Origin of the sequence: Pseudomonas sp. GD03944, assembly GCF_029839275.1 — a bacterium.
Taxonomy (GTDB): Bacteria; Pseudomonadota; Gammaproteobacteria; order Pseudomonadales; family Pseudomonadaceae; genus Aquipseudomonas.
Genome location: NZ_JAOCAH010000007.1, coordinates 57,118 through 171,210 on the forward strand (window position 1 = coordinate 57,118; position 114,093 = coordinate 171,210).

A 114,093-nucleotide genomic window follows, 5' to 3' on the forward strand; every position below is an offset into this window, starting at 1 on the left:
CAGGTGGCCGACGGCATGTCCACCGTCGCCCTGTTCGCCGCCATGATGCGCATGTGCCGCCCCGAACACGAAGGCGCCGACTTCACCCTCCAAGCCTCTGCACAACTGTTATTGGCAGGCTTCGTCGGTGCCAGCAGCGGGGTGCTGGCGGAGAAGTTGGGGTATGAGGGGTTGTTCGTCGGGGCGGGTTTGCTGGGCGTCTTGGTGTTGGGCGTGGTGATGCTGCATGGGCGGCGTGTTCGGGTGAGCGGCGTGTCTGGCTGACCTCGGGAGCACCTGCCGGCAGGCTCCCGCTCTGTGACGGGAGCTTAGGAGCCAGCTGCTATTTCCCTTACCAGATTGCTTGATTCAGGCGCTGGTCGGCACTGTTTTTCCAGCTATGAAGCACTTTCTTGGCGCCGAGTATTCCAATGACACCCACGGGTACGAAAGGTACACAGCCAATGATGAAAAGGATGGCCCCCAGTTTGGTCTTGTCGATTATGACCAGCAGCATGCCAACGACATTCATCAAGAGAAAGGGCAGCATCCAGACAAACAGCCCCTCATAGTGAGGTTCACTGCTGATCCAGATCACCGCGAGCAAGTGAATAAAAGCGCCCAGCGGCATTTTGAAATCCAGTTTATTCATAGGTTCTTCCTTGAGTGGGGTGGCGCGAGGCCTATCCAGAGATGGAGGATGCTGACGAAGGGAGTGGCTCATTCGTAGCGGCCGGGTTAAGTACCAGCTGCAGAAAGGGAATAGAGGTACGGCGAGCGTTCATCAATGCAAAAAACGCAATGCTGATTCCAATGCAGACAACACTGGCAACAGCACCATAGATAATTGATAAAACTACAGTGGTAGCAAAAAGCACCATGCCACCAATGGCCATTATCTTGCCAATACCGCCCGCCCCATCTATCTGTGCCAGTAGCTTATCGCGCTCTGCTTCCTGCAACTGAAGCTGTGAATGGCATTTCGGACAGGTCAAATGACCGCCTTGCGTCAGTTGGCCAACTTCTTCAAAGCTCAGCTCTTGAATAAGCTCGCAGTTTGAACAGGTAAAATCGGCATGTTTATAAGGCAGCACCTCGGTTTCTGTTGTCATCACTTCTTCCTTTTTACTCGCTGCTGCTGCAGCAGTAGGATTCCGTTAGTTATTCCTGAGTTCTGCGCAGGCTTCCGCGAAGCCAGTACCTTTTGCCATTTTCGCCTGCACCTGCTGGCTCGCGCGTTTCAGCGCTTCGCTGGGCTTGGCCCATTGTTCGGATGGTAACGGTTGCGACCATTTTTGCATTTGTTCTGGCAACTCCGGGCGACCACCGCGGCGGCTCCATTCAGCGATCCAGTACGGCAGCTTCCAGAATGTCAGCACCCGACGTGCGTACCACCAACGAAGCGGCCATAGGGTCCTGGCACGAAACCCCATTTCTTCACGTTCTTTATCGCTGAGCTCGGAACCACTTCCTTCTAGCCCACAACGACGTCTTACAAAGTATTTTTCAACGTCAAAGTTATGCAGCCCTTCATAGGGTAAGTTCTGCTGATCCAGTATCGTTTGATCAAGCTCAAACCAGCGGGCATAGACGTCCGGTTGCTCTTGCCCTATCCCGTCTTCCATATAGCTGCGAATTGCTTCCCACATGCCGAGGCTGTGAGCAGCGCTGGGCATCGCCCACTGCAAGAACAGGATGTCCTCATCTTTACCCTGCTCCAGACCCAGACCAAAGGTGTGCATGCGGGTAGCGCCGTACTGGGTAACCATCTGTGTCGTTGAGACCCAGGCCACCACCTGCTCCCACGGAACGATGACTACCTTGTTGTCGCGTTTGTGGTCGATGTAGCAGGCTTCTCGGCGCTGACGGTTGAAACGCATCGGGAACTGTTTTGCCAAGGCCTTGATGTCAGATACAAGCCAATAAACAACCAGCGCTAAGAGTGCTGAACTCACCGTCGCGAATAATGCGCTTACGTTGAAGATTGTTTTGAAGACCTGCCAGTAATCACGGATTATGTGATCAGGTGTGAAGGCCATTAAAAGCAGCGTGAGACCCACCGGAAAGAATATTGCTAACGCAATGGTTATCCATATCGGCACAGCAAGCTGTTTTCCCTGCTCGATTGTTCCTTTATTAGTCCCCCCAAGCTCAAGATAAACATCGTTTCGTTCGGAAAAGCTACTTCGCCCCAATGCGGGCTGTCCGGTTGGCATGGGAAGGGGTGAAACGAACAGGGTTTCGGTCATACCCTGTTGGCGTATTTCACCCGCTTGAGGTCGAGTATTCAGATTTAGTACTGATGGTTGGCTGTCGGAAGACTTAGACCTTCGACGAAATAGCTTACTGAGCATTAGATATAGCCAGCTCTTCTAGTAATAGTACTTGTGGTGGTGCATTTTTTATTTCTGAAGGAATGGTTTTTGTTGCCTTGTAAGGGAACATTCCTATGGATGGCGCGATGTAGCTGCGATGACTATTTATATGTAGGTTGTTTATGATGAAGGCTGTGTCATGCATCGTCCCTTGCACCTCATTCAACTGATAGCTGATAACAATAGTCATATTTTGTAATTTGCTGAATAATAATTTATCCACTGGTAACGCCACGGTCAATGCTTCATCACCTTTGCTTTTGAGGTAGGCCTGCCCGGCCCAGCGTTTAGAGCGGTCCCTAGAAACGGCAGGTGAAGCCCAGCGCTGTCCAGCGATAGGGGCTAGAGTTTCATTTTGAAATACCTTGATGCCAACTATTCGACTATTAACTTCCGTAGTGCGTACGCCCGGCAAAGTTAGCAAGAATTCGGAGCGCTGCTCTGCATGATGTAGCTTACATGATGGCTGTTGAACAATTCTGGCCAGCGCAAGCCAACTTTCTTCCAGCGACTGTGGTTGTGGCTTGATGCCCCATATGCCGCTCTGCATCCATCGTTTAAGCGCGTCCAGGTTGTAGTAGTTATATAGCCCCTCCCCGACCAATTGCAGCGCTGTACCGATTAAGCCAATGATGTTTGCGCGTGCCGCGACGCTTAGCAACATTGGACTTCTGCTCGCCCACGCCATGGCACGTAGCTGAGCAGGGGCCTGTCTCGCAGCTTGGCTGATTTGATAGGTACGCTGCAGCGCCCAAACGTTGGTACCTACTAGGGTTGCATCACCAGCCAGTTGTATTGTTGTGGCTGCCAGCGCGCCATTGTTTCCCTCCGTCAGAGCGTCGCCCCATTGATTGATATGCTTAACTGCATCCGTTCCTGCTGCAACTCCTCCTAAAAAGAATGCACCTTTTCCTAGTGTTGCAGACCATCGCCCAAGAGAGCTCATTGCGTTTAGTTTGCCTGCGGCACTGCCCATCTGCATAATTCTCGCCTGCAATACAGAGGCAGCAACTCCTTGACTTGCTGCCGCACCACTTGATGCCGCTTTGATAAAAGCATCTGCCACGTTGAAAATAGCAGTGCTATCAACACTCTCCTGCTTAAAAAGATCAGTAACAGCACTTACTAAGTTACTTAATTGGAAGTAAAAAACTACACCAGCGATCAGATTGCCCTTGTTAGTCGCTGCCGCATTAAATCCTGATCTGAAGGTTCCGGTGTTACGGAAATCACGTGCAGCATTTTGCATTTCTGTTGCGGTCGCGGCGTCCATGCCATCAAGTACCGTGCCGATTTTTCCAGGTGTACCAGCTGCCGGGCTGAGCGAGCCTGCCAAGCGCTCTTCCAGCGGGATTAATTCGATACGGATCTGGGCAATTCGCTGATCGAATCGACCTTCTGAACCAAGTGGTTCCAGATCGACTGCCTGGCGGGCCAGTGATGTCCGCCGGGCGCGGTAGGCCTCATTTAGCTCTTTGCGCAGTGCGATCGCATTGTCGCGTTGAGCGGCATACTGTTGCAGCTCTGCAGGCGTTGCGGCTCGTACGGTCAAGCCTGAGTTGGCAAAATCTCTGAGAAGGCGTACATGGGAGGCTGGTCCAGTATTACGTATGAAGTCGTTTGGATTTACAGCCTCGTTCCGCAAGAGGCGGTGTTGTGTGCGCTCCCATTCATCGGCCATTTCTAGCTGAGCGGCTGGGCTGTATGCGTGATCCAGTAATGTCTGCAAACCTGCAAATTGGCTCTGCAGGTTGGCGAAGTTCGGCAGACTACGGCTGACTAGCCCATTAAACTGATTGGCCAAGCTATTGATGTCTGCTATCGAACCTGGGGCGTCGAGGGCATTTATCGTCAGTTGAGTAAGGTTGGCCAGATTTTCGGCTGATTTCTTCTGATCAGCCAAGCTCAGGGTATCGAGGCCTGTAACCAGAGGTAGCAAGCTTTTATCAAGGTATTTTGCTAATTTTTCGGCATCTTCTGGCCTGCTGCACAACTCCCGTACGCAAGCAAATTCGGTCTCAAGCCGGTGTTTGATCTGACTGTCGCTGTTGAAATCATAGAACCAGGCAGCTCGGTGAAACAGGCCTTCGGTCACCATGCCCAACCGATCGCCACGAACGCGGTCGAGAATACCGTGCCAGTGTTGGAGCAAGAACTGGTGTTTTTCGACGAAGGCCTCCATCTCAGGACGCTTCACCAAATCGTTAATTCCGCGTGAACCCAGTCCTCGGCCGGTCAGTTCCCGCCAGGATTCTATCCGCAGTTCGTTGATGGTCGGTCGATGGCGGCGATGCAATTCGGGACCCAGCGCATCGTACATTTCCAGCGTGGCTTGGTCGGTTGGTTTCAGGTTTTTCTGCTGGCGCAGGAAATCTGGTGTACCGGCATAGAGGCTTGGCCCATGGGTGTTAACGGCTTTGATATAGGCGTATATCTTTTCGCGCTGATACTCGTTGGTTTCGTCCAGTAGCGCTTGGTATCGAGGATCAACAGTGGCCATGGCTCTGACCTTCTGCTCATCTACAGCGTACAGCGAATGCAGGTAGGTGCCGGTGATATAACGCTGTTGGGTGTCGTCGTCGGCACTCCATTCTCCGATCCAGTCGATCACTTTTTCCTGGTAGGCGCGTAGGTCGCGTAACACCCCGATATCGTCACGGACGACCAGAAACAGGTGATTGTTCTGGTATTCAGGTACGACCTGAGCGGTCAGTTCTCCAATGACCGTGTCACGGTACAGCGGTTGATCCTCCCAGACGTAGGGCTGTCCTTCTTCATCGGAGGCACCTTCAGGCAACGCCTGCACGCGCAGGTTGAAGCGCTCGGCGACTTCGGCCACTGCCTGTTCGGTCTGTTGGCGGGTGAGTAGGTGGGCACCGCCGCTCGGCCCGGCATTAGCGAGATTGACATGTTGCATGTAGTGCTCGCGTTCTGCCTTGCCGGCTAGTACCTGCGAACATTTGCGAGCGGTCCACTGGATTTCCGAGTACGCCACGTACAGCGCGCTGCGGCGAGAGAAGACGATGGGCTCGCTCGTGGTACTGGTACGGGTATCTGCAGTAGCTTCGGCACCTTTCCATAGCAGTTTGGTTGCCCTGCCATTTTCCACACGGTATTCATGCAGATAGCCGGTACGTTCGTCGATGATGTACAGGTAGCCGTCGCGCATCAGGCGCACGCCTATCGGGCGGCTTTTTATTTGGCTCTGAAGCGGCAGACTCATACCGGTCGGTGTGTGGTGTTGAACCAGACCGTAGCGTAGCGGGATCAGTTGTAGCGAGCTTTTCATCAATGGGCAGACGCCGACAGGGGAGCAGGCATCGGTGCTGTCCAGTGCCATCGCGGCTAGGTTGGCGTCCTTTGGTGTGGCTGTATGTGCGGTCATCTGGTCCTCCGTTACCACGTGCTAGCACGTTGCTGGGCAAGCTGGGCAGCGTGTTCCAGTCGCTGCGTGGGTGTTTCGTTCGAGGCAGTATCGAGCAGTTGCGCCAGATCCGGGTGTTCACGGAGGGCGTTGTCGCCAAGGTAGCCGAACAGGTTGGCGTACAATGTGATTTCTCTTGCGGAGCTGAAACCTCGCTTATAGGCCTCATCGGCCAGCGCACGGACTTTCGCCATTCGCTCCGTGTGTGCAGCGCCCGCCCCGTAAGCAGGAAAGTGGCGGCGCATGTGTTCACTTAGGCCGAGTATGGTCTGGCGAAAACTTACTTCGGCAAGAGCATTCTCCTCAGTTTCGCTCAGCTGATAATGGTGCTTGTAATCAGGCTGCATGATGTCCCCTGGGCGCCTGTGTTGGTGCCAGGTGATACTCAAAGCATCCGCTATGCAGCATTGTTCAACAGGTCCCAGGAGATAGGTGCCCCGCCGTGTTTCAGTCTGTGCCAGCAAGGCGTTCATGACCGCGGGATCAGCTAATCGCAGCATGACTGGATCACCATGCTCTGGTTGAACGCAGACCAGCCAACGCAGGTGTTTAATGATGTTCGCCTGACTTTCTGTGCTGAAGATCAGATAACCCCACTCGTCCTCTGCATGTTCGAGGAATTGGGTGAGTGCTGGATCATGTGGCCCACTCAGGCGAATCAGGCACGGTGATACGTCAGCGAGTTCAGCCCATCGGGTTTCCAGGTAGAGCATCTCGAACTGAGGGTTCTCCGACCACTCATAGAGTTTCCTGGAGAGCCCTTCAACGCTAACGCCGTCCAGCAGCAGATAAGCATCCGTGTTCCAGGGCAGGTCATTAGGTAAAACGGATAGCGGTGAATGTTTACTGTGCATCGTTTTTCCGTTTGGCGGCTTCACAGATGGCACACAGCGGTTTCTTCTGCATCAACGCCTGCCGCTGAGCCGGAACTAATAGCTCACCCGCCTTATCCGCATCCGCCGGCTTCACCTGCCCAGGCAACACCGGCGCCGCTCCCGTCCCATTCCCCGGTGCACCACCGGAGTTGATCTTGATGTTGGGGCCGACGAGGGTGATGCCGCCGGCGTCGAGTTTGATGAAGCTGCCGCCGCCTTTGAGGGTCAGTTCGCTGCCGGCTTCGAGGACGACTTTCAGGCCGCTGGACAGGTGGATTTCCTGGCCGGCCTGGATGAATTGGCCGTTGCCCAGTTTGATGTGCTGGCTGTCGCCCACGGTGAGGTGGTCATTGGCTTTCACTTCGACCTTGCGGTCGGCGTGGGTGGTGCGGTGTTCTTCGGCCTTGAAGCGGCTGTAGCTATTGGCTTCGACGGTGTCGTGGCGTTCGTGGCCGACGCGGATTTTCTGATCGTTCTCGATGTTCTCGTCCCAGTCACGCTGGGCGTGGACGTAGATCTGCTCGGCGCCCTTGCGGTCTTCGATGCGCAGTTCGTTGTAGCCGCCACCGCCCGGACTGCTCAACGTCTTGAACACACTGCGGGTCTTGTTGGCCGGCAGGTCGTAGGGCACCACGTGTTCGGCGTGGTACAGGCAACCGGTTACCAGCGGCTGGTCGGGATCGCCTTCGAGGAAGGTGACCAGTACCTCCATGCCGATGCGCGGGATGGTGATCGCACCATAGCGGTCGCCGGCCCAGCTGCTGGATACGCGCAGCCAGCAACTGGTCTTTTCATCGGCCTGGCCTTCGCGGTCCCAGAAGAATTGCACCTTGATGCGGCCGTATTGATCGCAGTGGATTTCTTCGCCAGCCGGGCCGGTGACAACCGCACTCTGGCTGCCGAGGATGCGTGGTTTCGGGTGATTCAGCGGTGGCCGGTAGATCACTTCCCAGGGCGTGGCGAGGAAGCGGTTGCGGTAGCCCTGCTGGAAATCATGGGAGGCCTCGTCCTCCGCCTGTTTGTCGGCCGGAGAAAGCAGCGAACCCAGCGACGGCAGGTTGAGGACGGATTCCTCCAGCACCTGGGGCTGCTTGCCTTCGTGCAGCACTTCGGTGAGCAGCCACATCTGGTTCCACTCCGCGCGCGGGTGGTCGGTCAGCTCCAGAAAATGGCCGCACACCAGGGTCGGCGAGTCGCCGTCGCCGCTGGCGCGCTCGAAGTCGTGGCGATGCCGCTCTAGGGCGCGCTTGGCCAGGTGTTTGCCCCGTTCGCGGTCGGTGTAGCGGCCCGGGTAGTCGTAGTCTTCGAGTTTCGGCTGGATGCCGTCTTCAGACTTGGCTTCCAGTTGCAGCTTGGGTTTTTCGAAGTTGTAGTCGCGGCGCGTGACGTCGCTGGTGCGGGTTTCCACGCGCACGCCGAAGTGCTTGATCACCGGGTCGTCCGCCACCATGCCGGTGTCCTGCTGGTAGGGCAGTGGCGCCAGGCGCGGGAAGACGGTCTGGTCGTCGCCAAAGGTCAGGAGGTGACCCTCGGTGCTGTGCTGGAAGTGGTAGTGGATACCTTCTTCCTCGCACAGGCGCTGGATGAAGTGCAGGTCGGATTCGTCGTACTGCACGCAATACTCGCGCTCGGGGTAGATCGAGCCGAGTTGGAATTGGTAGGCGTTGGCCTGGATGCCGTGCTCTTCGAGCACCTGGCTGATGATCTTCTCCACCGTAAGGTGCTGGAAGATCCGCTGGTTGGTGCGATGGGCCAGGTAGGCCAGTTGCGGAACGAGGGTCAGGCGATAACGGGTCAGGCGTTTGCCGGACTCACCCTGGGCGATGCGGTGGATCAGGCCGTGGATGCCGGCGCCGTTCTGGTCGAAGGCGAGGAATGCGCGCTGGTGCAGCAGGGGCTCCAGCTCGAGGTCGGGACGTTCGCTGACCAGCTCCAGTTCGAATTCGAAGGGCTGGCTGATCGCCTCGCGGCCTTTGAATTCCAGGATTTGCAGGTCGTGTTCGACACCCTCGATGCTGAGACTGAAATGCGTCTGGTTGGCCTGGGCGAACATTCGTTGTTCCTCTTCGATCATTCCGTGATGGGCGCATGGCGCGTTCCAGGTTGTAACCGACTCGTCCGATGCGTGCTGGCAACGGTCGAGGTTTTCGGCAAGCGGGCGGCACGTTGGGTGCGCCGGTTACCGAAACGCAGCGGCCAGGACGATGCCTGGCCGCTGTGACTTCACACGAACTCAGCCAGTAATTAGGCGGAGATCGGGGTACGCCAGTCGTCGGAGCCGGAAGTACCGGAGACTTCGTGGGTCCAGACGATTTTGCGGTAGGTGAAGTAGACGTCTTCCAGGTGAGTGAAGTGCGACATGTTCGGGTCCTGGCAGTTCGGCATGCGCGACTGCACGTCGACGATCACGGCGTCTTCCAGTTCGATGGTGAAGTAGTGCTCCTGGGTACCGGTGGAGGAGGTGCGGTACCACTCCAGACGGCACTTGCTCAGACGCTCACCGGAGGTCAGGGAGTTGAAGATCAGCGGCGAGGACTTGTCGAAGACCTTGGTGATCATCAGCGGCTTGTGAACGCGCTGGCCAGTCGGTTGGCCGGATTGCGGATCACGCGGGATGATGACCTGATGGTTGAAGGCTTGAACCAGAATCTGGTCTTCATGACCTTCCTGGAAGATGTTGCCGACCGAGTCCTCGGTGAAGGTGCCAGCGGTGATCAGACCTTGTTTGGTGCCTTCGAGGGACAGATACGCGGGTGTTGGCATGAGTGCTCTCCTTGCCTGGGTCATGGATCGGATGTGATCCGGAGCCAGGGTTATAGCGATTAGCATGCCATCTATAAAAATCCTTTATTTATCAGATATATAGGTTATTTAGTCGGCGCGGGCTCGGTCAGAACGTGCAGGCATCACATAAAAGTGCGTAATTTCTTGCGCATGTCTGCGCAAGAAATTGCATATCCGCTGGAGGTTCATAGCCGGCGTGGTGTGAGTCAGCTTATCCACAGAGTTACCCACAAAGGCATGTGCAACAAGTTGCGCACCTCCTCTGTGGATAACGCCGTCACTCGCTGTCCGGCACGTCGTGCCAGTGGCGGCGATGCTGCTCGAGAAGGATTTCCGCCTGTTCCGGGCCATTGCTGCCGGCGGCGTAGGGGCGCGGGCTCTGGTAGTGCTGGTGCCAGCCTTGCAGGATCGGGTCGACCCACTGCCAGGCGGCCTCGACTTCGTCGCGCCGCATGAACAGGGTCGAGTCGCCTTCGATCACGTCGAGCAGCAAGCGCTCATAGGCATCCCAGCGACGCTGTTTGTTGAAGGCCGTGGCCAGGTTGAGGTCGAGTTCCACCGGCTCCAGGCGCATGCCCTTGCCCGGGTTCTTGGCCATCAACTGCAGGCTGATGCGTTCCTCGGGTTGCAGGCGGATCAACAGGGCGTTGGCCTCGCCGTCGCCGAACAAGCGGTGCGGCACCGGTTTGAACTGGATGAGGATTTCCGAGGTTTTCTTCGCCAGGCGTTTGCCGGTGCGCAGGTAGAACGGCACGCCGGCCCAGCGCCAGTTGTCGATTTCCACCTGGATGGCGACGAAGGTTTCGGTGTCACTGTCGTTGTCGACATTCTTCTCGAAGTAATAGGCCGGCACTTCCTGGCCGCCGATCTTGCCGGCGGTGTACTGGCCGCGCACGGTCTTGTCCTGCACATCGAGCCCGGAGATGGGCTTGAGGGCCTGGAGAATCTTCACCTTCTCGTTGCGCACGGCCTCGGCGTCGAAGCGCACCGGCGCTTCCATGCCCACCAGGCAGAGCAGTTGCAGCAGGTGGTTCTGCACCATGTCGCGCATGGCGCCGGCGTTGTCATAGTAGGCGCCGCGGTTTTCCACGCCCAGGGTTTCGCAGACGCTGATCTGCACGTGGTCGATGTGCCCGGTGCGCCAGATCGGCTCGAACAGCGCGTTGGCGAAGCGCAGGGCCATCAGGTTCTGCACGGTTTCCTTGCCCAGGTAGTGGTCGATGCGAAACACCCGCGACTCGTCGAATACCGCACCGATAGCGGCGTTGATCGCCCGGGCGGATTCCAGGGAATGCCCAATCGGCTTCTCCAGTACGATGCGCGCCTTCGGGCCAGCCAGGCGGGCGACGTTCAGGTGCGAGGCGATGTCTTCGAACAGGTCCGGGGCGGTGGCCAGGTAATAGACCCGCACCCGCTCGTCGTGGGTGCCCAGGTGCCGGGCCAGGCGGCCGAAGTCGGCGCTCTGCCCGGCGTCCATGGCGAAGTAGTCGAGGCGCGCGGCGAAGCGCTCCCAGGTCTCGTTGTCGAAGTCGCTGCGGGCGACCTGCGCCCGGCAGCGGCGTTCGGCCAGTGCCTGGTAGGCGTTGCGGGTATGGGGGCTGCGGGCGAGGGCGATGATGCGCATGTCGGGGTGCAGGCGACCGTCGCGGTGCAGGTGGTAGAGCGCTGGGAGCAGTTTGTGCAAGGCCAGATCGCCTGTGCCGCCAAACACCAGCATGTCGCAAGGAATGCTCAAAGCAGGAACTCCGACTCGGTTTAACCGTGCGAGGGGCTCGGCCATGTAGTATAACTACAAGGTCACTACAGCCCGGCGTGCCCCCGATCATAACCGAGACCTCACTCGGATGAGGGCCCGCAAGCGGATTCGATACTTTTTTCAGCCGAGCCTATCTCCGTGAATTTGTTGCAGCACATTGCCCAGTCGCGTCATTTACTTCGCAAGTCGGAACTCAAGGTGGCCGACCATGTGCTGCTGGACCCGGCTGCGGTGATGCACAGCTCCATGGCCGAGCTGGCCCACAGCGTCGGCATCAGTGAACCGACCATCGTGCGCTTCTGCCGGGCCATCGGCTGCAGCGGCTTCCAGGACCTCAAGCTGAAGCTCGCGCAGAGCCTGGCGGCCGGTGCCAGCTTCGGCCAGTTCGCGATCCATGAAGACGATTCGGTGGCCGATTTCAGCCTGAAAATCTTCGACACCACCCTGCACACCCTGATGGAAGTGCGCGAGAAGCTCGACCCCCTGGCGTTGCAGCAGGCGATTGCGGCCTGTGCCCATGCCCAGCGAGTGGAGTTCTATGGGTTCGGCGCCTCCGGTGCCGTGGCGGCGGACGCCCAGCACAAGTTCTTCCGCCTGCTGCTGACCGCCGCGGCCTACTCCGACCCGCACATGCAGGCCATGTCGGCGGTGACCCTGCGTCCGAGCGACGTGGCGATCTGCATTTCCCAGTCCGGCCGTTCCAAGGACCTGCTGATCACCGCCAACCTGGTGCGCGAAGCCGGCGCCACCCTGATCACCCTGTGCCCGAGCCAGACGCCGCTGGCCGACCTGGCCACGGTCAACCTGGCCATCGACGTGCAGGAAGACACCGAAATCTACACCCCGCTGACCTCGCGGATCGCCCACCTGGTGGTGATCGACGTGCTCGCCATGGGCGTGGCGATGGCCCGTGGCCCGAGCCTGGTCAACCACCTGAAGAGCGTCAAACGCAGCTTGCGCAGCCTGCGCCTGTCGCCCAAGTCCCTCCGCAATACGGAGGAGTAGGGGCAAGGCTGAAAGGGCGGTAAGGCAGGGCGCGATCAATCTGCTGGCACCGCCCGACCGTTCGCACCCTGTCACCGGTTTTTCATCCCCGTGCCGTCAAAGCGTCATGCGGCTGGCTGAAGCTGTTACTCCCGTTGTTCAGCCTGGGAGTCAGAACATGCCTCACTACTCGGATGAATCACTGTCGCACGTCAACACCGATGCCAAAGCCCGCCGCAAATTGCTCGATCAGCGCCGCATGGCCTATCGACGCGCCATCGAGAGTTACGCCGAGCAACGTCAGTTGCAGCACGAGCTGGCCGATTACCCCGATCTGATCGCTGCCAGCCAGCGAGGGGCCGAACAGGCGCCGCAGCGCCGCGTTGCCTGATCCCCGGCCCGGGGCTGGTGCGGCATCTGCCGGGGCATGGGTGATGCCCTGGCCAGGTCGCGCACCAGCCTGTCACCGCGAGCGATTCGCATCCACGCCGCTGGGCTTGCACGATCCTGTCGATTCATTGCCCGATTCTGTTTGTCCGTCTGCCGCCCGGTGACAGACCCCAGGGCGCCCTCTACATTGCTGGCTGCACCCTCGCGCGCCTGTCCCGTGCCCAGCCTCCCGGTTGAGCAGCACTGCACCGTGTGGGAGGGAAAACCGTGAAGCGCCGGTCACCGTGCCGGATACCAGAACACCATCCTGAAACAAGGTGGGCAGACCATGATTACCCTCAACCTCAATGGCAAGGACCATGAGCTCGACGTGGCTGACGATATGCCGCTGCTCTGGGCCCTGCGCGATGTCGCCAATCTGACCGGTACCAAATACGGCTGTGGCATGGCGCTGTGCGGCGCGTGCACGGTCACCGTCGACGGGCAGCCGACCCGCTCCTGCATCACGCCGGTTTCGGCGGTGGTCGGCAAGCCGATCACCACCATCGAGGCGGTGGGCGAACAGGCCGTGGGCAAGGTGGTTCAGGAGGCCTGGCGTCGGCTCGACGTGGTGCAGTGTGGCTACTGCCAGTCCGGCCAGATCATGGCCGCCACGGCGCTGCTTAGCAGCAACAAGGCCCCGACCGACGCCGACATCGACGCGGCCATGGGCGGCAACATCTGTCGCTGCGCCACCTACGTGCGCATCCGGGCAGCCATCCACGATGCTGCCAGCCAGCTGGCCTGAGGGAATCGACACCATGGGCAAGATCGAATCCGCCGAGACCCTCGGCGCAGGCATCCTCAACGTCAGCCGTCGTGGCTTCCTGAAGGGCAGCAGTGGCCTGGCCCTGGGCTTTTTCCTGGCACCGCTGATGCGTGGCGGCGAAGCGCTGGCGGCGACCGCCAGCCAGCCGTTCGGCCCCAACGCCTTCGTGCGCATCGACGGCGACGGCATGGTAACTGTCCTGGCCAAGCACCTGGAAATGGGGCAGGGCAGTTACACCGGCCTGGCCACGTTGCTCGCCGAAGAACTGGACGCCGACTGGGACAAGGTGCGCGTCGAAGGCGCGCCGGCCGACGTCAAGCAGTACAACAACAACGCCTTCGGCCCGATGCAGGGCACCGGTGGCAGCACCGCCATGGCCAACTCCTGGGAGCAGATGCGCAATGCCGGCGCCAGCGCCCGGGCCATGCTGGTGGGCGCGGCCGCCCAGCGCTGGGGCGTGCCGGCCAGCGAAATCAGCGTCAGCGAGGGCGTGGTCAGCCATGCCGCCTCGGGGCGCAAGGCCGGCTTCGGCGAGCTGGTCGAGGCCGCTGCGCAACTGCCCGTGCCGCAGCAGGTACAGCTCAAGGACCCGAAAGATTTCAAGCTGATCGGCAAGGTCGAGCTGCGCCGCAAGGACAGCCGTGACAAGACCGACGGCAGCGCGATCTTCACCCAGGACTTCAAGCTGCCCGGCATGCTGGTGGCCGTGGTCGCCTACCCGCCGCGCTTCGGTGGCGTGCCGCGTTCCGTGGACAGCAGCAAGGCCAAGGCCGTGCGCGACGTGGTCGAGGTGGTGGAATTCCGCGACCTGCCCCATGGCCGCGCGGGTGTCGCGGTGCTGGCAAAGAATACCTGGGCCGCCCGTCAGGGCCGCGATGCGCTGGTGATCGACTGGGACGAAAGCAAGGCGTTCACCCTCGGCAGCGAGGAAATCCTTGCCCAATACCGAGAAAGCGCCAGCCAGCCCGGCATTCCGGCGACGCGCACCGGTGATGCAGAGGCGGCACTGGCCGCGGCGGCGAAAACCGTCGAGGCGGAGTATGAGTTCCCCTACCTGGCGCACGCGGCGATGGAGCCGATGAACTGCCTGGTGAAGCTCTCCGATGACCGCTGCGAAATCTGGAACGGCGAGCAGTTCCAGACCGTGGACCAGGCCATTATCGGTGGCTACCTGGGCCTGCCGCCGGAGAAGGTGTCCCTGACCCAGCTGTACGCCGGTGGCAGCTTCGGCCGTCGCGCCGGCTCTCGCTCCGACTACCTGGTGGAAGCGGTCGCGATCACCCGGGCGGCCCGGGCGAAGGGTCACGACGTGCCGGTGAAGATGGTCTGGACCCGCGAGGACGATACGCGGGGCGGTTACTACCGGCCGATGTTCGTGCACCGTGTGCGGATCGGCCTGGATGAAGCTGGCACGCTGCAGGCCTGGCACAACCGCCTGGTCGGCCAGTCGATCATGGTCGGTACCTCGATGGAGCCCGTCATGGTCAAGGGCGGCATCGACCACACCTCGGTGGAGGGGGTGTCCAACCTGTCCTACGCGGTGCCCAACTTGCAGGTGGAATTGAGCACGCCGACCAATATTCAGGTGCCCGTGCTGTGGTGGCGCTCGGTGGGGCATACCCACACCGGCTACGTCGCCGAAACCATGATCGACGAAGCCGCAGTGGCCGCCGGCAAGGACCCGTACACCTTCCGCGACAGCTTGTTGGAAAAACACCCGCGTCACCGTGGTGTGCTGAAACTGGCCGCCGAACGAGCGGGCTGGGACAAGCCCCTGGCGCCGGGGGCCAACGGCGAGAAACGCGGTCGCGGCATCGCCGTGCACGAGTCGTTCGGCTCGTTCGTGGCGCAGGTCGCCGAGGTCACGGTAAAGGCCGATGGCAGTTACCGGGTCGACCGCGTGGTGTGCGCGGTGGATTGCGGCATCGCCATCAACCCGGATGTGATCCATGCGCAGATGGAGGGCGGCATCGGCTTTGCCCTGGCGGCGGCACGGCATGGCGCCATCACCCTGAAGGAAGGGCGGGTCGAGCAATCGAACTTCCATGACTTCCAGGTGCTGCGCATCAACGAAATGCCGAAGGTCGAGGTGCACATCCAGCCGTCCGGGGAAAACCCGACCGGCGTCGGTGAGCCCGGTGTCCCGCCGCTGGCGCCGGCGGTGGCCAACGCGCTGTTCGCGGCCACCGGTGTTCGCCTGCGCAAGCTGCCGTTCCCGGCGCAGATCACGGCGTGAGCACCGGCCGGGCCGTTCTGTGAGCGGTCCGGCCGCGTCGATGAGTCTGTAACAGGGTGCGCATACCCAGGGGTTGAAAGGACGGAGGCGGCCTATAATGGCCGCCTTTCCCGCTCCTATCCGCCAGGGATGTGCCATGCGTCGTCTGCTCTGCCTGCTGTGTCTGCTGTTTCCCCTTGTCGGCCTCGCCCAGCAGGCCCAGCCGAAGGTTGGCCTGGTGCTGTCCGGCGGCGCGGCCCGTGGCCTGGCGCATATCGGTGTGCTCAAGGCCTTGGAAGAGCAGGGCGTGCAGGTTCACGCCATCGCCGGCACCAGCATGGGCGCCGTGATTGGCGGGCTCTATGCGTCCGGCTATTCGGTCGCCGAGCTGGAAGAGCTGGCGCTGACCCTGGATTGGCGCCAGGTGCTTTCCGACGACCCGCCACGGGCCGACGTGCCGTTCCGGCGCAAGCAGGACGACCGCGATTTCCTGATCAAGCAACGCCTGAGTTTCCGTGACGACGGCAGCCTGGGGCTGCCGCTGGGCGTGATCCAGGGCCAGAACCTGGCGCTGCTGCTGGAGCGTCTGCTGGTGCGCAGCAGCGACACCCGTGACTTCGACCGCCTGCCGATCCCGTTCCGTGCCGTGGCCACTGACATCGCCAACGACGAGAAGGTGGTGTTCCGCAGCGGGCACCTGCCCCAGGCGATCCGCGCCAGCATGTCGATTCCGGCGGTGTTCGCCCCGGTGGAGGTGGACGGGCGGCTGCTGGTCGATGGCGGCATGGTCGACAACATCCCCATCGGCGTGGCCCGCGACATGGGCGTCGACCGGGTGATCGTGGTCGACATCGGCACCCCGCTGAAACCGCGCACGGAGCTGCTCACGGTGGTCGATGTGCTCAACCAGTCGATCACCATGATGACCCGCCGCAACTCCGAGGCCCAGTTGGCCACCCTGCGGCCGGAGGACCTGCTGGTGCAGCCGCCGCTGGCGGCCTACGGGGTCACCGATTTCGGGCGCGCCGAACAGCTGATCGACGCTGGCTACCGCGCGGCCAAGGCCCTGGATGGACGCCTGGCCGAACTGCGTGTCAGCAGCGGCGGCAATCCCGCGCTGGCCCTGGCGCGCTCGCTGGAGCAGCGGGCGCCGTTGATCACGGCGATCGATGTGGAAAATGACTCCAAGATCGGCGACGAAGTAATCCGTCGCTACATCCGCCAGCCCCTTGGCGAGCCACTGGACATGGATCGCCTGCAAAAGGACATGGGCACGCTCTACGGCCTGGATTATTTCGAACAGGTGCAGTACCGGGTGGAGCATGGCGAGGCGGGCAATACCCTGGTGATTAATGCCCGGGAAAAACGCTCCGGGACCGACTACCTGCGCCTGGGCCTGAACCTGTCCGATGACTTCCGCGGCGACAGCGCCTTCAACCTCGGCGCCAGCTACCGCAAGAACGGTATCAACCGCCTTGGCGCGGAGTGGCTGACCCGCCTGCAGCTGGGCGATCGGCAGGAGCTCTACAGCGAGTTCTACCAGCCGCTGGACGCCGGCTCGCGCTGGTTCATCGCCCCCAGCCTGCTGGCCGAGGCGCAGAACGTCGAATCGATCCTAGATAACGACCCCATCGCCGAATACCGCCTGCAGCGTTACGGCTACGGTTTCAGCCTGGGCCGGCAGATCGCCAACAACGGCGAGCTGCGTTTCGGCGTCGGTCAGGCCTGGGGCGATGCGGAAGTACGGGTCGGCGAGCGCGACCTGCCGAGCTTCAGTTTCAGCGAGGGCTTCTATGAGGTGCAGTACGCCTTCGATACCCTGGACGAGGTCAACTTCCCCCACGAAGGCGAAGACATCAGCCTGACGCTGCGCCAGTACGAACCGGGCCTCGGCTCGGACGAGCGCTACCGGCAGTGGCACATCAACCTCGACAAGGCGTTCAGCCACGACGCCAACACCTGGGTCATCGGCGGGCGCTACGGGCGCACCCTGGATGACGCCGAAGTGGTGACTTCCAGCTACCTGCTTGGTGGCGCGCGGCAGCTGTCCGGCTTCCGTCAGGATGCACTGTCCGGGCAGAACATCAGCCTCGGGCGCCTGGTGTACATGCGGCGCCTGACCCAGCGCTCGTTCCTGCCGCTGGATTTCCCTCTGTATCTCGGCGCGTCGCTGGAGCGCGGGCGGGCCTGGAACAACGACAACACCTTCGACAGCGGCTACATCAACGCGGCCAGCATCTTCCTCGGCTACGACACCCCGCTGGGCCCGCTGAACTTCAGCTACGGCGTCAACGACGAGGATGAAAAGGCGCTGTACCTGAACCTGGGGCGCAATTTCTAAGTCACCGACAGGAACGCCATTTTGTAGGAGCGGCTGGGCGGCAATCCGATTGCCCGCGAGCTCGGCGGTTTGTGCCCCCCGGCGCAGGATTAGGGGCGATTGAAAAGCTCGCGGATAAATCCGCTCCTACATGGGCGATGGCGTGAGCAGGGAGCTAGAACCGCTCCGCCAGGGTGCTGATCTGGCTACGCTGGCTGCGCACGAAAGCGAAGAACGCCTGGGCCACCGGCGACAGGTATTTGCCCCGCGGGTGCACCACGCACCAACTGCGCAGCAGCGGCAGCTCGGCCACCGGCAGCTCGCGCAGCACGCCGCATTCCAGCTCGCGGCGTACGGCGTGGCGTGGCAGCAGGGCCAGACCCAGGCCGGCGATCACCCCTTCGCACTGCCCCTCCATCGAGCCCACTTCCAGAGTCTGGGCGAAATGCGCGCGTTTCTGGTGGCAGTACTCCTCGCAGGCCCGGCGGGTGCCGGAGCCCTGTTCGCGCACCAGCAGCGGCCAGGCGGTGAGGTCCTGCAAGGTCAGTTGCTCCTGCTGGCACAGCGGGTGGTCGGGCGGGGCGACGGCGATGATCGGGTTGTTCAGGAACGGCAGAAACTCCAGGGACAGCTCCGAGGGCACCAGGGACATGATCAGCAGGTCGTCGCGGTTGGCGCTCAGGCGTTTGACCGCCTGGGCATGATTGACCACCACCAGTTGCAGGCTGACTTCCGGGTATTCGCGGCGAAAAGCGGCGAACAGGTGGGGAACGAAGTACTTTGCGCTGGATTCCACCGCCAAGCTCAGTTGCCCCTGCAGCGACCCTTGCAGGTCCGCCAGCTGCATGTCGAGGCTTTCCAGGCGGCCGAAGATATCCGCGCTGGCCCGCTGCAGCGCTTCAGCCGCTTCGGTCAGGTACAGCTTCTTGCCCACGTAGTCGAACAGTGGCTGGCCGAGCAGCTCTTCCAGCTGGCGAATCTGCAGGCTGACCGCCGGCTGGGTCAGGGCCATCTCTTCGGCAGCGCGGCTGTAGGAGCGCTGCTGGCACACCGAGCGGAACACCTGGAGTTGACGCAACGTCATGCGCATCAATGACTTACGCATTGAGACCTCGTATCGCGGAAAAATCGAGACCGGCTCAAGGACCGGTTATGCCAGCATGCATAAGCTTTGACTTATAGCCAATCAAATAATTATTGATTTTGGGTAATTCGTTGTCCGGCGTAGGGTGATTACGCGACCACTACATGCGTAGCGGTCACACGCCGACCGCCTTGCGAGACCAGTACCTGCTCTGTTCTCGCTGGCCAATGGTCGTCAGTCTGTTTACTGGGCCGAGGACAGCACCCGTGATCAAGAAAATCCTGATTGCCAACCGTGGCGAGATTGCCGTCCGCATCGTGCGCGCTTGCGCCGAAATGGGCATCCGCTCGGTGGCGATCTACTCCGATGCCGACCGCCACGCGCTGCACGTCAAGCGGGCGGACGAGGCACATGGCATAGGCGCCGACCCGCTGGCCGGCTACCTGAACCCGCGCAAACTGGTGCACCTGGCGGTGGAAACGGGCTGTGACGCCCTGCACCCCGGCTACGGTTTCCTGTCGGAAAACGCCGAATTGGCGGAGATCTGCGCCGAACGCGGGATCAAGTTCATCGGCCCGAGCGCGGAAGTGATTCGCCGCATGGGTGACAAGACCGAAGCCCGTCGCAGCATGATCAAGGCCGGCGTGCCGGTGACCCCCGGCACCGAAGGCAACGTGGCGGACATTGCCGAGGCCCTCACCGAAGGTGACCGCATCGGCTACCCGGTGATGCTCAAGGCCACCTCCGGCGGCGGCGGTCGCGGTATTCGCCGCTGCAACAGCCGCGAGGAGCTGGAGCAGGCGTTCCCCCGGGTGATCTCCGAGGCCACCAAGGCCTTCGGTTCGGCCGAAGTGTTCCTGGAAAAATGCATCGTCAACCCGAAGCACATCGAGGCGCAGATCCTCGCGGACAGCTTCGGCAACACCGTGCACCTGTACGAGCGTGATTGCTCGATCCAGCGCCGCAACCAGAAGCTCATCGAAATCGCCCCCAGCCCCCAACTGACCCCCGAGCAGCGTGCCTACATCGGCGACCTGGCGGTGCGCGCCGCCCAGGCCGTGGGTTACGAGAACGCCGGCACCGTGGAGTTCCTGCTCGCCGAGGGCGAGGTGTACTTCATGGAGATGAACACCCGGGTGCAGGTGGAACACACCATCACCGAAGAAATCACCGGCATCGACGTGGTCCGCGAGCAGATCCGCATCGCTAGCGGCCTGCCGCTGTCGATCAAGCAGGAAGACATCCAGTACCGGGGTTTCGCCCTGCAGTTCCGCATCAACGCCGAAGACCCGAAGAACAACTTCCTGCCCAGCTTCGGCAAGATCACCCGTTACTACGCGCCCGGCGGCCCCGGCGTGCGCACCGACACGGCGATCTACACCGGCTACACCATTCCGCCTTACTACGACTCGATGTGCCTGAAGCTGATCGTCTGGGCGCTGACCTGGGAAGAAGCCATGGACCGCGGCCTGCGGGCACTGGACGACATGCGCGTGCAAGGGGTTAAGACCACCGCCGCCTACTACCAGGAAATCCTGCGCAACCCCGAGTTCCGCAGCGGCCAGTTCAATACCAGCTTCGTCGAGAGCCACCCGGAACTGACCCAGTACTCGATCAAGCGCAACCCATCGCACCTGGCACTGGCCATCGCCACCGCCATCGCCGCCCACGCCGGCCTGTGAGGAATCGAACAATGTCAAAGAAAATCACCGTCACCGATACCATCCTGCGCGATGCCCACCAGTCGCTGCTGGCCACCCGCATGCGCCTGGACGACATGCTGCCGATCTGCGAGAAGCTCGACAAGGTCGGCTACTGGTCGCTGGAAGTCTGGGGCGGCGCCACTTTCGACGCCTGCGTGCGCTTCCTCAAGGAAGACCCGTGGACGCGCCTGCGCGAACTGCGCAAGGCCCTGCCCAACACCCGCCTGCAGATGCTGCTGCGCGGACAGAACCTGCTCGGCTACCGCCACTACAGCGACGACGTGGTGCGTGCCTTCGTCGCCAAGGCGGCGGGCAACGGCATCGATGTGTTCCGCATTTTCGACGCCATGAACGACGTGCGTAACCTGCGCGTGGCCATCGAAGCCGTGAAGGCCTCGGGCAAGCACGCCCAGGGCACCATCGCCTACACCACTAGCCCGGTGCACACGGTCAAGGCGTTCGTTGCCCAAGGCAAGGCCATGCAGGCCATGGGCATCGACTCCATCGCGATCAAGGACATGGCCGGTCTGCTGACCCCCTACGCCACCGCCGAACTGGTGCGTGCGCTGAAGGACGAAATCGACTTGCCGGTGTTTATCCACAGCCATGACACCGCCGGCATGGGCTCGATGTGCCAGCTCAAGGCCATCGAGGCCGGTGCCGACCACATCGACACCGCCATCTCCAGCATGGCCTGGGGCACCAGCCACCCGGGCACCGAGTCGATGGTCGCCGCGCTCAAGGGCAGCGAGTTCGACACCGGCCTGGATCTGGCCCTGCTGCAGGAAATCGGCATGTACTTCCATGCTGTGCGCAAGAAGTACCACCAGTTCGAAAGCGAATTCACCGCCGTGGACACCCGCGTGCAGGTCAACCAGGTGCCGGGCGGCATGATGTCCAACCTGGCCAACCAGCTGAAAGAGCAGGGCGCGCTGAACCGCATCAACGACGTGTTCGCCGAGATTCCGAAAGTGCGCGAAGACCTCGGTTTCCCGCCGCTGGTGACCCCGACCTCGCAGATCGTCGGTACCCAGGCGGTGTTCAACGTGCTGGCCGGCGAGCGCTACAAGACCATCACCAACGAGGTGAAGCTCTACCTGCAGGGCCGCTACGGCCTGGCGCCGGGCAAGATCAACGAATCCCTGCGCAAGCAGGCTATCGGCAGCGAAGAAGTCATCGACGTGCGTCCGGCGGACCTGCTCAAGCCGGAAATGGCCAAGCTGCGTGAGGAAATCGGCGCCCTGGCGACCTCCGAAGAAGACGTGCTGACCTACGCCATGTTCCCGGACATTGGCCGCAAGTTCCTCGAGGAGCGCAAGGCCGGCACGCTTACCCCGGAAGTGCTGCTGCCGATCCCTGAAGCAGGCGGTGTGGCCGCGGCTGGTGGTGAAGGCGTGCCGACCGAGTTCGTGGTCGATGTGCACGGCGAGAGCTACCGCGTGGACATCACCGGTGTCGGCGTCAAGGGCGACGGCAAGCGCCATTTCTACCTGTCCGTCGATGGTATGCCGGAAGAGGTGGTGTTCGAGGCCCTCAACGACTACGTCGCGGGCGCCGGCGGTGGCAAGCGCAAGTCGGCCAGCGCACCGGGTGACGTCAGCACCAGCATGCCGGGCAACATCGTCGATGTGCTGGTGAAAGAGGGCGACACCGTGAAAGCCGGCCAGGCCGTGCTGATCACCGAGGCGATGAAGATGGAAACCGAAGTTCAGGCACCGATCGCCGGTACCGTGAAGACGGTACACGTGGCCAAGGGCGACCGGGTGAATCCGGGCGAAGTGCTGATCGAGATCGAGTGACGACCGGGCGGCTGCATGCCGGGCATGCAGCCGCCAGCAACGAGCAAGTCCCCTGGGGAGCCGCAAGGCTCCCCTTTTTTATGGGGCGCGCAGTTGCTCCAGGGTCTGCCGTTGCCGGCCTTGCGCATCGAAGTTCGACGGCGCCAGCCAGCGCTCGAAGGCGCCCCGGTAAAGCGGCCATTCGCTGTCGAGCAGGGCGAACCAGGCGGTGTCGCGGTTGCGGTCCTTGATCACCATGTGCTGGCGGAACAGGCCCTCGTAGGTGAAGCCGAAGCGCTCGGCCGCGCGCCGCGAGCGGGCGTTCTGCGCGTTGCACTTCCACTCCAGACGGCGGTAACCAAGGCGGAAGGCGTGGTCGGCGAGCAGGTAGATCGCTTCGCTGGCCTGCACGCTGCGTTGCATCACCCGGCCGTAGCAGATGTTGCCGATCTCGGTGCTGCCGTGGGCCGGCACGATATTCAGGTAGCTGAGCAAACCCTGGGCCTGACCGCTGGCCTGGTCGATCACGGCAAAGAACAACGGGTTGTCGGTGGCTGCGCAGCTGGCGAGCCAGGCATCGAAGGTGCTGCGCTCGGCGAACGGGCCGTAGGCCATGTAATCCCAGAGCGCCGGATCGCTGCCGGGGCCCTGCAGGGCGACCCAGAGATCATCGCCATGGCGCGCCGGATCGAGCGCCTCCAGGCGCATGTACTGGCCGTGCAGGGTGTCACGGCCGGGGGCGGCGGAAGTTTGCCAGCGGAGAGGCGGTTCGTGGGGCATGTCGGGCTCCTGTAGTTGAGGGCTGCTCGGAGTCAGCGCAGGCTGTTCATCAACTCGGCCATCGCCTGTTCATTCGGCGCGTGGCTGGCCGCCAGACCTTCACGAACACCCTCGCGGTTGCGCGGTGCATGGTTCTGGCTGAGCTTCCATTTGCCCTCCAGGCGCGCGATCGGCAGGGCAAAACCGACGACGGCGCGCAGCATGGCGTCGATGTACTCGGCCGGGGCCTCGTCCACGGACCAGGGCTGGGCACGGCCCTGTTCGTGGTGCTGGCTGAGGCGGCCGACCAGGTCGCGCAGACGCTGCGGCTCATCGAACACCTCGGCCTGGCCGTAGGCGTGCACCGCCACGTAGTTCCAGGTCGGCACCGCCTTGTGGTCCTCGGCCTTGCTCGGGTAGTAGCCTGGGCTGACGTAGGCCGAGGCCCCCGGGAAGATCACCAGCACCTCGGCGCCGTTGGCCAGGCTTTTCCAGTGGCTGTTGGCCCGGGCGAAATGGCCGAACAGCGTGCCCTGGGGACTGGCCTGGCGGTCCAGCAGCAGCGGCAGGTGACTGGCCTGCAGGCCCTGTTCGTCCTGGGTGACGAGGATCGCCAGCGGGCTGCTGTCAATCTGGGTCTGAATCTGCTCGAGGTCGTCGACCCGAAAGGCGGCTGGTGAGTACACGGCGTTTCTCCGGTGGGATTCATCCATGCTAGGTGTGGAAATGGTTCTGTGTAAGAGCCATTACGGGTTATTTTGAAGGAGCCAATTCAGCCTCGGGCGCTACGCCATGACCCTCAAACCGACCTTGTCCCTGGAGCCGGCCGGCATCCGCCTCGACCCGCGCAAGGGCCTGGCCCAGCAGCTCTACCAGGCGTTGCGCGAGCGCATTCTGGACGGCCGTATGGCCAGTCGCATGCGTCTGCCCGCCAGCCGAGACCTGGCCCGAGCGCTGGGGGTGTCGCGCAATACCGTGGTACGCGCCTATGACCAGCTGTATGCCGAGGGCTTCATCGATGGTCGCATTGGTGATGGCACCTACGTGGCGGCGTTGGGCGAGGGCGTACCGGCCAGCCCGGAGCGGGTGCCGGTACCGATTCCCGAACCGCTTCGCCAGCGTCTGAGCCTGTATGGTCCTGGTACGCCACGCGAGGGTCCGCCGCTGGCGTTTCGCCTGGGCCTGCCGGCCATGGACCTGTTCCCCTTCGACATCTGGGCACGGCTGCAGGCGCAGTTCTGGCGCTCGGCCAACGCTCAGCAGCTCGGCTACGGCAATCCGGCCGGCGAACCGCGCCTGCGCGAACTGATCGCCGCCTACCTGCGCAACAGCCGGGGGTTGCGCTGCACGCCGGAGCAGGTGGTGATCACCAGCGGTGCGCAGCAAGCGATCAGCCTGTGCACCCAACTGCTGGTGCAGTCCGGGGATGGCGTGGCGCTGGAAAGCCCCTGCTACCGAGCCGCGGCCCAGGCCTTTGCCGTGGCCGGTGCGCGCCTGTGCGGTGTCGAGGTGGACGAGGACGGCATGGACACCGCCCGGCTGGAATCCCTGAGCGATTGCCGGCTGGCCTATGTCACGCCCTCGCACCAGTACCCCACCGGCGTCACCCTATCCCTGGCGCGCCGCCTGGAGCTGCTGGACTGGGCGAGCCGTCGCGAGGCCTGGATCATCGAGGACGATTACGACGGCGAGTACCGCTACAGCGGCTCGCCGCTGGCACCGTTGGCATCCCTGGATCAGCAGGGGCGGGTGCTGTATGTCGGCACCTTTTCCAAGGTGATCTTCCCGGCGCTGCGTCTTGGCTACCTGGTGGTGCCGCCGGTACTGGTCAAGCCCCTGGCGCAATTGCGGGCACTGGGCATGCGCCATTCCGATATCGGCAGCCAGATGGTGCTGGCCGACTTCATCGCCCAGGGCCATTTCCAGCGGCACATCCGGCGTATGCGCCGCGCGGCGAGGTTCAGGCGCGATGCCTTGCTCGCCGGATGGCCGGCGGACCTGGCGGGCGCACTGCCCGAGGTGCAAGCCGGGCTGCACGTGTGCATGCCCCTGGAAAGCCCGGCGCGGGAGCAGGTGCTGATGCGCCAGGCCGCTGCCGTCGGCGTGGAAGTCAGCGGGCTGAGTGATTTCTGGCAGGCGCCGGTTGTCGAGCAGGCACCGCGCGCGGGTCTGGTACTGGGTTTTGCCGGGGTCGACGAGCCCCAGATCGAGACCGCCCTGGCGGCCTTGCGGGGCGCCTGGCGCCAGGGCGTGTGATGGTTGCAGCGGGCTGAGCGTCTAGCCCTGCAGAGCGCAGCGTTCGCGCACACGGTGAGTCTCGGCATGCAGAGTCTGTTGAACGAAATCCTCGAAGAAGTCCGGCCCCTGATCGGCCAGGGCAAGGTCGCCAGTTACATCCCGGCACTGGCCGATGTCCCGGCCAACCAGCTGGCGATCGCCGTCTACGGCAATGACGGCGAGGTGTTCTGCGCCGGCGACGCCTACACCCCGTTTTCCGTGCAGAGCATCTCCAAGGTGTTCAGCCTGGTGCAGGCGATCAACCATTCCGGCGAGGGCATCTGGGAGCGCCTGGGCCACGAGCCCTCCGGCCAGCCGTTCAATTCGCTGGTGCAGCTGGAATTCGAGCGCGGCCGGCCGCGCAACCCGTTCATCAACGCCGGCGCCCTGGTGATCTGCGATATCAACCAGTCGCGCTTCGCCGCGCCGCCGCTGTCCATGCGCGACTTCGTGCGGCGGCTGTCCGGCAACCCGGAGATCGCCATCGACACCAAGGTCGCCGAGTCGGAGTACCAGCACCGGGCGCGCAACGCGGCCATGGCCTACCTGATGCAGGCCTTCGGCAACTTCCACAACGATGTCGAGGCGGTGCTGCGCAGTTACTTCAGCCACTGTGCGCTGCGCATGAACTGCGTCGACCTGGCGCGCGCCTTCAGCTTCCTGGCCCGCGACGGCTATTGCCAGCACAGTGGCGAGCACGTCCTCAGTGCGCGCCAGGCCAAGCAGGTCAACGCGATCATGGCCACCAGCGGGCTGTACGACGAAGCCGGCAACTTCGCCTACCGCGTCGGCCTGCCGGGCAAGAGTGGCGTGGGCGGCGGTATCGTCGCCGTGGTGCCCGGGCAGTTCAGCGTGTGCGTGTGGTCGCCGGAGCTGAACGCCGCCGGCAACTCCCTGGCCGGCATGGCCGCGCTGGAATTGCTCAGCCAGCGGATTGGCTGGTCGGTGTTCTGAGTGATGGGGTATGGTCGGGGACCGGCGCTGGTGCCGGAGCCCATTTCCTTACCCCTGATCCGGAGTGCTTATGTCGATGCCCGAGTACCACATGTTCGCCGGTGCCCCTGCGCCGGTCGCGCCGTTTTCCCACGCCTGCGAAGCCGATGGCTGGGTGTTCGTCACCGGCCAGCTGCCCATCGACCCGGGCAACGAATCGGCGCCGCTGCCCGAGGGCATCGAGGCGCAGACCCACAAGACCTTCGACAACCTGCTGGTGGTCTTGAAAGGGCTGGGCCTGGGACTGGAAAACGTGGTGTCGGCGCGGGCTTTTCTCACCGACTTCTACGGTGACTACGAGGCGTTCAACGCGATCTACGCCAGCTACTTCCCGGAAGGCAAACGCCCGGCGCGCACCTGCATCGGCACCACCGGCCTGGCCCGCCACGCTCTGGTGGAAATCGACTTCATCGCTCGTCGGCCTTGAGTCGACAGCCAAGCGATCCATTGAGCCACTGCTGGCGATCCATTGGGACCTCCGCCGTCCTTAATGTTTGGCAGAACGGCGTGTGGGTCATAGGGAAGATGAGGGCCCTCTTCACCGTAAGGGCGTCGGGCATTTCCTAGAACAGCTTGCGAAACTGAACGAAGCCCGAGCGTTGGGCGATGCGTTCGTACAGCAGCATGGCCTTGCTGTTGGTTTCGTGGGTCAGCCAGTGCACGCGGGAGCAGCCGGCGGCCTGGGCCTGGGTGTAGACGTGTTCGATCAACTGGCGGCCGATGCCGCTGCTGCGCACGTCCTTGCCGATGAACAGGTCCTGCAGGTAGCAGTAGTCGCCGACGGTCCAGGTGGAGCGGTGGTACAGCCAGTGCACCAGGCCGATGGCCTGGTCTTCATGCCAGGCCAGGGCGGCGAACATCGGCTCTTGCGGGTCGAGGAAGCGCTGCCAGGTGACCTCGCTGGTCTCGGCCGGGATTTCGGTCATGTAGAAGCGTTGGTAGCCCTGCCAGAGCGGCAGCCAGACCGCGTGATCGGCGGCGCTGACAGGGCGGATTTCGACGGGAATGCGAACGGGCATCGGAGTGACCTCCTTGGATGGCGACGGGTCATCCTGAAACGCTTGCTGCCAGACTGCAAGTGACTAATCGGCGCGCTCGCCACACAGGTCCAGGGCGAACCAGCGCTCGACTTCCGCTTGCTGCAGGCCGGCGCCGAGCAGGGCGAAGAGTTTGCCCAGGGCGGCTTCCCGGGTCATGCCACCGGCCGACACCAGGCCGGCACTGGCGAGCTGACTGCCAGCGGCGTACACACCGAACTCCACATGCCCATGGGGGCACTGGCTGATGGCGGCCAGCACCACGCCACGTGCGTGTGCGTCTTTCAGTACGCCGAGCAGCTCGGCATTGTCCGACGGGCCGGTGCCGCTGCCGTAGCATTCGAGCAGCAGGCCGCGCACGCCGCTGTCCAGCAGTGCCCGGACATGGGCGGCCTGGATGCCGGGGTAGAGCGGCAGCACCGCGAGGTTCACGGCTTGGCGTGGCTGGCGGTAGTCGATGGCGCTCGGCATGCTGCCGGCGCGTTCGCCCTGGCGCTGGCGCGGCAGTACGTGGAACGCATCGAAGGCATCGCTGCGCAGTTTGCTGACGCGGGCACCGTGCATGAGGGTGCCGTTGAAGTACAGGTGCACGCCCGGCGCGACGCCGGTGTACAGCGCCTGCATGGCGCCGAATAGGTTGCCCCAGGCATCGCTGCCCTCGGCACCGGCCGGCAGCATCGAGCCGGTGAGGATGACCGGCACCGGCAAGCCGAGCAGCAAAAAGCTCAGGGCCGCGGCGCTGTAGGCCAGGGTGTCGGTGCCGTGCAGGACCAGCACGGCGTCGCAGCCCTCCTGCTCGACGCCGGCGCGGATCACGTCGACCATGGCCAGCCAGTTGGCCTGGCTCATGTTGGCGCTGTCGATCGGCGGCAGCAGTTCGCGGAAGGTCCACTCGGGCACCTGTTCGGACTGGGCTGACTGTTGTGCCCGCAGGCGTGCCTCGAAGCCGGAGGCCGGGGCCAGGCCGGCAGCGCTCATCTGCATGCCGATGGTGCCGCCGGTGTAGAGGACGAGTGTTTTTTGCACAGCGGACATGCCTTTTTCCTTATTGGAAGTATGGTTATGGAAAGGCGCAGGATACATCTGTTCGCGACGCCTGAAAGGCCCGCCACGAGGGTGTGACGAGCACTATCGGATACAGGCAGCGCGAGACGGTGGACGTCCTTGTGGCGTCGAATCCGGGCGGCACGCAGCGGTGCCGCCCGATCGGTGAGGGACTCAGCGCTGAGTCGTCACCATGTCCGGCGCGTTGTTCGGCTGAGCGCCGTCGGCGGGAGCGACCGTTGGCCAGGCGGCGCGGTCCAGTTCCAGGTCGGCGAACTTGGAGGCGTCGAACACCGGTTGCTTGATACCGGCGCGGGACTGCTCGTCATAGTCTTTCATGATCCGCAGGCCGACCTTGAACAGCAGGGCCAGGGCGATCAGGTTGACGATGGCCAGCAAGCCCATGGTGACGTCGGCGAAGGCGAATACGGTGCCCAGGTCCTGCATGGAGCCCCACAGGACCAGGACGATCACCAGCACACGGTAGACCTGCAACAGCGAACGCTTGGTGCTGAAGAAGCTCAGGGCGTTCTCGCCAAGGTAGTAGTTGTAGATCAGGGTGGTGAAGACGAACAGCAGCAGCGCCAGGCTGACGAACACGCGGCCCCATTCGCCGACGACGGCCGCCAGGGCGGTCTGGGTCAGGACCACGCCAGCCATCTCGCCGCCAGGCTGGTAGACACCGGAGAGGAGGATGATCAGCGCGGTGCTGGTGCACACCAGCAGGGTATCGATGAACACGCTCAGCGACTGCACGATGCCTTGGGCGGCCGGGTGCTTGACCTCGGCGACAGCAGCCACGTTAGGTGCGCTGCCCAGGCCGGCCTCGTTGGAAAACAGGCCGCGCTTGACACCCATGATGATCGCGGCGCCGATGCCGCCAGCAAAGGCAGGCTCCAGGCCGAATGCACTCTTGACGATCAGCGCCAGCGTCGCCGGTACCGCGTCGATGTTCATGCCGATCACCACCAGCGCCATGCCGATGTAGCTGAAGGCCATGATCGGTACCAGCACGTCGGCGAACTTGGCGATGCGCTTGATGCCGCCGAAGATGATCAGGCCGATGACGCCGACCAGAGCGATGCCGCTGATGTGGGTCGGCAGGCCGAAGGTGTCGTGCAGCGAGGTGGCGACCGTGTAGGACTGCAGGGCATTGAAGCCGAAGCCGAAGGTCACCAGCAGCAGGATCGAGAAAACGACCGCCAGCCAGCGCAGGCCAAGGCCGTGCAGGATATAGAACGCCGGGCCGCCGCGGTAGGTGCCGTCTTCCTCGCGACGCTTGAAGAGCTGGGCCAGGGAGCACTCGAAGTAGCTGGTGGCCATGCCCAGCAGGGCCACCATCCACATCCAGAACACGGCGCCCGGACCGCCGAGCATGATGGCGACGGCGACGCCCGCGATGTTACCCGCGCCTACGCGGCCGGCGACCGAGAGCATCAGGGCCTGGAACGAGCTGAGTTGGCCAGGTTTGCGTTGGAAGGCTTCGGCGAAGATGCTGAACATGTTGCCGAAATAGCGGAACTGCACGAAGCGCGAGCGCACGCTGAAATACAGGCCGAGGCCTACCAGCATGACGATGAGCAGTTTGCTCCAGATGAGGTCGTTGAGAAGATCGAGCATGAGAGGTCTTTCTCTTGTTGTTTTGGTGGAGTGTCACATCCAGAGCCAGGCTGGGTGGGCGAATGGTTGGCGATCCTGAGAAAGGAGGCAATTTCGCAGGTGGCGGCGATATGATGCGAGTTGATGCTAGAATCGCGTCACCCGCATCATCTGGAATGGCCACATGTCCGATTCCCTCGGCGTCAATCTCAAATTGCTCTGCAGCCACTACCGTTCGATTGCCGAGGTGTGCCGCAAGCTGGGTTTGAACCGAGCCCAGTTCAACCGCTACCTGGCAGGCCAGAGCCGCCCCACTGCGCACAACCTCAAGCGTATCTGTGATTTCTTCGGTGTCGAGTCCCATGAGCTGGCGCTGCCTGGCGAGCAGTTCGCCAGGCTGGTCGGCGTGCGGGGCAATGACAAGGTCTCCAGTGCCTCGGGCGACCCGCTGTCGACGTTGTTCGAGCCGCTGCGCGAGCAGTCCGGTGACCTGTCCCGTTACTGCGGCTATTACTTCGAATACGCCAACTGCATGTCGGTGCCGGGCACCATCCTGTTGTCACTGGTGCACGTGCGCGAAGAGAACGGCACCTTCCTGTTCGAGCGTCAGGAGCGCCAGGTGACTTCTGGCGGCGGCCATGCCGAGGAGTCGGCGCGCTGCCGCTACCTGGGGGCGGCTTTCCAGTTGCAGGACCGGCTGTTTCTCATCGATTACGAGTCGCTGACCGTCAACGAGATGAGCCAGACCATTCTGATTCCCAGCTTCAAGAGCCGCATCACCCGCCTCAACGGGTTGAAGACCGGCGTTTCCAGCGGCGACCGGCGCACCCCGGCCTGCACCCGGGTGGTGTGGGAATACCTGGGCACCGAGATCAACCGCATCAGCACTTACCGCCAGGTGATGCTGTACCAGCCGGACGATCCGCGCATCGACGAAGACATCCGCCAGCGCCTGGCCCATGCGCCGGTGCGGGACGGTCTGTTCGAGGTGGAATGAGGGGCGCGGTGGCGCCAGGCGGCCACCTGTTATCTGCGGGGGCAGGTGGGCTGAAGCCCACCCTACCGATCACGCCAACCGTAGGGTGGGCTTCAGCCCACCAACGGGTCCCCGAGTCCTCTCAGTTGCCTACGATGAATGGCTGCTATCAGCACAGCTCCGGGTGCTTGCTGCACGTGCCGTAGCCTTCACCTTTCATTTCTTCGAGCGCGGCCTGCAGGCGGGTGATCACCTCGTCCGGGGTGTCGAGGTTGAAGGCCAGGTACAGGTTGGACTGGTCGAACGTCAGCACGGTACGCAGGCCGGTGACGCCGGCCTGGCGGGCATGGTGGCGCCAGACCGGGTCCGAGGTGGCCCACAGGTCGATGCGGCCTTGCTGCAGCTTGGCGATGTTTTCCGGGTCGCGCAGGGCGTTGACCGGTTGCAGACCGGCGTTCTCCAGGTGCTGGCTGACCGCGCTGTCCTTGTAGCTGCCGATGGTGTAGCGACTGGCTTCGGCCAGGTCGCGCATGGTGCCGATCTTGGAGTCCGGCGCAGCGAGCATCACCCGGTCATAGCTGGCGATCGGGCCGACCCATTTGAACAGCGGCTTGCGCGCATCGCTCATGGAGGTGGAGAACAGGCCGTGGTTCGGGTTCTCCAGGGTCGAGTCATAAATGCGGCTCCAGGGGAAGCGCAGGGTCAGGGTGTAGTCGATGGCGGCACGCTTGAACATTTCGCGCACGATGGTCGTGCTCACGCCCTGGATATTTTCGTCCCGGGCGAAGTTCTTGTTGTTGTCGGCCATGTTGAACGGCGGGAAGTTTTCCGTCTGCAGCACCACCTTGTAGCCGGCCGGCAGTTCGGCGTGGGCCTGGGCGGCGAAGAAGCTGACGACGAGCAGCAGGCAGGCGATGAGCCTGGTGGGTTTCACAGTCATGGGGCGAGCTCTCTTTATTGGCTGCGTCATCTCCCGCGCCGTTTATGGGGCTGGCACGGGGCATCTCCGCCTTTGGTCGGAGGTGTCGACATTGTTGGTTTTTATGTTGGGCTTCGACGGGTGCGCCTGCCGTGTGGCCTGATGCCTGAGCTGCCTGCGAACAACCCTGTTTTCCGGTCGAAAAAACCTGCCAAACGTAGCACCGTCCGGGGGTTGTTCCAAGTGAACCCGTTCAACTCTCGCGCATCTGTTTCACCAGATGTTGCCGCCAGTTGGCGTTCGCAGTCGGGACGTTTTCGCAGGGACAAAAAAAGGGCCTGGAGACATGCTCCAGGCCCTGCGGAAAGGTGAGGGTGTCCAATCCCTCTACCTGGTGACAGGTGGCGGTCGCCGGTCAGGCTTTGAGCGGGACCAGGCGCGGCGCGATCATGTTTTCCGGGCGCAGGATGTCGGCGAGCATGGCTTCGTCGAGCAGGCCTTCCTCACGCACCAGTTCCAGCACGCCACGACCGCTGACCAGTGCGTCCTTGGCGATGCGCGTGGAGTTTTCGTAGCCGATGTACGGGTTGAGGGCGGTGATCAGGCCGATGGAGTTTTCCATCAGGGCGCGGCAGTGGGCTTCGTTGGCGGTGATGCCGTTGATGCAATGCTCGCGCAGCATGTCCATGGCGCGCTGCAGCAGGCGGATCGAGTCGAAGATCTTGTAGGCGATCAGCGGCTCCATCACGTTCAGCTGCAGCTGGCCGCCTTCGGCGGCCAGGGTCAGGGCCAGGTCGTTGCCGATCACTTCGAACGCCACCTGGTTGACCGCCTCGGGGATCACCGGATTGACCTTGCCGGGCATGATCGAGCTGCCCGGCTGGCGGGCCGGCAGGTTGATTTCGTTGATGCCGGTGCGCGGGCCGCTGGAGAGCAGGCGCAGGTCGTTGCAGATCTTCGACAGTTTGACCGCGGTGCGCTTGAGCATGCCGGAGAACAGCACGAAGGCGCCCATGTCGGAGGTGGCTTCGATCAGGTCGGCGGCCGGGACCAGCGGCTGGCCGCTGATGGCAGCCAGGCGGTCGACGGCCAGTTGCTGGTAGCCGGGGTCGGCGTTGATGCCGGTGCCGATCGCGGTGCCGCCCAGGTTGACCTCGGTCAGCAGCTCCGGCGCCAGGCTGCGCAGGCGCGCCAGGTCTTCACCCAGGGTGGTGGCGAAGGCGCGGAATTCCTGGCCCAGGGTCATCGGCACGGCGTCCTGCAGCTGGGTGCGGCCCATCTTCAGTACATGGGCGAACTCCTCGCCCTTGGCCGCGAACGACTGGATCAGGCTGTCGAGGCTGGCCAGCAGGGTGTCGTGGCCCAGCAGCAAGCCCAGGCGGATGGCGGTGGGGTAGGCGTCGTTGGTCGACTGCGCCATGTTCACGTCGTTGTTCGGGTGCAGGTAGGCGTACTCGCCCTTGGTGTGCCCCATGGCCTCCAGGGCGATGTTGGCGATCACCTCGTTGGCGTTCATGTTGGTCGAGGTGCCGGCGCCGCCCTGGATCATGTCGACCACGAACTGCTCGTGGAAATCACCGCGAATGATGCGCGCGCAGGCTTCGCTGATGGCGGCGTGCTTGGCGGCGCTGAGATGGCCGAGTTCGCGGTTGGCGTCTGCTGCTGCCTGCTTGACCATCGCCAGGGCGATCACCAGCTTCGGGTAGTGCGCCAGGGGCACGCCGGACAGGCGGAAGTTGTTCACCGCGCGCAGGGTCTGGATGCCGTAGTAGGCATCGGCAGGCACTTCGAGGGTACCGAGCAGGTCTTTTTCGACGCGGAAGGATGCAGCAGCGGACATGATGTCTATCGTCTCGGGAAGGCGCGGAAGATACCGCGATGACTTATAGATTAGGGGCTGTAGCCATTCGTCGGCCAATGCTGTTACTTGCTGGGTCATGCTGAATCGGCATAATGGCCGATGTGACTACTTGGCGACCCCGGACGTGATCCGTTGTCGCACCACTTCGCTTGGGGGAGATGCCGTGAACCTGGAAAGCAAATGGCTGGAAGACTTCGTGGCCCTGGCCGCCACCCGCAGCTTTTCCCAGGCCGCGGAAAAGCGCTTCGTGACGCAGCCGGCGTTCAGCCGGCGTATTCGCAGCCTGGAAAGCATGCTCGGGCTGACCCTGGTGAACCGCTCGCGCACGCCGATCGAGCTCACTGAGTCGGGCCAGCTGTTCCTGGTGACGGCGCGCAATATGGTCGAGCAGCTCGGTGAGGTGGTGCGCCACCTGCACAACCTGGAAGGGCAGCGCGGTGAGGTGCTGCAGATCGCCGCGGCGCACTCGCTGACCCTGGGGTTCTTCCCGGAGTGGATTGCGCGCCTGCGCCGCGAGGGCCTGCCGCTGAACACTCGATTGGTGGCGACCAACGTGGGCGAGGCGGTGCATGCCCTGCGCGACGGCGCCTGTGACCTGATCCTGGCCTACTACGACCCCGATGCGTCGCTGCAGATGGACCCGGATATCTTCCCATCGCTGCACCTGGGGCGTTCGGAGATGCTGCCGGTGTGCGGCGTGGGCGAGGACGGCAAGCTGCTGTTCGACCTCGACAGCGGGCAGAGCGTGCCGCTGCTGGCGTACAGCGCCGGTGCGTTCCTCGGCCGCTCGGTGAACCTGCTGCTGCGTCAGCGCGGCCTGCGTAGCACCACGGTGTACGAGACGGCGATGGCCGACAGCCTCAAGAGCATGGCGTTGCAGGGCATGGGCGTGGCCTGGGTGCCCCGTCTGTGCGTGACGGCCGAGCTAGCGCGCGGTGAGCTGCTGGTGTGTGGCGGCGAGCAGTGGCAGATTCCGCTGGAAATCCGCCTGTATCGCTGCGCGCTGGTGCGCAAGGCGGCAGTGCGCCTGCTGTGGCGCAAGCTGGAAGGCGGGGCCGGACGCGACGACGCTTGAGTGCTTTCCTGCAGGATCAACGACGATGTCGAGCGGTAGGCCTGCTCCGTGGGAGGGGCTTCAGCCGCGGCTGCCGCAGCTCTTGGTCAGGAGCAGGGCCGCTTACTGCAGCCCGTACTTCTTCACCTTGTCGAACACCGTGGTCTTGGCCATGCCCAGGTCCTGGGCGGCCTGGCTGATATTGCCGGCGTGGCGCTCCAGGGCGGCACCCAGCAGGTTGCGCTCGAACGCCTCCACCGCTTCGGCGAAGGTGGGGCCGTTGCCGTCCGGGGCCAGGCCGCTCTTCTTGAACACCGGCAGGCCGAGGGCGAAACGCTCGGCGACGTTGCGCAGCTCGCGCACGTTGCCCGGCCAGTCGTGGGCCATGAGGGTGGCGATGGTCTGACGGTCGAGCTCCGGCGTCGCGCGGTCGAAGCGCAGGGACGATTGCTGGAGGAAGTGCTCGAACAGCAGCAGGATGTCTTCGCGCCGCTCGCGCAGGGGTGGCAGCTCCAAGGTCACCACGTTGAGCCGGTAATAGAGGTCGCTGCGGAACTGGCCGGCTTTGCCCGCCTCGTCCAGGTCGGCCTTGGTCGCGGCGATCACCCGGCAGTCCACCGGCACCGACTGGTTCGAGCCCAGGCGCTCCAGGGTGTGTTCCTGCAACACGCGCAGCAGTTTGATCTGCAGGTTGAGCGGCATGCTTTCGACTTCGTCGAGGAACAGGGTGCCGCCGTTGGCGTGTTCGATCTTGCCGATCCGCCGTTTGCCGGCGCCGGTGAAGGCGTGGGCTTCGTGGCCGAAGATTTCGCTCTCGAAAAGGTTTTCCGGCAGGCCGCCGCAGTTGAGGGCGACGAACTGCTTGGCCTGGCGCCGGCTGAAGTCGTGCAGGCAGCGGGCGACCAGCTCCTTGCCGGTGCCGGTCTCGCCTTCGATCAGCACGTTGGCGGCGGTATCGCTGACGTTCTCGATCAGTTCGCGCAGGCGCTGCATGGCCGGCGAGCGGCCGATGATGCGTTGCTCCAGGGCTTGGCGCCCGGCCAGCTGGCGCCGCAGCGAGGACACTTCCCGGGCCAGGCTGCGCTGCTCCAGGGCGCGGCGGGTGACGTCCACCAGGCGCTCGGGGGAGAAGGGTTTCTCCATGAAGTCGTAGGCGCCTTCGCGCATGGCGCCCACTGCCATGCTGATGTCGCCGTGGCCGGTGATCAGCACCACCGGCAGGGCCGGGTCGCGGCGCTTGAGTTCGGCGAGCAGTTGCAGGCCGTCGATGCCGGGCAGGCGAATGTCGCTGACGACGATGCCGGCGAAGTCTTCGCCGATGTGCTGCAGGGCGTCTTCGGCACTGCCCACGCCGATGCTCTCGATGTCTTCCAGGGCCAGCGCCTGCTGGCAGCCGAGCAGCACATGGGGATCGTCTTCGACGATCAGGACGGTGAGGCTGTCGCTCATGGTTGCGGCTCCCGTGGGTAGGGCAGGGTGAGGACGAACGCAGTGCCGCCGCCCTCCGGGTGGCGTACGGTGAGGCTGCCGCCCGCTGCGGCCGCGAGGCTGGCCGACAGGGTCAGGCCGAGACCCAGGCCCTGCTCGCCGGGTTTGGTGGTGAAGAACGGCTCGAACAGGTGCACGCGGGTTTCCGGCGGAATGCCCGGGCCGTTGTCGCGCACTTCCAGGCGATAGCTGTCGGCTTCGGCGGTGCCGCTCAGCCACAGCTGGCGGTCGACTTGGTCGCGCATGGCGTCCAGCGCGTTGGAGATGAGGTTGACCAGGATCTGCTCCAGGCGGATCTGCTCGATGGCCAGGCGCGTCTGGGCGAATTCCCGGTGGATCTTCAGGCTGGTGCGTTGCAGGCGCGGGTGCAGGAGCAGCAAGGCGGCGTCCACGGCCTGGTCGAGGCTGGCCTCACCGCTGTCGCCGGTGCGCCGGGCGAAGGCGCGCAGGCTGGCGGTGATCTTGCCCATGCGGTCGACCAGTTCGCCGATGTTCTGCAGGTTGCTGCTGGCGGTGTCGATGGCGCCGCGCTGGAGGAAGCGCACGGTATTGCCGGACAGGGTGCGCAGCGCCGCCAGCGGCTGGTTCAGTTCGTGGGCGATGCTGGTGGACATCTGCCCGATCACCGCCAATTTGCCGGCTTGCACCAGCTCGTCCTGGGCCTGGCGCAGGGTGGTTTCCGCGTGCTGGCGCTCGTGGATTTCGGCCAGCAGGCGCTCGTTGCTGGCTTGCAGGTCGGCGGTGCGCTCGATGATCTTGCGCTCCAGCTCGTTGTTGGCCTGCAGCAGGGCTTCACGGGCTGCGAGGCGGGTGGCGAGCACTTTGCGTCGCTCGTTCCAGGCGATCAGCAGGAAGGCCAGCAGGGCCACGGCGACGGCCACCAGCATGCCGTGGCTGATGGCTTCGCGGCGCTGGTCCTGCAGCGGGGTGAGCAGGGTCAGGTGCCAGGGCGTGTCTTCCAGGCGGCGGGTCTGCATCAGGTAATTGGCGGGCGAGCCGGCGGTGGCGAAGCTGACCTGCTCGATGCCATCGGTCAGCGGCGAGCGCTGCAGCAGGTCCAGTTCTTCCAGCGCCGCCCAGTGGTATTGCAGGCTGCGCGCCAGTTGCTCCTTGGTGTCGGCGTCCAGCGGGCGAATGGCCTTGAGCCGCACCATCGGGTCGCTGGCGAGGATGATGATGCCGTTCTCGTCGCTGACATAAGCCTCGAGGCGCGCACGCTGCCAGCGGGCTTCCAGTGCATCCAGGCGGACCTTGACCACGGCCACGCCGATGATGCGTTTGCCGTCGCGCAGGCCGTGGGCCAGGTAGTAGCCGGGCTCACCGGTGGTGCTGCCGATGCCGTAGAAGCGGCCGGGGCGCCCTTCGATGGCATCCTGGTAGTAGGCGCGGAACGACAGGTCTTCGCCGAGATAACTGTCGGCGGCTTCCCAGTTGCTGGTGGCAATCACCCGGCCGTCGGGGTCGAGCACGTAGATGGCCAGGCTGCCGCTGCGCTCGTTGAGGCCGGCGAGGTACTGGTTGACGTGATGGCGACGGTAGGCGGTGGGCGCCAGCAGCAGGCGCGAGACGTTACCTTCCAGCTCGAGGAGGCTGGGCAGGTAGGTGTATTTGGTGATTTCGCTTTCGACGGCCCGGGCGTTCAGCTCCAGCTGGCGTTCGCCGTTTTCCGCCAGGGCGCGGATACCTGCGCTTTCACTGATGTGGAAGCCGGCGTAGCCACAGCCGAGCACCAGCACGAGCATTGCGGCCGGCAGAAGCAGCAGGTGGCGAATCAGGCGAGGTTTCACGGTCAGGTCTGGCGGGACGGTGCGCGGGCTGAGGAGGGAGCATTGCATCACAGTCGTCCTGGGCTGACCAGTTGTGCGGGGTCAGGCGTGGGGTGGCACGGGCGGACCGGAGTCCGCCGCGCCGGATGAATGGCTGCGGGGTCAAGCGAACCGGCGATACCCATCGCTACATCGTCATGGGCCATCGCCGTGCTCGTCATGCCGCGTGCACATCCATCGGGGTGTGCATCAGTGCTGGAGGATCTTCGCGAGGAACTGCTGGGCGCGCTCGGAGCGTGCGCTGACGTCGCCGAAGAATTCTTCCTTGGGGCAGTCTTCGACGATCTGGCCGGCGTCCATGAAGATCACCCGGTCAGCGACCTTGCGGGCGAAGCCCATCTCGTGGGTCACGCACATCATGGTCATGCCTTCGTGGGCGAGCTGCACCATCACGTCGAGCACTTCGTTGACCATTTCCGGGTCGAGGGCGGAGGTCGGTTCGTCGAACAGCATCACCACCGGGTCCATGGCCAGGGCACGGGCGATGGCCACGCGCTGCTGCTGACCACCGGACAGCTGGCCCGGGTGCTTGTGCGCGTGTTCCTTGAGGCCCACGCGCTCGAGCAGGGCGAGGCCTTTCTGGGTGGCTTCTTCCTTGCTGCGGCCGAGCACCTTGATCTGCGCGATGGTCAGGTTCTCGGTGATGGTCAGGTGCGGGAACAGCTCGAAGTGCTGGAACACCATGCCGACGCGCGAGCGCAGTTTGGGCAGGTTGGTCTTCTTGTCGGCGATGGAGGTGCCGTCGACCACGATGTCGCCCTTCTGGAAGGGTTCCAGCGCGTTGACGCACTTGATCAGGGTGGATTTGCCCGAGCCGGACGGCCCGCACACGACCACCACTTCACCTTTCTTGACGTCGGTGCTGCACTCGGTCAGCACCTGGAAGTCCCCATACCACTTGTTGACGTTCTTGATGGAAATCATACGGCTAACCTTTTTTGCAGGAGTTTCACCAGTCGCGAGGCGGCGAAGCTGATCGTGAAGTAGACGAGGCCGGCGAAGATCAGGAACTCGTGGGGCTGGCCAAGGATGTCACCGCGCGAGCGGGCGGCGTTGAGGAAGTCCATCAGGCCGACGGTGTACACCAGCGAGGTGTCCTGGAACAGGATGATGCTCTGCTGCAGCAGCAGCGGGGTCATCTTGCGGAAGGCCTGGGGCAGGATGATCAGGCGCATGGTCTGGCCGTAGCTCATGCCCAGGGCTTGGGCAGCGCCCATCTGGCCTTTCGGGATGGCCTGGATACCGGCGCGGACGATTTCGCAGAAATACGCCGCCTCGAACATGATGAACGCCACCAGGCACGAGGTGAACGCACCGACGGGGGTGTCCTCACCGGTGATCCAGCGCAGGATGAACGGCACCGCGAAGTAGAACCAGGTGATCACCAGCAGCAGCGGGATCGAGCGGAAGTAGTTGACGTAGGTCGCGGCGATGGTCGACAGCACCTTGCTGTGCGACAGGCGCATCAGGGCCAGCACGGTGCCCAGCACCACACCGCCGAGCACGCCCAGCACCATCAGCTGCAGGGTCATCGCCATGCCGTCCCACAGGCCCGGCAGGGCGGGGATGATTTCGCTGAAATCCATCACTTACCCCCTACGGAAATCAGGCCGGGCACGGCGACCTTCTTCTCGACGAAGCGCATGATCATCATCAGGCTCATGTTCAAGGTGAAGTAGATCAGGGTGGCCAGGGTGAAGGCTTCGAACAGGTTGGCGCTGAATTCGGCGGTCTGCTTGGTCTGCGCGAGCAGCTCCATCAGGCCGATCAGCGAGGCCACCGAGGAGTTCTTGAAGATGTTCAAAAATTCGCTGGTGAGCGGCGGAATGATGATGCGGTAGGCCTGGGGCAGCAGCACGTTGGTGTAGATCTGCGGCAGGCGGAAGCCCATGGCGTAGGCAGCGGCAGTCTGGCCCCTGGGCAGGGCTTCGATGCCGGTGCGCACTTGTTCGCACACCCGGGCGGCGGTGAACAGGCCGAGGCACACGACCACGCTCAGGTAGGCGGAGGTGGCGGGGCTCAGGTCCTGCTTGAACCACAACTCCAGCGGTTCGGGCAGCAGGTCCGGCACCAGGAAGTACCAGAGGAACAACTGCACCAGCAGCGGCACGTTCCGGAAAATCTCGACGTAGGCGGTGGCGAGGCCTGACAGCCAGCGGTTCGGCAGCGTGCGCATGACGCCGAGCAGCGAACCCAGTGCCAGGGCGATGATCCAGCCGACCAGGGCGATGGCGATGGTCCAGCCGAGACCGGTGACGAACCAGTCCAGGTAGATTTCGCTGCCGATGCCGGTGGACTTGAAGTAGATACCCCAGTCCCAGTTGTAATCCATGCGGGTTTCCCCTCGTATGAAAGGTATGGCGCAGCCGCCCGCCCACCGATGGCGGTGCCGGTACAGCAGGCGGATGGTAAGAAATAGAGTGGAGGCCTCAGGCCTCCCGGGTTCCCCGCGAACACCGCGCCTTTTGGGCGCGGTGTCGCATCACCGTCAAATCTGTTCTGCGGATTTGTCGGTCGGGTTGGCGATCAGCTTCTTCAGCTCTTCGCTCATGGGGAAATTGAGGTTCAGGCCCTTCGGCGGTACAGGCTGCTGGAACCATTTGTCGTAGATGCTGTTGATTTCGCCGGAAGCGAAGGTGTCGGTGATGGCCTTGTCGACCACCTTTTTGAAGCCTTCGTCGTTCTTGCGCATCATGCAGCCGTAGATTTCGAAGGACTGCGGGGTGCCGACCACGTGCCAGTCGTCAGGCTTCTTGGCCTTGGCCATTTCGCCGGCGAGCAGGGCGTCGTCCATCATGAACGCCACGGCGCGGTTGGATTCCAGCATCAGGAAGGACTCGCCGTGATCCTTGGCGGAAATCACGTTCATGCCCATTTTTTTCTCGGCGTTCATGCCCTTGAGCAGACGCTCGGAGGTGGTGCCGGCGGTGGTCACGACGTTCTTGCCCTTGAGGTCTTCGAAGTCGTTGACGCCGGAGGTCTTCTTGGTCAGCAGACGGGTGCCGACTTCGTAGATGCCGACGGAGAAGTTCACCTGGCGCTGACGCTCGATGTTGTTGGTGGTCGAACCACACTCGAGGTCGACGGTGCCGTTCTGCACCAGCGGGATACGGGTCTGCGAGGTGACCAGGTTGTAGCGGACCTTCAGGTCCGGCATGCCCAGCTCCTGCTTCACGGCTTCGACGACCTTCAGTTGCAGGTCATGGGAGTAGCCGATCGGCTGGCGGGAGTTGTCGCCGTAGTAGGAGAACGGGATGGAGGAGTCGCGGTGACCGAGGGTGATGGTGCCGGAGTCCTTGATCTTCTTCAGAGTGCCGGTCAGTTCGGCAGCGACTACTGGGGAGGACAGCAGGGCAGCGGCAATGGCTGCGCTCAGTACACGTGGGACAATACGCATGGATCGTTTCCTCGATGTTGTTGTTATACCGCGTTGGCTCGGTGTGGCCACGGCGTTGGCTGGGAAGGGCTATCGCATTCCTGCTGTGAAAAGAGCAGGATGCATGCCAGTGTGATGTGGCTCTCGATGTTGGCGTAAATGCATGAAAAATAACGATAATTTATCGTTAGCCAGCGAAGTAAAAAATAATCGCGTTCGGGCGTTCGAATAGCCGGGTCTGTGTCGTTCGGAAATCCGAACGAGCGTATGGGTGTGACCGTAAGGTCCGTGTTCTTGAGGCGCCCACGCACGGATGGCCTGTGCGTGGGCGTGAGGTGGCGGGCTCAGAGGCCCGATTTGATGGTGTTCCAGGCCCGGGTGCGGATGCGCTCGGTTTTCTGCGGCAGCGGCTGCAGGACGTACAGGGTCTTCTGCGCTTCGGCGGTGGGGGTCAGGTGCGGGTTGTCGCGGATTTCCGGACCGACCAGGGGCATGGCGTCCTTGTTGGGGTTCGGATAACCGAGGAAATCGCTGATGGGCGCGACCACCGTGGGGTCAAGCAGGTTGTTCAGGAACGCGTGGGCCTCCTCGACGTTACGGGCGCTGGCCGGGATGGCGAACGAGTCGTACCACAGCGGGGCGCCTTCCTTGGGCAGGCGCCAGTCGACCACGACGCCGTTGCCGGCCTCCTTGGCGCGGTTGGCGAACTGGTAGAAGCTGCCCGAGTAGCCGACGGCCACGCAGATGTCACCGTTGGCGATGTCGGTCATGTACTTGGCCGAATGGAAGTAGGCCACGTGCGGGCGAATCTTCAGCATCAGGTCGCGGGCTTTTTCGTAGTCCTCGGCCTGGGTGCTGTTCGGGTTCAGGCCCAGGTAGTGGAGGGCGATCGGCAGGATGTCCCCCGGCGAATCGAGCATGGCCACCCCGCACTGCTTGAGCTTGGCCATGTTCTCCTCCTTGAAGATCAGGTCCCAGCTGTCCACCGGCGCGTCTTCGCCCAGGGCGGCCTTGACCTTGGCCGGGTTGAAGCCGATCAGCACCGTGCCGTACATGTAGGGCACGGCGTACTGGTTGCCCGGGTCGTTGGCGGTCATCAGCTCGAGCAGCCCGGGGTCGAGGTGCTTCCAGTTGGGCAGCTTGGCTTTGTCCAGCTTCTGGAACACCCCGGCCTTGATCTGAGTGTCGAGGAAGGTGTTGGTCGGCACTACCAGGTCATAGCCGGAATTGCCGGTGAGCAGCTTGGCCTCCAGCGCCTCGTTGGTGTCGAACACGTCCCAGGTCAGCTTGATGCCGGTCTTGGCCTGGAAGTCCTTGGGCACCGAGGGCAGCATGTAGTCGGCCCAGTTGTAGACCCGCAGTTCACGGGCCTGTGCCTGGACGGCAGCCCCCCATAGGGCGGCACCACACAGGGCGATGCCAAGCAGACGGTGAGTCGTTTTCATGGTGTTCTTCTCCGCTGACAGACTTGTTGGGAATGGCGCATGGGCTCAGGCCTGGCCGGCCAGGAATCCTTCCAGCACGTTCACTGCGTTGACGCCGATGGCCTCGACCGCATAGCCGCCTTCCATGACGAACAGGGTCGGCAGGCCGAGCGCGGCGATGCGCCGGCCCATCGTCAGGTAGTCGGGACTGTCCAGCTTGAACTGGGAAATCGGGTCTTCCATGTAGGTGTCCACCCCCAGCGAGACCACCACCACCTCGGCGCCGTGCTCGCCGATGCGCTGGCAAGCCTGTTCGAGGGCCGCGCTCCAGGCGTCCCAGTTGCTGCCCATGGGCAGCGGATAATTGAAGTTGCAGCCTTCGCCGGCGCCCTCGCCCAGCTCGTCGGCGTAACCGAGGAAGAACGGGAATTCCTCGGCGGGATCGCCATGGATGGAGGTGAACAGCACATCGCTGCGGCCATAGAAGATCGACTGGGTGCCGTTGCCGTGGTGGTAGTCGACGTCGAGGATGGCGACTTTGCGGCGCCCCTGGTCGATGAAGGCCTGGGCGGCGATGGCCGCGTTGTTCAGGTAGCAGTAGCCGCCCATCAGGTCGCCGGCCGCGTGGTGGCCAGGCGGGCGGCACAGGGCGAAGGCGCTGTGGGCGCCGGCGGCGATCTCGGCCTGAGCGCTCAGCGCGACCTGGGCCGCGCTGTAGGCCGCCTGCCAGGTGCCGGCGGTGATCGGCGCGCCGCCGTCGAAGCTGTAATAGCCCAGCCGTCCGTGCAGGTCGGTGGGAATCAGACGCCGCAGGGTGCGGGCCGGCCAGGTGAAGGGCAGCAGATCACCCTGGCCGCCCTGGCGTTGCCAGTGGTCCCAGGCGCCGGCGAAGAAATCCAGGTAGGCCCTGTCGTGCACGCGTTCGATGGGCGCTCGCCCGAAGTCGCGGGGCGGGCGAATCTCGCCGAGCTGGCGATCCTTGACCTGTTGCAGGATATGGTCGGCCCGCTGCGGCTTCTCGAAGCAGGGCATCAGTTGCCCGTCGATCAACTCGCACTTGCCGTGGTGCAGGTGGTGGTCGTCGCTGTAGTAGGTGAGCATGGGAGGCGGCTCCAGGCTTTTTGTTGTCCCTGCATTGTTCGCTTGCGGCGCCCCGCTGGAGAACGCTGGCAATGGCCAAAAGGGGATCGAAATGGCCAAAGTAAGCGGTGGTCTTGCCGGCCGGTCGCGGCTGAAGCCCCTCCCACAAGGATCCAAAACACGGCGCGGTCCGTAGGAGGCGCTTCAGCGGCGAGCTGTTGCAATCAATGCCGATAGTCCAGGCCGCCGGTCAGGCCCGAAAACGGCTGGGCGGCACGCCGCTCCAGCGCTGGAAGGCATGGCGGAAGCTGGCCGTCTCGCTGAAGCCAAGCAGCTCGGCGATGCGGTACACCGGCCATTCCTGTTGCCCGAGCAGCAATTTGGCGCGTTCGAAGCGCAGGTCATCGAGCAGCCCCTGGTAGCTGGTGCCCAGCTCCTGCAGGCGTCGGCGCAGGGTGCGTGGCGAGCAGTGCATCTGCTGCGCCAGGTTCTCCAGCCCCGGCGGCTCGGCGAGCTGCGCCGCGAGCAACTGACGCACCCGCTCCAGCCAGGCCTGGCGGCTGTTGAACTCGGCGTTCTGCCGGCGGCAGCGCTCGACCACCTCGCCATGGGTCACCGGATCGGCCAGTGGCAGGCGGCGCTCCAGCAGCGCGGCGGGAAAGGCGAAGGCGTTGCGCTCGGCCTCGAAGACCAGCTCGCAGGGAAAACTGCCGGTGTAGCCAGGTACATAGTCGGGCCGGGCGTACTGGAACTCGGCCCGCACCAGAGGCAGCGGCTGACCGAGCAACTCGTCGCCGATCAGCTTGAGCGAGGCCAGGCACATTTCGACGTTGAACACTTCCAGGGCCGCCGCGTCGCGGTAGCCGCTGGCGCAGACCCAGGCCAGTTCGTCCTCCACATGCAGTTCCAGGCGGAAATAGGTGCCCAGCAGTGCGGGGTAGCGAAACAGCAGGCGCCAGGCGTCACCAAAAGTGGCAGCCGACAGCGCGGCGTAACCGAGCAGACCGTAGGAGGACACGTGGAGCCGGCGGCCCAGCTCCAGGCCCAGGTCGGCCCGCAGGGCCAGGGCATTGGCGCAGACCTGCAGCTCCTGCACCCGGGTGATGCGCGTGTCGGCGTTGCCGAGATCGTCTGGTGCGATGCCGCTGCCGGCCAGCAGTCGAGGCACCGACGCGGGCTGGTCGTCGAAGCGTTGCAGGATCAGGGCAACCACGTGCAGCGTGGTCAGCGGGGCATGCGGCATGGTGCATTCCGGTTCGCGCAGACAGGCGAAAGAACGCAAGAAACATGCCGCGGCCGTGCGAGAAGGGCGGCGCTTGGCGACGCCCTGAGTAGAACTCAGCGATTACGCAGAACGGCGTTGATGAAGTCGCCCTGGTTGGCTTCATCCGCGTGGGTGGTGAACTGCAACTGGCCGTTCTGCTCGTGCAGTTTCATTTTCTCGCCGAAGCTGCATTCGACGCCCTTGATGCTCTTCGACTCGGCTTTGAACGCATCGGTGCTGCCGCACAGGTAGGCGAGCTGGTTGACCACTTCACCGCAGTAACTCGGCACGCTCAGGCCGATCAGGCTGTTGTCATCGATGGCGTCCCAGTTCACCGAAGTGGTCAGCGGGGTGCCGCAGGCCTCGGAGGCATCACGGTCCATCTTGCGCAGGCTGTCGGTGTAGGCCTCCAGGCGCTTCTTGCGATCGAAGGCGGCAAGGCGAGCCTGCAGGCCGGCCTTTTCCTGGCGTTGGTAGAGCGCCAGCAGGTCGCTCGATTTGAAGGCCTGGGTCTTGCTTTCGTTGAAGCTCAGGTCGTAGCCCGGGGTGTTCGGCAGGTTGAGCTGCAGGCTCTCGCCACCCCAGGCGCGGCGCTTGTTCAGCAGGTTGTAGTCGCGGCCATCGAGGCGGATGCCGTAGTCGCTCTGCTCGTTGCCCAGGTCATGCACCTGGGTGAGGAACACGACCTCGTCGAGGGGATGGTTGATGCCTTTGACCTGGACCAGTGCCTGCCTGCCGTCGGCGCTGGGGGCGAGGGTGAGGCTGACACCCTGGCCGGCGTCGAACACCTGCGGGTGTTTGGCCAGTTCCAGTGCGCTGGCCTGCAGGCTGAAGAGGGCGGTGGCGCAGAAAATAGCGAGGGGTTTCATGGTGACACGTCCTTGTATGGATGAAAGGCGCCCATTCTAGAGCGCTGCGCCAGCGCCTTCTGTGCGTCAGGTCGCCCCGGCGGCGTAAAGGGGTGGCAGTGCGCCGCTGCGCCAGTCAATCGGCGCTGGCCTGCTGTCCGTGGGAGGCGCTTCAGCGGCGAGCTGCCCCGCCCCAAACACCAACGGCCCCGCGCCCGGGCACTCTTTGCGCGCAAACCATCCGCCGCTGGACAAACGGTTGTGGCGCATGTTCGCCAGCCATGGCTTTGCGGTATACTGCGCGGCCTTTTGGCCGGTCCTGCCCGGCCCGAATTCGCACACAAGCCACGCCGGTCTACCCGCGTGGCTTGTTGGTTTTTGATGCGCCGACAGGCGCCCGACAGAAAGAGGCACGACGATGAGCGCACTGGTTGGCGTGATCATGGGCTCCAAGTCCGATTGGTCCACCCTTAGCCACACCGCCGAGATGCTGGACAAGCTGGGCATCCCCTACGAGGTCAAGGTGGTCTCCGCCCACCGCACCCCGGACTTGCTGTTCCAGTACGCCGAGCAGGCCGAAGGCCGCGGCATCCAGGTGATCATCGCCGGTGCCGGCGGCGCGGCGCACCTGCCGGGCATGTGCGCGGCCAAGACCCACCTGCCGGTGCTCGGTGTGCCGGTGCAATCGGCGGTGCTCTCGGGCGTCGACTCGCTGCTGTCCATCGTGCAGATGCCGGCGGGCATTCCGGTGGCCACCCTGGCGATCGGCAAGGCCGGTGCGATCAACGCGGCGTTGCTGGCGGCGAGCATCCTCGGCCACCAGCACCCGCAGTTCCACGCGGCGCTCAAGCAGTTCCGCCAGGACCAGACGGACACCGTGCTGGACAACCCGGATCCGCGCGAGGCCTGAGTGCCCGCGGCAGCTTTTTGAAAGGGGCTTCGCAGATGAAAATCGGTGTGATCGGTGGCGGCCAGCTGGGTCGCATGCTGGCTCTGGCGGGTACCCCGCTGGGGATGAACTTCGCCTTCCTGGACCCGGCGCCGGACGCCTGTGCCCAAGCCCTGGGCGAGCATATCCGCGCGGACTACGGTGACCAGGATCACTTGCGCCAGCTGGCCGATGAAGTCGATCTGGTGACCTTCGAGTTCGAAAGCGTGCCAGCGGAAACCGTAGCCTTCCTGTCCCAGTTCGTGCCGGTCTACCCGAGTGCCGATGCCCTGCGTATCGCCCGTGATCGCTGGTTCGAGAAATCGATGTTCAAGGACCTCGGCATCCCGACGCCCGAGTTCGCCGACATCCAGTCGCAAGCGGATCTCGACGCGGCGGTCGCCTCGATCGGTTTGCCTGCGGTGATGAAGACCCGCACCCTGGGTTACGACGGCAAGGGCCAGAAGGTCCTGCGCAAGCCCGAAGACGTGACTGGCGCCTTCGCCGAACTCGGCAGCGTGCCCTGCATCCTCGAAGGCTTCGTGCCGTTCAGCGGTGAAGTCTCGCTGGTGGCGGTGCGTGCCCGTGACGGCGAGACGCGCTTCTACCCGCTGGTGCACAACACCCATGACAGCGGCATCCTCAGCCTGTCCATCGCCAGCACCGACCACCCGCTGCAAGCCCTGGCCGAAGACTACGTGGGCCGGGTGCTGCAGAAGCTGGATTACGTGGGCGTCATGGCCTTCGAATTCTTCGAGGTGGACGGTGGCCTGAAGGCCAACGAAATCGCCCCGCGCGTGCACAACTCCGGACACTGGACCATCGAAGGCGCCGAGTGCAGCCAGTTCGAGAACCACCTGCGTGCCGTGGCCGGCCTGCCGCTGGGTTCGACCGCCAAGGTGGGGGAGAGCGCGATGCTCAACTTCATCGGCAGCGTGCCGCCTGTGGATAAAATCGTCGCGATTGCCGGCTGCCACCTGCACCACTACGGCAAGGCCTTCAAGGTCGGTCGCAAGGTCGGGCACGCCACGTTGCGTTGCGAGGACCGCGCGTCCCTGGATACGCAGATTGCCGCCGTTCAGACGCTGATCAGCCAGGGCTGACCCGGGCGGTCAGGCGATCCGGGCTCCCTGCGAGGGGCCCGGATGCTCTCCGAAATGTCAGCCTTACCGTCCCGCAGCAGTCGCGAGCCATGAAGCCCATCATCCTGCTGTGCCTGCTGGCCATCGTTCCTCTCTGCTATGCCGACCCGGTCCTGCGGGTCGATTACCGTGATCGTCCGCCTGAAATGCAGAGGCAGGATGGCAAGCCTGTCGGTCCGTTGATCACGGTGCTGGAGACCGCTGCCGAGCGCGTCGGGGTGAGCCTCGAATGGCGGCACGCGCCCTTCGTGCGCAGCCTGAATGACTTGCGTAACGGTCGCGTCGATCTCGTCCCACGCGTGGTCTACACCGCCGAGCGCAGGGACTACGTGCATTTTCTGCCGGCTATCGGTACCCAGCGTAAAAGTGTCCGCTTCGTCGTCATGCCGGGGCAAGAGCGCAGCATCCGGCACTACGGTGACCTGTACGGCAAAGTGGTGGGTGCCAAGCGGGGCACGGCTTATTTCGAGCGTTTCGACGGCGACGCGCGGCTCGACAAGAGCCTGGGGACCGACGATCACGTGCTGGCGAAGATGTTCCGCGCCGGTCGCCTCGATGCCCTGGCCGTGCTCGATGTCGAAGCCCTGGAGGCCCAATTCCAGCGCCTGGGCTTCACCGACTACCGTTACGCCGACTACACCCACGAGCAGACCATCGGCAATTACTTCGGTGCCTCGAAGGTCCTGTACCAGGGCGAGAAGAAGGCACTGTACGACCGCCTGGGTGACGCGCTGCGGCGCATGCGCGACGAGGGTGAAATCGTCCTGATCTACAACCGCCACGGGGTACCGGTGCCGAGCACCGAGGAGTAACCCGGCCTTCGGGCCGAACTGGCTGCCGCGTGACCGGTCAGAGAAGGAGGGCGCACCTCGCCTCGCCATCCAATCGGGAGAATCGCCATGGGTATTATCGGCACCCTTTTCATCGGCCTGATCGTTGGCCTCGTCGCACGCTTCCTCAAACCGGGTGATGACAGCATGGGCTGGATCATGACCATCCTGCTGGGTATCGGCGGCGCTTTCGCCGCCACCTATGGGGGCCAGGCGCTGGGCATCTATGACGCCGGTGAAGCCGCCGGATTCATTGGCGCGGTGATCGGTGCCATCGTTCTGCTGGTAATCTACGGGGCCATCAAGAAGCGTTGACCCCACCAGCGAGCCCGTTCATGCGTCATTTCATTCTGTCCCTGCTCCTGCTGAGCAGCCTGGCCCATGCCGAGCTGCCGGAAACCGACTGGCTGGAACTCATGCCGGAAGAAGACCGCCAGGCCCTCGAAGCCATGCCGGAAATCAGTCACGACACCCCGGAGCAGGACAGCGGTTTCTACAACCCCGGCGGCCTGCGGCAGCAGGACAGCGACCTGCCGGCGGTCATGTACTCCACCAAGACCGTGCCCGGGCTGGACGGCAAGGCCATCCGCCTGGGGGGCTACCCGGTACCGCTGGAAACCGACAACGCCGGGCGCAGCACCCTGTTCTTCCTGGTGCCCTACCCGGGCGCCTGCATCCACGTCCCGCCACCGCCGCCTAACCAGCTGGTGCTGGTGCGTTACCCCAAGGGCATTGAGCTGCAGGACATCTACGCCCCGCTCTGGGTCGATGGCACGCTCAAGGTCGAACAGGTCAGCAACGACCTGGCGGATTCGGCCTATGCCATGGACGCGGGGGAGGTGCGATTGGTGACGGACGAGGATCTCTACTGAGGGCGCTCATCGTCGCAGAGCGTTGTATCGTCGCAGCGTAGCCAGCCCTCGATGGGCTTACCTTTTGCCGTGGTGTATCGAATCCTGTACCAGTAGGTATCGTCATCCGACGTGGCATCGGTAAGGACAACTTCATCGCCGCTGATCAAATACATTCTGGTCGGCTGATCGATGCGGGGTTCGCGGTAAAGCACGGCCTTTTTCGACAGGACGGTTGTCGAGACTGGTTTGCGAAGCCGATGGTCGAGATTGTTCGTGACGAGCAGGGTGTCTGTCCTGGCATCGTCCTGGTAACGGGTGCGCTTGATCGTGTCGCAGCCGACACAACTATCGGAATAGGCCAGGATGAGATCGTTGTTTTTTATCTGGTATATGTCTTCATGCCACATTGCACCGCTCCGGTAGCGGCTAATGACGTGGCCGTGCGCGATAACGTAATTGCACAGCTGACGTGACGAATCGCCCAAAGGGTGAAGCGTGCCGAGTGCATTGTCATATCGATAGACCCGGGTGCATGCATTCACACTGCCTTCTGCCCGGTGCGTCAGGATGATTTCCGGCGTTCCATCCAGTGTCAGGTCGTCTACTGAAACCTGGTCATACCCGTCCCGCATTGCCTCCAGCATATCGCCCGGTGGTGTGAGGGTCGTGCAGCGCTCGGCTTGGCAGGCGGTGATTGAAAGCGCAGGCCAGGCACCTTCAACCAGCAGCGTCGTAGGCGCAGCGATGGCGCTGCTGGCGGTGATAAAGGTGGCGCCCAGTAGGGAAAAGAAGACGGGTTTCAGACCGGCAGGCTTCAGTTTTTCCATGGCGTATGGGCCTATCCCTATTGAAGAATCCATGCCTCTATCGCCAGTCTGAGACAGCGTCCTTGGCAGTCTCACACTCGCTGTGTGCTTTGCTTGCTGGCATGCGAAAGAGTCTTTTCAAGACAACGAACATCAGGAGCGTCAGGCCAAGCGTTATAAACAACCCATCGGGCCAGCGATAGGGATCGTCGAACAACAGGCCCGTACTGATGACCGCCCACACCAGGCACAGCCGCGCGATGACGGAAAGGCGCGTGAGGAAGGGAATGACCGCCGCCACGACGAAGCCCGCAGCGCTTCCGACAAGCGCCGTGGCATCCGTCGGGACCGTGATGCCAATAAGGAGCCCTGGCATCAGTAGACCGGAAACGATCGCCCAGGCGATTTTCAGCTTGTAGAGCATAGGAACATGCTGCGTTTTACTTCCTTGAAATGACGCGCTCCGGGATTCTTGCCTGCTTGCCGGTGGAGATCATCTTTTCGTGATACTGGCCGTAGGCGTTGCGCGCGGCGTCTTTCTGGTCCAGTGCCCAATAGGCATCCGCCAGGTTCAGGTAGGCGACGACCCTGTCCGGGTGCTTGCGGGTGATGTGTTCCAGCAGGGCGGCGGCTTCCTGGTAATAGCCGGCCTGCTCGAACAGGAATCCAAGGTCGTTGGACCAGCCGACTTTTCCTGGAAAGTAGTATTTCTCGACGATATAGCTGGCCGGGTCGCATGCGCCCTCGTCATCGCTCGCCATGAAGTAGCTGGCGAGGGTCTTCAGCTCTTCACGGTTGCCGGCCTTGTAGGCCTTCAGCGCAGCGTCGAAATTGCGGGATGCCGTCTCCGGCATCAGCTTTTCCGCGGCAAGCCCCGCTGTCTGGTGCTTGAGGCGCAGATCCTTCAGCGCGCCGAATGCGCGGGTGCCATCGAAGTCGGCGAGCGAGGCAAAACCAAGGGTTTTCCCGTCGATGGCGTAGGTACTCAGGAGCGACTGGTCACAGGCGGTGTTGTTTTCATTCAGCAGGATCTGGGTCAGGTCGAAGGCCTTCGAGGCACCGTCGTATCTGAACGTCAGGTTGAAGTTGTAGGCGCCGTTGCCGTCTTCCCGGGTGACGAGCATCAGGTAATCGCCCGCCTGGGCCGAGGACAAGAGCAGGGTGTGGCGCTCACCCTGCAGGTCGGTAACCGCTACCTTTCCTCGGTTTTCGGCCACCAGGTCCGCCATGAAGCCATCGTAGCTGTGGGGTGAGTAGGCATTCTCGATGCGGGGCAAGGCCTTGTCCGTATCCACCACTGTCGTGCCCGCACGGTCGATGATCTGCAGGCGCTGTGGTTGCGCGCCTGAACCGTCCACGAGACGCAGCTCCGCGAGTGCAGATAAGCCTTCGGGTTTGATCGTTTCGGCGGTCGCCACGGCGCTGGACAGCAGCAGAATGAAGGTCAGCGAAGGCAGCAAGCGGGCGTTATCGAGCGGCATTGTCCGTACTTCGTAGGCAGTCAACGACTCTTCCTCTTCATCCATGCGAAGGTTGCAGCCCCCGCTACGGTGCTTGATGTGCTCGACGGGTCCATCGCGACAATCAGTCTACAAAACGATCTTACCGGTGTCAGAGGCCGCACGCTGTGCCAAAGGTCTTGTAAAAAACGGTCTGGCCTGCGGACTGGAAGGTGAAATCAACGTATCGGTCATCTGACTCGTTATATTCAGACTGATTGAACTGATTGACCGTGGCTAACCTGGCGCTCATGCCCTCGAAGGCATAGAGGGTTCTCGTTTCGTTGATGTCGCGCTGTTGCAGCTCCAGGGCGAATCCGTCGAGTTTGACGAACAGCACGTTATCGATCTCGACGGCAATCGGTTTGGCCTCGCCCAGCGTCCGATATTGCCCGTCGACCGGAACCAGCACGCAGCGGTAATTCTCGATGCCGCCACCCTCTTGGTATTGAGACACGGCTTCTTGGTAGGTGATGGGCTCCAACTCGAAAGCGGCACAGCCCATGAGATACCCCAAGGACAATATCAATGCGAGCGCCTGGCCGGTCCTGTGTCGTGCCAAGAGGATTTGTTTACGGGTGTTGATACGGAACGGGTGGGTTGAGGCCAACGTGCTATCGGCCGCTGCCGGTATGTCCAAATGCTGGGGACATGGGCGGTACGCTGCGATTCGAGGTTGAACGTTACGTTTGTTCGGCATGCGTTGGGCTCTTCCATTCTGAGCGGGTAGTTGGCTTGAGCGAATCACAAGCGGCCACCTTACCTGTCTATAAAACGATCAAGCCATCGTGTTGGAAGGCGGCAATCAATGTTCATACCTAGGGCTGGGATTACCGTCTTTGTCGGCGAACAAATTCCAACCGCCACCAGCAGGTTGTGCTGGGTGTGCTACTGCCTTCTACAGGGGATTGGACCTGAGGCTTGTTTGCCGCTGGCAGGCCATCCAGCAATGCTTGAGGGCTGGGGCTGCTGCAGACCGTGTTGATTAAGGCGAACCCAGTAGAAAAGATTCCCGCATGAGACGTAAATTTTATTGTAAGGCTGTAAATATCTTTTGGGTTACTCTAGGTCTAATAAGCTTCCCTGTTCACTGTCTGGGGTGCAAGCTATATAGGATAAATATTTGGAGTTCTTTTTTATTAGCACTCCATGCTTGGGCGTCTGTGTGTCTTGTACTCTATTTATTGTTGATTTTACTATGTAGGTATAAGTTCCATTTGGAAAGGATATGGAGTTTGATAGTTCATTTCCGGATAAATCATTTATAGATATTTTTACATTGCTTATGGATTTCGTTAGCGTGAGTTCTGGTAACTGATTGCTCTGGCCGAAAGAGTAGGTGAATGTAGTTCCGTTTTTATAAATGGCAATGTTCTTTTTTGTTTCTGTTGTGCAGGAAAATATGGGATTTTGAAGTTCTGAGCTTTGTGCTGTTTGAAATGCTTGAGCGGTAAGTAGTAAGAAGAAGTAGATATATTTCATGAAAATTTCCCGAGCCATGAGTTAAAAATCATAAGCAGCGAAGAATGTCATTCTAGTGATTGTGTGCGCCATAGTCTTTCGAAGTGGGCTCTTCTTTCTGGATAACTTTCGGTGTCTTTATTGACCACTTCTGTTATAAAGTCTACAGTCTTTGGCTCGGCGCCTTTGTCAGCAAGTTCGTACAATTTTTTTGATACCCAAAAATTTGCAGCAGACCTAGCGGCGTATTTCATTTCTAATAATAAATCTGGTGTTTCTAAGAAGTCTACGTCGTCGTTAGGCCAATGTCCTATGAATTTGTTATGCCATTTTGTAAAAGCGTCATAATTATATCTTCCTGTTAAATGTTTTAAACCGCGCCCTCTGTAACGCCAGCCGTCTCCTGTAGCGTAGTCGCCGTTGCCTAAGTCTGCTCGACCGCCATATGCGCCGTTAGCAATAACTTCAAAGTCATCTTGAGTCATTCTAGTTCCATCGGCTTTTATTCCGCGCTGGGTTTCATACCCGTGTTTGTTAGCCATTTCCGGATTTCTTCTGAAATATCTGAAGGTATCTATTAAGGACGCGGATTTCCACATAAATCCTTCTTCGACACTTAGTTTTGGGCCGGTTTCCTGCGCTATCTGTGCGAAGAAATGCGTGCGTCGTAGTGGGGTGTCTAGTTTGTAAAGATTCAGATGTCTATTGAGCTCGTCTGCTATCTCAAGCAAATCATTGTGTCTGCTGGGACTGATTTCTGGATAAATTGCTTTCATCATGTCTAATGTAAATATGAAAGACATTTCATGTCTAAAGTTTCCTATTAGCCATGCTGGCTGCAAATGCCAAGCTTTCCCGCCCGAGCCAATCCCATGCTTTCCTGCCAGATTGCGCCACCAACTCAGCTTTTCAATTCGCTGCTTCTCTACGTCCCAACTCTGATTTTTCTGGCCGTTTTCATCCGCCAGCAATGGATCAAGTTCATCCCATTTGGCCTTGTTCCAGAACCACTCGCTTTCGTACTTAACGCTCAGTTGCCCAAGTACTTGAGCATGCCACGGCTTTGCTAAGGCTTCCTCCATTTCCTTGCTAGTCAGTACGCCATCGTTATCGGTATCGACGATATCGTAGAGTCGCGCTAGGGCTACGATAGGGCCACCATCGGCCTTGCTGATCTGGGCGCGATAGTTCTGCTTTTCTTCTGCACTCAGCATACCCTTGGCGTTGAAGTTGTAGGCCAGTTTCCAAGGGCGTCCCGGTATCTTCCACCCATTGAAAATCCTGCCATTCCCAAGGGCTATGCCGAGTAGTGATCAGGTCTTGTTCGGCGAGCCAGCCATTGATGGGATTACCGTCTTTGTCAGCAAGCAAATTGTCCAACCGCCACCAGTAGGTTGTGCTGGGCGTGGTGCTGCCTTCTACAGGGGATTTGACCTGAATCTTGTTTGCTGCTGGCAGGCCATCCAGAAGTGCTTGAGGAATGATCAGGTCTACACCAACCTCACGACCTGCATCACTGAGCTTGGGCGGATTTTCGGCGGTGATATCGTCCCGATGCGTGATCAGCTTACTGGCGCCTTTGTGGACCTTGAGCAACGTTTTCTGATCATCAGGTAGCTGATTTGCCCATGCGCGGCTCTGGGCAATGAAGCCGGGCACATCTTCACAGCTGAAGACCTCAAGGTGTACCAGTGGATGAGCAGCCTCGCCGTGGTTTTGATAGACGCCAGGGTGCCCGATCAGCTCACCAGCTTTGATCTCGATTCCCTCACTCAGCACACCACCTGATTTTGGCCTTTAGGTTCACTCTGTGCTTTTAGATACTTAGAGGACGCATAACCTGGAAGATCACCTTCGCCATCTGCTGCGAGGGCCGGGCTGGCTGTACCGCTGATGATGCTGACGAGTTTGACGTACCCTCATTCAGTTGGAACTACCGTAATTTCTGCACCTTTGGTTAGTTCGGACAACCTGGTGGAGTTGGTGCTGGCATTAAACGGATGTTTGGCCGGTTAAAATAAATTCGCAAGATAGGCACCCGCTACGACAAAATGTCTAGGAACTTTGCAGCTATGGCCACCCGGGCCTGCAGCCTGCATTGTATGCGGCAGTGCTTTTTGCAGAACCTGGGCAACCGGGACGATTCACTATTTAGCGCAGCCTAGTGCATTTTCGTCATCACACTTCAAAGTTGAAAAAAGGGGGGTGATATTGTCGATTATTTTCTGTTCACACCCGATGTCTATTTCTTCAGTTGGATTTATTAAGGGGGTGACAACAATGCCTGATCGTTCCATTGGGTCTAAATTCGCATCATAGTTGCTGTAGATTTCATATTTATAGCCGCCCCTAATAAAGCTTATTCTGGAATAGTCAGTTCCATATCGGGCGTAGTGATTAAATCGAAAGGGCTCAAAACCATTTATTTGGGATGAGCTTTGGGTGAGTTCTAGATTGCTCGGGCTTCCAAAATAATATGTTAAAGATGAAATCTCACCATCTGCACTGTTCCCGCAAAGGCTGATTGTTTTTAGTCTCTTAGTGACGCAAGAAAAATAGACCTCATCGTCGTCACGGCAGAGAGTCAGGGAACCAGGTAAGGGGTTGCCATATGCTGAAGCTTTAAATGAAATAAGAACAAGACTAGCGACTGTTAAGTAGTTCATGGTTTTCCTTCGTTCTTACATCGTAAAAACGTAGTAAGTCTGCCCTCTATTACGGTCATCAGCTTTGGCGAAAAAAATGATTTGTACATTTAAAATAAAATCCTTAACTTAAGAAGGTTAGTTGTTGGCCGTCGGTTGATCAAAAAAAGCAAGCCTGGCAAGACAGCTAGACGTTCCCTCCTTAAATAGGAGCTCGTTCAATTTGCAACTTTCATCTGCATACCTCAACCAGTTCTCATTCTTTCTTGCAAGGTTGATTAATTCTTGGTTTAGTTTTTTCACGTCATCTTGGTAGAATTTTCTTGCTATATATTTCTTTGATTTGTTGTAGGGGTGATTTGTGCCGCCATTAAGTATTGTTTCAATTTCAATTACTCGGCTTTCTGTGATGTCTGTTTCACAATGTTTTTTCTCGGCATAAGCTTCATTCCCTGCGTAGCTTCCATCTGAATATTTTCCCTCAGAATCAGGCTGGTATATCTGGCATGTTGTATCTCTATAGGAAATCCAAGATTTTTGGGATCTTATCAAAATTTCTTTTAAGTTGGGTTGTAATGATGTCAAGAGTTCCTTGTATTTATCATTAAGTTTTTTGTCGGACCTATTTAATAGATGGTCAGCGCACCTGTTAATGTCTGCAGTGGCAATGCTATTGCAAAATTCAGGAGTGGCAGCATATGCATTGTTCCAATAAAGGAGTAAGAAATTCATGCTAATAAAAATTATATATTTCATATCAATCCCAGCACTTGCATTCCATAGAACTCTCAAAATATACGGCCTCTCTTTCACGCCTGATCGCAACGCCTCTATTAGTGGCGTCAGTCCAGAGTCTTTTCATGCTTCTAATTCGACCTGGTATTAAGTGAATGTTGCCAAGATCAAAGTCGTCTCGTATTTCAGTCATCTCTTTTCTAGATTCAACGCTTGGGCGGGTAAAAGAATTTCCCCGATTTATAACCAATGACAAAAGCGCACCTTGGCAGTCTGGATGCAAATTAATTGCTTGTGGATATACGTCGACAACTTGTTGCGCGTATCGCTTCTTCATTGTTACTGCCAGTTTCATAGCGTTATCTTGGCTAATTGATATGTGCATGACATGAGAGAGATGGTTTCTGGCGGCAGCCCCCTTCAAGCCCTGAGCTGTCTTTAGAATGCTAATTTCTGCAGGCGTATATATGTCTGAAAGTTCTCTGTCTATAGCCCCTGCTGTTTGATGCCCAAGATCATACCCATATCCGATGGTTATTCCACTTGATTCATCAGGAAGAGCGTATGGGAATTCACGGTAGCTTTCAGTCTCCAAAATATACTCAAATAATTTTTTCGATACAGTAAATATACCTACAGTGGTATCCATTTGATATGTATCTACTTTGCATTTCGGAGGGCAGTTTTTAGTGAGATGCACCAGCATCAATGCAGCTTGGAAATGCCAAGCTTTGCCTTCTCCACTAATCCCATGCTTTAATGCCAGTTCACGCCACCAGCTCAGCTTTTCAATTCGCTGCTTCTCTACTTCCCAACTCTGATGTTTCTGGCCGTTCTCATCCGCCAATAATGGATCAAGTTCGTCCCATTTCGCCTTATTCCAATGCCACTCGCTTTCGTACTTAACGATCAGTTGCCCAAGTACTTGAGCATGCCACGGCTTTGCTAAGGCTGCCCGCATTTCCCTGCTAGTCAGTACGCCATCGTTATCGGTATCGACGATATCGTAGAGTCGCGCTAGGGCTACGATAGGGCCACCATCGGCCTTGCTGATCTGGGCGCGATAGTTCTGCTTTTCTTCTGCACTCAGCATACCCTTGGCGTTGAAGTTGTAGGCCAGTTTCCAAGGGCGTCCCGGTATCTTCCACCCATTGAAAATCCTGCCATTCCCAAGGGCTATGCCGAGTAGTGATCAGGTCTTGTTCGGCGAGCCAGCCATTGATGGGATTACCGTCTTTGTCAGCAAGCAAATTGTCCAACCGCCACCAGTAGGTTGTGCTGGGCGTGGTGCTGCCTTCTACAGGGGATTTGACCTGAATCTTGTTTGCTGCTGGCAGGCCATCCAGAAGTGCTTGAGGAATGATCAGGTCTACACCAACCTCACGACCTGCATCACTGAGCTTGGGCGGATTTTCGGCGGTGATATCGTCCCGATGCGTGATCAGCTTACTGGCGCCTTTGTGGACCTTGAGCAACGTTTTCTGATCATCAGGTAGCTGATTTGCCCATGCGCGGCTCTGGGCAATGAAGCCGGGCACATCTTCACAGCTGAAGACCTCAAGGTGTACCAGTGGATGAGCAGCCTCGCCGTGGTTTTGATAGACGCCAGGGTGCCCGATCAGCTCACCAGCTTTGATCTCGATTCCCTCACTCAGCACACCACCTGATTTTGGCCTTTAGGTTCACTCTGTGCTTTTAGATACTTAGAGGACGCATAACCTGGAAGATCACCTTCGCCATCTGCTGCGAGGGCCGGGCTGGCTGTACCGCTGATGATGCTGACGAGTTTGACGTACCCTCATTCAGTTGGAACTACCGTAATTTCTGCACCTTTGGTTAGTTCGGACAACCTGGTGGAGTTGGTGCTGGCATTAAACGGATGTTTGGCCGGTTAAAATAAATTCGCAAGATAGGCACCCGCTACGACAAAATGTCTAGGAACTTTGCAGCTATGGCCACCCGGGCCTGCAGCCTGCATTGTATGCGGCAGTGCTTTTTGCAGAACCTGGGCAACCGGGACGATTCACTATTTAGCGCAGCCTAGTGCATTTTCGTCATCACACTTCAAAGTTGAAAAAAGGGGGGTGATATTGTCGATTATTTTCTGTTCACACCCGATGTCTATTTCTTCAGTTGGATTTATTAAGGGGGTGACAACAATGCCTGATCGTTCCATTGGGTCTAAATTCGCATCATAGTTGCTGTAGATTTCATATTTATAGCCGCCCCTAATAAAGCTTATTCTGGAATAGTCAGTTCCATATCGGGCGTAGTGATTAAATCGAAAGGGCTCAAAACCATTTATTTGGGATGAGCTTTGGGTGAGTTCTAGATTGCTCGGGCTTCCAAAATAATATGTTAAAGATGAAATCTCACCATCTGCACTGTTCCCGCAAAGGCTGATTGTTTTTAGTCTCTTAGTGACGCAAGAAAAATAGACCTCATCGTCGTCACGGCAGAGAGTCAGGGAACCAGGTAAGGGGTTGCCATATGCTGAAGCTTTAAATGAAATAAGAACAAGACTAGCGACTGTTAAGTAGTTCATGGTTTTCCTTCGTTCTTACATCGTAAAAACGTAGTAAGTCTGCCCTCTATTACGGTCATCAGCTTTGGCGAAAAAAATGATTTGTACATTTAAAATAAAATCCTTAACTTAAGAAGGTTAGTTGTTGGCCGTCGGTTGATCAAAAAAAGCAAGCCTGGCAAGACAGCTAGACGTTCCCTCCTTAAATAGGAGCTCGTTCAATTTGCAACTTTCATCTGCATACCTCAACCAGTTCTCATTCTTTCTTGCAAGGTTGATTAATTCTTGGTTTAGTTTTTTCACGTCATCTTGGTAGAATTTTCTTGCTATATATTTCTTTGATTTGTTGTAGGGGTGATTTGTGCCGCCATTAAGTATTGTTTCAATTTCAATTACTCGGCTTTCTGTGATGTCTGTTTCACAATGTTTTTTCTCGGCATAAGCTTCATTCCCTGCGTAGCTTCCATCTGAATATTTTCCCTCAGAATCAGGCTGGTATATCTGGCATGTTGTATCTCTATAGGAAATCCAAGATTTTTGGGATCTTATCAAAATTTCTTTTAAGTTGGGTTGTAATGATGTCAAGAGTTCCTTGTATTTATCATTAAGTTTTTTGTCGGACCTATTTAATAGATGGTCAGCGCACCTGTTAATGTCTGCAGTGGCAATGCTATTGCAAAATTCAGGAGTGGCAGCATATGCATTGTTCCAATAAAGGAGTAAGAAATTCATGCTAATAAAAATTATATATTTCATATCAATCCCAGCACTTGCATTCCATAGAACTCTCAAAATATACGGCCTCTCTTTCACGCCTGATCGCAACGCCTCTATTAGTGGCGTCAGTCCAGAGTCTTTTCATGCTTCTAATTCGACCTGGTATTAAGTGAATGTTGCCAAGATCAAAGTCGTCTCGTATTTCAGTCATCTCTTTTCTAGATTCAACGCTTGGGCGGGTAAAAGAATTTCCCCGATTTATAACCAATGACAAAAGCGCACCTTGGCAGTCTGGATGCAAATTAATTGCTTGTGGATATACGTCGACAACTTGTTGCGCGTATCGCTTCTTCATTGTTACTGCCAGTTTCATAGCGTTATCTTGGCTAATTGATATGTGCATGACATGAGAGAGATGGTTTCTGGCGGCAGCCCCCTTCAAGCCCTGAGCTGTCTTTAGAATGCTAATTTCTGCAGGCGTATATATGTCTGAAAGTTCTCTGTCTATAGCCCCTGCTGTTTGATGCCCAAGATCATACCCATATCCGATGGTTATTCCACTTGATTCATCAGGAAGAGCGTATGGGAATTCACGGTAGCTTTCAGTCTCCAAAATATACTCAAATAATTTTTTCGATACAGTAAATATACCTACAGTGGTATCCATTTGATATGTATCTACTTTGCATTTCGGAGGGCAGTTTTTAGTGAGATGCACCAGCATCAATGCAGCTTGGAAATGCCAAGCTTTGCCTTCTCCACTAATCCCATGCTTTAATGCCAGTTCACGCCACCAGCTCAGCTTTTCAATTCGCTGCTTCTCTACTTCCCAACTCTGATGTTTCTGGCCGTTCTCATCCGCCAATAATGGATCAAGTTCGTCCCATTTCGCCTTATTCCAATGCCACTCGCTTTCGTACTTAACGATCAGTTGCCCAAGTACTTGAGCATGCCACGGCTTTGCTAAGGCTGCCCGCATTTCCCTGCTAGTCAGTACGCCATCGTTATCGGTATCGACGATATCGTAGAGTCGCGCTAGGGCTACGATAGGGCCACCATCGGCCTTGCTGATCTGGGCGCGATAGTTCTGCTTTTCTTCTGCACTCAGCATACCCTTGGCGTTGAAGTTGTAGGCCAGTTTCCAAGGGCGTCCCGGTATCTTCCACCCATTGAAAATCCTGCCATTCCCAAGGGCTATGCCGAGTAGTGATCAGGTCTTGTTCGGCGAGCCAGCCATTGATGGGATTACCGTCTTTGTCAGCAAGCAAATTGTCCAACCGCCACCAGTAGGTTGTGCTGGGCGTGGTGCTGCCTTCTACAGGGGATTTGACCTGAATCTTGTTTGCTGCTGGCAGGCCATCCAGAAGTGCTTGAGGAATGATCAGGTCTACACCAACCTCACGACCTGCATCACTGAGCTTGGGCGGATTTTCGGCGGTGATATCGTCCCGATGCGTGATCAGCTTACTGGCGCCTTTGTGGACCTTGAGCAACGTTTTCTGATCATCAGGTAGCTGATTTGCCCATGCGCGGCTCTGGGCAATGAAGCCGGGCACATCTTCACAGCTGAAGACCTCAAGGTGTACCAGTGGATGAGCAGCCTCGCCGTGGTTTTGATAGACGCCAGGGTGCCCGATCAGCTCACCAGCTTTGATCTCGATTCCCTCACTCAGCACGATCACTTGATCCGGGCCCTTGGGTTCACTTTTGGCTTTAAGAAGCTTAGAGGAAACATAACCCGGAAGATTGCCTTCGCTATCTGCTGTGAGGGTCGTGCTGGTTGTCCCACTGATGACGCTGACGAGTTTGACGAACTCACCTTCCGCGGCGCTCACCGTGATTTCTGCACCTTTGGAGAGTTCGGACAATCTGGCGGAGTTGGTACTGGGACTCGCACGGACGCCGAGGCCGCCGCTTTGGGTATTAACGATGTAACTCTGGGCTTCCCAGAACGCCGGTCGTGGCAGATCTGGTTTGGCCTGATAGCCAGCCCAATCCTGCAAATGCATGTACAAGCTGTAGAAGGTCAGCTTCGGCGGCTCTTGCTCAGCGGCCGTATCGCCTGCGGCTTTTTTAGGCTGAGGCGGCCGGAGCGTATGTTTGACTAGAACGAACCCGGTGGAGAAGGGCGCTGACGTGATGCGGGGAATTTCATCGGTAAATTCGCTGATCGGGTATTTGTCATCGATCCGATAGGCAATCACTTCACCGTCTGCAATGCAGCGGACGCTGGACTGATCAAATACCGCTGCGGTGCCTTCATCGAAATGCACGCCGCCGTGCCACAAACCATTCTCTCCGGTTGGGTAGTAGCCACTCTTGGCCTTGGCCATCTGTGTCAGAAGCTGCAGCGAATTGGCATTCGTTTCCTTGCTCGGGAACGGATAGGCCCAGTTGATCGGTTTGTTGTCTGCCATGGTGATAGTCCTTGTTCACGGGCGTGAAGATGGCTCGTGCTTGATCCCTGTTAACCGGAGAAATTCAGCGTGCGTTTAGGTTTTGCCTTGGGCGTCAGCGAATTACCTAAGGCCTGCTCCAACAGACTCCCCGCCTTGTCGCTATCCGCCGCCCCCGGCAGCACCGGTGGCTTGATGCCGATCCCCGAGCCTTTGCCCGGCGAGCCGCCGGCGTTGATCCTGGCCTGGGGGCCGCTGATGGTGATGCCGCCCGGGTCGAGTTTGATGAAGCTGCCGCCGGCCTTGAGGGTCAGTTCGGTACCGGCTTCGATGACCATCTTCTGCCCGGCCTTGAGGTGAATTTCGCGGCCAGCCTTGGTCAGCTGGGCGGTACCCAGCTTGATGTGCTGGTCGGTGGCCACGGTCAGGTGGTCCTGCGGCTTCACTTCGACCTTGCGCTCGGCGGTGACGGTCAGGTGTTCCTCGGCCAGCAGCTCGGTGTAGCTGTTGGCTTCGACGGTGTCGTGGCGTTCGTGGCCGACGCGGATCTTTTGGTCGTTTTCGATGTTCTCGTCCCAGTCGCGCTGGGCGTGGATGTAGATCTGCTCGGCACCCTTGCGGTCTTCGATGCGCAGTTCGTTGTAGCCGCCACCGCCGGGACTGCTGAGGGTCTTGAACACACTACGGGTCTTGTTCGCGGGCAGGTCGTAGGGCACCACGTGTTCGGCGTGGTACAGGCAACCGGTCACCAGCGGTTGGTCGGGATCGCCTTCGAGGAAAGTGACCAGTACCTCCATGCCGATGCGCGGGATGGTGATCGCGCCATAGCGGTCGCCGGCCCAGCTGCTGGATACGCGCAGCCAGCAACTGGTCTTTTCATCGGCCTGGCCTTCGCGGTCCCAGAAGAACTGCACTTTGATCCGGCCGTATTCGTCGCAATGGATTTCTTCGCCGGCAGGGCCGGTGACCACGGCGGTCTGGCTGCCCAGCACCCGCGGCCTGGGGTGGGTCAGGGCCGGTCGATAGGGTACTTCCCAGGGCGTGGCGAGGAAGCGGTTGCGATAGCCCTGCTGGAAGTCATCACCGTTGGTGGCCGGGCGTTCGCCGCCGAGGCCGGGAATGAGGGCGGACAGGCCCTTGCGAATCGACGAGGTGTTGGTGATCGACTCTTCCAGTACCTGAGGCTGCTTGCCTTCGTGCAGCACCTCGGTGAGCAGCCACAGGTCGTTCCACTCGCTGCGCGGGTGCTCGGAGATTTCCAGCAGGTGGCCGGTGACCAGTTGCGGCTGGTCGCTCTGCCCTTCGGCCAGGCGGTAATCGGCGCGGTGCCGTTCGAGGGCACGCTTGGACAGGTGCTTGCCGCGGGTACGGTCGGTGTAGCGGCCCGGGTAGTCGTAATCTTCCAGGTCCGGCAGGGACTGGTTTTCTTCCGGCTTTTCGCCCTGGTACGCGGCCTCCAGCAGCAGGCGCGGTTGTTCGAAATCGTAGTCGCGGCGGGTGATGCTGCGGGTGCGGGTTTCCAGGCGCAGCTTGAGGCGCTTGATCACCGGCTCGTCCGCGGTCATGCCGCTGTCCTGGATGTAGGCGGTGGGCCGGCCCAACTTGGCGAATACGCTCTGCTCGTCGCCGAACACCAGCACGTGGCCCTCGGCGCTGTGCTGGAAGTGGTAGTGAATGCCTTCTTCCTCGCACAGGCGCTGGATGAAGTGCAGGTCGGTCTCGTCGTACTGCACGCAGTAGTCGCGTTCGGGGTAGACGGTCGGACCGAACTGGAAGCGGTAGGCGCCCTCGACGATGCCGTGTTCTTCCAGGACCAGGGTGATGATCTGTTGCACGGTGAGGTGCTGGAAGATGCGCTGGTTGGTGCGGTGCGCCAGGTAGGCCAGTTGCGGGACGATGGCCAGGCGGTAGCGCGTGAGGCGCTTGCCGGACTCGCCCTGTTCGGCGCGATGGATCAGCCCGTGGATGCCGCTGCCGGACGGGCTCAGGGCCAGAAAGGTTTTCTGGTGCAGCAGCCCTTTCAGGTCGAGATCGGCCTTCTCGCTGATCAGCTCCACCTCGAACAGGTAGGGTTGGCTGACCGCTTCGCGGCCGGTGAATTCAAGCACTTGCAGGTCATGTTCCAGACCGTCGATGTTCAGGCTGAAGTGAGTTTCGTTGGCCGCATTAAACATGATCAACTCCTTGTCTCGAGGGCATCCATTTAGGGCGTTCAGGCCTTGCCCAGCCAGCGCCACAGACGTGACGGTTGCTGGCGTTGAAACGCATCAAGCAGCTCGGCACAGCTGATGTGCCGCTCGCTTTCGTCGAAAGCCAGCGCCGTGCGCAGTGCCTGCCAGCAGTGCAGCGGCAGATGGGCCGGCCGTTGCAGCTGCTTGTCCAGTTCCATGCTCTTGGCCTGCCGGGCGCTGAGGCGGCGGAACGGGTGTTGCCCGCTGGCCAGTTCCACCAGCACGCAGGCCAGGGCATACACGTCCGCGGCGGCCGACAGTGGCGCACCGTCCAGCAGCTCCAGTGCCGCGTAGCGCGGCGTCCAGGCGGCGAAACGGCTGCGGCACAGCCGAGGCAGGCCCGGTAGCAGACCCTCTACGGACTGCCCCAGACCATAATCGAACAGACGCAGGCCGTCGTCGGCCAGCATCACATTGCTGGGTTTCAGATCGCCATGCAGCACCCCCCGCTCGTGGGAATAGCACAGCGCTTCGAGCAGCGGGATGGCGATGCCCCGCAGCTCCTGCCAGGACACGCCTTCCGGGCGCTCGCAGAGCAACTGGTCGAGGGTCAGGCCGCGCAGCAGCTCCATGGTGATGAAGGAGCGCTGGCTGGGGATGTCCACCTCGAAGCCGAACAGGCGCACCACATGGCGGTGGTTGAGCCTCGCAGTGAGGGCGAACTCGCTGTACAGCAGGGCATTGGCGTCCGGGTATTCGGCGAAGTCGTCGCTCAGGGTCTTCAGCGCTACGTAGGGTTCCGGGTCGCCGAACTGCTCACGCAGCAGATCGCGTGCCCGGTACACCGCGCCCATGCCGCCGACGCCGAGCAGGCGCTCGATGCGGTAGCGGCCACCCAGCACCTCGGGCAGCTCGCCGGGTGCTACCCGGGGCGCCTCTGGCTGCGGTGGGCTGACCGAGGTGGCGGCCAGGGCGAAGTAGGTGAGGTCGCTGGCTTCGGCTGCATCGCTCATTGACGGATCACCACGGCACTGAGGTTATCGCGCGCCGGACCGTCGAGTACCTGCTGGAACAGGCGCTCGACGGCCAGGTGCGGCGAGGGCAGGTTGAGGGCGGCGCCCAGGTCGTTGGCTGACAGCCCCTGGTAGAGGCCGTCGCTGCACAGCAGGAACACATCGCCGGGCAGCACGTCGAGTTCGAGGATGTCCAGCTGCAGGGTTTCGCTGGCGCCGATGGCCCGGGTCAGGGCGTGGGCGGCCGGGTTGCGCGCGGCTTCCTGGGGCGTCATGCCTTGCTCGTCGATCAGTTGCTGGATCAGCGAGTGATCGCGGCTCAACTGGTACAGGCGCGAGGCGCGCCACAGGTAGCAGCGGCTGTCGCCGGCCCAGACGCAGGCGGCGCGATCACCGTCCATGAGCAGCGCCACCACCGTGGTGCCGATCAGCGTATCCGGTCGGTCGGCAGTGACGGTCAGCTCCTGGCCCAGGCGGTGGTTCAGACGGTGCAGCACCTGGCGCACCTGCGCCAGGCGTTGCGTCAGACCGCCTTCGGCGGGCAGCTCGGCCAGGTGCTCGACCACCAGGCGGCTGGCCAGGGCACCGTTCTGGTGCCCCCCCATGCCGTCGGCGACGACCCACAGCCCCTGTTCGGGCAGGGCCAGGAAGGCATCCTCGTTGCGCGCCCGCACCTTGCCGGTGTCGGTGCGCGCCGCGCTGCGCCAGGCGTTGACGACTTGCTCCATCAGAGCATCGCCGGCAGTTTGAAGCTGCGCAGCATGCCGATGTCGAACGGGTTCGGCGAGCGCTGGCTGTGCAGCAGGTAGTTCGCCCGCAGGCCACCCAGGTCGGCCTTGAGGATCAGTACGTCACGGCCACTGTGGTAGTCGACGTCCATCAGGTCGAGCAGGCGGAACAGCGACCAGGGGCCGGTGTTCTTCTCGATGCCGACGCGGCGGCCGCCCAGTTCCTCGACCACCAGGCTGGTGCGGTCTTCTTCGGCCGCGGCGGGCCAGCGGAAGGAGGTGGCGACGATCGGGCCATGGCGGTACTCCAGTTGCTGCTTGCCGAAGCGGAAGTCGGCACGGCTCAGGCTGGAATCCAGCGAGTACGGTTCGAGCTTGAACAGCACCTGCGGTTCGGCCGGGTTCTCGGCGAAGAAGCTGCGGCGGATGACCTGGGCACGGCTCATCTGCAGGAGGAACTCGCGCGACAGCGGCAGGCCGCGGCCATCGACACGGCGCAGGCGGTACTCGTCGGCGCTGCCGCTGACGAACGGACGCAGGTAGCTGTCGAAGAAGCGCTCGGCGATGCCTTGGGCCTTGAAGAACTCGCGGAAGTCCGCCACGGCCACGTCGCTTTCGCTGTGGGCGCTGAACGGGTAGCGCTGTTTCAGCGAGTTGTCGTAGGCGGCGTAGAGCTCGCTCTGGTAGCGCTGGTTGAGGAAGTGGTAGGCGTCGTTCAACACCAGGCTCCAGCTGTCCTCGGCCAGCACCGCCAGCCAGTTGCCGATCGGCTGCGGCAGGCGTGCGGCGGCGCTGCGCACCTGGTTGATGGCGTCGCGCTTGCCGCCCATGCGCGCCTTGGCCATTTCGAAGGCGGCCTGGTCACTGGCACCGGCGTTGCTCAGGCTGGCCAACTGACGCTGCAGCTCGTCCAGGGCCTGCAGGCCTGCGGCCAGCTCGACACCGGCGCCGCCGTTGTCGTCGAGCAGCTTGTGCAGGGTTTCGAAGCGGCGCTCCAGGGTGCGGCGAGCGGTATCCGGTGCGTTCTGCGCCAGGGCTTTCTGCGCTTGCTCGGCTGCCGCGGTGGCCAGCTTGGCCGCCTGGCCCAGCTTGCCTTTGGTGCCTTCCAGGGCTTCGGCCGCGGCACCGGCTTCGTCGGCGGCTTCGGCCAGGCCCTTGAAGCGGGTGTTATCGCGGATTTCCACCAGCAGTTGCAGCAGCGGCGAGTTGGCGGCGGTCAGGCCGCTGATCATCATGGCGCCACGGCCCGTGCTGTCGATCGGCTCCAGGGTGAGCTGGGCGATGGCCTCGCCCCAGTAGTTGCCGTAGTCGCGGAAGTACAGCTGCTCCAGCTCCACCATCAGGCGGCTGAGGTCGCCGGCGCTGAGGGTTTCGCCTTCGCCCAGGACCCAGTTGTCGCGCAGGATGTCACGCACCAGGCTGGCGCCCTGGGCGGTGAAGGTCTTGTTGTAGCCGTTCTGGGTGTAGAAGCCCGGGATGGTGTAGTCGCTGCCCACCACCAGCGCGGCCTGCGGGCCGAGTTTCTGGCTCAGGCGGTACTCCGGCAGGCTGCGGGCCTGTTCGCGCAGCATGCGGTAGACGACGTTGGCCAGCGACTCGCTGCGCAGCACCTGGCGGGCCTGGGAGACCAGCTGGGCGTTGAGCGCGTAGGGTGCGAAGGACTCGTCCAGCAGGCGGGCGAAGTGGGTGTTCAGGCCATGCTGGGCCGGGCTGTTGCCGGCATAGCGCAGCGACCAGTCGGCGGCGACCCAGTCCTTGAGGAAGCCGGCATCGCGACGTTCTTCGAGGTTCAGCATCAGGTACGCACGCAGGCTGTTGAGCAGGCGTTCGCGGTCGTTCAGGTTGGCACGCACCTGCACTTCCAGCTGACGTGCCACACGCGGCAGCAGCAGGTTTTCCAGCTCGGCGCGGTAGGTGGAGTAGAGCGCCGGGTTGACCTCTTCACCCTGGTACAGGCCGGTGCGCTGCAGGAAGGAGGCATCGCCCTTGGGCGGGAACACCTGGGTCGAGGCGTAGCTGCTGTCCAGTGCCTTGAGGGTCTGCAGGGCATCGTCCTGGGCGCTGATGGCGTCGTGCTGACGGGTCAGGTTCTGGGCGATCTCGCGCAGGTCTTCCAGGCGGCCGTGGTTGGCCGAGAAGCCGGTGGCCCACAGCACGCCGAACAGTGCCAGCACGCCGAAGGCGGTGGCGTACATGGCGCGCTGGCCCCAGTCGATGCGTCGCACTTCTTTCTCGTCCAGGCCCGCCAGGTCGGCTTCCGGGAAGATCACCCGGCTGAGCAGGTGCTGGATGAAGCGTGCACGGCCGGTGCGGAAGGTCGGCAGGGCGCTGCCGGCCAGGCCGAGGTTGCGACCGATACCGGCGGTCAGCGGATCGAGCTGTTCGTTCAACTGCGGTGCGCTAGTCAGGTAGAAACCACGCAGCTTGCTGGCGCGCTGGTAACGGTTGCCGGCAAAGGCCAGCTCGACGAACAGGCACAGGCGCTCGCCGATCTGACCCAACTGGTGCGGGAAGTCGAGGATGCGGCCACGGCGCTGGGTGTCGCGCTCCTGGTGCATGCGCAGGATCACCTGGCTGTTCAGGCGGCGCAGCAGTTCTTCGAACTCCTGGCGGACCACGGCGGCGTCGGTGGCGTTCTGCTCCTTGCGGAAGCTGGTGCCCAGAACCTGCTCGCTTTCTTCGCGCGACAGTTGATCGAAGAACTCGTCGAAGCCGAGGATCTTGTCGGCCTTGCTCAGCACCAGGTAGACCGGTACGTCGGCGCCCAGGCGCTGGTGGATGTCCTGCAGGCGCTGGCGGGTCTGGCGGGCCAGCACTTCCAGCTCGGTCTCGCTGCCGGCTTGCAGCTGTTCCACCGGGATGTTGACCAGCACGCCATTGAGCGGACGGGCGCGGCGCTGGCGCAGCAGGCCGAGCAGGGTGCTCCAGGCGCGGCCATCGACCTGCGGGTCGGGCTGGGTCAGGTAGCGGCCGGCGGTGTCGATCAGCACGGCGTGGTCAGCGAAGTACCAGTCGGCGTAGCGGGTGCCGGACACGTCCTTGGTCAGGCGCTGCTGGTCACCGCGGTTGAGCGGGAACTCCAGGCCCGAGAAGTCCAGCAGGCTGGTCTTGCCGCTGCCCTGGGGGCCCAGGATCAGGTACCAGGGCAGGTGGTTGCGCCAGCGTTCGCTGCGGCCACGGTACAGGCTGGAGCGCTTGAGGGTGCGCAGGGCGTCCTTGAAGCGATGGCGCAGTTCAGCCTGTTCTTCGCTGATCTGCTCTTCGCGGCGCAGGCGCTCCTGGGCGTCGGCGTCGTTTTCTTCGGCCTTCTTGCGGGCGGTGCTGCGCCAGCTGGCGAAGACCATCGCCAGGCCCCAGATCAGGAACAGCGCGCTGATGGTCAGCAGGCGGCTGGTGGCCGACTCCCAGAACTTGTAGTCGCTGACGGCGAGCAAGGGCCCGACGAACCACACCAGCAACGCGAGGACCAGAACCAGGAGCAGGCTCCAGACCCAGGTCTTGCGGAAAAAGGCGCCAAGTTTGGCGAAGAAGCTCTTCATTTCACGTCATCCATGCTGACACCCGAAGACGGGTCGAGTTGCTGGTAAGGCTTGAGAATGGTGTCGCGTTGCTCGCCCAGCACCCAGGCGAAGCCGCCGTACATCACGGTCAGGCACATCAGGGTGAACAGCGCCACCAGCCACCACGGCACGATGCGCACCAGGCGCCGGCGGGTGTCCTTGAGCCCCTGCCAGTGCGGCGACACTTCGCGCGGCACGTCGCCACGCATCTGACGGATCTGCCGGTACAGGCTGTCACGCACCGCTTCCAGCTCGAGCATGCCGCGCTGCAGCACGCGGTACTTGCCCTCGAAGCCGAGCGACAGGCACAGGTACATCAGCTCCAGCATCGGCAGGTGCTTGACCGGGTTGCGCGACAGGCGCTCCAGCAGCTGGAAGAACTTCTCACCACCGAAGGTCTCGTTGTGGAAGCTCGACAGCAGGCTCATCTGCGACCATTCGCTCTCGTTTCCCCAGGGGGTGGTTACCACGGCCTCGTCGACCACGGTGCACAGCACGTAGCGCGCGGCCATCACCTGGCTGCTTTCAGCGCCTTCGTGCAGGGCCTGGTGCTCGAACAGCTTGATCTCGCGGGTCAGGCGCTGGTTGAGCAGGTCCAGGTCTTCGCCTTCGAAGCTGTGCTTGAGGCGCACCACTTCCGAGAGCAGCGAGGAGGCCGCGGCCACCAGCGGGTTGAGGCTGATGTTGAAGGTCTCCGCCGGGCGCAGGCGCGCGGCGAAGATCATGCGTTCTTCCAGCTGCTCGAATTTCGGTGCCGAGCTGAAATCGGTCAGTGGGCTGTTCGCCCGGGATTCGCCCTGGCGGTTGAGGATGACCGTCTTGTCATCCTGGCCGTATTCCATGTCCTTGGTGGTCATTGTCAGTTCCTGATCGCCCAGAATTTCAGCTCAAGCCCGGTGAAGTCGCCGGACACGTGGAAGGCGAAGCCGCCGGAGCGTTCCAGCTGCGCCAGTTCCTCGGAGCTGAGCTCCAAGGCGAAGTAGGTCTTGCCCGAGTGGAACGGGATCTGCCGCGGTGCCACCGGCAGCGGTTTGACCTTGATCCCGGGCAGGTGCAGGTTGACCAGCTGGCGGATGCGCTCCACCGGGCCGACCTTGAGGTGCGCCGGCAGGCGCTGGCGCAGTTCCTCGGAATCGCACTGGGCGCTGGCCGCGAGCACGAAGCTGGAGGTGCCCAGCAGCTTGTGGTCGTGCAGCGGCGATACCTGGATGCCGTACTGGCGCTGTTGCAGCAGCATCTCGATGGCGTGTTGCTCGAGCACCATCGACAGCACCTGGCGAATGGCATCCATCAGCTTGCGGAAGCTGGCGCCCTGGTCGGTGTGCAGGTAGCGGCCGTCCAGGCGCGGGCGTTTGCTTTCACTGGAGAAGGTCGCCAGTTCGCCAAGTAGGCCGACCAGTTCGCGGTAGATCTGTTCCGGGTGAACCTGGTCGACGCCCAGGTGGTGGCGCAGGATCGGTTCGTAGCGGTTGATCAGCTGCAGCATCATGAAATCGCCGACTTCCGCGCCGCCCACCTTGCCGGTGGCGCGAATACGTTCGGCCAGGATGTCGCCGCGGTGGGCGAGCATGCTGATCACTTCCTTGAGGCAGCTCAGCAGGTAGCCGGAGGCCTGGAAGTTGACGTAGGTCGGGCTGAATTCCGGGTCGATGCTGATCACACCGTCCGGCGTGGTATCGAGGATTTCGCACAGCTGGAGTTTGACGTAGGCCTGGTCGCTCTGCTGCTCGCCGAGCAACAGGCGGAAGTCCGGGCGGCCGGTGCTGACATGGCTGATGTTGTTGTCACCGGCGGTGCAGTCGGTGACTTCTTCGTCGTAGGCGGTGTAGCGGGCCAGGACGTCCTGCTGGTCGGGGCGACGGCTTTCGATGTGGTTGCCGGTGACCAGGGGCAGCGCCAGGTAGACCGGCGTGTTGCCGGTGTTGGGCGGCACGTCCAGGGCCAGCGGCTCGCGCTCGGCACCGATGTCGAACAGGCTGCCGTCGGGCAGTACGCCGCTGGCCTTGCTGACCACCAGCTTGCCCATGTTGAGGAATTGCCGGTCGATCTCCAGCTCGAAGTAGCCCCAGGCATAGCTGTCGAGCTTCTGCGTGCGGGTCTTCAACTGGTTGTCGTAGTAGCGATCGTTCTGCTGGAAGTGCTGAGGACGCAGCAACATGCCTTCCTGCCAGATAACTTTATGCGTGGACATGGCTTACTTCCCGTCTTCTTCAAGCAGTGAACGGATGCCCTGGGCATCGAGATTGAGCACGCTGTAGTTGTGCGCCTGTTCCTGCAGCGGGATGACCACGCGCCAGTTGCTTTCCGGCAGGTCGCGGTAGGCGGCCAGCACGCCGACGTAACGGCTGCCCGGCTGCACCGAGAGCTTCATTTCACGCTGCTCGCCAGGGCGCAGCTCCAGTTCTTCGAGCACCACCATGTCCGGGGACAGGGCTTCTTTCGGGCGCTGGTACAGCGAGAAGAAATCGGCGGTCTCGAAGGACACCGGGTGCTTGAGCTCGATCAGGCGCAGCACGATGGGCGAGGGGCGACCGTGGAGGTCCGGGTTGAGTTTCTCGCTGCCGTTCAGGGTCAGGTCGAGCTTGGTCATGCTCGAGTACGGCGACATCGACGAGCAACCGGCCAGAACCAGCAGGGCGGCCATCAGGGCTAGAAAGCGGTGCATGGAAATCATCCTTGAACATCGGTGTTGAGGGTGGCGATCAGGCGGACCTGTTCTTCATAGGTACGGGCGAAGTCGCGGGCGAACAGGCGGTCGCCCCACTCGTCGTTCTGCTCCAGGGCGGTGTGCAGGCGACGGTAGGCACGCCAGCGGCTGCCCGCGGTGGCGATCAGCGGCTTGCGACCCTCGCGTTCGAAACGGGCGACCAGTTGCTCAGGCGACAGTTGCTCGAACATGCCTTTGGCGGCGGCGCGGCTGGCGGCCAGCAGGGCCACCTGGTGGGCCTGCAGGTCGCGGAAGCTGCGGCTGATCGATTGCTCGGCGCTCAGTTGGCCGGCCTTGCCGCCACGCAGCATGACCTGCAGGGCTTCGCTGCTGTCTGCGGTGTGCTTGAGCGGGTTGTTGCCGGCGCTCTGCACGGTGGTCAGGGCCAGGCGCATTTCGTTCTTCAGCTCGCTGCGGGTGCGCAGGGCCTGCTGCAAGTTGCCGACGCTCTGCTTCAGCAGCTTGGCGGCCTGCAGCGCCAGCGCTTCGCGGGCGTCGTTGTCGAGGTCGTCGAGGGGCACGCCGAGGGCTTCGCCGAATTTTTCCCAGAAGGTGGGCGGCAGGCGCTCCGGCTCGGGTGCGCGCTTGGGCTCCGGCGGCGGGGTCGGCATCACCAGTTCCGGGACCAGCAGGTTCTCTTCGTCGATCTGTGCGTAGTCGCGCTGCTGGGCCTGGGTGGTCTGCGGGCGAATGATCGCGGTCAGGTCGTCGACTTCGGCGTAGACGCGTTCCTGCTGATCGAGGGCCGCCATCGGGTCCAGGTCGAGAAAGGCATCATCCGGGATGATGCTACCTGCCGGCTGCGCCAGGCCGATATCGCCTTCGAAGATCGACGGGTCGCGGATCAGTCGCGCACGGATTTCGAAGTCGCCCAGGCAGTACACGCTGCCGTGCTCGATACGCTGTGCTTCGCCCTTGCGCAGGCTGGCTCCGGTGTCCTTGAGCTGAACGCCGTTGCTGCTGGTGTCGGTCAGGTAGAACGCCCCATCGCGGTAGCTCACCTCAGCGTGCCGGCTGGACAGCACGCGCTTGCGGTCCGGGATGACCCAGTCGCATTCCTCCGCACGGCCGATCACGCCGCCGGCCTGCTTGAAGGTTTTGGTGGTCAATAGCCCTGGCACGAACTGCTGTGCACTTACCACATCGAAGACCAGTTCCATGGTGGTTGACTCCTTGCGGTCAGTTGCCGCGCTTCACTGCTTGCGGGTCGCCCAACGGGCGGTATTCGTCGTCGCTGAACTTGTAGTTGCCGCTGCAACCGGACAGCGCAATGACCAGGGCCAGCAGGCCCGCGAACCAATAGCGATCAAGCATGGAGGGTTCCTCTCAACGAAGTGGATAAGTACATGTCAGGCGCGGCCTTGTGCCGGCGACGGCGTCAGTGCGAAGGGGGCGGGCGGTGGGCCATAGCGGTTGGCGCGATTCTGGCCGGGCCAGACGAGCAGCAGCGGCCACAGCACGGCCACCAGGAGCACCCAGATGCCGCTCCGGCCGACGTCGTGCAGGCGCCGAATGGAGGTAGCGAGAATGGCGATCCACAGGAAAACCAGGCCTGCGACCGCCAGAACGCCCACGGCATTCTGGAACCATTGCGCAGCGGCCTCATCGTGGAGCACTCGAGCCAGAATCAGCGGCCAGAGTGCCAGGAGGAAAAGCCCCAGCAGCTTGAGGCGCCCGATTCGTCCGCTGGACACCAGTGGCTCCAGGAACAGCAGAAACAGCAGGGCCTTCAGATGAGTCATCACGGTATTCCTGTTCATACGTCCGCCGGACCGATGCTCAGCCGGCCCATGCGGTACAGCAGGGTGCGGCGCGGCAGGCCCAGTTCACGGGCGGCCTGGCTCTGGTTGCCGCGGTTCTTGCGCAGGCAGTCGAGCAGCAGGCTGCGTTCGACCCGCTCCATGCGCTCGCGCAGGCTCAGGGTGTTGTCGTCGGTGTCGCCGGTCAGTTGCAGGTCGAAGTGCTGGGGCAGCAGCTCGCCGCCTTCGCACAGCAGGACCGCGCGCTCCACCAGGCCCTTGAGCTCACGCACGTTGCCCGGAAAGGCGTAGCCGGCCAGATGCTCCAGGGTGGCATCCGCCCAGCGGCAGGACGGGCGCTGCAGAAACGCGCTGGCGTTGTCGGCGAAATGCCGGGCCAGTTGCAGCACGTCTTCGGCACGGTCGCGCAGGGGCGGCAGTTCGATGGGGAAGTGCGACAGGCGATAGAACAGGTCTTCGCGGAACCGGCCCTTTTCCACAAGGCTGCGCAGGTTGTGGTGGGTGGCCACCACGATGCGTACATCGACCTTGTGGGTTTCGGTGGAGCCGAGCGGGCGTACTTCGCCTTCCTGCAGCACGCGCAGCAGCTTGGCCTGCAGGGCCAGGGGCATGTCGCCGATCTCGTCGAGGAACAGCGTGCCGCCGTGGGCGGCGTCGAACAGGCCCTGGCGGTCGCGGTCTGCGCCGGTGAAGGCGCCTTTTCGGTAACCGAAGAGTTCGCTTTCCAGCAGGTTTTCCGGCAGCGAGGCGCAGTTCTGCACCACGAAGGGTTTGCTGCGGCGGAAGCCGTAATCGTGGATGGCGCGCGCCACCAGTTCCTTGCCGGTGCCGGTTTCACCGTTCAGCAGCACGCTCACCGGGTTGTGCAGCACCTTGCCGATGAGCTGGAAGATGTGGCGCATCGCCGGGCTGTCGCCGATCAGGCCGTAACCGCTGGCACTGGCGGTCGGCAACGGGGCCGCCACCGTTTCGCTGTCCGGGGAGCGCAGGCGCTGCAGCAGGCTCATCTGGGCGATGACGAAGGCACCGAGGTGGCCGAGGGAGCCGGCGAAGCCCTCCAGGTCCTGCGGCGTCTTGCTGGCCGTCAGCAGCAGGCCCTTGACCCGCCGCGCTTCGTTCAGCAGCGGCAGGCACAGCAGGCTGCGCCAGGGTTGCGGCGTATCCGGCAGGAAGGTGCAGGGGTACAGCGTGGGGTCCACGTCCTGCAGGCTGAGCACCTGGTTCTGGCACAGGCAGTACTGCAACAGCTGCTCGCCGTCGTAGTCACTCGGCAGGCTGTCCATGTTGCGCGGCTGCAGCACGCCATCCTGCCACTCGGCACAGAGGGTCAGGCGCGTGTGGGTGTCATCCAGCAGGTACAGCTGGCTCAGCTCGCACTGGGCCAGCTGGGCCGCCGCCTCCACCAAGCCACCCTGCAGACCTTCGCTGTTCACCGCGCGGGCCAGCCGGGCGAACTGCAGCAGCAGCGCCTCGGCATAGCGCAGGGGCTGGGGCACCTGGGTGAACATCGGCGGCACGTTAAGCGAACTCACAGACCACCGCCCCGTCACCGTCCAGGGTGGCGTGTGCACGTTGCAGGGTTTCGCCACTGGCCATGGCGTCGAGCAGGCGGTCGACCACCAGCGGTTGCAGGTGCTGGTCGATCAGGTGGTCGATCAGGCGTGCGCCGCTGTCGCTGTGGGTGCAGCGCTCGGCCAGGTTATCCACCAGGGCGTCGCAGTGGCTGAAGCCGAGCTGGCGGCGCGCGAGGCGCTCGCCAAAGCGGGCCAGCTTGACGCCCACCAGTTCGCGCAGCACGTCGCCGTCCACCGGGTAGTAGGGCACCACGCGCATGCGGCCGAGCAGCGCCGGTTTGAAATGCTGGGTCAGGTACGGGCGGATGGCCAGTTCCAGGTCGTCGGCAGCCGGGCGCTGGCCCTCGGCGCAGAGGCTGGCGATACGGTCGCTGGCCAGGTTGCTGGTCATCAGGATGAGGGTGTTGCGGAAGTTGATCTCGCGCCCTTCGCCGTCGTTGGCCACGCCCTTGTCGAAGATCTGGTAGAACACGTTCATCACGTCCGGGTCGGCTTTTTCGACCTCGTCCAGCAGAATCACCGAGTAGGGCTTCTGCCGCACCGCTTCGGTGAGCATGCCGCCTTCGCCGTAACCGACATAGCCAGGCGGTGCGCCGATCAGGCGCGAAACGGTGTGCTTCTCCTGGAATTCGGACATGTTGATGGTGGTCAGGAAACGCTCGCCGCCGTACAGCAGGTCGGCCAGGGCCAGGGCGGTTTCGGTCTTGCCGACGCCGCTGGGGCCAACCAGCAGGAACACGCCGACCGGGGCGTCGGGTTTGTTGAGGCCGGCGGCGGTGGCGCGCATGGCCTTGTTCAGGGCCTGGACCGCCTGCTCCTGGCCACGTACCCGCTGACGCAGGTCGGCGGCGAAGGTGGTGACCTTGGTGTTGTGCTCGCGGGCCAGCTGCGACAGCGGGACGCCGGTCCAGTGGCTGATCACTTCGGCGACCAGGCGCGGGCAGACTTCATGGCTGACCAGGCGCTCGCTGGCCTGGGCGGCGGCCAGCTCGGACTGGGCGGTACGCAGCTCGACTTCCAGCTCGGCCAGGCTCTTTTGCGGTTCGTCGGTGGCTTCGTTGTCGTCCTGTTCGGTACCCAGGCGGGCGGCGGCGCATTGCTTGCGCAGTTCCAGCAGGCGTTCGGCCAGCTCGCGCTGGATGGCCCAGCGGGTTTCCACCTGTTCCAGCTCGGCACGGGCCGCCATCAGGCGTTTTTCCAGGGTGTCCAGGGACTCGGTATCGATCGCCAGGCCGGCGTCCAGATCGCGGCGCAGGGCTTCGCGCTGGCGCTCGCCTTCGGCAATCTCACCGCGCAGGCGCTCCAGGGCTTCCGGTGCAGCGGCCAGGCTGATGCGCACGCGGGCGCAGGCGGTGTCGAGCACGTCCACCGCCTTGTCGGGCAGTTGGCGGCCGGCCAGGTAGCGGGCGGACAGCTCGGCAGCGGCCACCACGGCGTCGTCGCGCAGGTAGATGCCGTGGCTCTTCTCATACACCGGCGCCAGGCCGCGCAGGATGGTCACGGCCTCGTCGACGCTCGGCTCGTGCAGCTGTACCGGCTGGAAGCGACGGGCCAGGGCCGGGTCCTTCTCGAAGTACTTCTTGTACTCGCTCCAGGTGGTGGCGGCGATAGTGCGCAGTTCGCCGCGCGCCAGGGCCGGCTTGAGCAGGTTGGCCGCGTCGCCGCTGCCGGCCTGGCCACCGGCACCGATCAGGGTGTGGGCTTCGTCGATGAACAGGATGATCGGCTTGGGCGAGCTTTTCACTTCGTCGATCACGCCCTGCAGGCGGCGCTCGAACTCGCCCTTGACGCTGGCACCGGCCTGCAGCAGGCCGAGGTCCAGGCACAGCAGCTCGACGCCCTTAAGCACTTGCGGCACTTCGCCGGTGGCGATGCGCAGGGCCAGGCCTTCGACGATGGCGGTCTTGCCCACGCCGGCTTCGCCGACCACGATCGGGTTGTTCTTGCGGCGACGGGCGAGGATGTCGATCATCTGGCGGATCGCGCCGTCACGGCACAGCACCGGGTCCAGCTTGCCGTCACGGGCCTGCTGGGTGAAGTTGTGGGTGAAGCGGGCCAGGTTGGATTCGCCGCCGGCGGCCGGCTTGCCGGCACCCTGCTGCGGTTGCTGGCTGAGGGCGAACTCGCGCAGGCGTTCGGCGTTGAGTTTGCCCAGCAGCGCCTGGTAGTGACTACCGGCGTAACGCATCGGGTTGCGCAGGAGGGCGAGGATCAGCGCCGCCTGGTCGACCTGGCTCTGGCCGAGTTCGAGGCTGGCGACCAGCAAGGCATCCTGCAGCCACTGCACCAGCTCGGTGGAGAACACCGGGTTGCGCGATTCGCTGTGCTCGCTGCGCGGTTGCAGGGCTTGGGCCAGCTCGCCGGCATCCAGTTCGGCATCCAGCAGGGCGCGGGCCAGCAGGCTTTCCGGGCGCTCCAGCAGGCCGAGCAGCAGGTCTTCCACCAGAATCTTGCTGCCGCCACGTACCACGCAGCGCTCCGCGGCGGCTTCCAGATCGCGCTTACTCTCGGCGTCCAGGGCTTGAACCAGTTGTTGCAGGTCGACGTTGATCATTTCATCTGTCCTTAATGATGGGGCGAGCACCACGGCTAATGGCGAGCCGCGTTGCTTTTGTGATTGCGCCAGGCAAGGCGCGGGACGCAGGCGATGGCACTCCCTCGGCAAGTCCCGTAACGCGGCATGGCGCAATCACAGAAGCAACCCGTAGGGGCGCGCCCAGAACGCCGCAATCCAGCGTTATTCGTCGTTCATTTGGAGTCACCAAACCTCACTCCTCATGCCTTGGCTTGCGACGTTCTGGACTGCGCCGCGGCCGCCATTAGCCGTGGTGCTCGCCCTCGAGCCGAGCGTCACCAGGCCGTCCGCGTTCTCGCGGCCGAGCCAGGTGGTCCAGCCCAGCAGGCAGGGGTTGTTTTCGCCAATGCGCAGCTCGCGGATTTCGTCCTGACGCAGTTCCAGGCGGATGTCGTAGTCCAGCGGGTCGCGCAGGGTGAAGCGCACCAGCGCGCAGAGCGGTTGGTAGCCGGTGCCGATCGGCAGGAATTCATGGAAGCGCGTCCAGTCCAGCTGGTGCACATGAATGCGGAACTTGCCGCCGCGGTCGCGCACCCGCTCACCCAGCACGGTGTCTTCACCAAGCAGGCTGTTGGCCAGGCCGAGGCGGTTGCGCTGCTCTTCCAGCACCGTCACCTGGCGTTCCAGGCACTGCTCGATGTACAGCTCGGCGTGCTTGAAGTAGTAACGCAGCACGGACTCGATCAGCGCGGCGGAGTGGGCGCGCAGGCTGAGCAGGCCGAGGTAGGGCAACAGGCGCTTCCAATTCAGTTCCTGGGCCTGGCGGATCTGTTCGCTGCCCAGGCCGATCAGGGCGAACAGCTGCGCCGAGAACGGGTCGATGGCCCCGCTCTCGAAGCGCGCCCGATACCGGTACTTGCGCCAGATCGGTAGCAGGAGGCGCTGCAGGCGGTTGTTGAACAGGTCGAGGAACACGCGGGTGGGGTTGCCGTCTTCGCTGTCGCCCAGCGCCTGCTCGCTGTAGAAGGCGGGCAGCGGCGAACCGCCGCCGAACAGGCCGACCAGGTTGATGCGCATGCGCGCACGCAGTTCGCCGTTCTCCTCGAAGAACTGCACGCGATCGATGTCGCTGCCGGGAAAACCCAGGCTCGGGTTGGCCTGGAATTCCAGCTGTTCGTACAGGCGCTCCTCATCCAGATGAGGATGAGCGGCCTGCAAGCGCTCCAGCACCAGCTGCACAGCCTGGAACAGGCTGTATTCGCGGATGCCCCGGCTCAGCCGGTTCAGAGCAGGGGCTGTTGCCCCATGCGTGGCGTCCATTGATACAGCTCTCCCTGTGTGCTCCGTACGTACAGCTCGTGATACGAGTTCAAGCTGGCGTAGAGGGCGAAAAATTCATTGAGTACCGACGCGAAGAGAAACAGGTCCCCTTCGCCCAGATAGCCATCGGGGTTCATCGTCAGTTCGGTGCGCACACCGCGCACCGGCAGGCCGCGGTGCAGGCGGTCGACGTGGCGATGACCGATGCTCTTGAGGCCGCCGAGCAGGCGTTTGCTGACGCGCTCGGCGTGCTGGTCGTAGTAGCGCGGCAGGTCGTAGGTCTCGAGGATCACCTTGAGCGCCTCGACGTTGGCCAGCGACAGGTAGTTCAGCGACATGTTGGAAATCAGCTTCCACAGGAAGTCGCGGTGCAGCGGCGGCGCGTAGCACGGGGTTACGGCGCTGATGTTGCGGAAGCTGAGGAAGTCCGGGGTGTCTTCGCTGGGCAGGCAGATGTCGCCCAGGCTCAGCTGGCGCGGCAGGTTCTGGTTGGTGCAGGTCAGCTCGATGGACAGCGTTTCGTGCTGGTCGAGGTTGCGCAGGCCGAAGCTGAGCCAGGTTTCCAGGCCGTCGCCGAGCATCGACGGCTGCTGGCGCACGCTGTAGTGCGGGCGCGCCACCGGCACGTCGAAGCTGGGGTCGTGCTCGAAGGATTCGAACGGTACGTACTCTTCGTAGCCCATGCCGCCTGGCTTCCAGCCAGTCACGCGGTCTACCGAGAACACCCCGCAGTGCTGGGCATCGAATTCGGCTGGCAGCAGCAGGTACTGGTCCTGTTTGCCGTCCAGGCGAATCGGGATGGCGTCGTGCTGGAACAGGTTGACCACCGGGGTGCAGTACAGGCGCACGTTTTCCAGGGTCGGGCGGATGCGCTGGGTACCGGCCTTCTGGATGTCGAAGCGCAGCTCCAGGCCACGGGCCTGCTTGAGCAGGTCTTCCGGCAGGGCGGAAATGGCTTCCAGGCCGAGCAGGTCGACGAACAGGAATTTGTCCTGGAAGGCGAAGTATTCCTGCAGGTAGCGGTAGCCGCGGAAAGTGTTCAGCGGGTAGGGGATCAGCGCCTCGTCTTCGGCGAAGCCCACCGGCTGGACTTTCTTGGCGTCGAGCTGCAGCGCGGCGACGGCCTGGCCGTAGTTGTCCTGCAGGGGCTTGCCGGCATCGTCCAGCAGCACCAGCTGGATGCCGCCGAGGTTGCGCAACAGCGCCAGGTACAGCATCTGGCTGATGTAGCGTTCGCCGGCCAGGTGCAGGCGCAGGGTCTTCAGGCCGATTTCGCCGAGGTGACCGTCGGTGCTCATCGCCAGGCGCAGGCTGAGCAGCGCGCCGTCGCCCTTGACCGAGTAATCCAGGGCGTTCAGCGCCAGGGGCAGCACTTCGGTGGGGAAGCAGGTGCGGAAGCGGCAGGTAACGCCTTCGATGGCTTTGGCTTCCACCGGCGTACCGCGCTTGACCGGCAGCGCCGGGCCGGGGCGGCTCAGCGGGTCGAACTGCAGCATGCTGAATGCCGGCAGTGGCCGCATGTAGTTCGGCCACAGCAGATGCATCAACGAATGGGTCAGCTCCGGCAGCTCGTCATCAAGCTTCTGCCGCAGGCGGCCGGTGAGAAAGGCGAAGCCTTCCAGCAGACGCTCCACATCCGGATCGCGACCGGCCTGACCGAGGAACGGTGCCAGCACCGGACTGCGGTCGGCGAAACGCTTGCCGAGCTGACGCAGGGCGGTGAGTTCGCTCTGGTAGTAATGGTTAAACGACATAGGGTTTGCTCATCCTTGGGCGTAGCGTTAAGGACACAAGGTGGTGTCGTGGATCGTCCATGTGGCTATGGCATTGCCTCGTTTTTCGGCAGAAGATCGGCTCAACTGTGTAAGGAAGTGTTCCTTGTCGAGTGAAATCGATTTGTCGTGCGCCTTGATTTCCAGGCGGTAGTCATTTAGGAGACTGGCGTCCAACGTGCTACCGAAGTTGATATGCGAAAGCACTTCGAGGGGCTCGCCTGCGGCTGCAGTCTGAGTTGCCGCGAAGGGCAGTTTGCCGTTGGAGTATTTGTGGGCCGAAACTTCGACTGGATAGCTGCAGGCGTTTTCAAAATTCGCGACGAACACCTTTTTCGGTTGGGCGCTACAACCACTCACAGTGGGCAGGAAGAGCAGCAGTAGGCGCCAAGCAAATTCACGCAGACCGTAATGACGGATAGGCATATAGGCGATTTCGGCCGCAGTGTTCATACCCGCCCCCGCTTTTCCATGGTGCGAACTACAACTGCAGAAGCCACGATGGCAATCGTGCTCAATACGCCTGTCAACGTAATATAGAAAATGGCCCTAAGTGGATGGGCAGGGAGTACCAGTAAGGCAATTGAAACTATGGCCGTCAGAACGATTAACGGTTTTAGCTTGTTCTTGGTCACGAAAGACAGCGTTAGATTGGCAATAACGAAAACGCCAATCGCAAACGTGGTAATGCCTCCCGCAGCGAAACCGCGGGACGAGAAATCACCATAGAGCTTTTTATAAAGCGCCAGACCAACATCGTTGGCGATGGCGAATACGATGCAAAATCCGATGTGAATAATCAGGTTTATGGCCAGCACGGACGGATACTTCATTTGCCTTGTTTCCAAACGCCATAGGCGCTGACACTGTCGTTGGTAATCGATGCCTTCAAGCGTGCGTCGCTGGTCGGCGTGAACGTGGCTCTGGTCAGTTCGATTGACGTCAGGCCCCCAGGAGTGAACATTTGTCTCTCTTCCGTCGTCAGCCTGTGGTTGTCCGAAGCCCAGAGGGCGCCCCGCAAAACCATATAATTATCGTATTCATTGGATGGATCACTGGATCCGAAAAGTGTGCCGTCCCCCCAGTTGATACCTGTCTGGACTGTTTCAGTAATGGCCCGGTCTTTGTTCTTGAAACGTTCGAATTTCAACTTGAATGTATCGACTGCAAACGGGATTTGCCCGATAGCGTCTGCCCAAAAGGGTTGCCCCTCGATCATTACCAACAGGTAGCCGGCGCCACCGTCCTGGGCTTGTTTCCAGTCGCCTTGATTGCCGCTGTAAAAACTGATGGAAGGACGGTCGATCTTCGAAAAATCGATAATGTTCTGCCATGTGAAATGCTTGTAGGCGCTATAAGTATCTGTACTCGGTGCTGGCGAGTCTGGGTGGGTCCAGATTAATGCTCGGTAGTTGTCCGCCAACGGTTCAAACCACTGGATTCGTTCGGAATAAAGCTTGTCCGCGGTGATCACGCGAAAAGGCGGTTCGCCTGCGTTCGGCTTCACCGCGAACAACGGGGCACCGTTTTTTCTAGTAATCAGCCATGCCGAGGGCACATTCAGCGTAGGGTTGTTAGTGTCTGTGCTGGCCGTGCTTTCAGAGGTCTGCTTTAAGGCCGTGACACCCTCTTTGGTTTCGAATGTATAGGGCTTGCCACCGAGCGTAATGATCGTCTCCATCATGGCGCCCCGAAAACATAAATGGTGAGCGGCTCTGTGCGATCACCTGTTGAAAGACTTGCGGTAACGCCGGAAGCGGATGTAGCACCGATTTTTTCTTTCCCGCTTTCAGACACGATGCGGTAGCTGAGATTTTGGACTGGGTCGCCGTCAGCAGTCGCAATTGTGAACGCTCGATCGAAATGCCCGGCAATGATGAGCGGTAGAGGGGCAACAAACGGCGCCCCGCCTCCACTCGCCCCAATCAACACGGTGCCCGAGCCCGCCGTGACCGAGTTGCCATGGCTACCGACACTTCCCAGTACCGCAGCGGGCTGGCCGTTGATGAGGACGGTCGGAATCACCGCGCTGGCCATGGCGCCGCCGCAGCCGGATGGGTCGCCCATGCGCGCGGCCGGTAAACCGTCGAACAGGACGTTGGGTGAGCCGACGGCGATCGGGTTGGTGCCGTGCCCCGGGATCGGGCAGGACGTTGGGTCGCCGAGGCGGGCTGCGGGTTTACCGGACATCTGACGCTCCTGAGTTGACCTTGACCTGACCGCTGCCATCCAGGCTCGCGGAGAAACTGACCTGACGCCTGATACCGTCCATTTCCAGCAGACCGTCGATGGCGAAGGTCAGGGTCAATGGATCGTGGGTACGCGGCAGGGAAATCACGCGCACCTGGGTCAGGCGGGGTTCGTACGCTTCGATAAAGCGTTCGATGGCGACACGCGCCTGCTGCAACGAGTCGTGCAGCGACAGGCGCATGTCGTTCAAATCGGGCAACCCGTAGTCGGGCAGCGTTTGCACGCTGCCCGCACGGGTGCTGAGCATCTTGGCCAGATGGGCAGCCACGGATGCCATGGCGGCGACTTCGCGGCTCCAACCAGCGCGCTGGCTGGCTTCGCCGCCGAGGCGCTCGAACAGGCTTCCGTAGCTCACTGGCTGTTACTCCTTGTCCAGCTTGCCGACCAGCGACAGAGTGAAGTCGGCGCCCATGTACTTGAAGTGCGGGCGGACGTTCAGGCTGACGCGGTACCAGCCCGGCTCGCCTTCGACATCGCTGACGATGACCTGGGCGGCGCGCAGCGGACGACGGCTACGGACTTCGGAGCTCGGGTTTTCCTGGTCGGCGACGTACTGGCGAATCCACTTGTTCAGTTCCAGTTCGAGGTCGGTACGCTCTTTCCAGGCACCGATCTGCTCGCGCTGCAGCACTTTCAGGTAGTGGGCCAGGCGGTTGACGATGAACATGTACGGCAGCTGGGTACCCAGCTTGTAGTTCAGTTCAGCGTTCTTGCCTTCTTCGCTGATGCCGAAGAATTTCGGCTTCTGCGCCGAGTTGGCGGAGAAGAACGCAGCGTTGTCGCTGCCTTTGCGCATGGTCAGGGCGATGAAGCCTTCCTCGGCCAGCTCGTACTCGCGACGGTCGGAGACCAGCACTTCGGTCGGGATCTTGGTCTCGATCTCGCCCATGCTCTCGAAGTGGTGCAGCGGCAGGTCTTCCACCGCGCCACCGCTCTGCGGGCCGATGATGTTCGGGCACCAGCGGAACTTGGCGAAGCTGTCGGTCAGACGGCTGGCGAAGGCGTAGGCGGTGTTGCCCCACAGATAGTGCTCGTGGCTGTTGGCCACGTTTTCCTTGTAGACGAAGGTCTTCACCGGGTTGTCTTCCGGGTCGTACGGGTTGCGCAGGAGGAAGCGCGGTACGGTCAGGCCGACATAGCGGGCGTCTTCCTGCTCGCGGAAGCTCTGCCACTTGGTGAATTGCGGGCCTTCGAAGTGGTCTTTCAGGTCCTTCAGGTCCGGCAGGCCGGTGAAGGCTTCCAGGCCGAAGAACTTCGGACCGGCGGAGGCGATGAACGGGGCGTGGGACATGCAGGCCACCGAAGCGACGTACTGCAGGGTCTTGACGTCCGGAGCGCTCGGATCGAAGTAGTAGTTGGCGATCAGCGCGCCGACCGGCTGGCCACCGAACTGGCCGTATTCGGCGGTGTAGATGTGCTTGTAGAGGCCGGACTGCACGATTTCCGGGCTGTCCTCGAAGTCGTCCAGCAGGTCCTGCTTGGAGGCGTTGAGGATTTCCAGCTTGATGTTTTCGCGGAAGTTGGTGCGATCCACCAGCAGCTTGAGGCCGCGCCAGGAGGATTCCAGGGCCTGGAACTGCTCGTGGTGGAGGATTTCGTCCATCTGGCGGCTGAGCTTGGCGTCGATTTCCGCGATCATGCGGTCGACCATGGCCTTCTTGACCGGCTCGTTTTCGTTCTGCGGCTTGAGCAGCTCCTCGATGAAGGCCGATACGCCACGCTTGGCGATGTCGTAGGCTTCGTCGTCCGGAGTCAGTTTGGTTTCCGCGATGATGCGGTCGAGGATGCCGAGTTCGGCGGCGCTCTGGCCGCTTTCTACTGCTGCGCTAGTGCTCATGAATGTGCGTCCTTGTCAGAAGGGAATCAGGAATCGAGCTTGTCTTTGGCGGCCAGGCCCAGTTCGCCGAGCACGCGGTCACGCGAGGTGTCGTCGGACAGTACGCTTTCGATGGCCTTGCGGAAGGCCGGGGCGTTACCCAGCGGGCCTTTCAGGGCGACCAGGGCGTCGCGCAGTTCCATCAGCTTCTTCAGTTCCGGGACCTGGTCGACCAGGTTGGCGGGGTTGAAGTCCTTCATGGAATTGATCTTCAGCTGCACGGCCAGCTCGTCGTCGGTCTGCTCGTCCTGCAGACGGTTCGGTACGGCGAAGGTCAGGTTCAGCTCTTGCTTGGCCAGGACTTCGTCGAAGCTGTTCTTGTCGATGCTGATGGGTTTGCGGTCTTCGATCTTGCGATCGTCGGCACGCTGGGTGAAATCGCCGAGCACCATGAGTTTCAGCGGCAGTTCGATTTCTTCCTGAGCGCCGCCGGTGGCGGGCTTGAACGTGACGTTGATGCGTTCCTTGGGGGCTACCGAGCCTTCTTTGGCCATGGGTGTTCTCCTTTGCGTTGATGGCCCGGGGGCCTTTGAGGGCGTGTATGCGCCTTACTCCAGCACCACCTCGAGATCGAGGTGGCACAACCTGCGATAGATCTCGTCCTTGCTGTCGCGCACCGCATGGTTCTGCGGCAGTAGCTCGCAACAGGTGTGCAGCAGGCGCAGCACTTCCAGGGCGAGATCGGGTTCCCATTCGCCGAGCCCGGAGGCCTGCAGCGTGTGGTCGAGTGATTCGAGTTGGGTCTTGGCCAGGTCGTACTTCTTCGCGGCGAAGCACAGGCGGGCCAGGGTCAGTTGCCAGAAGAAGCGTTCGCGGCCACCGCGGGCCCGATTGAGGCCTTGCTTGAGTTTCTGCACGGCGCTCTTGAGGCCGTCCTTGCGCAGCTGCGGCAGGACCTGCTGCAGCGCTTCTTCCCAGGCCGGCGTGGCACCCTGTTCGCTGGTGGTGGGCTTCTTTTCCGTTTCCGGCGCCTGCAGGTGTGGCAGCACATAAGCGCCGATCCAGGCACGGGTCTCGGCGTCGGCGAACCCTACGCCGTCGTGGAAGCGCAGCTCGTCGAGACCGGGCACGCGTTGCAGGAACAACGCCAGCTGGATTTCCACCTCGCGCATGGCCTGTTCTGCCTTGAGTTCCTGCAGGCATTCCCAGACCAGGCGCTGGCCGTCCAGCCAGAACGGGGCTCGGGCGATGCTGGCTTCCAGGTCGGCGAGCAGGTCGGCGTAGGCGCCCTGGGCGAAACGTTCCTGGTAGCTGGCCAGCTTGTCTGCCGGCAGGCCACGCAGTGCGGTGATGTGTTCGGCGTTGCGCTCCGGCAGGGCTTCGATCGGCAACCACAGTAGGGTGCGCGACAGCCGCAGTGGCTTGAGGTCGGTGGCCTTGTTCTTCATCCACCAGGTGCAGAGTGGGCGCGCCGCATCCTGCTGGGCACGCAGGGCCTTGTGGGCTTCCTTCTCGTTATCGATGGGGCTGTTGCCGGTGATGATCTGGGTGGCGACCTGCTTGACCTGGGCTATCGCGGCGCCGACGGCGCCCGGCTCGGGCTGGCCCTGGCTGGCGCGATTGATCTGTTCTTCCAGGCGACGGCACAGCGGCAGCAGCAGGGGCGCGTCTTCACCCAGGTGCAGCGAGAGGCAGCCTTCCAGGCCGCGCAGGTGCTCGGCGAGCTTGCGGAACAGCGGCAATTGCTCGCTGATCGGCACATGATCGGCCAGGGCCTGCTCCAGGCGTGGCAGCAGCCAGTTGATGGCAGCGGCGCGGGTGCGTGTCTTGCGGGGGTGCAGGTCGACCCAGTGGTGTTCGCAGAGGTAGTGCAGCAGGCTCAGGCCGGCCTGGAGCCCGGCGAAGGATTCACGCTGGTAGAGGCCCCAGGTCAGCCAGGTGGCGGCGCGCAAATCCTTGGAGTGACTGGTCAGCAGGTTTTCGCTGCCTTCGCGTACTTTCTGCCAGTCGATGCCCCCTGTTTCGTGCAGGGACGAGGCTTTTCCCAGTTCGGTTTCCAGCATTTCATATTCGCTGGAATAACGAACATCTTCACCGGCAAAGTTCCCTTCATTAATAGGGCTTTTTGCCAGATTCAAATAATGGGTAGTGAGCTTGCTGGAGTACGTCATTCCCTGACTCGATATATAAAGTGGGCAACTACCTTCGCCTGGTAAATGGCCATCCAGCCATCATCGATCCATCGAAGTGCGCAACTTTTTGCGCAGTTACTTGTGCAGTAATTTGCGCAGAATCGCTTTGTGTGGGCATCCTAGACCCGTACCTACCGGGGGGCAACCATTCAAAGCGTGAAGTTCTTGGCATTTAAAAAAATTTTACAAATTACTACCGAACCCGTCGAAACGATAACTTGTCGTGCTACCGGGGCAAGTTATCGATGGGTACTTCGCGGGTAGGATAAAGGGTTTAATACTTGTAAGAGATTTCCTAATAGCAATATGGTGGCCAGTCACAATAAATGGCACTTTGCTATTAAATTCTGTGAACTGGCACAGCGTTTTTATGTGCGCCAGTCGACCTGGGCAATTCTTGCCCAGGTCCGCCGCCGTTAGGTCGCGATGGGTTCGCTGGACAGGCGCAGGTGCAGGGTGCAGTGCTCACCCGGGGCGATCAGCAGTGCATCCTCCAGCACGTTGGCAGTTTCGATGCACAGCATCCGTTGCCAGGCATCGCTGGCGAATTGCGACAGGCGCCCACTCTTCTCGATCCACGGATTCCACAGCACCGCAGATCGTGATCCGCGTGCGTCGAGGTGAATGCGGCGGTTCCAGCCCGGGTCGACGATGCTCAGGCGCGAAGGCGTGTCCAAGTAGATGCGGTCGGTTTCGCCGGAGAATGTCAGGTCGCCGTTTTGCGCGTGTTCGTGCCAGTCGTCCATGGTGTCGATGTAGCGCGTGCCGTGTAAGCCTTCGACCCGAGCCTGGTGGATATCGCTGACAGCGAAGTAGCTGTGCAGTGCCTGGCTCATCGCCAATGGCGCGCCACCCAGGTTATGGGTCTCCAGGGTCAGCTGCAGATCGTCACCGAGGTGGATGTCGGCATGCAGCCGGGCGGCGTGGGGCCAACCCGCCAAGGGGGTCTTGGTGGTGTCGAACAGAAAGCGCAGGATCACTACATCGTCGGTTTCCTCGACACCCAGCAGCTGCCAGTCGGCAGCGCGTACCAGACCATGGGCAGGGGCCGCGTCGCCCTGAAACTGCGCTTGAACGGCGGCGGGGTTGCGCCGCAGGTCACCGAACCACGGCCAGCAGATGGGCGCGCCGCCGCGCACGCTCTGCCCGCGGGCGTAGGCAGCTTCTTCGCTGAGCCAGATCAGCGGGGGCTCGCCGTCGAGCTGGTAGCTCAGGAGTTGGGCGCCCTGCTGGGTGACCAGCAGTTCGGCACCATGGCGGCGTACGCGCCAGCAGGTGAGTTCGTCCAGTTCGATACGTTCAATGTGGGAGGTGGCCATCGGCATACTCTGTCGCAGGTGAGGATTCCTGCATTGGAACGCAGCCCACTCACGAGTTCCAGAGGCCTGAATGCAAAACGCCCGTCACGAGGACGGGCGTTTTGTCGTGGGCATGCGGCTTACTTGCCGTACACCTGCTCGGGCAGCCAGGTGATCAGCCCCGGGAAGATGTAGGCGATCACCAGCAGCAGCAACTGGATCAGGATAAATGGCACGACCCCTTTGTAGATCGTGCTGGTGGGTATGCTCGCTGGCGTCACGCCACGCAGGTAGAACAGCGCGAAGCCAAAGGGTGGCGTCAGGAACGATGTCTGCAGGTTGAGCGCGATCATCACCCCGAGCCAGATCGGGTCGAGACCCATGGCCAGCAGCACCGGACCGACGATCGGCACCACCACGAAGGTGATCTCGATGAAATCGAGAATGAAGCCGAGCAGGAAGATCACCAGCATGACGATGAAGAAGGCCCCGAGCACGCCGCCTGGCAGCTGCGCGAAAACGTCCTCGATCAATGCCTCGCCGCCGAAGCCGCGGAACACCAGGGAGAACAGCGAGGCACCGATCAGAATCATGAAGACCATGGCGCTGATTTCGGTGGTGCCGTAAGCCACTTCCTTGAGCTGCGTGAAGTTCAGCTTGCCCTTGCCGAAGGCCAGCAGCATGGCACCCACGGCGCCCAGTGCAGCCGCCTCGGTCGGGGTCGCATAACCGGCGAGGATCGAGCCGAGTACGGCGCCGATCAGGATCATCGGTGGAACCAGTGCCTTGAGCAGTCGGCCCCATTCGACATCGCCGAGTTCTTCCTTGGACATCGCCGGCAATTTCTTCGGCTGCACCATGGCAATCACGATGATGTAGACGATGTACAGGCCGACCAGCAGCAGGCCCGGCAGCAGGGCACCGACGAACAGGTCGCCGACCGATACGGTCTTCGGCGAGAAGATCCCCATCTTCAGCTGGGCCTGCTGGTAGGCGCTGGACATCACGTCGCCGAGCAGCACCAGCACGATCGAAGGCGGAATGATCTGGCCCAGGGTGCCGGTGGCCGCCAGGGTGCCAGTGGAGATGGCCGGGTCGTAGCCACGACGCAGCATGGTGGGCAGGGCCAGCAGGCCCATGGTCACCACGGTGGCGCCGACGATACCGGTGGACGCCGCCAGCAGCGCACCGACCACGCATACGGAAATGGCCAGACCACCGCGCAGGGTGCCGAACAGGCGGGCCATGGACTCCAGCAGGTCTTCCGCTACGCGTGATCGTTCGAGCATCACGCCCATGAACACGAACAGCGGCACCGCCAGCATGGTCTGGTTGTTCATGATGCCGAACAAGCGGTTTGGCAGGGCGCTGAGGTAACCGGGGTCGAAGGTACCGGTCAGCACGCCCACGCCAGCGAACAGCAACGAGACCCCGGCCAGGGTGAAGGCAACCGGGTAGCCGGCCATCAAGGCCACGCAGATACCGACGAAAAGCAGAATCGCCATCAACTCAGCCATGCTTCACCTCCGGAGCAGGCAGGCGGCCAGTGATGACGTACAGTGCCTTGATCAGATTGGATACACCTTGCAGAACCAGGCTGACGACCAGCACCAGAATAATGCTCTTCTGCAGGTAGACGTATTTCAGGCCGCCAGACTCGCTGGATGCCTCGAGGGTCGCCCAGGCGTTGCCGACGTAATCCCAGCTGGACCAGCCAAGGAACAGGCATACCGGTAGCAGGAACAGCAGGGTGCCGAGCAGTTCCACCAGTGCTTGGCGGTGGCCGCTGAAGTTCTGGTAGAAGATGTCTACGCGCACATGGCCATTACGCTGCATCACCCAGGCACAGGCACCCATGAACACCAGGGCGTGGGCATAGAGTACGGCTTCCTGAAGGGCGGTGGCGCCGATACCGAAGCCATAGCGCAGCACGACCACAATCGTTGTGCCGACAACAAGAAACAGGGTGAGCCAAGCGATTATCTTGCCGAACCAGAGGTTGAGGCTGTCTATGAGAAACGCCAGCTTGAGGGGAAGTGAAGGCTTGTCGGACATAGTGAGTCCTTTAATTATCGTTATGGTTGGGGGACAAGAGGGGAGGCAAGTCGCCCCGCTCGTGTCGGGCGCCTCCTTATGGGAGACGGCTGGCGATTCTATGCAAGGCACATACGTGGCAGCAATGGCCGTACAACTTTAGTTTCAGGGGCTAGGCTTGAGCGCGACTTCGCCTTTATGGTACTCAGGCAGAGTTTGATGCCGGCGATCCCGTGGTCAGACCAATACAACAAGAAAGGAGCATTGCATGAAACGTCGCGACATACTCGCTGCAGCAGGCGTAGGCCTGGCAGCCACTGCACTTGTGGGCTGCAAAGAAGAGGCAAAAAGTACCGCTGCACCTCAAGAGGGGTCGAGTTCCCAGACCTTCAACTGGAAGATGGTCACCTCCTGGCCGAAAAACTTTCCAGGTGTCGGTGTCGGGGCGGAGCGCTTCGCCAAGCTTGTCGAGGAAATGAGCAATGGTCGCCTGAAGGTCAAGGTCTATGCGGCCGGGGAGCTGGTTCCTGCCTTGGAGGTATTCGATGCAGTGTCCCGCGGTACTGCCGAAATGGGCCACGGCGCACCCTATTACTGGAAGGGCAAGGTGCCGGCCGCTCAGTTTTTCTGCGCGTCGCCGTTTGGCCCGAATGCCCAGGAAATGAACGCCTGGCTGCACCGCGGCGGTGGCATCCAGCTGTGGGAAGAGGTGTACAAGCCGTTCGGCGTGCTGCCCATGGCCTGCGGTAACTCCGGTGTCCAGACTGCCGGTTGGTTCAACAAGGAAATCACGTCGGTCGAAGACTTCCGCGGCCTGAAGATGCGTACCCCGGGTCTGGGCGGCGAAGTGCTGACCAAGATGGGCGGCACCGTGGTCAACATGCCGGCGGGCGAGATTTTCACCGCGCTGCAGACCGGCGCGATCGATGCCACCGAGTGGATCGGCCCATACAACGACATGGCGCTCGGCCTGCACAAGGCCGCCAAGTACTACTACACCCCGGGCTGGCAGGAGCCGAGCGTGCTGTTCGAGCTGGATATCAACATCAAGGCCTGGGAAACCCTGCCGGCTGATCTCCAGGCCATCGTTCGTGCTGCTGCACGCGACGTGAACGGCGACATGCTCGACGATTACAACGCGAAGAACATGGAAGCCATGGAGCAGTTCAAGTCCGAGGGTGTCGACGTGCGCCGTCTGCCGGACGACGTCCTGAGCCGTCTCAAGGAGGTCGCGGCGGAAGTGGTCGATGCGTCGGCCGCAGCCGATCCGGTGGCGCAGAAGGTCTGGGAGCACCAGAAGGCTTACCTGCAGCGTCTCTACAAGTACGCCGAAAGCAACGAGAAAGACATCTACAACATTCGCGGCTGATCGCTGCCAATGCATGAAAACGCCGGCCCTGGGGCCGGCGTTTTCGTTTCAGCTGCGCACGTTCGCCCGTGGGGCTCAGCGGCGGGCAGGTACCGGGCGGGTGCGGCCGCGGTCGTCGATGGCGACGAAGACGAAGACCGCCTCGGTGACCTTGCGCCACTCGCTGGACAGCGGGTCGTCGCTCCACACCTCCACCAGCATCTGGATCGAGCTGCGGCCGATTTCCAGCGCCTGCGTATAGAAGGAAAGCTGCGCACCGACCGCTACCGGGACCAGGAAGGCCATGCGATCGATCGCCACCGTGGCCACGCGGCCTCCGGCGACCTTGCTGGCCATGGCGGTGCCGGCCAGGTCCATCTGGGACACCAGCCAGCCGCCGAAAATATCGCCAAAGCCATTGGTTTCGCGAGGAAGGGCGGTGATCTGCAGGGCCAGGTCACCTTGGGGAATCGGGTCGTCCTGTTCGAATTCGTTCATCTGGGTACGGCTCGCAGCGCAATTGTTGTTGTGGCGTGGAGCAGGTCGTCGGCAGGTCTCGGACGAGAGCAGGGATGAAAGCGTACAGGTGCAGGGCAGCCTGGGTCCTGTCTCGACGCCCGGTGGCCGGACGCGATCATGTTCAACGGCCTGTCAGCACACTGGAATGCAGGCGTGGCGAGTATACCGACTGAACGGTCGTGGGGCGACTGTGGCGCTATGCCGCCAACCCCGAAGTGACGCTGTTTTGCGCCCGAGGATCGGGTCGATCGCAAATTTCGCATCGGTCATCTAACTGTCACATTCATTTCATAGATTGGTCATGTGGCCTGCAGATACTTGGGCCCGTTCCATCCAACACTAATTCTGCTAGGAGCAAGGCATGAAACTTAAGCGTTTGATGGCGGCCATGACTTTTGTCGCCGCTGGCGTTGCCACCGCCACCGCGGTTGCCGCTGTCGACCCGGCTCTGCCGACCTACGAAAAGACTTCCGGCGTATCGGGTAACCTGAACAGCGTGGGGTCCGATTCCCTGGCGAACCTGATGACCCTGTGGGCTGAAGAGTTCAAGAAGAGCTACCCGAACGTCAACATCCAGATCCAGGCCGCTGGTTCCTCCACCGCGCCACCCGCGATGACCGAAGGCACCGCCAACATGGGCCCGATGAGCCGCGCCATGAAGGACAGCGAGATCCAGGCGTTCGAGCAGAAGTATGGCTACAAGCCGACTGCCGTTCCGGTTGCGATCGACGCCCTGGCCGTGTTCGTGCACAAGGACAACCCGATCAAGAGCCTGTCCATCGAGCAAGTGGACGCCATCTTCTCCAGCACCCGCCTGTGCGGTGGTGCCACCGATGTCAAAACCTGGGGTGACCTGGGCCTGACCGGCGAGTGGGCTGCCAAGCCGCTGCAGCTGTTCGGCCGCAACTCGGTATCGGGCACCTACGGTTACTTCAAGGAAGAAGCCCTGTGCAAAGGCGACTTCAAGGCTAACGTGAACGAGCAGCCAGGTTCGGCTTCCGTGGTGCAGTCGATCTCCAGCACCCTGAATGCCATCGGTTACTCGGGCATTGGCTACCGCACTTCCAGCGTCAAGGCCGTTCCGCTGTCCAAGAAAGGCGGTGAAGCCTTCGAAGCCAACGAAGCCAACGCCCTGGCTGGCAAGTTCCCGCTGGCTCGCTTCTTCTACGTCTACGTCAACAAGGCGCCGAACAAGCCGCTGAGCCCGCTGGACGCCGAGTTCGTGAAGCTGGTTCTGTCCAAGCAAGGCCAGGAAGTGGTCGTCAAGGACGGTTACATCCCGCTGCCGAAAAACGTAGTCGACAAAGCGAAGAAGGAACTGGGCCTGTAAGGGACCCGGTTTCGACCAGAACGCTACGTTCGTAGCCGCGCCCGCCCTCTGTGTACAGAGCGGTGGGCGTAGCTTTGTCAATGTGCTGTAACTTTTCTGTCACACAAGCTGGATAGATTATCCGGCCTGGAAATCAGCTGAAAAATACGGCGCGCTCATGGCCGCGCAGAGACACTCCCTACTATGAATGACCTGGCTAGTGACACCATGACCGCCTCTTCCAAATCCCTCGGGCTGGACTTCAACACGCCGGCCCTGTTGCGCAAACGTCGCGTTCGCGCCCTGAAGGACCGCCTCGCGCGCTGGTGCGTATCCGTCGGTGGTATGGCGGTACTCGGCGCCATCACCCTGATCTTCTTCTACCTGGCCTACATCGTGTTCCCGATGTTCCAGGGAGCCGATATAGAAACCCGCAAGCCAGTCCAGGCCGCCTGGCTGGCTGACGCCGGCAAGCCCCTGCTGATGGCGGTGGAAGAACAGAACCAGGTTGGCATGCGCCTCAGTGAGCGCGGCCAGGTGCAGTTCTTCGATGCCAAGAGCATGGCGCCGCTGACGTCGGTTGACCTGCCGCTGCCCGCGGACACCCAGGTGGTGTCGGTCGGCCTCGACCAGCCAGGCAGCAACCGCGTTGCCCTGGGGCTGTCCAACGGCCAGGTACTGGTATTCGAACATGCCTACCCGGTGAGCTACCCGAATGACGTGAAAACCATCACGCCGGGCCTGAAGTATCCCTTCGGTGAGGCGCCGATCACCCTGGACGAGCAGGGTCGCGCGCTGGACCACGTCGGCGTCAGCCTGAACGGCGGCTCGCTGATGCTCGCAGCCTCCTCGGGCACGGATCTGCATGTTCTGAACCTGGGGCGCGAAGAAAACCTGATGACCGGCGAGGTCACGCTCAGCGAAGACCGTATCGACCTGGCGCAGATCGCCGAGCCGATCAAGGAGCTGATCATCGACCCGCGCCAGCAGTGGCTGTATGTGATCAATGGTCGCGCCACGGCTGACGTCTTCAGCCTGCGCACCAAGGAACTGAACGGCCGCTACAAGCTGCTGACCGACGCCAACGCCGAAGTGACCAACGCCACCGCGCTGCTGGGCGGCATCTCGATGCTGGTCGGTGACAGCAAGGGCGGTATCGCCCAGTGGTTCATGGTCCGCGAGGATGACGGCAAGCAAGTCTTCTCCCAGATCCGCCGCTTCCAGATGGCCGACAGCGCCATCACCCAGATCATGCCGGAAGAGCGCCGCAAGGGCTTCCTGGCCCTGGATGCCAAGGGCAACCTGGGTATCTTCCACAGCACCGCGCACCGCACCCTGCTGGTCGAGCCGGTGGCCGACGGTGCGGCGATCGGCAGCCTGTCGCCCCGCGCCAACCGCGTGCTGGTCGAGTCCGATGGCCAGTTGCAGCGCCTGCTGATCGACAACCCGCACCCGGAGATTTCCTGGAGCTCGCTGTGGGGCAAGGTCTGGTACGAGAACTATGACAAGCCGGACTACGTCTGGCAGTCCACCTCGGCCAACACCGATGCCGAGCCCAAGCTGAGCCTGGCGCCGGTTGCCTTCGGTACCCTGAAGGCCGCCTTCTACGCCATGCTGCTGGCCGCACCGCTGGCGATCGCTGCCGCGATCTACACCGCCTACTTCATGGCACCGGCCATGCGCGGCAAGGTCAAGCCGGTCATCGAACTGATGGAAGCGCTGCCGACGGTGATCCTCGGCTTCTTCGCCGGTCTGTTCCTCGCGCCGTATGTCGAGGGGCACCTGCCGGGCATCTTCAGTTTGTTGATCTTCACCCCTATCGGCATCCTGCTGGCCGGCTTCACCTGGAGCCGCCTGCCGGAGTCCGTGCGCCTGATGGTGCCGGACGGTTGGGAAGCCGCGCTGCTGATCCCGGTGATCCTGCTGGTGGGCTTCATCTCCCTGAGCATGAGCGGTCACCTGGAAGTCTGGCTGTTCGACGGCAACATGCGTGCCTGGCTGAGCAATGACCTGGGCATCCCGTTCGACCAGCGCAACGCCCTGGTGGTCGGTCTGGCCATGGGCTTCGCGGTCATCCCGAACATCTACTCGATCGCCGAGGATGCGGTGTTCAGCGTGCCGAAGAGCCTGACCTTCGGCTCCCTGGCCCTCGGTGCCACGCCGTGGCAGACCCTCACCCGCGTGGTGATCCTGACCGCCAGCCCGGGCATCTTCTCGGCGGTGATGATCGGTATGGGCCGTGCGGTGGGTGAAACCATGATCGTACTGATGGCCACCGGCAACACCGCGATCATGGACATGAACATCTTCGAAGGCCTGCGCACCCTGGCCGCCAACGTCGCGGTGGAAATGCCCGAGTCGGCGGTCGGCAGTACCCACTACCGCGTGCTGTTCCTGTCCGCGCTGGTGCTGCTGTCCTTCACCTTCGTCATGAACACGCTCGCGGAACTGGTCCGCCAGCGTCTGCGCGTCAAGTACGCGTCGCTCTAAGGCTTTGGAAGGTATATGTCCGTGAAAAAGAACTCCGTAAAAGCCTGGTTCAAAAGCGGTTCGCCGTGGATCTGGATGAACGCCGGCGCGGTCTCCATCGCCGTGGTCATGACCCTGGGTCTGCTGGCCGTGATCGCCACCCGCGGTCTGGGGCACTTCTGGCCGGCCGACATCGTCGAAGCCGACTACCAGGTACCCGGCCAGGAAATGAGGGTGATGGCCGGCGAAATCACCCAGATCGAAGAAATCCCGCGTGCCCGTCTGGCCGCTTCCGGGTTGCCGGTGAGCGCCGAGGGTGGCGAGTTCATGACCCGCGAGCTGTTCAAGGTGGGTAACCGCGACCTGTACGGCGCGGACTTCTCCTGGGTCGTGGGCGAATGGCTGAGCAATCAGCGCACGCCGGAAAACCTCACCGCGTTCGAACGCCGCGAGTGGGGCAACTTCTATGGCTACCTGATCAACGTCAAGGAAAGCGGCCAGCTGGTCGCCGAGGGTGACGCGGCCTGGGGCGCCCTGCAGGAACGTCTGGCACGGGTCGACGACCTGCACAGCCAGGTGGTCCGCCTGGAGAAGCGCGACATCGGCCGTATCAACGCCGGCCTCGAGCGCATTCGCCTGAAGACCCGCAAGCTGGAGCTGCAGGGTGAACTGACCCCGCAGGCCCAGGCTGACCTGGACGCCGAGCGCGCCCAGTGGGACGCCGAGTACAAGGTGCTGGAAACCGAGCTGGTGGCGCTGTACCAGGCCTTCAACCGCGACAGCATCACGGTGCGCAGCGCCGACGGCCGCGAAATCGAGCTGAGCCTGGGCAAGGTGGTTCGTGCCTACCAGCCGAACGCCATGTCGACCCTGGGCAAGCTGGGCTTCTACGGCACCAAACTGTGGGAATTCGTCAGCGACGAGCCGCGTGAGGCGAACACCGAAGGCGGTATCTTCCCGGCGATCTTCGGCACCATCATGATGACCCTGATCATGGCCGTGATCGTGACCCCGTTCGGTGTGATCGCTGCGATCTACCTGCGCGAATACGCCAAGCAGGGCCCGCTGACCCGGGTGATCCGCATCGCGGTGAACAACCTGGCGGGTGTACCGGCCATCGTCTACGGTGTGTTCGGCCTGGGCTTCTTCGTCTACGTGCTGGGTGGATCGCTCGACCGCCTGTTCTTCCCCGAGGCAGCGCCGGCACCGACCTTCGGTACGCCGGGTCTGTTGTGGGCCTCGCTGACCCTGGCGATCCTCGCGGTGCCGGTGGTGATCGTGGCCACCGAAGAAGGCCTGGCGCGCATTCCGCGGGCCCTGCGCGAAGGCTCCCTGGCCCTGGGCGCCACCAAGGTGGAAACGCTCTGGCGCGTGGTGCTGCCGATGGCCAGCCCGGCGATGATGACCGGTCTGATCCTGGCGGTGGCCCGTGCGGCCGGCGAGGTGGCACCGCTGATGCTGGTGGGCGTGGTCAAGCTGGCGCCGAGCCTGCCGGTCGACGGTAACTACCCGTACCTGCACCTCGACCAGAAGATCATGCACCTGGGCTTCCACATTTACGACGTCGGCTTCCAGAGCCCGAACGTCGAGGCGGCACGGCCACTGGTCTACGCGACCGCGCTGTTGCTGGTGCTGGTGATTGCGACCCTCAACCTCACAGCCGTCTACCTGCGTAACCGCCTGCGCGAGAAGTACAAGGCGCTGGACCACTAAATCCTTTCGTCGGTGGCCATTGGGGCCGCCGGCGTGATAAACGAATTGTCAGCGTAGGGAGCATCCCATGCAGCACGAATCACACGCTCACGGCATCGACATCTCGGCCCTGGGCCGCGACAAGCAGAGCCTGAACCTGGCCACCGAAACCGTGGCCATCGAAGTACCGAAGCTGAACCTGTACTACGGCGAGAAGCAGGCCCTGTACGACGTCAGCATGAACATCCCCAAGCAGCGCGTGACCGCCTTCATCGGCCCGTCCGGCTGCGGCAAGTCGACCCTGCTGCGCACCTTCAACCGGATGAACGATCTGGTCGACGGCTGCCGCGTGGACGGCGAGATCAACATCGACGGCAAGAACATCTACCGCAAGGGCGAAGACGTGGCCGAGCTGCGTCGTCGCGTCGGCATGGTGTTCCAGAAGCCCAACCCGTTCCCCAAGAGCATCTACGAGAACGTGGTCTACGGCCTGCGTATCCAGGGCATCAACCAGAAGCGCGTACTCGACGAAGCGGTCGAGTGGGGCCTGAAGAGCGCCGCCCTGTGGGACGAAGTGAAAGACCGCCTGCACGAGTCGGCCCTGGGCCTGTCCGGTGGTCAGCAGCAGCGTCTGGTGATCGCCCGTACCGTGGCGGTGCAGCCGGAAGTACTGTTGCTCGACGAACCGTGCTCGGCACTGGACCCGATCTCCACGCTGAAGGTCGAAGAGCTGATCTACGAGCTGAAGTCCAAGTACACCATCGTCATCGTGACCCACAACATGCAGCAGGCTGCACGGGTTTCCGATTACACCGCGTTCATGTACATGGGTAAGCTGATCGAGTTCGGTGACACCGACGCCCTGTTCACCAACCCGGCCATGAAGCAGACAGAAGACTACATCACCGGTCGTTACGGTTGATGGTCATGCCGGAGTGCGCCGGGCCGTGCCGGCGAGCCTGACCGTACCCCGCGTACGGTTGGTGGTTCGCCCCACGGTCCGGGCGCTTCGTTCGAGACCCTCCATCTGACAAATCGTAGGACGGCGATCTCAAGCCGGTAGCTTTCGCGGAGCGAACCAACATGATCAACAAAGACAGCCTTACGCATCACATCTCCCAGCAGTTCAACGCCGAGCTGGAGGAGGTTCGCAGCCACCTCCTGGCGATGGGCGGCCTGGTCGAGAAGCAGGTCAACGACGCCGTCACCGCCCTGATCGACGCCGACTCCGGTCTGGCCCAGCAGGTGCGCGAGATCGATGACCAGATCAATCAGATGGAACGCAACATCGACGAGGAATGCGTGCGCATCCTGGCGCGTCGCCAGCCGGCGGCGTCCGACCTGCGTCTGATCATCAGCATCTCCAAGTCGGTCATCGACCTCGAGCGCATCGGCGACGAAGCGACCAAGATCGCCAAGCGCGCCATCCTCCTCACCGAGGAAGGCGAAGCGCCGCGCGGCTACGTGGAAGTGCGCCACATCGGCGACCAGGTGCGCCGCATGGTGCAGGAAGCGCTGGACGCCTTCGCCCGCTTCGACGCCGACCTGGCCCTGTCCGTCGCCCAGTACGACAAGACTGTGGACCGCGAGTACAAGACCGCCCTGCGTGAACTAGTCACCTACATGATGGAAGATCCGCGCTCGATCTCCCGCGTGCTGAACGTGATCTGGGCCCTGCGTTCCCTGGAGCGCATCGGCGATCATGCGCGCAACATCGCCGAACTGGTGATCTACCTGGTGCGTGGCACCGATGTGAAGCACATCGGCCTGACCCGCATGCAGGAAGAAGTGCAGGGCACCAGCAAGGACAGCTGAGTCGTTGAAGCGGCTGACTGAACGAAGCGGCCCTTCCCGTGAAAGCGGGAAGGGCCGCTTTTTGCTGGCCGATTCACTGTTTTTGCGTTGGCCTTTGGCCATCAGGCGCGACTATGCTTACGCCCATTCTTACAGGAGTGGCCGATGAGTAAAGTCAGCGTGCTGGTGGTGGACGACGCTACCTTCATCCGCGATCTGGTGAAAAAGGGGCTGCGAGACCACTTTCCAGGCGTGCAAATCGAAGAGGCGGTCAACGGCCGCAAGGCTCAGCAACTGCTGAGCAGGCAGTCGATCGACCTGATCCTCTGCGATTGGGAAATGCCCGAACTGTCTGGCCTCGAGCTGCTCAGCTGGTGCCGCGAACAGGACAACCTGAAGACCGTGCCCTTCATCATGGTGACCAGCCGGGGTGACAAGGAGAACGTGGTCCAGGCGATCCAGGCGGGCGTCTCCGACTTCATCGGCAAACCCTTCTCCAACGAACAACTGGTGACCAAGGTCAAGAAGGCCCTGAGCCGCGCGGGCAAGCTGCAGGCGTTGACCGCCAGTGCCGCGCCGAAGATGCTCAGCACCGGCGCCTTTGCCAACGACTCGCTGGCGGCGCTGACCGGCGGCAAGGCTGAAGTGATCAAGCCGGCTGCACCCAGTGCGGCACCGGCCCCGGCGGCCGCTGCCAAGCCACCCGCGGGCCGTGGTCAGGGGCAGCTGCGTTTGCCCGGCGGCAACATGGCCTGCGTGATCAAGGCCCTGAGCCTGAAAGAGGCGCTGCTGGTGGTCAAGCGTACGGACGTCTTGCCGCAGGTGCTGGAAAGCGCGGTGCTCGACCTGGAGCAGGGCGAGGGTGGCGAAGTGGCGCGGCTCAATGGTTACCTGCACGCGGTGGCGGCGTTCGAACCGAAGCCGGACAGCGAATGGCTGCAGCTGACCTTCCGCTTCGTCGACCGTGATCCGCAGAAGCTCGACTACCTGTCACGCCTGATCGCCCGGGGCACGGCGCAAAAGCATTTCAGCCCAGGCGCATAAGTGTCATTTGCAACGGCCTGCTCCACCCAGCAGGCCTCGGCAACCCGCTGGCGACTACCGTGTGTCGCCTGTCCGGTTCTCCCTGCGAGATGCTTCACAACCCTTGGCTTGTGGGTTCGCAGAGTGCCGGAACGGCTGCTAGTCTGCATATCCCGGATATCAAAAAGCCAGTAAAGATCCGCAGTCATGCTAGGGCGTCTGATTCTTCTGTGCAGCATGCTGGCCATCGCCAGCCAGGCCGCTGCCTTGACCATCTACAAGTACACCGATGCCAACGGTGTGGTGACCTATACCGACCAGGCGGCGCCGGGCGCGCAGGTGTTCGTGTTCCGCGACCGCATGGTGGAGCGCCTGGACAACCAGGTGAAGCTGGAAACCAAGCGCCACGAAGCCGGTGAGACCCTGCTGGTGCGCAACGACCTGTATGCCCCCGTGCAGATCGAGCTGAAGCTCGAGCAGGTCGAGAATGCCGTGGGTGTGCCGGATGCGCCGATCAACTGGGTGTTGCCGCCGCGTACCACCATCCGCCTGGCGACCCTCGCCCCGCGCGACACCAGCCAGCCCCTGCGCTACACCCCCAAATTGCGTTATGCCCTGGGCGATCCGCGCCTGGTGCCGACCCAGCAGCACTACCCGCTGCCCTGGCGCGGTGGCCCGTTCCGCCTGACCCAGGGCGCCAATGGCAAGTACAGTCATTTCACCCCGAAAGGGCGCTACGCCATGGACATCGCCATGCCGGAAGGCACGCCGATCGTCGCGGCCCGCAGCGGGGTAGTGGTGAAGACCGAGAACGAACAGACCGGCCGTGGCAACAACCCGTCCGGCAACTACGTGCGCATCCTCCACGACGACGGCACCATGGGCGTCTACCTGCACCTGATGAAGGGCTCGGTGAAGGCGCGTGAAGGGCGGCGGGTCCAGGCGGGTGAGATGATCGCGCGCTCGGGCAATACCGGTAACAGCACCGGCCCGCACCTGCACTTCGTGGTGCAGCGCAACGTCGGCCTGGCCCTGGAGTCGATTCCGTTCAACTTCAACCAGCCGGTCAACAGCCTGCCGAACTTCGCCGTCGGCGGCGAGTGAGGCGTCCTGCCTCGCGATCAGGCCTTGCTCAGGCGACAGCTCAGTGCACAGTGATCTGACACGCCGGTCGTCAGCCTGGCGTTTTCCAGCCGATAGCCTGGCGTGTGGAACAGTCCATCGACCATGAACGGAATCTCGCCGGCGCGGTGTAGCGCGCCGTCGATGCTGCTGGTGTAGTGCGCCGGTACGCCGTCGATGAAGTGCTCGGCGATCAAATCGAAGGTGGCGCGCCCGCGTGGCGCGTTGAAGTCGCCGGTCAGCAGCAGGCCGCCCGCGTCGCGGGATTGCGCCTGGGCCAGCGCGATCAGCTTGCCGGCGCTCTCGCGCTGGTACGGCGTGGAGGTGCCGAACGGGGTGACGTTGAGGTGGGTGACGGCGACGCGAAAGCCACTGACCGTAGCACTGAGCATCACCTCGGCGATGCTCAGCGGGTCGGCCATGCGCTTGCCCTCGAGCGTGACGAACGCCATCTCCTGAATATGCGCCGGGTTGCCCGAGTAATACTCGGCTTTGACATCGAGCAGCGCCTCGCCACTGACCAGCATGCCGACGCCCACCACATTGACAGGACCTTCCTCGGGATAGCGGGCCATGGGCGCAAAGGCCATGGTGCCGCCCATCAGGGCCTCGAAAAAGGGGATGTCGCGCTCGCAGAGCTCCTGCAGGCAAAGCAGCCGCGGGCGTTCACGCTCGATGAAGGCGGCAACGCGTGCCAGGTGTCTGGAGCGTTCGATGTTGATGGAGGCGATGCTGAGTGACATGGGACCGGGGATGCGATGAGAAAGGGCGGCCGGGGGATTCGTGGCTGCTGAAACGAAGGGCGCAGTATACCCGACGTCTGCACCCCACGGCCGCTCGGTTACAGCGGTGTGATCAGAACGCCAGGCCGACTTTCAGGCCAACCTGCTCTTGCTTGAGCTTGCTGTTTTCCGCCAGCACGGTGTCGCTGTCGAGTTTGTAATTGGTGCGGGTGTAGTACAGGCTGGTGCTGATCGGCAGGTTGTTGATGCCTTTGTTCCATAGCACAGTCAGCTCGGCGTACGGGTTGGCCTTGTCCTTCAGGTCGACGGTGTCGCTGCCTTCGCCGCTGACTTTCAGCTCGGCTTCGGCGTCGAGCGAGTAGCGTGCACCGGCTTCCAGCCGCACGGTGTAATCCGAGGTCAGGTAGTTGTAGCCGAGGCCCGCCTTGGCGAATGGTGCCTTGCTGGTCAGCTTGATGTTGGTGTCGAATGGGCCGACGTCGTCCTGCTCGATACGGCCCCAGTCGTAGCCACCGCCGACCACGAAGTCGATGTAGTTGTTGGTGCTCAGTGCCGCGCGCAGGCCCAGGTCCAGGTCGGCACGGGCGGCCTTGTATTCGTCGTCATCCTTCTCACGGTATTGGCCTTCGATGCCCGCCTGGTAGATGAAGCCTTCGTGGCCGGTCAGCTTGTTGCCGAAGGTGTAGAACAGACCGCCCTGATTCAGGCGCTCCTTGTCGCTTTCACCAAAGGCGCTCAATTTGTACTGGTTGTGGGAACCGATCACGCCGATGGTCGAAATCGGGTCCGTGATCGAGTCGGCGTAGGCATGGGAAGCGCCAGCGAGGCACAGGGCGAGGGCAGTTTTTGAGGTGATTCCGTTGAGTTGCATGGCTGAATCCTTGGCAGTCTGTTCATGGGATGGCGTGCGTCGATCCAATCGATCGCACGCGGTGGACTGCCCACCTGCGACGGGTATTCGAGAAAGCCGACGAACGGTCGTAAGTGCTTGTCTCATAAAGCGAGGATGGCGGTTACTACCTGCCATAGATGACCAAAAGGTCAGGTTGCCGGGGCGGCAATGCCAGCACGTGGGCGTACGCGTTCGCGGCCGCCTGTGCACGCGGTTCAGTTCAGCTTGACGACCTTGGCCAGCACGATCTTCGGCCCTTTCATCTTTTTGACGATGACGCGCAGGCCGGCGACTTCCATCACTTCCTCTTCTTCCGGCACGCGCTTGAGCGTCTCGTAGATCAGCCCGGCCAGGGTTTCGGCCTCGATGTGGTCGAGGTCCACGCCCAGCAGGCGCTCGACCTTGAACAGCGGCGTATCGCCCCGTACCAGCAGCTTGCCTGGCTGGTAGGCGAGGATGCCGCGCTCGGCCTTGCGGTGTTCGTCCTGGATATCGCCAACCAGGGCTTCCAGCACGTCTTCCATGGTCAGGTAGCCGATCACCTTGCCATCGGCTTCCTCGACCAGGGCGAAGTGCGAACCGCCCTGGCGGAACTGCTCCAGCAGACTGGACAGCGGCATGTGCCGGTTCACCCGCTCGACCGGGTGCATCAGCTCCGAAATGCGCAGCGCCGAGGGCAGCATTTCCAGCAGCGACAGGTGCAGCAGCAGGTCCTTGATGTGCAGCACGCCGACGAAATCACCGGCGGCCTCGTCGTACACCGGGTAGCGGCTGTACTTGTGGCGGCGGAACACACTGAACACCTCGTCCAGCGGGGCGTGCAGCTCCAGGTAGATCAGGTCTTCGCGCGAGTTGGCCCAGTCCACGACCTCCAGTTCACCCAGCTCCACTGCCGAGGCCAGCACGCGCATGTCCTGGTCGGTGGGGTCGCCGGCGCGGCTGGAATGGAGGATCAGCTTCAGCTCGTCGCGGCTGTAGTGGTGTTCATGGTGCGGGCCGGGCTCGCCCTGGCCGGCGATGCGCAGGATCGCGTTGGCGCTGGCGTTGAGCAGGAAGATCGCCGGGTACATGGCCCAGTAGAACAGGTAGAGCGGGGCGGCCGTCCACAGCGACAGCAGCTCGGGCTTGCGGATGGCCCAGGATTTGGGGGCCAGCTCGCCGACCACGATGTGCAGGTAGGAAATGATGAAGAACGCCGTGAAGAAGGCGATGGCGCTGATCGCCTTCGGCGATTCGATGCCCATGGCGCCCAGCAGCGGTTCCAGCAGGTGGGCGAACGCCGGCTCGCCGACCCAGCCGAGGCCCAGGGAGGCCAGGGTGATGCCCAGCTGGCAGGCCGAGAGGTAGGCGTCCAGCTGGTTGTGCACGGTGCGCAGGATGTGCCCGCGCCAGCCGTTCTTGACTGCCAGGGCTTCGACCTTGGTGGCGCGCAGCTTGACGATGGCGAACTCGGCGGCCACGAAGAAACCGTTGAGCAGGACCAGGAAAAAGGCGAATAGAACGAGGCCGAAATCGGCAAACAGGGTGGCGAGGGAGTAGCTCGTGGAGGGGTCCATAACAGCTTCGGTAGGCCAATGACCGCTAAAGGTTGGGGGCAGATGCCGTGCTTTGCAAGCGGTTGGCCGAAGGTCGCGACATCAGGTGTCGCGACGCACCATCTGGGTGCTGGGGAAATGGCAGATGAAGGTGCTGCCTTTGCCCAGGATGCTGGTGATGTCCAGGCGGGCCCGGTGACGCAGCAGCACGTGCTTGACGATCGCCAGGCCGAGCCCGGTGCCACCGGTGTTGCTGGCGCGGCTGGAGTCGACGCGGTAGAAGCGTTCGGTCAGGCGCGGCAGGTGCTTGGTCTCGATGCCGATGCCGGTGTCCTGCACGGACAGGTGGGCGCCGTTGCTGTCGGACCACCAGCGGATGTGGATGTCGCCTTCGTCGGGGGTGTACTTCACCGCGTTGAACACCAGGTTGGAGAAGGCGCTGCGCAGCTCCGCCTCGCTGCCCTTGAGCTTGAGGTGCGGGTCGGCTTCCAGACTGATGCGGTGGCGCCCGGCGGACAGGGCCTGGGCATCGTTCTTGATGCTCAACAGCAGCAGGTCCACGGCCACCGGCTGGTTGTCCGAGGGGTAGTCGGTGGCTTCCAGCTTGGCCAGCAGCAGCAGGTCGTTGAGCAGGTTCTGCATGCGCCCGCCCTGTTGCTGCATCTGCTGCAGGGCGCGCAGCCAGCGCGGGTTCACTTCGTCGACGTTGTCCAGCAGAGTTTCCAGGTAGCCGGCGATCACCGTGAGCGGCGTGCGCAGCTCATGGGACACGTTGGCCACGAAGTCTTTGCGCATCTGCTCCAGCTGGTGCAGGCGCGTGACGTCGCGCACCAGCATCAGGTGCTCGCTGTTGCCGTACTGGGTGATATGAAACTGCAGGTGGCGGCGGTCGTTGACCGGTGACGGCAGGTCCAGCGGTTCGGCGTAGTTGCTGCGTTCGAAGTACTCGATGAAGCGCGGGTCGCGCACCAGGTTGGTGATGGCCTGGCCACTGTCCTGCGGGGTCTTGAGCCCGAGCAGGGTTTCCGCGGCGATGTTCCACCATTCCAGGTTGCCGGCGCTGTCGAGCATGACCACGGCATCCTTCAGGGCCGCGGTGGACTCCTGCACGCGGTCGATCACGGCTTGCAGGCGTCCGCGGGCGCGCTCGTTGCGGCGTTGCAGGTGGTAGATGCTGTCGAACACTTCGCCCCACAGGCCGTAGCCATCGGGCGGCGGTTCGTCGGGTTTGTGTTCCTTGAGCCACTTGTGCAGGCGCAGCAGCTGGCTGAGGGTCCAGCCAAGGTGGGCGGCGAGGCCGAAGGCCAGGGCCCAGGCGTACTCTCCGGTGATCAGGCCGAGCAGCAGGCAGCCACCGATCAACAACAGCAGGCGGCGCACCACGGCGCCACGCCAGTTCTGATTCACTTGGAAGTCATCCGCCAATCAATCCATTCTGCCGACAGGGTCTGCGCGGTCCCGGAGCGGGACGGCGGCAGGATCGCATGCTCGTTAGCTTTTTGTCGAAAAACGGTAGCCGGTGCCGCGCACGGTCTGTACCAGGTTCTCGTAGACCTCGCCGAGCGCCTTGCGCAGGCGGCGGATGTGCACGTCGACGGTACGCTCTTCGACGTACACGTTGCCGCCCCAGACCTGGTCGAGCAGCTGGCCGCGGGTGTAGGCGCGCTCCTGGTGGGTCATGAAGAACTGCAGCAGGCGGTATTCGGTGGGGCCCATCTCGGCAGGCTTGCCGTCGATGGTCACGCGGTGGCTGATCGGGTCGAGCAGCAGGCCGCCCACTTCGATCGGCCCCTCGTTGTCGGCCGGGCCGGCACGGCGCAGCACGGCCTTGAGGCGGGCCACCAGTTCGCGGGGCGAGAAGGGCTTGGTGATGTAGTCGTCGGCGCCGACTTCCAGGCCCTGGATCTTGTTGTCCTCTTCGCCCTTGGCGGTGAGCATGATGATCGGGATGTCCCCGGTCAGCTCGTCGCGCTTGAGGCGGCGCGCCAGTTCAATCCCGGAAGTGCCCGGGAGCATCCAGTCGAGCAGGATCAGGTCGGGTTTGCGGTCGACGATGATGGCGTGCGCCTGTTGGGTGTTTTCCGCTTCCAGGCACTCGTAGCCGGCCATTTCCAGGGCTACCGCGATCATTTCGCGGATCGGTGCTTCGTCATCGACGATCAGGATGTTCTTGCCAACCATGGGGTCAAGCCTCGGCTCGTTTCGCTGTCATGCGCCGCATTAGATAACGGAATTATTGCAGCGATATGACAGAACGGTGCTGCGACTATGCCTTGAGCGCGTAATCGAGCACCAGTCCGAGGAAAATCGCCAACCCGGCCCAGTGGTTGTGCAGGAACGCGTTGAAACAGACCATCGGCTCGCGGTGGCGGGTCACGTGGTACTCCCAGGCGAAGCAGCCGGCGGCGACCAGCAGGCCGAGGTGGAAGTAGAGGCCCAGTTCGAAGCGCGACCCGGCCAGCAGCAGGCAGAACAGTGCCATGCCCTGCAGGGAGGCGATGATCAGGCGGTCGGCGTCGCCGAACAGGATCGCCGTGGACTTCACGCCGATCTTCAGATCGTCCTCGCGGTCGGCCATGGCGTAATAGGTGTCGTAGGCCACGGTCCACAACAGGTTGGCGATGTACAGCAGCCAGGCCTCCGGCGGCAGGCTGCCGGTTTCCGCGGTGAAGGCCATCGGCATGCCCCAGGAGAATGCTGCGCCCAGTACCACCTGGGGGTAGAAGGTGTAGCGCTTCATGAACGGGTAGCAGGCGGCCAGGGCCAGGCCGCCGAACGACAGCCAGATGGTAGTGGCGTTGGTGAACAGCACCAGCACGAAGCTCAGGGCCACCAGCACGGCGAACAGGATCAGCGCCTCGCGGCCGGTGATTTTGCCGCTGGCCAAGGGACGGGCCTTGGTGCGACTGACGTGGCCGTCGAAGTTGCGGTCGGCGTAGTCGTTGATCACGCAGCCGGCGGCGCGCATCAGGATCACCCCGACCACGAAGATGAACAGGTTCTTGGCACTCGGCACGCCTTCGGCCGCCACCCACAGGGCCCACAGCGTCGGCCAGAGCAGCAGGTAGATGCCGATCGGCCGGTCCAGGCGCATCAGCTGGATGAAGTCCCAGGCGCGAGGGTGCAGGCGGTTGAGCGATTTCAGCATGCGGGTGTACATCGAGCCGTCTCCGTGCAGATTGCGGCGGATTATACGGGGGATGAGGCGCCGGGGTGGATGGGGCCTTTTGCCGTCGAGGTACTGTCGCGGCTGAAGCCCCTCCCACGGGGAGGCATGTGCTGTGGGAGGCGCTTCAGCGGCGAGGCTTATGGCGCAAACCCGGCGTTGTTCAGCCCTGAATATCGGCGGCGGGCCAGAACGCCGGCAGGAACACCTCGGCCACCAGCACGCCCAGCGGCCCACGGCTGAAGCAGGAACGGCGCGCCCAGAGGCCATCGGTGCGCACCGCGTCCGGCAGCCAGGCCGCCGGGTAGTGGCAGGCCTGCAGGGCGCCGCGGTCGAAGGCGCGGTCGCTGAACAGCAGTTCGCCGAGGGAGCGGCTGCCGAGCTGGTCCAGGGCCAGGCCGGACCCCTCCAGGGCGCTGCGGGCCGCCACGCTGCGGGCGAAGACCCAGGGCTCGCCGTGGCCACGCAGGTACACCTCGCGCACCCAGCCCTGGCTGCCTTCGGCCACGCCCAGGGCAACGCATTCGTCGCTGCGCAGCGTGTCCCAGCCTTCGTTCAGCGGCGTGACGCTGAAGGCGTCCGCGGACAGCGCGGTCAGGCGGCGGGTCAGGGAGTCTTCGTTGAACAGCCAGTCGTGCACGGCCGGTGCGGGCGTGGGTTGCAACTGGTCGGCGGTCGACCAGGACGACGGCTGGAGGAGGGCGGTGTGAGGCACGGCGCGCTTTCATGGCAAGGGGAAGCGCGGGAGTCTACCACGGCGCCTTCCCTGGCAGCTGGCGTCAGGACCAGCCTTCGAGGCGCATGGTCGCGCGCACCAGGCGCTGTTCTTCCAGCTCGATGTCCCGCAGGTTGTCGCGGATGCTGTGGATATGTTCGCGCGCCGCCCGCTGCGCCTGCTCCGGCAGGCGTTCGATCACCGCGTGGTAGAGGCGGGTGTGCTGGCGGTCGATCTGGCGCTTCTGCAGGGGCCGGTGGTAGAGGTTGTTGACCGAGGCGAACACCGAATTGAGCATCAGCGCGGTCAGCGATTGCAGGGTGTGCAGCAGCACCGGGTTGTGCGAGGCCTCGCAGATGGCCAGGTGGAACGCATGGTCGAGGCGTGCATGTTCGTGGGGCTCGATGCCCTCCGGCTCGCTGTGGGCGGCGACCATTTCCTCGTAGCGGCGGGTGAGCAGGACGAAATCCGCTTCCGTTCCACGCGTGGCCGCCAGGCGCGCCGACTCGGCTTCCAGCAGGGCGCGCACCTCCAGCAGGTCAAAGAGGGTGCGCGGCTGCGAACTGAACAGGTGCATCAACGGGCTGGCATCCACCGGGCCGGTGAGGGCAGCGACCCTGGAATCCCGGCCCTGGGTGGTTTCGATGATGCCGCGCCCGCGCAGCACCTTGAGCCCCTCGCGCAGAGCCGACCGGGAGATGCCCAGCTTCTCGCACAGGCGCCGCTCCGAGGGCAGCGGCTGACCCGACTTGAGGACGCCGTCGACGATCAGGCGTTCGATTCGCTCGGCCACCACATCACTGACCTGGCGGCGCACCGCAGTTGTCTGTTCGCTCATGAAACCTTCCTGTTACTGGTAGGACCAGATGATTCTCTGTGTTCGACATGCTACCCACTATAGGCCGATGGTCGAGTATTCACGGGCTTTCTGGCGGTTATTGGTCGAAAAGTCAGAGGAAAAAACTGGTACGACCAGTGCGTCTCGACATGGACGCTTCAGCGTTTCGGGGCTAAAGATGCGGCACATACCAGCAGCGAGGCCCCTGGCCTCGCATGCCTATAACAACAATGCCGCCTGGTTGAGCCTGCGATGAACATCCTGTACGACGAACGCATCGACGGCGTGCTGCCCAGCGTCGACAAGTCGGCCCTGCTGCACGCGCTGCAAGCCGGGCTGCCCGACCTGCAGATCCTGCACACCCAGGAAGACCTCAAGCCCTATGAGTGCGATGGCCTGTCGGCCTACCGCACCACGCCCATGCTGGTGGTCCTGCCCGAGCGCCTGGAACAGGTCCAGACCCTGCTGCGGCTGTGCCATGAGCGCCAGGTGCCGGTGGTGGCCCGCGGTGCCGGTACCGGTTTGTCCGGCGGCGCGCTGCCGCTGGAGAAGGGCGTGCTGCTGGTGATGGCGCGCTTCAACAAGATTCTCGAGATCGACCCGGCCGCACGCCTGGCGCGGGTGCAGCCCGGGGTGCGCAACCTGGCGATCTCCCAGGCCGCTGCCCCCTTCGACCTGTACTACGCCCCCGACCCGTCCTCGCAGATCGCCTGCTCCATCGGCGGCAACGTGGCGGAGAACGCCGGCGGCGTGCACTGCCTGAAGTACGGCCTGACCGTGCACAACTTGCTGAAGGTGGACATCCTCACGGTCGAGGGCGAAGCCATGACCCTGGGCTCCGATGCCCTGGACTCGCCGGGCTTCGACCTGCTGGCGCTGTTCACCGGCTCGGAAGGCATGCTGGGCATCGTCACCGAGGTGACCGTCAAGCTGCTGCCCAAGCCCCAGGTGGCCAAGGTGCTGCTGGCCAGTTTCGATTCGGTGGAAAAAGCCGGGCGCGCGGTGGGCGACATCATCGCCGCCGGCATCATCCCTGGTGGCCTGGAAATGATGGACAACCTGGCGATCCGCGCGGCGGAAGACTTCATCCACGCCGGCTACCCGGTGGAGGCCGAGGCGATCCTGCTGTGCGAGCTGGATGGCGTGGAAGCCGATGTGCACGACGAGTGCGAGCGCGTGGGCCGTGTGCTGGAACAGGCCGGGGCCACCGAGGTGCGCCTGGCCCGGGACGAGGCCGAACGCGTGAAGTTCTGGGCCGGGCGCAAGAACGCCTTCCCGGCGGTGGGGCGCATTTCCCCCGATTACTACTGCATGGACGGCACCATCCCGCGCCGCGAGCTGCCGGGGGTGCTCAAGGGCATCGCCGAGCTGTCCGAGTCCTACGGCCTGCGCGTGGCCAACGTGTTCCATGCCGGCGACGGCAACATGCACCCGCTGATCCTGTTCGATGCCAACCAGCCGGGCGAGCTGGAGCGTGCCGAGGCCATCGGCGGCAAGATCCTCGAACTCTGCGTCAAGGTCGGCGGCAGCATCACCGGCGAGCACGGCGTGGGCCGCGAGAAGATCAACCAGATGTGCGCGCAGTTCAACAGCGACGAACTGACCCTGTTCCATGCGGTGAAGGCGGCCTTCGACCCGAGCGGCCTGCTCAACCCGGGCAAGAACATCCCGACCCTGCACCGCTGTGCCGAATTCGGTGGCATGCATGTGCACCACGGCCAGCTGCCCTTTCCCGAACTGGAGCGTTTCTGATGACCGTGCATCACCAGGCGGATACCAGCGCGGCGCTGCTGGAACAGGTGAATCACGCCCTGCACAGCGGCACGCCACTGCGTATTCAGGGTGGCAACAGCAAGGCATTTCTCGGCCGCCCGGTCGAGGGCGAGGTGCTCGACACCCGCAGTCATCGCGGCATCGTCAGCTACGACCCCACCGAATTGGTGATCACCGCCCGGGCCGGCACGCCGCTGCGCGAACTGGAAGCGGCGCTGGACGAGGCCGGGCAGATGCTTACCTGCGAGGCGCCGCATTTCACCGACGACGCCACCGTGGGCGGCATGGTCGCGGCGGGGCTGTCCGGCCCGCGTCGGCCCTGGTCGGGCGCGGTGCGCGACCTGGTGCTGGGCACGCGCCTGATCACCGGGTTCGGCAAGCAACTGCGCTTTGGTGGCGAAGTGATGAAGAACGTCGCCGGCTACGACCTGTCCCGCCTGCTGGCGGGTAGCTTCGGCTGCTTGGGGGTCATCACCGAGGTGTCGCTCAAAGTGCTGCCCAAGCCGCGTCAGTGCATCAGCCTGCGCCTGGAGATGGACAGCGCCCTGGCCCTGAAGAAACTCGCCGACTGGGGCCAGCAACCCATCCCGATCAGTGGTGCGAGCCATGACGGGCGTGCTCTGCACCTGCGCCTGGAAGGTGGCGAAGGCTCGGTGGCCTCGGCCCGCGAGCGCCTCGGTGGCGAGCTGCTGGAGGCCGGTTACTGGCACGACCTGAACGAGCAGCGCCTGGCGTTCTTCGCCGATTCGCGGCCCCTGTGGCGGCTGTCGCTGCCCAACAACTGCGCGCCCCTGAACCTGCCGGGCGAACAACTGATCGACTGGGGTGGTGCCCAGCGCTGGCTGAAATCCGACGCCGATGCCGAACACATCCGTCAGGTGGTCGCCGCTGTCGGTGGCCACGCCACCTGCTTTACCGCCGGCCGCTGCGACAGCCCGTTCCAACCGCTGGCCGCGCCGCTGTTGCGTTACCACCGCCAATTGAAAGCCCAGCTCGACCCCAAGGGGATATTCAACCCCGGTCGGCTGTACGCAGAGGTCTGACCATGCAAACCAATCTGAGTGAACAGGCCAGACAACTGCCCCGCGCCGAGGAAGCCGAGCGCATCCTGCGCTCGTGCGTGCACTGCGGGTTCTGCAACGCCACCTGCCCCACCTACCAGTTGCTGGGCGACGAGCTGGACGGCCCGCGCGGGCGTATCTACCTGATCAAGCAGGTGCTCGAAGGCAACGCGGTCACTGCCCAGACCCAGGAGCACCTGGACCGCTGCCTGACCTGCCGCAATTGCGAGACCACCTGCCCGTCCGGGGTGGAGTACCACACGCTGCTGGACATCGGTCGCGACGTGGTCGAGCAGGTGGTGCCGCGTCCGCTGGGCGAGCGTGTGCTGCGGGAAGGGCTGCGCCTGCTGGTGCCGCGCCCGGCACTGTTCAAGGCGCTGACCCAGACCGGCCAGGCCTTCCGCCCGCTGCTGCCGGCGAGCCTGAAGAACAAGCTGCCGCGGCAGATCCGGGTGGCCAAGCCCCGGCCGGCGGTGACCCATGCGCGGCGCGTGCTGATGCTCGAAGGCTGTGTGCAGCCCGGCCTGTCGCCGAACACCAATGCCGC

103 protein-coding genes and 1 pseudogene (2 of these 104 cut by a window edge) are annotated in these 114,093 nt (G+C 62.2%); 29 read left to right on the forward strand and 75 right to left on the reverse strand.

Features of this window, described 5'->3' with window-relative positions; translation table 11 throughout:
- Positions 1–264: the 3' end of an MFS transporter gene (locus N5C28_RS12685; protein WP_279822725.1), read on the forward strand. The gene continues 1,005 nt to the left of window position 1, outside the view; the window shows 264 of its 1,269 coding nt (coding positions 1,006–1,269); its start codon lies off the left edge, out of view; its stop codon occupies positions 262–264.
- 67 nt (positions 265–331) lie between these two features.
- Here N5C28_RS12685 and N5C28_RS12690 read toward each other — a convergent pair whose 3' ends face one another.
- From N5C28_RS12690 to zwf, 8 genes are all read right to left on the reverse strand, one after another.
- On the reverse strand, positions 332–631 hold the full coding sequence (locus N5C28_RS12690; RefSeq protein ID WP_279822726.1) for a hypothetical protein: 300 nt from the start codon (positions 629–631) through the stop codon (positions 332–334).
- A 31-nt stretch (positions 632–662) separates the two neighbouring features.
- Entirely contained in the window at positions 663–1,091 is a 429-nt protein-coding gene (locus N5C28_RS12695) for a hypothetical protein (RefSeq protein ID WP_279822727.1), read from the reverse strand.
- A 45-nt stretch (positions 1,092–1,136) separates the two neighbouring features.
- Complete coding sequence (locus tag N5C28_RS12700) at positions 1,137–2,228, reverse strand: hypothetical protein (protein ID WP_279822729.1); 1,092 nt, start codon at positions 2,226–2,228, stop codon at positions 1,137–1,139.
- 94 nt (positions 2,229–2,322) lie between these two features.
- Entirely contained in the window at positions 2,323–5,739 is a 3,417-nt protein-coding gene (locus tag N5C28_RS12705; RefSeq protein WP_279822730.1) for a toxin VasX, read from the reverse strand.
- Between the two features lie 11 nt (positions 5,740–5,750).
- A complete protein-coding gene (locus N5C28_RS12710; RefSeq protein WP_279822731.1) occupies positions 5,751–6,632 on the reverse strand; it encodes a DUF4123 domain-containing protein in 882 nt (293 codons plus the stop codon).
- The gene (gene tssI, locus N5C28_RS12715; RefSeq protein ID WP_279822733.1) at positions 6,622–8,706 is read right to left on the reverse strand and encodes a type VI secretion system tip protein TssI/VgrG; all 2,085 of its coding nucleotides are present in this window, start codon (positions 8,704–8,706) and stop codon (positions 6,622–6,624) included. Before tssI (N5C28_RS12715) ends, N5C28_RS12710 begins: the two co-directional genes overlap by 11 nt.
- A 191-nt stretch (positions 8,707–8,897) precedes the next feature.
- The gene (locus N5C28_RS12720) at positions 8,898–9,416 is read right to left on the reverse strand and encodes an Hcp family type VI secretion system effector (RefSeq protein ID WP_108490538.1); all 519 of its coding nucleotides are present in this window, start codon (positions 9,414–9,416) and stop codon (positions 8,898–8,900) included.
- Between the two features lie 298 nt (positions 9,417–9,714).
- Positions 9,715–11,217, reverse strand: coding sequence for a glucose-6-phosphate dehydrogenase (gene zwf, locus N5C28_RS12725; RefSeq protein WP_279822734.1), 1,503 nt, complete (start codon positions 11,215–11,217; stop codon positions 9,715–9,717).
- A 114-nt stretch (positions 11,218–11,331) separates the two neighbouring features.
- Here zwf and hexR point away from each other — a divergent pair, with 114 nt between their 5' ends.
- The 5 genes from hexR (at position 11,332) to N5C28_RS12750 (ending at position 17,931) form a co-directional block, all read left to right on the forward strand.
- Entirely contained in the window at positions 11,332–12,198 is an 867-nt protein-coding gene (gene hexR, locus N5C28_RS12730; protein ID WP_279822735.1) for a transcriptional regulator HexR, read from the forward strand.
- A gap of 157 nt (positions 12,199–12,355) precedes the next feature.
- Positions 12,356–12,568: a transcriptional regulator gene (locus N5C28_RS12735; protein WP_279822736.1), complete on the forward strand. Its 213-nt coding sequence runs from the start codon at positions 12,356–12,358 to the stop codon at positions 12,566–12,568.
- Between the two features lie 327 nt (positions 12,569–12,895).
- Positions 12,896–13,354, forward strand: a complete 459-nt coding sequence (locus N5C28_RS12740; protein ID WP_279822737.1) for a 2Fe-2S iron-sulfur cluster-binding protein — start codon at positions 12,896–12,898, stop codon at positions 13,352–13,354.
- A gap of 13 nt (positions 13,355–13,367) precedes the next feature.
- Positions 13,368–15,611: a xanthine dehydrogenase family protein molybdopterin-binding subunit gene (locus tag N5C28_RS12745; RefSeq protein WP_279822738.1), complete on the forward strand. Its 2,244-nt coding sequence runs from the start codon at positions 13,368–13,370 to the stop codon at positions 15,609–15,611.
- 136 nt (positions 15,612–15,747) lie between these two features.
- On the forward strand, positions 15,748–17,931 hold the full coding sequence (locus tag N5C28_RS12750; protein ID WP_279822739.1) for a patatin-like phospholipase family protein: 2,184 nt from the start codon (positions 15,748–15,750) through the stop codon (positions 17,929–17,931).
- A gap of 154 nt (positions 17,932–18,085) precedes the next feature.
- Here N5C28_RS12750 and N5C28_RS12755 read toward each other — a convergent pair whose 3' ends face one another.
- Positions 18,086–19,015, reverse strand: coding sequence for a LysR family transcriptional regulator (locus N5C28_RS12755; protein WP_279822740.1), 930 nt, complete (start codon positions 19,013–19,015; stop codon positions 18,086–18,088).
- Positions 19,016–19,260: 245 nt separating this feature from the next.
- Here N5C28_RS12755 and N5C28_RS12760 point away from each other — a divergent pair, with 245 nt between their 5' ends.
- Both N5C28_RS12760 and oadA read left to right on the forward strand, forming a co-directional pair.
- Positions 19,261–20,676 carry an acetyl-CoA carboxylase biotin carboxylase subunit gene (locus tag N5C28_RS12760; protein ID WP_279822741.1) on the forward strand — a complete coding sequence of 472 codons (1,416 nt, stop codon included), beginning with the start codon at positions 19,261–19,263 and terminating at the stop codon, positions 20,674–20,676.
- An 11-nt stretch (positions 20,677–20,687) separates the two neighbouring features.
- Positions 20,688–22,496: a sodium-extruding oxaloacetate decarboxylase subunit alpha gene (gene oadA / locus N5C28_RS12765; protein ID WP_279822743.1), complete on the forward strand. Its 1,809-nt coding sequence runs from the start codon at positions 20,688–20,690 to the stop codon at positions 22,494–22,496.
- A 78-nt stretch (positions 22,497–22,574) separates the two neighbouring features.
- Here oadA and N5C28_RS12770 read toward each other — a convergent pair whose 3' ends face one another.
- Together N5C28_RS12770 and N5C28_RS12775 are read right to left on the reverse strand one after the other, a co-directional pair.
- Positions 22,575–23,255, reverse strand: coding sequence for a GNAT family protein (locus N5C28_RS12770; RefSeq protein ID WP_279822744.1), 681 nt, complete (start codon positions 23,253–23,255; stop codon positions 22,575–22,577).
- 32 nt (positions 23,256–23,287) lie between these two features.
- The gene (locus N5C28_RS12775) at positions 23,288–23,920 is read right to left on the reverse strand and encodes an FMN-binding negative transcriptional regulator (RefSeq protein WP_279822745.1); all 633 of its coding nucleotides are present in this window, start codon (positions 23,918–23,920) and stop codon (positions 23,288–23,290) included.
- Between the two features lie 106 nt (positions 23,921–24,026).
- Between N5C28_RS12775 and N5C28_RS12780 the strand changes: the two genes are divergently transcribed.
- The 3 genes from N5C28_RS12780 (at position 24,027) to N5C28_RS12790 (ending at position 26,931) form a co-directional block, all read left to right on the forward strand.
- Positions 24,027–25,490: a PLP-dependent aminotransferase family protein gene (locus tag N5C28_RS12780; protein WP_279822746.1), complete on the forward strand. Its 1,464-nt coding sequence runs from the start codon at positions 24,027–24,029 to the stop codon at positions 25,488–25,490.
- Between the two features lie 66 nt (positions 25,491–25,556).
- Entirely contained in the window at positions 25,557–26,465 is a 909-nt protein-coding gene (gene glsB, locus N5C28_RS12785; RefSeq protein WP_279822747.1) for a glutaminase B, read from the forward strand.
- A 70-nt stretch (positions 26,466–26,535) separates the two neighbouring features.
- A complete protein-coding gene (locus tag N5C28_RS12790; protein WP_279822748.1) occupies positions 26,536–26,931 on the forward strand; it encodes a RidA family protein in 396 nt (131 codons plus the stop codon).
- Positions 26,932–27,067: 136 nt separating this feature from the next.
- Here the strand turns inward: N5C28_RS12790 and N5C28_RS12795 are convergent, their stop codons facing one another.
- The 3 genes from N5C28_RS12795 to N5C28_RS12805 all read right to left on the reverse strand — a co-directional run bounded on the left by N5C28_RS12795 (position 27,068) and on the right by N5C28_RS12805 (position 30,205).
- Positions 27,068–27,523, reverse strand: a complete 456-nt coding sequence (locus N5C28_RS12795; protein ID WP_279822750.1) for a GNAT family N-acetyltransferase — start codon at positions 27,521–27,523, stop codon at positions 27,068–27,070.
- A 63-nt stretch (positions 27,524–27,586) separates the two neighbouring features.
- Complete coding sequence (locus N5C28_RS12800; RefSeq protein WP_279822751.1) at positions 27,587–28,576, reverse strand: asparaginase; 990 nt, start codon at positions 28,574–28,576, stop codon at positions 27,587–27,589.
- 183 nt (positions 28,577–28,759) lie between these two features.
- Positions 28,760–30,205, reverse strand: coding sequence for an alanine/glycine:cation symporter family protein (locus tag N5C28_RS12805; protein ID WP_279822752.1), 1,446 nt, complete (start codon positions 30,203–30,205; stop codon positions 28,760–28,762).
- Between the two features lie 163 nt (positions 30,206–30,368).
- On the opposite strand from N5C28_RS12805, the gene N5C28_RS12810 reads away from it, so the two are divergent.
- Positions 30,369–31,181, forward strand: coding sequence for a helix-turn-helix transcriptional regulator (locus N5C28_RS12810; protein WP_279822754.1), 813 nt, complete (start codon positions 30,369–30,371; stop codon positions 31,179–31,181).
- 148 nt (positions 31,182–31,329) lie between these two features.
- On the opposite strand, the gene N5C28_RS12815 is transcribed toward N5C28_RS12810, so the two are convergent.
- Both N5C28_RS12815 and aspA read right to left on the reverse strand, forming a co-directional pair.
- A complete protein-coding gene (locus N5C28_RS12815; RefSeq protein ID WP_279822755.1) occupies positions 31,330–32,100 on the reverse strand; it encodes an ABC transporter substrate-binding protein in 771 nt (256 codons plus the stop codon).
- A gap of 394 nt (positions 32,101–32,494) precedes the next feature.
- Positions 32,495–33,919: an aspartate ammonia-lyase gene (gene aspA, locus N5C28_RS12820; protein WP_279822757.1), complete on the reverse strand. Its 1,425-nt coding sequence runs from the start codon at positions 33,917–33,919 to the stop codon at positions 32,495–32,497.
- Positions 33,920–34,103: 184 nt separating this feature from the next.
- Between aspA and N5C28_RS12825 the strand changes: the two genes are divergently transcribed.
- Positions 34,104–35,015, forward strand: a complete 912-nt coding sequence (locus N5C28_RS12825) for a LysR substrate-binding domain-containing protein (protein ID WP_279822759.1) — start codon at positions 34,104–34,106, stop codon at positions 35,013–35,015.
- 102 nt (positions 35,016–35,117) lie between these two features.
- Here N5C28_RS12825 and N5C28_RS12830 read toward each other — a convergent pair whose 3' ends face one another.
- The 10 genes from N5C28_RS12830 to N5C28_RS12875 all read right to left on the reverse strand — a co-directional run bounded on the left by N5C28_RS12830 (position 35,118) and on the right by N5C28_RS12875 (position 46,321).
- A complete protein-coding gene (locus N5C28_RS12830; protein ID WP_279822762.1) occupies positions 35,118–36,443 on the reverse strand; it encodes a sigma-54 dependent transcriptional regulator in 1,326 nt (441 codons plus the stop codon).
- A complete protein-coding gene (locus tag N5C28_RS12835; RefSeq protein WP_279822763.1) occupies positions 36,440–38,317 on the reverse strand; it encodes an ATP-binding protein in 1,878 nt (625 codons plus the stop codon). Before N5C28_RS12835 ends, N5C28_RS12830 begins: the two co-directional genes overlap by 4 nt.
- Positions 38,318–38,497: 180 nt before the next feature.
- Positions 38,498–39,232 carry an amino acid ABC transporter ATP-binding protein gene (locus N5C28_RS12840; RefSeq protein ID WP_279822765.1) on the reverse strand — a complete coding sequence of 245 codons (735 nt, stop codon included), beginning with the start codon at positions 39,230–39,232 and terminating at the stop codon, positions 38,498–38,500.
- Complete coding sequence (locus N5C28_RS12845; RefSeq protein ID WP_279822767.1) at positions 39,229–39,897, reverse strand: ABC transporter permease subunit; 669 nt, start codon at positions 39,895–39,897, stop codon at positions 39,229–39,231. Before N5C28_RS12845 ends, N5C28_RS12840 begins: the two co-directional genes overlap by 4 nt.
- On the reverse strand, positions 39,894–40,640 hold the full coding sequence (locus tag N5C28_RS12850) for an amino acid ABC transporter permease (RefSeq protein WP_279822770.1): 747 nt from the start codon (positions 40,638–40,640) through the stop codon (positions 39,894–39,896). Before N5C28_RS12850 ends, N5C28_RS12845 begins: the two co-directional genes overlap by 4 nt.
- 156 nt (positions 40,641–40,796) lie before the next feature.
- Positions 40,797–41,705, reverse strand: a complete 909-nt coding sequence (locus N5C28_RS12855) for a glutamate/aspartate ABC transporter substrate-binding protein (protein ID WP_279822772.1) — start codon at positions 41,703–41,705, stop codon at positions 40,797–40,799.
- 323 nt (positions 41,706–42,028) lie between these two features.
- Positions 42,029–43,129 carry a polyamine ABC transporter substrate-binding protein gene (locus N5C28_RS12860; RefSeq protein ID WP_279822773.1) on the reverse strand — a complete coding sequence of 367 codons (1,101 nt, stop codon included), beginning with the start codon at positions 43,127–43,129 and terminating at the stop codon, positions 42,029–42,031.
- A gap of 45 nt (positions 43,130–43,174) precedes the next feature.
- Positions 43,175–44,209: a histone deacetylase family protein gene (locus N5C28_RS12865; RefSeq protein ID WP_279822775.1), complete on the reverse strand. Its 1,035-nt coding sequence runs from the start codon at positions 44,207–44,209 to the stop codon at positions 43,175–43,177.
- A gap of 229 nt (positions 44,210–44,438) precedes the next feature.
- Positions 44,439–45,431, reverse strand: coding sequence for an AraC family transcriptional regulator (locus N5C28_RS12870; RefSeq protein ID WP_279822777.1), 993 nt, complete (start codon positions 45,429–45,431; stop codon positions 44,439–44,441).
- A 95-nt stretch (positions 45,432–45,526) separates the two neighbouring features.
- The gene (locus N5C28_RS12875) at positions 45,527–46,321 is read right to left on the reverse strand and encodes a hypothetical protein (protein ID WP_279822779.1); all 795 of its coding nucleotides are present in this window, start codon (positions 46,319–46,321) and stop codon (positions 45,527–45,529) included.
- Between the two features lie 397 nt (positions 46,322–46,718).
- Here N5C28_RS12875 and purE point away from each other — a divergent pair, with 397 nt between their 5' ends.
- The 5 genes from purE (at position 46,719) to N5C28_RS12900 (ending at position 50,072) form a co-directional block, all read left to right on the forward strand.
- Entirely contained in the window at positions 46,719–47,210 is a 492-nt protein-coding gene (purE, locus tag N5C28_RS12880) for a 5-(carboxyamino)imidazole ribonucleotide mutase (protein ID WP_279822781.1), read from the forward strand.
- A 35-nt stretch (positions 47,211–47,245) separates the two neighbouring features.
- Entirely contained in the window at positions 47,246–48,331 is a 1,086-nt protein-coding gene (locus N5C28_RS12885; protein ID WP_279822783.1) for a 5-(carboxyamino)imidazole ribonucleotide synthase, read from the forward strand.
- A gap of 89 nt (positions 48,332–48,420) precedes the next feature.
- Complete coding sequence (locus N5C28_RS12890; RefSeq protein ID WP_279822784.1) at positions 48,421–49,182, forward strand: transporter substrate-binding domain-containing protein; 762 nt, start codon at positions 48,421–48,423, stop codon at positions 49,180–49,182.
- Positions 49,183–49,269: 87 nt separating this feature from the next.
- Positions 49,270–49,515, forward strand: a complete 246-nt coding sequence (locus N5C28_RS12895; protein WP_279822787.1) for a GlsB/YeaQ/YmgE family stress response membrane protein — start codon at positions 49,270–49,272, stop codon at positions 49,513–49,515.
- 20 nt (positions 49,516–49,535) lie between these two features.
- Positions 49,536–50,072: a DUF3299 domain-containing protein gene (locus N5C28_RS12900; RefSeq protein WP_279822789.1), complete on the forward strand. Its 537-nt coding sequence runs from the start codon at positions 49,536–49,538 to the stop codon at positions 50,070–50,072.
- On the opposite strand, the gene N5C28_RS12905 is transcribed toward N5C28_RS12900, so the two are convergent.
- From N5C28_RS12905 to N5C28_RS13095, 40 genes and pseudogenes are all read right to left on the reverse strand, one after another.
- On the reverse strand, positions 50,066–50,881 hold the full coding sequence (locus N5C28_RS12905) for a hypothetical protein (RefSeq protein ID WP_279822791.1): 816 nt from the start codon (positions 50,879–50,881) through the stop codon (positions 50,066–50,068). The genes N5C28_RS12900 and N5C28_RS12905 overlap by 7 nt on opposite strands.
- A 37-nt stretch (positions 50,882–50,918) precedes the next feature.
- Positions 50,919–51,284 (reverse strand): hypothetical protein, encoded by a 366-nt coding sequence (locus N5C28_RS12910; protein ID WP_279822793.1) that lies wholly within the window; start codon positions 51,282–51,284, stop codon positions 50,919–50,921.
- Between the two features lie 16 nt (positions 51,285–51,300).
- Positions 51,301–52,386, reverse strand: coding sequence for a tetratricopeptide repeat protein (locus tag N5C28_RS12915; RefSeq protein WP_279822794.1), 1,086 nt, complete (start codon positions 52,384–52,386; stop codon positions 51,301–51,303).
- Between the two features lie 85 nt (positions 52,387–52,471).
- Positions 52,472–53,059, reverse strand: coding sequence for a hypothetical protein (locus N5C28_RS12920; RefSeq protein ID WP_279822796.1), 588 nt, complete (start codon positions 53,057–53,059; stop codon positions 52,472–52,474).
- Between the two features lie 359 nt (positions 53,060–53,418).
- Positions 53,419–53,841 (reverse strand): hypothetical protein, encoded by a 423-nt coding sequence (locus N5C28_RS12925; protein WP_279822798.1) that lies wholly within the window; start codon positions 53,839–53,841, stop codon positions 53,419–53,421.
- A 47-nt stretch (positions 53,842–53,888) separates the two neighbouring features.
- Entirely contained in the window at positions 53,889–55,034 is a 1,146-nt protein-coding gene (locus N5C28_RS12930; RefSeq protein ID WP_279822799.1) for a hypothetical protein, read from the reverse strand.
- Positions 54,928–55,599 carry a hypothetical protein gene (locus tag N5C28_RS12935; RefSeq protein WP_279822801.1) on the reverse strand — a complete coding sequence of 224 codons (672 nt, stop codon included), beginning with the start codon at positions 55,597–55,599 and terminating at the stop codon, positions 54,928–54,930. The genes N5C28_RS12930 and N5C28_RS12935 overlap by 107 nt, the downstream gene beginning before the upstream one ends.
- Before the next feature lie 368 nt (positions 55,600–55,967).
- Entirely contained in the window at positions 55,968–56,486 is a 519-nt protein-coding gene (locus tag N5C28_RS12940; protein ID WP_279822803.1) for a hypothetical protein, read from the reverse strand.
- 117 nt (positions 56,487–56,603) lie between these two features.
- Positions 56,604–57,197, reverse strand: coding sequence for a DUF1311 domain-containing protein (locus tag N5C28_RS12945; RefSeq protein ID WP_279822805.1), 594 nt, complete (start codon positions 57,195–57,197; stop codon positions 56,604–56,606).
- Between the two features lie 25 nt (positions 57,198–57,222).
- Positions 57,223–58,293, reverse strand: a complete 1,071-nt coding sequence (locus N5C28_RS12950; RefSeq protein WP_279822807.1) for a hypothetical protein — start codon at positions 58,291–58,293, stop codon at positions 57,223–57,225.
- Positions 58,187–58,858, reverse strand: coding sequence for a hypothetical protein (locus tag N5C28_RS12955; protein ID WP_279822801.1), 672 nt, complete (start codon positions 58,856–58,858; stop codon positions 58,187–58,189). The genes N5C28_RS12950 and N5C28_RS12955 overlap by 107 nt, the downstream gene beginning before the upstream one ends.
- Before the next feature lie 368 nt (positions 58,859–59,226).
- Complete coding sequence (locus N5C28_RS12960; protein ID WP_279822803.1) at positions 59,227–59,745, reverse strand: hypothetical protein; 519 nt, start codon at positions 59,743–59,745, stop codon at positions 59,227–59,229.
- A gap of 117 nt (positions 59,746–59,862) precedes the next feature.
- Positions 59,863–60,456, reverse strand: coding sequence for a DUF1311 domain-containing protein (locus N5C28_RS12965; protein WP_279822805.1), 594 nt, complete (start codon positions 60,454–60,456; stop codon positions 59,863–59,865).
- 25 nt (positions 60,457–60,481) lie between these two features.
- Positions 60,482–61,552 carry a hypothetical protein gene (locus tag N5C28_RS23865; protein WP_279822807.1) on the reverse strand — a complete coding sequence of 357 codons (1,071 nt, stop codon included), beginning with the start codon at positions 61,550–61,552 and terminating at the stop codon, positions 60,482–60,484.
- Positions 61,446–62,858 carry an SH3 domain-containing protein gene (locus tag N5C28_RS23870; protein ID WP_347881264.1) on the reverse strand — a complete coding sequence of 471 codons (1,413 nt, stop codon included), beginning with the start codon at positions 62,856–62,858 and terminating at the stop codon, positions 61,446–61,448. Before N5C28_RS23870 ends, N5C28_RS23865 begins: the two co-directional genes overlap by 107 nt.
- Positions 62,859–62,908: 50 nt before the next feature.
- Complete coding sequence (tssI, locus tag N5C28_RS12975) at positions 62,909–65,011, reverse strand: type VI secretion system tip protein TssI/VgrG (RefSeq protein WP_279822809.1); 2,103 nt, start codon at positions 65,009–65,011, stop codon at positions 62,909–62,911.
- 38 nt (positions 65,012–65,049) lie between these two features.
- Entirely contained in the window at positions 65,050–66,021 is a 972-nt protein-coding gene (locus N5C28_RS12980) for a serine/threonine-protein kinase (RefSeq protein WP_279822811.1), read from the reverse strand.
- Positions 66,018–66,749, reverse strand: coding sequence for a serine/threonine-protein phosphatase (locus N5C28_RS12985; RefSeq protein WP_279822812.1), 732 nt, complete (start codon positions 66,747–66,749; stop codon positions 66,018–66,020). The genes N5C28_RS12980 and N5C28_RS12985 overlap by 4 nt, the downstream gene beginning before the upstream one ends.
- On the reverse strand, positions 66,749–70,288 hold the full coding sequence (tssM, locus tag N5C28_RS12990) for a type VI secretion system membrane subunit TssM (protein ID WP_279822813.1): 3,540 nt from the start codon (positions 70,286–70,288) through the stop codon (positions 66,749–66,751). Before tssM ends, N5C28_RS12985 begins: the two co-directional genes overlap by 1 nt.
- Positions 70,285–71,166 carry a type IVB secretion system protein IcmH/DotU gene (icmH, locus tag N5C28_RS12995; RefSeq protein WP_279822815.1) on the reverse strand — a complete coding sequence of 294 codons (882 nt, stop codon included), beginning with the start codon at positions 71,164–71,166 and terminating at the stop codon, positions 70,285–70,287. The genes tssM and icmH overlap by 4 nt, the downstream gene beginning before the upstream one ends.
- Positions 71,167–71,168: 2 nt before the next feature.
- Entirely contained in the window at positions 71,169–72,500 is a 1,332-nt protein-coding gene (gene tssK, locus N5C28_RS13000; RefSeq protein WP_279822816.1) for a type VI secretion system baseplate subunit TssK, read from the reverse strand.
- A 3-nt stretch (positions 72,501–72,503) separates the two neighbouring features.
- Entirely contained in the window at positions 72,504–72,974 is a 471-nt protein-coding gene (gene tssJ / locus N5C28_RS13005) for a type VI secretion system lipoprotein TssJ (RefSeq protein ID WP_279822818.1), read from the reverse strand.
- A 5-nt stretch (positions 72,975–72,979) separates the two neighbouring features.
- Complete coding sequence (tagH, locus tag N5C28_RS13010; protein ID WP_279822819.1) at positions 72,980–74,176, reverse strand: type VI secretion system-associated FHA domain protein TagH; 1,197 nt, start codon at positions 74,174–74,176, stop codon at positions 72,980–72,982.
- A gap of 19 nt (positions 74,177–74,195) precedes the next feature.
- On the reverse strand, positions 74,196–74,330 hold the full coding sequence (locus tag N5C28_RS13015) for a type VI secretion protein (protein WP_279822820.1): 135 nt from the start codon (positions 74,328–74,330) through the stop codon (positions 74,196–74,198).
- Between the two features lie 35 nt (positions 74,331–74,365).
- Positions 74,366–74,758 carry a DUF805 domain-containing protein gene (locus tag N5C28_RS13020; RefSeq protein ID WP_279822821.1) on the reverse strand — a complete coding sequence of 131 codons (393 nt, stop codon included), beginning with the start codon at positions 74,756–74,758 and terminating at the stop codon, positions 74,366–74,368.
- A gap of 14 nt (positions 74,759–74,772) precedes the next feature.
- Positions 74,773–76,284: a sigma 54-interacting transcriptional regulator gene (locus N5C28_RS13025; protein WP_279823061.1), complete on the reverse strand. Its 1,512-nt coding sequence runs from the start codon at positions 76,282–76,284 to the stop codon at positions 74,773–74,775.
- Between the two features lie 10 nt (positions 76,285–76,294).
- Positions 76,295–78,904 carry a type VI secretion system ATPase TssH gene (tssH, locus tag N5C28_RS13030; RefSeq protein WP_279822823.1) on the reverse strand — a complete coding sequence of 870 codons (2,610 nt, stop codon included), beginning with the start codon at positions 78,902–78,904 and terminating at the stop codon, positions 76,295–76,297.
- 282 nt (positions 78,905–79,186) lie between these two features.
- A pseudogene (tssG, locus tag N5C28_RS13035) lies at positions 79,187–80,185 on the reverse strand (type VI secretion system baseplate subunit TssG); the annotation flags it as partial.
- Positions 80,149–81,939, reverse strand: coding sequence for a type VI secretion system baseplate subunit TssF (gene tssF / locus N5C28_RS13040; protein WP_279822826.1), 1,791 nt, complete (start codon positions 81,937–81,939; stop codon positions 80,149–80,151). The gene tssF and the pseudogene tssG, both read right to left, overlap by 37 nt.
- Positions 81,940–81,966: 27 nt before the next feature.
- Complete coding sequence (locus N5C28_RS13045; RefSeq protein ID WP_279822829.1) at positions 81,967–82,410, reverse strand: hypothetical protein; 444 nt, start codon at positions 82,408–82,410, stop codon at positions 81,967–81,969.
- A complete protein-coding gene (locus N5C28_RS13050) occupies positions 82,407–82,790 on the reverse strand; it encodes a hypothetical protein (protein ID WP_279822832.1) in 384 nt (127 codons plus the stop codon). The genes N5C28_RS13045 and N5C28_RS13050 overlap by 4 nt, the downstream gene beginning before the upstream one ends.
- Positions 82,787–83,641, reverse strand: a complete 855-nt coding sequence (locus N5C28_RS13055; protein ID WP_347881265.1) for a hypothetical protein — start codon at positions 83,639–83,641, stop codon at positions 82,787–82,789. Before N5C28_RS13055 ends, N5C28_RS13050 begins: the two co-directional genes overlap by 4 nt.
- Positions 83,638–84,147, reverse strand: a complete 510-nt coding sequence (locus N5C28_RS13060) for a PAAR domain-containing protein (RefSeq protein ID WP_279822833.1) — start codon at positions 84,145–84,147, stop codon at positions 83,638–83,640. The genes N5C28_RS13055 and N5C28_RS13060 overlap by 4 nt, the downstream gene beginning before the upstream one ends.
- Positions 84,137–84,562 (reverse strand): type VI secretion system baseplate subunit TssE, encoded by a 426-nt coding sequence (gene tssE / locus N5C28_RS13065; protein WP_279822835.1) that lies wholly within the window; start codon positions 84,560–84,562, stop codon positions 84,137–84,139. The genes N5C28_RS13060 and tssE overlap by 11 nt, the downstream gene beginning before the upstream one ends.
- Before the next feature lie 6 nt (positions 84,563–84,568).
- Positions 84,569–86,044: a type VI secretion system contractile sheath large subunit gene (tssC, locus tag N5C28_RS13070; RefSeq protein ID WP_279822838.1), complete on the reverse strand. Its 1,476-nt coding sequence runs from the start codon at positions 86,042–86,044 to the stop codon at positions 84,569–84,571.
- A gap of 26 nt (positions 86,045–86,070) precedes the next feature.
- Positions 86,071–86,577, reverse strand: coding sequence for a type VI secretion system contractile sheath small subunit (gene tssB, locus N5C28_RS13075; protein ID WP_279822840.1), 507 nt, complete (start codon positions 86,575–86,577; stop codon positions 86,071–86,073).
- A gap of 54 nt (positions 86,578–86,631) precedes the next feature.
- The gene (tssA, locus tag N5C28_RS13080) at positions 86,632–88,194 is read right to left on the reverse strand and encodes a type VI secretion system protein TssA (RefSeq protein ID WP_279822841.1); all 1,563 of its coding nucleotides are present in this window, start codon (positions 88,192–88,194) and stop codon (positions 86,632–86,634) included.
- A 437-nt stretch (positions 88,195–88,631) separates the two neighbouring features.
- On the reverse strand, positions 88,632–89,534 hold the full coding sequence (locus N5C28_RS13085; RefSeq protein WP_279822842.1) for a D-hexose-6-phosphate mutarotase: 903 nt from the start codon (positions 89,532–89,534) through the stop codon (positions 88,632–88,634).
- Between the two features lie 119 nt (positions 89,535–89,653).
- On the reverse strand, positions 89,654–91,030 hold the full coding sequence (locus N5C28_RS13090) for a TRAP transporter large permease subunit (protein ID WP_279822843.1): 1,377 nt from the start codon (positions 91,028–91,030) through the stop codon (positions 89,654–89,656).
- On the reverse strand, positions 91,023–91,568 hold the full coding sequence (locus tag N5C28_RS13095; protein ID WP_279822844.1) for a TRAP transporter small permease subunit: 546 nt from the start codon (positions 91,566–91,568) through the stop codon (positions 91,023–91,025). The genes N5C28_RS13090 and N5C28_RS13095 overlap by 8 nt, the downstream gene beginning before the upstream one ends.
- A 247-nt stretch (positions 91,569–91,815) precedes the next feature.
- Between N5C28_RS13095 and N5C28_RS13100 the strand changes: the two genes are divergently transcribed.
- Complete coding sequence (locus N5C28_RS13100; RefSeq protein WP_279822845.1) at positions 91,816–92,916, forward strand: TRAP transporter substrate-binding protein; 1,101 nt, start codon at positions 91,816–91,818, stop codon at positions 92,914–92,916.
- Between the two features lie 75 nt (positions 92,917–92,991).
- Here the strand turns inward: N5C28_RS13100 and N5C28_RS13105 are convergent, their stop codons facing one another.
- Positions 92,992–93,393, reverse strand: coding sequence for an acyl-CoA thioesterase (locus tag N5C28_RS13105; protein ID WP_279822847.1), 402 nt, complete (start codon positions 93,391–93,393; stop codon positions 92,992–92,994).
- Between the two features lie 382 nt (positions 93,394–93,775).
- Between N5C28_RS13105 and N5C28_RS13110 the strand changes: the two genes are divergently transcribed.
- From N5C28_RS13110 to N5C28_RS13140, 7 genes are all read left to right on the forward strand, one after another.
- Complete coding sequence (locus tag N5C28_RS13110) at positions 93,776–94,744, forward strand: phosphate ABC transporter substrate-binding protein PstS family protein (protein ID WP_279822849.1); 969 nt, start codon at positions 93,776–93,778, stop codon at positions 94,742–94,744.
- A gap of 183 nt (positions 94,745–94,927) precedes the next feature.
- Complete coding sequence (locus N5C28_RS13115; RefSeq protein ID WP_279822850.1) at positions 94,928–97,213, forward strand: ABC transporter permease subunit; 2,286 nt, start codon at positions 94,928–94,930, stop codon at positions 97,211–97,213.
- Positions 97,214–97,228: 15 nt separating this feature from the next.
- Positions 97,229–98,905: a phosphate ABC transporter permease PstA gene (pstA, locus tag N5C28_RS13120; RefSeq protein ID WP_279822851.1), complete on the forward strand. Its 1,677-nt coding sequence runs from the start codon at positions 97,229–97,231 to the stop codon at positions 98,903–98,905.
- 67 nt (positions 98,906–98,972) lie between these two features.
- Positions 98,973–99,806 (forward strand): phosphate ABC transporter ATP-binding protein PstB, encoded by an 834-nt coding sequence (gene pstB, locus N5C28_RS13125; protein ID WP_279822853.1) that lies wholly within the window; start codon positions 98,973–98,975, stop codon positions 99,804–99,806.
- Positions 99,807–99,967: 161 nt separating this feature from the next.
- Positions 99,968–100,699, forward strand: a complete 732-nt coding sequence (phoU, locus tag N5C28_RS13130) for a phosphate signaling complex protein PhoU (RefSeq protein ID WP_279822854.1) — start codon at positions 99,968–99,970, stop codon at positions 100,697–100,699.
- Positions 100,700–100,843: 144 nt separating this feature from the next.
- Complete coding sequence (locus tag N5C28_RS13135; RefSeq protein ID WP_279822857.1) at positions 100,844–101,722, forward strand: response regulator; 879 nt, start codon at positions 100,844–100,846, stop codon at positions 101,720–101,722.
- A gap of 186 nt (positions 101,723–101,908) precedes the next feature.
- Complete coding sequence (locus N5C28_RS13140) at positions 101,909–102,805, forward strand: M23 family metallopeptidase (RefSeq protein ID WP_279822858.1); 897 nt, start codon at positions 101,909–101,911, stop codon at positions 102,803–102,805.
- 17 nt (positions 102,806–102,822) lie between these two features.
- On the opposite strand, the gene N5C28_RS13145 is transcribed toward N5C28_RS13140, so the two are convergent.
- The 8 genes from N5C28_RS13145 to glcC form a co-directional block, all read right to left on the reverse strand.
- Positions 102,823–103,566, reverse strand: coding sequence for an endonuclease/exonuclease/phosphatase family protein (locus N5C28_RS13145; protein WP_279822860.1), 744 nt, complete (start codon positions 103,564–103,566; stop codon positions 102,823–102,825).
- A gap of 112 nt (positions 103,567–103,678) precedes the next feature.
- Positions 103,679–104,437, reverse strand: coding sequence for a hypothetical protein (locus tag N5C28_RS13150; protein WP_279822861.1), 759 nt, complete (start codon positions 104,435–104,437; stop codon positions 103,679–103,681).
- A 236-nt stretch (positions 104,438–104,673) separates the two neighbouring features.
- The gene (locus N5C28_RS13155) at positions 104,674–106,014 is read right to left on the reverse strand and encodes a hemolysin family protein (RefSeq protein ID WP_279822862.1); all 1,341 of its coding nucleotides are present in this window, start codon (positions 106,012–106,014) and stop codon (positions 104,674–104,676) included.
- Positions 106,015–106,095: 81 nt separating this feature from the next.
- Positions 106,096–107,400, reverse strand: a complete 1,305-nt coding sequence (gene phoR, locus N5C28_RS13160) for a phosphate regulon sensor histidine kinase PhoR (RefSeq protein ID WP_279822863.1) — start codon at positions 107,398–107,400, stop codon at positions 106,096–106,098.
- Between the two features lie 84 nt (positions 107,401–107,484).
- Entirely contained in the window at positions 107,485–108,174 is a 690-nt protein-coding gene (gene phoB / locus N5C28_RS13165) for a phosphate regulon transcriptional regulator PhoB (protein WP_279822865.1), read from the reverse strand.
- Positions 108,175–108,259: 85 nt separating this feature from the next.
- Positions 108,260–109,153, reverse strand: coding sequence for a 4-hydroxybenzoate octaprenyltransferase (gene ubiA / locus N5C28_RS13170; RefSeq protein ID WP_279822867.1), 894 nt, complete (start codon positions 109,151–109,153; stop codon positions 108,260–108,262).
- 169 nt (positions 109,154–109,322) lie between these two features.
- A complete protein-coding gene (locus N5C28_RS13175; protein WP_279822870.1) occupies positions 109,323–109,874 on the reverse strand; it encodes a chorismate lyase in 552 nt (183 codons plus the stop codon).
- Positions 109,875–109,938: 64 nt separating this feature from the next.
- Positions 109,939–110,712: a transcriptional regulator GlcC gene (gene glcC, locus N5C28_RS13180; protein WP_279822873.1), complete on the reverse strand. Its 774-nt coding sequence runs from the start codon at positions 110,710–110,712 to the stop codon at positions 109,939–109,941.
- A gap of 252 nt (positions 110,713–110,964) precedes the next feature.
- Here glcC and glcD point away from each other — a divergent pair, with 252 nt between their 5' ends.
- The 3 genes in view from glcD to glcF are tightly spaced (at most 2 nt apart) and all read left to right on the forward strand, a layout consistent with a single transcriptional unit that may run on beyond the window.
- Positions 110,965–112,464: a glycolate oxidase subunit GlcD gene (gene glcD, locus N5C28_RS13185; RefSeq protein ID WP_279822875.1), complete on the forward strand. Its 1,500-nt coding sequence runs from the start codon at positions 110,965–110,967 to the stop codon at positions 112,462–112,464.
- Complete coding sequence (gene glcE, locus N5C28_RS13190; protein ID WP_279822877.1) at positions 112,464–113,528, forward strand: glycolate oxidase subunit GlcE; 1,065 nt, start codon at positions 112,464–112,466, stop codon at positions 113,526–113,528. Before glcD ends, glcE begins: the two co-directional genes overlap by 1 nt.
- A gap of 2 nt (positions 113,529–113,530) precedes the next feature.
- Positions 113,531–114,093 carry the 5' portion of a glycolate oxidase subunit GlcF gene (gene glcF / locus N5C28_RS13195; RefSeq protein ID WP_279822879.1) on the forward strand. Its footprint extends 673 nt past the window's final position, so the window shows 563 of its 1,236 coding nt (coding positions 1–563); its start codon is at positions 113,531–113,533; its stop codon lies off the right edge, out of view.

Bases quoted from the DNA above. Each gene is read 5' to 3' on its own strand.
- glcE (WP_279822877.1), top strand. From the start codon at position 112,464: ATGACCGTGCATCACCAGGCGGATACCAGCGCGGCGCTGCTGGAACAG.
- N5C28_RS12925 (WP_279822798.1), bottom strand. From the start codon at position 53,841: ATGAAATATATCTACTTCTTCTTACTACTTACCGCTCAAGCATTTCAA.
- N5C28_RS12710 (WP_279822731.1), bottom strand. From the start codon at position 6,632: ATGCACAGTAAACATTCACCGCTATCCGTTTTACCTAATGACCTGCCC.
- N5C28_RS13055 (WP_347881265.1), bottom strand. From the start codon at position 83,641: ATGATGGAGACGATCATTACGCTCGGTGGCAAGCCCTATACATTCGAA.
- N5C28_RS13015 (WP_279822820.1), bottom strand. From the start codon at position 74,330: ATGCTTGATCGCTATTGGTTCGCGGGCCTGCTGGCCCTGGTCATTGCG.
- N5C28_RS12805 (WP_279822752.1), bottom strand. From the start codon at position 30,205: ATGCTCGATCTTCTCAACGACCTCATCTGGAGCAAACTGCTCATCGTC.
- N5C28_RS12830 (WP_279822762.1), bottom strand. From the start codon at position 36,443: ATGAGCGACAGCCTCACCGTCCTGATCGTCGAAGACGATCCCCATGTG.
- N5C28_RS12690 (WP_279822726.1), bottom strand. From the start codon at position 631: ATGAATAAACTGGATTTCAAAATGCCGCTGGGCGCTTTTATTCACTTG.
- N5C28_RS12745 (WP_279822738.1), top strand. From the start codon at position 13,368: ATGGGCAAGATCGAATCCGCCGAGACCCTCGGCGCAGGCATCCTCAAC.
- icmH (WP_279822815.1), bottom strand. From the start codon at position 71,166: ATGACCACCAAGGACATGGAATACGGCCAGGATGACAAGACGGTCATC.
- aspA (WP_279822757.1), bottom strand. From the start codon at position 33,919: ATGTCCGCTGCTGCATCCTTCCGCGTCGAAAAAGACCTGCTCGGTACC.
- N5C28_RS12735 (WP_279822736.1), top strand. From the start codon at position 12,356: ATGCCTCACTACTCGGATGAATCACTGTCGCACGTCAACACCGATGCC.
- pstA (WP_279822851.1), top strand. From the start codon at position 97,229: ATGTCCGTGAAAAAGAACTCCGTAAAAGCCTGGTTCAAAAGCGGTTCG.
- N5C28_RS12800 (WP_279822751.1), bottom strand. From the start codon at position 28,576: ATGTCCGCTGTGCAAAAAACACTCGTCCTCTACACCGGCGGCACCATC.
- phoU (WP_279822854.1), top strand. From the start codon at position 99,968: ATGATCAACAAAGACAGCCTTACGCATCACATCTCCCAGCAGTTCAAC.
- N5C28_RS12705 (WP_279822730.1), bottom strand. From the start codon at position 5,739: ATGACCGCACATACAGCCACACCAAAGGACGCCAACCTAGCCGCGATG.
- N5C28_RS12960 (WP_279822803.1), bottom strand. From the start codon at position 59,745: ATGAACTACTTAACAGTCGCTAGTCTTGTTCTTATTTCATTTAAAGCT.
- glcD (WP_279822875.1), top strand. From the start codon at position 110,965: ATGAACATCCTGTACGACGAACGCATCGACGGCGTGCTGCCCAGCGTC.
- glsB (WP_279822747.1), top strand. From the start codon at position 25,557: ATGCAGAGTCTGTTGAACGAAATCCTCGAAGAAGTCCGGCCCCTGATC.
- N5C28_RS12840 (WP_279822765.1), bottom strand. From the start codon at position 39,232: ATGATTTCCATCAAGAACGTCAACAAGTGGTATGGGGACTTCCAGGTG.
- N5C28_RS13135 (WP_279822857.1), top strand. From the start codon at position 100,844: ATGAGTAAAGTCAGCGTGCTGGTGGTGGACGACGCTACCTTCATCCGC.
- N5C28_RS12920 (WP_279822796.1), bottom strand. From the start codon at position 53,059: ATGCCGAACAAACGTAACGTTCAACCTCGAATCGCAGCGTACCGCCCA.
- N5C28_RS12980 (WP_279822811.1), bottom strand. From the start codon at position 66,021: ATGAGCGATGCAGCCGAAGCCAGCGACCTCACCTACTTCGCCCTGGCC.
- glcC (WP_279822873.1), bottom strand. From the start codon at position 110,712: ATGAGCGAACAGACAACTGCGGTGCGCCGCCAGGTCAGTGATGTGGTG.
- N5C28_RS12885 (WP_279822783.1), top strand. From the start codon at position 47,246: ATGAAAATCGGTGTGATCGGTGGCGGCCAGCTGGGTCGCATGCTGGCT.
- N5C28_RS12860 (WP_279822773.1), bottom strand. From the start codon at position 43,129: ATGAAAACGACTCACCGTCTGCTTGGCATCGCCCTGTGTGGTGCCGCC.
- N5C28_RS12795 (WP_279822750.1), bottom strand. From the start codon at position 27,523: ATGCCCGTTCGCATTCCCGTCGAAATCCGCCCTGTCAGCGCCGCCGAT.
- N5C28_RS13155 (WP_279822862.1), bottom strand. From the start codon at position 106,014: ATGGACCCCTCCACGAGCTACTCCCTCGCCACCCTGTTTGCCGATTTC.
- ubiA (WP_279822867.1), bottom strand. From the start codon at position 109,153: ATGTACACCCGCATGCTGAAATCGCTCAACCGCCTGCACCCTCGCGCC.
- N5C28_RS12930 (WP_279822799.1), bottom strand. From the start codon at position 55,034: ATGCTGAGTGCAGAAGAAAAGCAGAACTATCGCGCCCAGATCAGCAAG.
- N5C28_RS12910 (WP_279822793.1), bottom strand. From the start codon at position 51,284: ATGCTCTACAAGCTGAAAATCGCCTGGGCGATCGTTTCCGGTCTACTG.
- N5C28_RS12855 (WP_279822772.1), bottom strand. From the start codon at position 41,705: ATGCGTATTGTCCCACGTGTACTGAGCGCAGCCATTGCCGCTGCCCTG.
- oadA (WP_279822743.1), top strand. From the start codon at position 20,688: ATGTCAAAGAAAATCACCGTCACCGATACCATCCTGCGCGATGCCCAC.
- N5C28_RS12835 (WP_279822763.1), bottom strand. From the start codon at position 38,317: ATGCAATGCTCCCTCCTCAGCCCGCGCACCGTCCCGCCAGACCTGACC.
- N5C28_RS13045 (WP_279822829.1), bottom strand. From the start codon at position 82,410: ATGAACACTGCGGCCGAAATCGCCTATATGCCTATCCGTCATTACGGT.
- N5C28_RS12950 (WP_279822807.1), bottom strand. From the start codon at position 58,293: ATGCTGAGTGCAGAAGAAAAGCAGAACTATCGCGCCCAGATCAGCAAG.
- N5C28_RS12945 (WP_279822805.1), bottom strand. From the start codon at position 57,197: ATGAATTTCTTACTCCTTTATTGGAACAATGCATATGCTGCCACTCCT.
- N5C28_RS12915 (WP_279822794.1), bottom strand. From the start codon at position 52,386: ATGGATGAAGAGGAAGAGTCGTTGACTGCCTACGAAGTACGGACAATG.
- N5C28_RS23870 (WP_347881264.1), bottom strand. From the start codon at position 62,858: ATGGCAGACAACAAACCGATCAACTGGGCCTATCCGTTCCCGAGCAAG.
- N5C28_RS13110 (WP_279822849.1), top strand. From the start codon at position 93,776: ATGAAACTTAAGCGTTTGATGGCGGCCATGACTTTTGTCGCCGCTGGC.
- N5C28_RS12895 (WP_279822787.1), top strand. From the start codon at position 49,270: ATGGGTATTATCGGCACCCTTTTCATCGGCCTGATCGTTGGCCTCGTC.
- N5C28_RS13050 (WP_279822832.1), bottom strand. From the start codon at position 82,790: ATGAAGTATCCGTCCGTGCTGGCCATAAACCTGATTATTCACATCGGA.
- N5C28_RS23865 (WP_279822807.1), bottom strand. From the start codon at position 61,552: ATGCTGAGTGCAGAAGAAAAGCAGAACTATCGCGCCCAGATCAGCAAG.
- N5C28_RS12810 (WP_279822754.1), top strand. From the start codon at position 30,369: ATGTCCGATTCCCTCGGCGTCAATCTCAAATTGCTCTGCAGCCACTAC.
- N5C28_RS12940 (WP_279822803.1), bottom strand. From the start codon at position 56,486: ATGAACTACTTAACAGTCGCTAGTCTTGTTCTTATTTCATTTAAAGCT.
- N5C28_RS12965 (WP_279822805.1), bottom strand. From the start codon at position 60,456: ATGAATTTCTTACTCCTTTATTGGAACAATGCATATGCTGCCACTCCT.
- N5C28_RS13105 (WP_279822847.1), bottom strand. From the start codon at position 93,393: ATGAACGAATTCGAACAGGACGACCCGATTCCCCAAGGTGACCTGGCC.
- N5C28_RS12755 (WP_279822740.1), bottom strand. From the start codon at position 19,015: ATGCGTAAGTCATTGATGCGCATGACGTTGCGTCAACTCCAGGTGTTC.
- N5C28_RS12720 (WP_108490538.1), bottom strand. From the start codon at position 9,416: ATGCCAACACCCGCGTATCTGTCCCTCGAAGGCACCAAACAAGGTCTG.
- tssJ (WP_279822818.1), bottom strand. From the start codon at position 72,974: ATGCACCGCTTTCTAGCCCTGATGGCCGCCCTGCTGGTTCTGGCCGGT.
- N5C28_RS12790 (WP_279822748.1), top strand. From the start codon at position 26,536: ATGTCGATGCCCGAGTACCACATGTTCGCCGGTGCCCCTGCGCCGGTC.
- tssM (WP_279822813.1), bottom strand. From the start codon at position 70,288: ATGAAGAGCTTCTTCGCCAAACTTGGCGCCTTTTTCCGCAAGACCTGG.
- N5C28_RS12815 (WP_279822755.1), bottom strand. From the start codon at position 32,100: ATGACTGTGAAACCCACCAGGCTCATCGCCTGCCTGCTGCTCGTCGTC.
- N5C28_RS12900 (WP_279822789.1), top strand. From the start codon at position 49,536: ATGCGTCATTTCATTCTGTCCCTGCTCCTGCTGAGCAGCCTGGCCCAT.
- tagH (WP_279822819.1), bottom strand. From the start codon at position 74,176: ATGGAACTGGTCTTCGATGTGGTAAGTGCACAGCAGTTCGTGCCAGGG.
- N5C28_RS12875 (WP_279822779.1), bottom strand. From the start codon at position 46,321: ATGAAACCCCTCGCTATTTTCTGCGCCACCGCCCTCTTCAGCCTGCAG.
- N5C28_RS13095 (WP_279822844.1), bottom strand. From the start codon at position 91,568: ATGTCCGACAAGCCTTCACTTCCCCTCAAGCTGGCGTTTCTCATAGAC.
- N5C28_RS13140 (WP_279822858.1), top strand. From the start codon at position 101,909: ATGCTAGGGCGTCTGATTCTTCTGTGCAGCATGCTGGCCATCGCCAGC.
- tssH (WP_279822823.1), bottom strand. From the start codon at position 78,904: ATGATCAACGTCGACCTGCAACAACTGGTTCAAGCCCTGGACGCCGAG.
- N5C28_RS13115 (WP_279822850.1), top strand. From the start codon at position 94,928: ATGAATGACCTGGCTAGTGACACCATGACCGCCTCTTCCAAATCCCTC.
- tssC (WP_279822838.1), bottom strand. From the start codon at position 86,044: ATGAGCACTAGCGCAGCAGTAGAAAGCGGCCAGAGCGCCGCCGAACTC.
- N5C28_RS13100 (WP_279822845.1), top strand. From the start codon at position 91,816: ATGAAACGTCGCGACATACTCGCTGCAGCAGGCGTAGGCCTGGCAGCC.
- N5C28_RS13150 (WP_279822861.1), bottom strand. From the start codon at position 104,437: ATGCAACTCAACGGAATCACCTCAAAAACTGCCCTCGCCCTGTGCCTC.
- N5C28_RS12850 (WP_279822770.1), bottom strand. From the start codon at position 40,640: ATGGATTACAACTGGGACTGGGGTATCTACTTCAAGTCCACCGGCATC.
- N5C28_RS12890 (WP_279822784.1), top strand. From the start codon at position 48,421: ATGAAGCCCATCATCCTGCTGTGCCTGCTGGCCATCGTTCCTCTCTGC.
- N5C28_RS12740 (WP_279822737.1), top strand. From the start codon at position 12,896: ATGATTACCCTCAACCTCAATGGCAAGGACCATGAGCTCGACGTGGCT.
- N5C28_RS12865 (WP_279822775.1), bottom strand. From the start codon at position 44,209: ATGCTCACCTACTACAGCGACGACCACCACCTGCACCACGGCAAGTGC.
- tssI (WP_279822809.1), bottom strand. From the start codon at position 65,011: ATGTTTAATGCGGCCAACGAAACTCACTTCAGCCTGAACATCGACGGT.
- N5C28_RS13060 (WP_279822833.1), bottom strand. From the start codon at position 84,147: ATGTCCGGTAAACCCGCAGCCCGCCTCGGCGACCCAACGTCCTGCCCG.
- tssB (WP_279822840.1), bottom strand. From the start codon at position 86,577: ATGGCCAAAGAAGGCTCGGTAGCCCCCAAGGAACGCATCAACGTCACG.
- N5C28_RS12695 (WP_279822727.1), bottom strand. From the start codon at position 1,091: ATGACAACAGAAACCGAGGTGCTGCCTTATAAACATGCCGATTTTACC.
- N5C28_RS13090 (WP_279822843.1), bottom strand. From the start codon at position 91,030: ATGGCTGAGTTGATGGCGATTCTGCTTTTCGTCGGTATCTGCGTGGCC.
- tssI (WP_279822733.1), bottom strand. From the start codon at position 8,706: ATGTTCGCCCAGGCCAACCAGACGCATTTCAGTCTCAGCATCGAGGGT.
- N5C28_RS12985 (WP_279822812.1), bottom strand. From the start codon at position 66,749: ATGGAGCAAGTCGTCAACGCCTGGCGCAGCGCGGCGCGCACCGACACC.
- N5C28_RS12870 (WP_279822777.1), bottom strand. From the start codon at position 45,431: ATGCCGCATGCCCCGCTGACCACGCTGCACGTGGTTGCCCTGATCCTG.
- N5C28_RS13145 (WP_279822860.1), bottom strand. From the start codon at position 103,566: ATGTCACTCAGCATCGCCTCCATCAACATCGAACGCTCCAGACACCTG.
- phoB (WP_279822865.1), bottom strand. From the start codon at position 108,174: ATGGTTGGCAAGAACATCCTGATCGTCGATGACGAAGCACCGATCCGC.
- purE (WP_279822781.1), top strand. From the start codon at position 46,719: ATGAGCGCACTGGTTGGCGTGATCATGGGCTCCAAGTCCGATTGGTCC.
- N5C28_RS12750 (WP_279822739.1), top strand. From the start codon at position 15,748: ATGCGTCGTCTGCTCTGCCTGCTGTGTCTGCTGTTTCCCCTTGTCGGC.
- pstB (WP_279822853.1), top strand. From the start codon at position 98,973: ATGCAGCACGAATCACACGCTCACGGCATCGACATCTCGGCCCTGGGC.
- N5C28_RS12780 (WP_279822746.1), top strand. From the start codon at position 24,027: ATGACCCTCAAACCGACCTTGTCCCTGGAGCCGGCCGGCATCCGCCTC.
- N5C28_RS12700 (WP_279822729.1), bottom strand. From the start codon at position 2,228: ATGACCGAAACCCTGTTCGTTTCACCCCTTCCCATGCCAACCGGACAG.
- N5C28_RS13085 (WP_279822842.1), bottom strand. From the start codon at position 89,534: ATGGCCACCTCCCACATTGAACGTATCGAACTGGACGAACTCACCTGC.
- N5C28_RS13020 (WP_279822821.1), bottom strand. From the start codon at position 74,758: ATGACTCATCTGAAGGCCCTGCTGTTTCTGCTGTTCCTGGAGCCACTG.
- N5C28_RS12770 (WP_279822744.1), bottom strand. From the start codon at position 23,255: ATGCCCCACGAACCGCCTCTCCGCTGGCAAACTTCCGCCGCCCCCGGC.
- tssA (WP_279822841.1), bottom strand. From the start codon at position 88,194: ATGACGTACTCCAGCAAGCTCACTACCCATTATTTGAATCTGGCAAAA.
- tssK (WP_279822816.1), bottom strand. From the start codon at position 72,500: ATGTCCACGCATAAAGTTATCTGGCAGGAAGGCATGTTGCTGCGTCCT.
- N5C28_RS12905 (WP_279822791.1), bottom strand. From the start codon at position 50,881: ATGGAAAAACTGAAGCCTGCCGGTCTGAAACCCGTCTTCTTTTCCCTA.
- N5C28_RS13025 (WP_279823061.1), bottom strand. From the start codon at position 76,284: ATGTTCACCCAGGTGCCCCAGCCCCTGCGCTATGCCGAGGCGCTGCTG.
- tssF (WP_279822826.1), bottom strand. From the start codon at position 81,939: ATGTCGTTTAACCATTACTACCAGAGCGAACTCACCGCCCTGCGTCAG.
- zwf (WP_279822734.1), bottom strand. From the start codon at position 11,217: ATGGCCGAGCCCCTCGCACGGTTAAACCGAGTCGGAGTTCCTGCTTTG.